Origin of the sequence: Periweissella fabaria (assembly GCF_918814575.1) — a bacterium.
Lineage (GTDB): Bacteria > Bacillota > Bacilli > Lactobacillales > Lactobacillaceae > Periweissella > Periweissella fabaria.
In genome coordinates this window covers 1-115,343 of record NZ_CAKKNS010000001.1, presented here as the reverse complement: position 1 = coordinate 115,343, position 115,343 = coordinate 1, and the positions used below count along the sequence as shown (strand labels likewise).

Here is a 115,343-nt window from a genome sequence, read left to right as displayed (position 1 = left end):
ATTGACAACGGTGACATCAAGTAATCCCATAAAGACCCCAATTGATAACGCCGCCAAGGCTAACCATTTCTGGTATGGTTTTTCTTCCATGTTACGCTCCTTCAAGACTATGTAGTTGCTGTTTTACCCAAGTTAGCTTAGCTTGGGCTAGTGTTTGATCTAATGCTGTACTTTCTAGGACATAATGGTACTTTTCACGCTGTTTGTCACCTCGTTGAATATGTTCTTGCATATGTACTGATAATGTCTCATATGCCTTAATATCGGCCTCTAAATAGGCTTGATATTCCGTAAGGATTTGATAACGAATCGTTGGTCCTACTGAACCTAAAAAGCGGCATTTAAAATGTAACAATTCTTCACGTTTAGAATCATATGCTACTGGTTGCTCCATTAATTTAAGAAAATGTTGTTCACCAGCCGTTGTTAAATGGGCAAACCGAGCTGAACGTGGATCTTTAGGATCTTCATACAAAGTAATCCAGCCACTTTTCGCAAATTCATCTAAGCGTGGATATAACACGCCACTAGAAACTTTCCGACGAGTTGTAAAAATATTTTCTAAAATATTACGTAGTGCATAACCGGATTTATCGCCACTTGTCAAAATGCCTAAAATAATTAATTCGTACATACCCCCTCCTAGTATCTATATATCTAAACGACACATTGAATTATACCCCCCTTAACAGTGATGTCAAGTTAACCCAAATTAAAAGGCTAGGAAAATAAATTTTCCTAGCCTTTTATTTGAATTTAGTTAGATTTAGTTATCACCTAATACACCGTGTTTAAAGTTCTTCAACCATTGGTGCGGCAACTTTTGATTGCAACCACTTCACAAAGCGGGTAACAAGTGGTCGGACAACAAAGAAAAATACTGGAATTGCTACTACAAAAGCACGAATCCAATTTCGCAAGTAATCAAATAGATAGTGTGACGGCACATAATTTTTAAATACCAGTGTCATTACTGCAATCACGATTAACGTGTTACATGAAATAATTAAAAGTGGAAAAGTGATGTGCTTTGGTTGCTTACTCAACCAACTTGACCGCTTGTGTAATAATTTTGCAAGTGGTGCTGAAATAAATTTTTTAGTTAAAAATACCATTGTTAGAGCAATTGGATAAATCACTGCTTCATGTTGAAAATGGTGATTACCAAAACCATAACGCCATACTAAATTGTAATTTGACATGCAAAATACCATCGTTGCCATGACTGCTAAGCCACTAGCGTCTGGATGGTGAATAATCTTTCTTAACATACTTTCCTCTTTTGTTTAATTTTTTTGCTATTAACAAATATATCATAAAACTAATTCTAATCACAATAATAATTTTTACAAACTAGCCTTTAATGTTGTCTTTGCCGGTTCATGATTAATAATCCTAATAACGTAAGCCACGCAATTAGTGAAAGCACCAAACCAACTTTTAATCCCGGTGTTTGATACGTCAACTCTAATTTTTGTGCTTTTCCAGCCGGAACATGAACACCGACAAAACCTCCGTTGACACGACTAACCTCGACTGGTTGACCATTTACCTGGGCATGCCAGCCCGTTGAATACGGAATATTTGAACCTAACCACGTTGTTTTAGCCGCCGTATATTGTCCACTAAGGCCTTGATAATTTAGTTTACTTGCTCGTAATCCGTGCTTTTTAACCGTTTGCAAACCTTTAATAACTGTAGGATTTACCGCTTGTGAATATACATGGACATTAAATGTGTATTGCCCTGGTTGATCAAAGTTAAACGTAAAGCTACGCGGACTTTTTTGCATAATCCCAAAATTCAAGACACCGTCCCGCCGTAATTGATAAAATGCCCCCGCCGCCGATGATTCCTGACTAAAATTAACTTCCCGATTACCACCCAGAACATTCAATTCAAAACCATCTAATCGATTTAAAGTTAAGCGCTGGCGCATACTCTCAGTTAATTGCACCCCGTGTTGTTTAAGTTGGCGTGCTGTACTAGCCTGAAATTTAATATCTGAAAGATAGACCTGCACTTCACCACCAGGTAAAGTTGGTGATATATTCAAAACCAGACTCTCACCAGGGTTATTATTAAAGTAAGTTACCTTATGATCACGCAAGGTAATTTGATTATGAGGTGCCCCTACCAGTGTTTGTTTTTTATCGATATGCTTTGATAGCCGGACACTTACTGGTGTTGCTGCATGTAAATTCGTTAGCTTAGGCTGCTTAACCTTAGTATCTGGAATAGCAACTGCCCCTGAACCAAGTAAACTCGTTTTTTCAACTGGATTAGCCGCCAAGTACTGTGCTTGCGAATATGTTCCTACAGCCGTCCAAATAATTGGAAATGCTAATGGATTATGATAAAAATTAACCTGTTGTTTATCACTAGCTTGTGGTTGTAACGCTGGTAAATTAGCTAACTTAGTAAACCGTGAGCCAATTAATTGATTAGCACCAAAATATTCAGTTAGTAAAAAGCGATTATCTAAGTTTCTTAATGGATTAACCGTGCGGCCACTAGCAATTGCCAATTGTTGACTAACATCAATCATCGCTGGTGATACCGTTGATAGATACAGACCCGTTGCATGGGCTGGTGTCAAGAAACTATTAATAAACATTGCTTGTTCCGGCGTTTTTAATCCATTTGCATACTCCGTCCGTGCTGTTAATGCATGATCATACTTAGCATTAAAGGCCGTTGGCGTATACATCAACTTACTAACTTGCTCAGCAGTCAATAGATTAAAGTCATCCCGTTGGCCCAAGCGAGTACTAAATTGGCCTAGGACTGTTAGCGTCGTCCCCAAGATAATTAACCAGCGCATTTGTCCGGCATTAATCCACCGATTTTGCGGGCTAAACCAAAGGTATAGTAACATCATCGCTAACGTTAAACTATATGAATTAAATTGCCAACTGTTAACTTGATTTATCCCTGTAAGGATAAAGTAGCCCACCCATGTTACCATTATCACCAAACACATGATCCGTTTTTTACTTAATGAAATGTGATTCCGTTGCATTAATAAATGCACCCCGACAAGCGCCGTCAACAAGTAGTAACAAAACATCCAGCGATTAGTTGGCGTGTTACCAACCGTTAGTAGTACGGCTGCCGCTGGAACAAGTAATAAACCAATGATGATTAACAAAAATGTAAATGCTAATTTATTTTCACGCCGGTTAAAAATAATCCAAAAAAAGCCAATTGTATTAACAGCTGCCGCCGTTCCTTGCAACCAAAATGAACTTGGTTCAATCACCCCTTGGACACCAAATGGTAATGTCAATAACTTTAGATAATACTCAATAGGATATAAACTCAATAGTTGCGCCATTCCGGAACCACTTCGCGGTGAGGATGTGAGATAAAGCACCGTTGGTATTAGAACAATGCTTGCTAATGCAATCCCCAAAATAACATACAAAACTAATGGTAACCAATCACGCCACCACTTAACTTGGCGATAATTATAAAGATAGCTTACTAAGGCATAACAAGCTAACATTTCCGCTAAAATTAAGCCCCAATAAAAATTACTAGCAACTGCCAAGCCCACTAATAAGACTAACCCTAAATATTTGCGGCGAGCAAAAAAACGTTCCACCGCAACAATTAATAATGGTAAATAAATAAACGCATTTAAAAATAACGATTGATTAGTAACACCATAAATACCAAACAGACTTGCTAAATACGTAATAATAACAATACCCGACCATTGCCGTGAAATTCCAAATTTAATAGCACAATATCCGACCGCTAAGCCCGCTAGGATATACCGTAATAAGATAATCATTTCATATCCTAAAATCGTATTTTGCTGATTAAAAAACAACATCAAATAAGCTAATGGATCACCTAAAATATAATAGCTAAACGCATTAAACCAATCGGTCCCATTGCTCAACGCCCAATCCCAAGTTCCAAACGAATGGGGATGTTGCATAAAAGTTATTAAATAGTCATGAAATTGTCCAAAAACTTGCACATGCTGATTCATCGCATCACTATTTGCAATTAATGTTTTACCTCTAAAAAAAACTGCACCAAATGTGCAGCACGTAAAACCTAAAATAATTAATAAATTAAAGCCAAACGTCCGCCAACGATACCGATTGGCGTCATTAAATCTCAACATACAATGCCAATTCCCCTTTTACACTTTTTGTCCCAATGGTATGTTCTCAAGTATAGCATTTAAGTAAGGGCGTTCGAAATATTATTTAATTTCTTACAACAAAAAAACAAAGAACGACATTGCATTCTTTGTTTAAATAGACTTTTTCGAATATTATTTAACGTCTGCAAATTCATCTTTGTAATCTTCGATAATTTGTTTAGCTGTTTCTAACGTTAGTCGATTATCTTCGACCATGTGCATTACTTTAGCTTCAAACGATGGTGTATTTTGTTCATCTAACATCTGAATACGATAAATCACCTGATTCAATCGTAATCGTACCGTTGGGTAACTAACACCGTAAATTTCGGCTAAACGTTTTAGTGACCCTGATGACACCATAAAGTTTTTGATAAACAATTGTGTTTCAGCATCCAAATTTAAGAACCAGTCCATTATAATTCCCCCACAAATCCTTTGTTTCAATTTCAGTATCGCTCAATTAATTCAGACATTACTTTGTCTGCTTTAACTTTGATAAATTAATACCGGAATCTTTTTATCTTTGTCTACGTATTATTTATATCAAATCAATTAAACAGTAATATTTCAGATATTTTACACGAATAATACAAAGTATCATATTATCTTGAAAATTATCATTTAATTAAATTTATTACAGTTACGCAAGCAATTACATATTACCTTGATCATCGCGCATTCCTGCTTGAACAACCCCCTAAGTACTATGCTATACATATAATAACTCAATTTATGAAAAAAAACTTCAATTTCGTACTACAATTCATTAATTTAAGCTCGAAATTAGCAAGTGGAGTGCTTTTACCCATTTTTATAATTATTTTATATTACAAGGATTATCTTAAACTTATCAAAATGCACACAAAAAGGTATTATAATTTGATGTTGACGGTAAATTCAAAACTACCATCAGGTAAGTCACGCTTGCGAATTGGCTTTGAACCGTAAAATGAAGCATGATTATTAATCATCCATTCATCAATTTCTTTAACTATCTCTTCTATATCGTTACCACTAAAAATCTTAATCATTTTCTCTCTTCTCATTATTTATTTTGTATCTGCAAACTTAATTATTATACTTGATAAACTAATTATATATCAATGATTATTAATAATTTTTTACAAATTTAAATATAATTTTTCTATATCTATCAATTATCTTCAACTCAAATAACTTTTTTGAAATATGCAAACACGAAAAATCCCACTTGATTTTACATCAAGTGGAATCATTTCCTTACTATTAATAATCTTCTTCAGAGTAACCGTATGATTGAAGTGCTTGTGGTTTATCCAACCAGCGATCTTCAACCTTAACCCACAATTGTAAGTTAACACGATCACCAAGTAAGCGTTCAATATCTTTACGAGCACGAATTCCGATTTGTTTAATAACCGCACCTTGTTTTCCGATAATAATACTCTTTTGACCAGGTCGTTCCACCACGATTGTTGCTTGAATTTGAACCTTTTGTTCAGTTTCACGTTCGATTTTTTCAATCACAACGGCAACTGAGTGTGGTACTTCTTGGCTAGTTAATTGTAAAATCTTTTCACGAATTAACTCCCCAATAACAAATCGTTCTGGGTGGTCTGTAATTTGATCAGCTGGGAAATATTGCGGACCGGCTGTCAATTCATTAGCAACTGTCTCAAGTAATTCTGGTACGTTCGCTCCTGAACGGGCTGAGATTGGGAAAATTTCATTCCAATCAAGCGCTTCACGGTAACTTTCCATAATTGGTAACAAGTCATTTGGGTGTACCAAGTCAATCTTGTTAATTACTAAGTAAATTGGTGTCCCTGAAACTTCTTTCAAGCGTTCAATAATAAAGTCATCCCCACGACCACGTTCTTCATCGGCATTAACCACAAACCAAATTGCATCGGCTTCATGTAAAGCTGATAAAGCTGATTTCACCATAAAATCACCTAAGCTATTGTGAGGCTTGTGAATTCCAGGCGTATCAATAAACACGATTTGTTCCTCATCGGTCGTGTAAATTCCTTGGATTTTATTCCGTGTTGTTTGGGCTTTGTTTGACATGATGGCAACTTTTTCACCAACAATGTGGTTAAGCAAGGTTGATTTACCAACATTTGGCCGACCAACAATTGCAACAAATCCTGATTTAAATTCTTTTCCGCTCATTTTATCCTCTTCTTATCCCCGGATTTTCCGGACATCTTCTATTTTGGCGACAATAAGAACCAGATATATGGTTCAAAAATAATTAGGCCAATTACGACCGCAAAGAATGCAGCAACTAAAGTACTAGCAGCCGCAACATCTTTGGCCGTCTTAGCTAATATATGATAACTTTTTCCGACAACTAAATCAACAATTGATTCAACAATTGTGTTTAAGAATTCAGCGGTAATAACTGAAAAAATAGCCACCGAAATCCAGAGCCAGTCGGAACGCCCGATTTTAAACCATAATCCCAGCGCAACAACGATGATACTCATTAATAAATGAAAGCGCATATTGCGTTCTTTTTTAATCACCAACCACACACCACCAATTGCGTGCCCAAAAGACTGGCGAAAATTTTGATTCTTGTCAATTTGCGGTTGTCCTGGGGTGATGTGTTTATCGTGCGAGTCCAAATGCATCTAAAATCTCCTTTTGCAAGGTAAACATTTCATGTTCCTCATCAGCTTCCATGTGGTCATAGCCATTTAAGTGTAAAAAGCCATGAACCGCTAAAAAACCAAGTTCTCGTTCAAAACTATGACCTAGAAATTCCGCTTGTTCAGCAACTTTATCCATCGAAATTAAAATATCACCGATATTATGCCCTAAATCAGCTGACATCTCTTCATCCATGATTAGTGCAAATTCATCTTCATCATCTTCTTCAATCGCAAAACTAATTACATCCGTTGGTTTATCAACACCGCGATATTCAAAGTTATACTTTTGAATTTCAGCATTATTCATAAAAGTGACTGACATTTCAGTATCAGCTGGTAACTTTAAGTAATCACCAGCAAACATCAAAACATCGTTTACAAGCTTTTGATGAGCTTCACTAACATGTTCTTGAGTATTATCGATTAACGCTAAATCCATTAATTATTTCCTGTACTTTCTGTTTCATACTTATCATAGGCGTTGATAATTAAACCAACAACGGGGTGACGAACAACATCGGCAGCGGCAAATTCCACAAATTCAATTCGGCGGACATTTTGTAAGACCGCTTGGGCTTGTTTTAAACCTGATTTTGCGCCGCGTGGTAAATCGATTTGTGAAATATCACCATTGATTAACATTTTCGCCCCAAAACCTAACCGGGTTAAAAACATTTTCATTTGCATTGTCGTCGTATTTTGAGCTTCATCTAAAATGACAAACGCATTATCTAATGTCCGACCACGCATATATGCTAATGGTGCAATTTCAATAGTGCCTCGATCCATTAACCGTTCTGTATGTTCTTTACCTAAAATGGCATGTAAGGCATCATAAATGGGGCGTAGATAAGGATCAACTTTTTCTTTTAAATCCCCCGGTAAAAACCCTAATGATTCACCGGCCTCAACTGCTGGTCGAGTGATAATAATGCGTTCGACATCGCCTCGTTTGAGTGCTCCCACTGCCATCACAACCGCTAGGTAGGTCTTACCAGTTCCGGCTGGGCCAATTCCAAAGGTAATGTCATTATTCCGAATTGCTTGCACATATTGTCGTTGACCAAAGTTTTTAACCCGTACTGGACGCCCTTTAGCATCCCGGATTAAAGTCTCTGAGTATAAATCTTGAAAATACTCTAACGTTCCACGTTCGGCCATTTTTATGGCACTAACAACATCGGTTGCATTGATCTTAACGCCGGATTTAATCAAGTGGGCTAATTGCCGTAAAATATCATACGTGGTATCAACCGGTTCATCATCACCGTTAATTTTAATTTCATCACCAAACGCACGAAGTTTAACTCCAATACCTTCCTCTAGTAACAATAAAAAACTATCTTGGGCGCCTAATAAACCAACTTGTTGTTCAGCATTCTCAATCTTGAATATCTTCTCTTTCAAAATAGCTGGGTCTCCTTATGTAAGCACATTTTCTAATATTATAGCATAGTCATGGCGGACTTTAAGTAGTTAAAATCACCTTTCATGTGAATACGTATGCAGATAATTAGAATTTTATGCACATAGTTGCTACAAAATACAAAAAAAGCCCTGAAAAATAAATTTCCCAAGACTTTTTGTGCTTTATTTTCAACTAGCTAAATTAGACCGCTAGCTTATTCACCTTTCTTTAACACATGGGTTGTTAATAACAAAAACAACACGGTTGGTGCTACACAAATGGTAAATGCTGACTGATCAATTGGCCACGTATAAGCCCCAAATATAATTAAGGCGACTGAAATAATAGTCAATAATACCCCAATAAAAACATCAACATCAAGACACGCTAATACAAATTGTAAGGCAAGGCAAATAATTAAAGCAGCCCCGACATAAACAAATATTTGTTCATCAAAACTGGCAGCAAATAATGAGACTCCCCCGGTTGCCGTTAGCACATTTAAGCCTAACCATAAGAAACATAAAATATCTAAAGCCAATAACGTTAAAATAATACAATAGTAAATTCCGCGCATTATTCCCTTTGTTTGCATGTTATTCCTCCAACGTACTTAAAATAATTAAATACATATTAATTAGTTCATACACTTTTATCTTTAATATCTTAATTATACCCTTTATTTAAGGTAAAAGCTGTATTGTTATCCGAGCACTTATTATAACAAAAAAATAGAACGGCTCCAAATTAAGAACCATCCTATGATAAAAATTAATTATTTATTATCGTTTTTAAAGACCTGTTGTCCATTAAAAATGGTTGCCATAACTTTAACATCTAATAACGCAGTTGGTGAAATTGTCAAAATATCTGTGTCTAAAACAACTAGGTCGGCAAACTTACCAATTGCAATTGTCCCAATATCCGTCCGACCAATTGCTTGGGCGGCATATTTAGTGTGAGCTAAAATAGCCGTCGTCATTGGTAAGGCTTGCGTTGGTTTAAAGACAGCCTGCGCGTTGTTAGCTAATGTCCGCCGAGTAGTAGCGTAAAACAACGTCTCTAACGGTGTATTATCAATCACAATTGGTGAATCTGTCCCAAAGGCTAATTGGGCCCCAGCCGTTATAAAATCCTTAAATAAGAACATATTATTAACCCGCTGCGGTCCCACTTCTAAATCAAGCGTCTCATAACCAATTAAAGCATGACTTGGTTGAACAGATAATATCGCTTGGGATGCACCGATTAACTGTAAATCAGCTTGATCAATTAACTCTAAATGCTCCAAGGTATTTACCTTTCCTGCTGGTAGCGGATAACGCTGATTAGCAGCAGCAAAAGCGGTTAATGTTTGCCAAACTGCGGCATCCCCGACTGTGTGAACACGAATTGGCCAACCATGTTGATTAGCAGTCATAATAAGATCAAACAAGGTTTGCTGTGGTAAAAGCGGACTACCACTTACATCACTCTTTGGATACGGTTGCTTCAAATACGCCGTCTGGGTACTGGTCACGCCATCATAAAATTGTTTGACACCCCCAAATTGAATCCGCTTTTCGTCTGAAAATTCCGTACTAATTTGCTTAATTTTAGTAATATCGGGGCGCATCGCTGGATAAATTGATGTTCGCAGCGTACTCGTTGCTTTGATTTGTTGATACACATTTGGATAAATTAAATCATCAGGAGCCGATCCTGATAATGCTAAATCTGCAACTCCTGTGATCCCCATAGTATTCAAATGCATTGCATACTCTAAATACAATTGCGGCGTTGGCGGATAAAGTCCCTTAAGCACTTGGGCCAAAATGGCTATTGCAATGCCCTCTTCAAAGAAACCGGTATATTGGCCATCACGTTGAACCGCTTGACCACCATAGTTTGCAGCCACCAACATTGGTATATCAATTGTTGCCATTGCGGCACTATTTAACCATACTGAATGCGCATCGCCGGCAATAACCATGATTGGTGTATGTGCGTCTAATCTATCCAAATCAGCGGCCGTCGGTGTTTGTTGCTGGGGAAATTCACTTGCATAAAACCCGATACCTAATTTCCAGCCCTTTTTGCTTGTTAATTGTGTGACTTGTTGTGCGACATCAGCTGGGGTTACTCCACTGACGTAATGCAAAACTTGTGCGTGCACTAAAGCAGATAAATAAATATGCTGGTGTGCATCAATAAAGCCTGGTAAGACTAATTGATCTCCATAATCAACCACGGGGGTATCAGTTGCTAGGATTGGTGTGCTAGTACGTTCAATCGCCGTGATTCGCTCGCCAGTTATCGTCAAGACACCTGCATACGTCGTGGCCGTTACACTATCAAATATTTTATTACTTTTTAAATACCAAGTTGTCATTCCGTCATCCCCTTTAAATAAAATATACCGCATCTAATAAAAAAAGTGGCTTACAAGCATTCGATTACTTTTAAGCCACTAGTTGACACTAGATTAATTTTCAAATACTAATTCACCGTTAAAGAAGGTTGCGCTTACTTTAACCTGTAATAAATCAGTTACTGGAATATCTAAAATATTGGTATCTAAAACTGCTAAATCGGCATAATTACCAACTTTTATCGCGCCGATATCTTGCCGTTGAATTGCTTTAGCAGCATTCAATGTATGCGCAACTAACGCGCTTGCCGTATCAATCGCTTGCTCTGGTCGGAAGCAATCATCTACTTGATTGGCCAACGTACGACGAGTAGTTGCAAAAAAGATTGATTGTAATGGTGTTGTATCGAGCACAACTGGTGCATCGGTTCCAAACGCTAATGTGGCACCAGCATCTAGGAAATCTTTAGTTGGAAACATCTCCTTACTACGTTCAGGTCCCACTTCCGCATCTAGAGTGTCATATTCAATTAACGCATGACTTGGTTGCACTGATACGATCGCCTTTGTATCACGGATTAAGTCTATGTCAGTAGGATCAAACACTTCCAAATGCTCAATTGTATTTACTTTACCGGCTGGTAACGGATACTTTACATTAGCCGCTGCAAAATAAATTAATGTGTTGTGGACAGCTTGATCACCAATCGCATGTACCCGAATTGGTTGCCCAATTTGATTGGCTTTGAAGATTAAATCATGTAAAACTTCATTCGGTAAGAGTGGTTCGCCGCAATGGGTGCTAGATCCTGGATAAGGTGCTTTTAAGTAAGCGGTCTGCGTACTAGTCACACCATCATAAAACTGCTTACCACCACCTAAAATAACTCGTTGATTGTCAGCAAACATCGCTTTAATTTTATTAATACGGGTGTGTTGCATTTGCATCGCTGGGAAAATACTTACCCGTGCGGTTACTTCATCAGCAATCGCTGCATGCACATCTTCATAGACAAAATCATCGTCAGAAGCACCGGTACTTGCCATATCCGCCAGCCCTGTAATTCCCATTGAATTCATGTATTTAACATAATCCAAATATAATTGTGGTCGTTCGATATTCATCGCTGCAAATACTTGGGCAACCACGTGGACCGCGATACCTTCTTCAAAGAAACCGGTAAAATCACTACCATCTTTATAGGCCGTACCGCCAAATGTTTGGACATCTGCATCGTCAACGTGGACTTGAGCCAACGCAGCTGAATTCAACCACGCGGTGTGACCATCACCCGATAGCAAGACCGCTGGATTAGTTGGTTCAACTTGATCAATATCCGCTTTAGTTGGGGTTGGCACCGGGCCAAACTCACTCGGATAAAAGCCTGAAGCGATTTTCCAACCATGATATGCATTAACTTTAGCTAACTTAGCGGTAACTTCACTGACTGATGCACCACTTACAAAATTCATAATCCCCGCATTAAATAACGAAGCCTTATTCAAATGTTGGTGTGGATCAATGAAGCCAGGAATTAGCATTTGATTAGTGTAATCAAGAATATCACTAGCGGTAACATCCCCTGGTACTGCGTCCAAAATAGCTGCAATTTTAGTATCTTTAATTACTACTACTCCAGCAAATGTTTTTTTCGTTTCAACATCAAAAATATAATTTGACTTTACATATTTAGTTGTCATTTGAGACCCCCATTTAATGATACTTGCGTTTTTGCGTCTAAGTATACTTCATTGTACTCATTGAAGTAACGTAGTGGTTGATTATTATAATGTTGCGCATCTTTTAATTGACTTGCTGGTGGGTATAACACTGGATTGTGTGTAATACTTTTGGGCAAGTATTTTAAGGCGGCTTGATTAGGTGAACTATATGCCACATATTCCGCATTTTGTGCCGCATTTTTAGAATTCAACATGAAGTTAATAAATGCATAGGCGGCTTTTTTATTGTTGGCATTCTTAGGAATGGCCATATTATCAGTCCAAATTGGCCCGCCTTCTTTTGGAATCAAAAATTTAACATGCGGGTTAGCATCAATAACCACTTGGGCGTCACCATTATAAGTCACGGAAACATTGGCATCACCGTTAATCATTAATTGCTTCTTTTCATCAGTCACGATTCCCCGAATATTAGGTGCCAAGGCCACAAACTTATTATAAATTTGCTTAATTTGCGCTTGATTTTCTGTATTCAATGAATAGCCTAATGCCTGCATAGCCGGTTGTAGCATTTCACGGGGGCCATCAATTAATAATAATTGATCTTTAAATGCCGGATTCCATAATTTGCCCCATGAATCTAACTGATTAGCATGAAAAACTTGGTCATTATACATAATCCCGGTTGTTCCCCAAAAATATGGTAATGAATGTTCATTATGTGGATCGTACTGTTGATTTAAAAGGTGTTTTGATAAGTTATTAAAACCGTGAATTTTTGTATAATCTAGTTTTGCAAGTAACCCTTCTTGCGTCATTTTACTGACCAAATATTCACTGGGAAAAATAACATCATAGTGCGTCCCACCTTGTTTAACTTTTGTTTCTAACGCTTGATTGGAATCAAAAGTATCATAGTTCACTTGGTAGCCGGTTTCTTTTGTAAACTTAGCCAATAATGCCGGATCAATATAATCGCCCCAGTTATAAATATTTAAAACTTGGTTTGTATTTGCCGCTTTAATCGGTGGTTTATTAATTTGTGCTAACCAATTTTGGCCCAAAACGAGCACGACTAATACGGCAATCATCATTGCCATAAATGGGATAATTTTTTTCATATTGCTAGTCCCCTTCCTTATTTCGTTAAACGTGCTTTTTTATCAGCATACGTAGTATATAAATAGTACGTAAATACTAATAATAACGAAACAGCAAACATTAAGGCTGATAACGCATTAATTTCCAGACTAACCCCTTGACGGGCCCGTGAATAGATTTCCACTGATAATGTGCTAAACCCATTTCCAGTAACAAAGAAAGTCACGGCAAAGTCGTCTAGTGAATATGTTAAGGCCAGTAAGAAGCCCGCCATAATACTTGGCCAGATTTCGGGAATGACTATTTGTGACAAAATTGTCCCCCGTTTAGCCCCTAAATCACGAGCGGCCATCACTAATGTGTTATCCATTTCTCGTAAACGTGGTAACACCATCAATAAAACAATTGGAATTGAAAACGCAATATGGGAAACTAACACACTTACAAAGCCTAATGAAAAGCCTAAAATTGTGAATAGAATTAAAAAGCTAACCCCAATTGTGACGTCTGGTGATACTAATAAAACGTTATTAAATGACAAAAACGTGTTCAGTGTTTTTTTGTTTTGAATTCCGTCTAAAAATAACGCTCCTACCGTTCCAATAAACGCCGCAATCGTTGCCGAAGAGATAGCTAAGATAAACGTATCCAACAAAATTTTCAACAAGCGGGTATCAGCAAAAAGTTCTTGATAGTGGACAAATGAAAAGCCCCCCCAGCCACTCATGATGGTCCCACCGTTAAATGAGTACACCACTAAAAAAATAATTGGAATATAAAGCAGAATCATTACTAGCAATAAGTAACTATTCCCTAATAATTTTTTTTGCATTATTTTCGCTTACCTCGTTCCCGTGTAAAGTACATTGTCACTGCCATTGCTAAAATTAAAATAATGGCAATTGTTGACCCCATGTGCCAGTTTTGCGTGACGATAAAGTGTAATTCAATCGCCGAACCAAGTGTCATGACTTTATTTCCACCGATTAAGGTTGTTAACATAAATAAGCTCAAACTTGGAATAAATACGGCTTGAATTCCCGATTTAATCCCATTAATAGACAATGGAAATACTAATTGGCTTAACGTATTAATTGGTTTGGCACCTAGATCCCGACTGGCCTTCAAAATATCTGGATCAATTTCATTGATTGAATTATAAATTGGCAAAAGCATAAAGGGTAATTCTAAGTAGACCGCTACAAAAATAAAACTTACATGGTTAAACAATAAGTTGTGGGTCCCCAAGCCAAATGTTGAAAATAATTGATTAATAATCCCGCTTTTACTCAAAAGGCCTAAAAAAGCATATGTTTTTAATAACACATTGATCCACGTTGGTAAGATAATCAACATTAGCCATAATTGACGGTGTTTTAAATGACTTAAAACATACGCCGCCGGAAAGCTAATCATAAATGTAATTAGCGTAATGATTAAGGCATAAAAAACGGAATTAAACGCCATTGGTAAATAAACGTTAGACGTAATAAATTCATGAAAGTTAGCTAGCGTAAAACTACCTTGGACATTTGTTAGACTTTGGTAAATTAATAAGCCAATTGGTACAATAACAAAGACCGCTAACCAACTAATATATGGAATCGCAAAAAAGATTTTTGCACGTGAATTATCTTTCATTATTCACCCTCATAGCTTTCAATACGAGCATCAAAGTCATCTTCCGATTCATTAAAGCGCATAACGTGAATATCTTCAGGACCAAAGTCTAATCCTACGCGGGCACCAACTGAACTTGGATTAGTAGCTTGGACTTTCCATTCATTACCATCATCATCAATGGCTGTAATTTCATAAAAATCACCACGGAATGATTGATCAGCAATTGTCACCACTAATTTACCTTGTTCAATTGGTACTAAATCTAAATCTTCTGGACGTAAGACTACTTCAACAGCTTCATTTGGCCGCATACCAGCATCAAGATTTTCAAAATCTTTACCCACAAAATTAACGAGGTAATCTTGTTTCATCACCCCATTAACAATGTTACTTTCACCGATAAAATCAGCTACAAAGTGATTAATTGGTTCATCATAAATATCAACTGGGGTCCCATTTTGTTGAATTTTGCCATCATTCATGATGAAAATCCAATCTGACATTGCTAGGGCTTCTTCTTGATCATGGGTTACAAAAATAAAAGTAATCCCTAAGCGTTTTTGAATCGCCCGGAGTTCTGATTGCATTTGTTTACGGAGCTTGTAATCAAGTGCCGATAATGGTTCATCAAGTAAGAGGACGTCAGGTTCATTAGCAAGAGCGCGGGCGATTGCAACGCGCTGTTTTTGACCTCCTGACAATTCCTGAATGGCACGATTTTCAAATGCTTCTAGTTTTACTAACGCGAGCATTTCACGTACCTTCGCTTTGATAGTGTCTTTTGGTAATTTTTTTAATTTAGGTCCAAAAGCAACATTATCAAAAACGGTCATATTTGGAAAAAGAGCGTAGTTTTGAAAAACTGTATTCACTCTCCGACTCTCAGCTGGAATATTATTAATAACTTTTCCATCAAACAATATTTCACCTGCATCAGCAGATAATTGACCGGAAATTAAATTTAAAATAGTTGATTTACCGGATCCTGAAGGACCCAACAAGGTATAAAATTGACCTGCTTCAATTTCAAAGCTAACATTTTTTAAAATTGTATTATTATCAAATGATAATCCAACATTCTTAAACTCAATCACGGGCAAAACCTTTTTATCCAATATAACGTACCTGTTCTTTCTTAAATTTTTGTCACGAACTTTATCTTACACAATAACTTTGTTTTTTACTATAAATATTTACATACCATCAAAAAAATTACGGGTATTTTACAAAAAAAGCAAACATAATTAGGACAAAAAATTTTTTCATTCGTTAAAAGCTTCTTTTTAAACGTAAAAAAAGACAGATATTATCTATCGATAATATCTGTCTTTTTGCATACTTATTTAAATGTTGTTACATCATTGTTAATCGGATCAAAATTATTCCAGTCTTGTGAAATAAAATGATTGTTTAAATGATATGTTGGTGCTGGTTGTTCATGTTCAAGGAACGGTGCAACACCGTGATCAAAGGCCAACCAACCACGCCACCCAAGGTGAATGGTATCTTCCATAAAGAATGGTTCATTCCCGCGGCGTGATAAATCTAAGACATTATTAAACCCTTGAGAGGTTAATTGATACTTAATTTTACGTACGGCAGCTTGATACATACCTTGATTTAATCCCGTATACTTAGCCCACTTAGAGTTAACTGGTGGAATTACGAAGATCGCATTGGTATGAGTTTTAGCAAGTTGATCTAAATCAAGTTGGAAATCACTATACTCAGCTGATTGCGTATAATCAAAGTGTGCTTGCGCATTCCGCAATGCTGGGAAAGTTCGGCCAATCCGATTTGTAAAGAAATTATCAAGAATACCAAACTTATTATTCCGAGTTTGTGATTCACCTAATGCCACCGCTTTAGCATCTAATTGCTCAGCATTATATGGTTGTGGTAATTCTTTGACCTTAGGAATTACACGATTCTTGAGGTTATCACCAATATCATAACGTGAGAAATAGGCATCTTCATTATCATGCACGGTTTGTGTTAATTTAACATACTGTAAATCAAGCGTTGATAACTTTTGCCCATCCGCTACCTTTTGAATCAAATCACGATATGGTACGTTGGGATAAGTTTTCAATAATCGCTTTGCCGCATACCGATCAGCATATGTTCCGGTTTGATTTTTTAAAAAGGCCAGTGCTTGTGACTTACTAAAATAAAATTGGAAGGCCGCACCTTGTTGATCAGCTTTGGTAAACCATTGTGGTGACACAAAGAATACCGCTTTCTTGTGGTGCATCTCTTTACTAATCTGTTGCATTCCAAAGTATTGAGTCAAAGCTTCGGCCCCTTTTTGCCCAAGTAAGAATGGTTGATAATCACGATGGTACGCCCGGGCTAAAATTGCCGGGTGGAATGCATCCATCCGATTCCATTCACTTGAACCAAAAAATGGGACAAAACGATGATCTTCATCTGACAACGCCATTTGTTTTAAATGCGCTTGCCGAAAGACGGTTGGTGATAATGATACCGCGGCTTGTTCTTCAGTAGCTAAATTATGCTTGTGCTTATCAAATGGACCAACAAACAGCACTGCAAGCACCAAAACCACGGCTGCAATGACTGGCCCAAAAATTAAAGCTAATCGCTTAAGCATTCTTTAACCCCTTGATTCCGGCAACAATTTTGTTACCAGTATTCCAGTCATCACGACCCAATTCTGATACTGGTACTTTGATACCAAATTTTTCTTCCATAGCTACAATTAATTCAACTGTACCCATTGAGTCCAAAATACCTGCATTGTATAAATCTTCATCCATGATATCTGTAATATCTTCCATGAATAAGTCATCAATCATTTCAATTAATTCTGCTTGAATGTCCATTATTTTAAACCTCTTTCGTTTTTAACTATTTAATATTGTGGAACCATAACTGATTTAAGAAACCAGAGAATAACAAGAAACTAAACATCACAAATTGGAAAGTAACAATAATCCCTAAAGCAGTTGTCCACTTATTACTTGGAAGTGGCCCTTTACCTGCCAAGCGGCGTTCCTTATTAACTTTCTTCTTCTTGCGTAACCATGCATCATTAAGCACCATTGCAATACCATGCAATAGACCATACGAAATATAGTACCACGTTACCCCATGCCAGAATCCCATGATTAACATATTAAGAATGTACGCAACCCCTGAGGTAACATTCCGATTTTTGAAAATTTTGTTCTTTACTAAAACAAATACAAGGCGCATAAAGACAAAATCACGGAACCAAAAACTCAAGCTAATATGCCAACGATTCCAGAAATCTTTAATGCTAGCAGCCTTAAATGGTTGATTAAAGTTCATCGGAATTTTAATTCCCATTAAGTATGAAATTGCGACGGCAAATAATGAATAGCCCGCAAAGTCAAAGAATAAATCAAATCCATAAGCGTACATAACCCCAACGGTTGGCCAGTTCATGAACCCACCTTGCGCTAAAGCATCAACTTTTAACGGTGCTAATAGAATTGTTCCAAAGAAGTATGCTAACACATACTTGTAAAAGAACCCTAACATTAAATACCAAACGGCTTTTTCAAGTAAGTCTAAATATTCTTCGCGCGTTGGTACATTATCGTAATCTTCTTCAAAGCGCCGATAGCGATCAATTGGCCCGGATGAAATAGTTGGCATAAATAACATAAAGCGTAAGAACGTACTTAACTTAATTTCGGTTAACACGCCATCACGCATTTCCATAATCATTGCTACGGAACGGAATGTTAAGTACGAAATTCCTAAGAATCCGAGTAACGACATATTACCGTCATTAATAGCCGGCGTTACTTTAACAAATATCAACGGTAAAATCGCTAAAAATACTGCACCAGCAAAAATAGGAAACGTATCGTATTTTTTGCGATAAGCATGATATGCAAAAACGATAATAGTTTGCCAAATTACATATGCTACTAAGGCAAAGAGCTGATGATAGCTAGCCCCAGTATACATCACCACAATAAATCCTAATGAAACTAGTGATTGATAAATCTTTAAGCGGCGGCCAAAAAACATTGCAACCACAATTGGAATTAAGAATGCGAGTAAAAATGCAAAGTATTTCGGTTCGCCATATGGTTGCCAGTTAGGAAGCGACTGCAGCCATTGAATTAAACCTTGCATCATCGATTATTCACCTCAGCAATCAAGCTCTTAATGTTGATTTTACCATTTGGTGTAATTGGTAAGTCTTCACGATAAATAAAGCGTGAAGGCATCATGTATGGCATCATCAAGTCCTTGAGACTTTCTTTAATTGCTTTTGTTAAAGCTAAGTTATCACTGGCATCAACGTCTTCTTTAACAACCACATACGCTAACAACTGTTGAACTTTGTGTTCTTTATTGTAACGTGGTACCGCCACTGCAGACTTGATGTATGGTGATAAGTTTAAGACGTGTGAAACCTCTTCTAATTCAATGCGGAAACCATTAAATTTGATTTGGAAGTCCATCCGGCCACCATATTGAAGCACACCGTTAGCATCAAAGCTACCTAAATCACCAGTGTGGTATGCTGGTTGTCCTTCATATTCAAAGAAAACTGCTTCTGTCTTTTCTGGATTATTAAGGTATCCTTTTGAGACGTTCGGACCGGCAATAATAATTTCACCTTGTTCACCAGCTGGTAACACATTACCATCTTCATCAAGAATGACGGTTGTTGAACCAGGTTTTGGTAACCCGATTGGTAAACGCTCACCACTAGTTAACATTGGTTCCGTAATTGCAATAGCTGATAAGGCTACCGTTGCCTCCGTTGGACCATATGAATTGATAATCCGGGCTTCTGGGAAACGAGTGTGCAACTTTTGGGCAGTCTTAACCGTTAATTCTTCACCACAGAAGTAAAAATGGGTTAAACTAGGCATTTTTTCAGCACAGAAATCTTCAGACAACATTGCCATTTCAGCAAATGATGGTGTTGAAGTCCACACTTGCATTGGTAGTTGTGGCAAGTAAGCAAATAACTTTTGGAAATCACTAATTATATCCTTTGGTAACGCAAACAATGTTCCCCCCTTAGCTAAGGTTGGGGCCCAGTACATAACTGATAAATCAAATGAGTATGGTGGTTGGGCTAACATCTGTGGTTGGTCAGGAACCATAAATTCATCATCCGTAATCATCCAGTTAGTGAATGAAAGCAAGTTCGTGTGCGAAATTTGGACCCCTTTTGGTTTACCTGTCGTACCTGAAGTGAAGATAATATAGTAAGTATCATCACCTTGGACAGGGTGTGTCATATCATACGTGTCATTAGCATTCATGTGACTTTTTAATTCGTCAAAGTTAATGACTGGTACACTTGGAATTTCAATTTGTGCAGGTAATGTATCAACTGCTAAAATTGCCGCCGGTTCACCAATTTCTAAAATTGCTGTAATACGATCTGCTGCAGATTCAACGTCAACAGGTACATATGCATGTCCTGATTTTGAAAGGGCCAAGAAACTTACTAGCATTTCAAATTGTTGGCCACCGTAAACAAGAACCGGGCTCTTTGCTGGTAATTCAAGTGTTTCGATGTATGCTGCTAAACTATCAGATTGTGCTTTTAAATCGGCATACGTATGCGTTGCTCCTAAGAAATCATATACAACCGTATCTGGTTGCGTACTGGCATACATATCGATTGTCTTAATAATATTTTCGACCATTGGACATTCCTTTACATATATAATTTATTAATAGTTAGAATTCGTTATAGATAAAGCCACCTTGACCATGTTCTGCATACCCGTACATATAGAGTAAGAACATCAAAACAATGAAGTAAAAGATGGTTTGTGCTATGAAACGGATGGTTTTATTTGAGAGTAGCTGCTCAATATAATTAAACATCGCTGACCTCCTTAACTCAGTTTAAAACGAAAATGTTATCATTTGCAATCAAACGGTAACATTTTTGAAATATTTTCCTTGTTTATCATACGGCATCGCCTAGTATGTGACAAGTGTTGTCTTATAATTTAACACAGCTTTAAATTTTATTAACGTTGGCTAAATTATTAACAACCATTCCATAATTTTACCACATTAAGATAACAATATACAGGTGTACTATACCACATAGAACACAGTCAACCAAATATTTATGCTACCAACGTTGATCCTCTAATTTAATTTTAATCTTGCTGGTATTTTTTGACGGGGGCAAAAGTTTGCCGATGAATTGGTGTAACACCATAGGCGGCTAAACCGGCTAAATGTGTCGCAGTGCCATATCCCGCATTACTTGCAAACCCATATCCTGGATACTCAACATCATATGCTGCCATGATTTCATCCCGTTTAACTTTAGCAACAATACTAGCAGCGCCAATTGAAGCGGATTTAGCATCCCCTTTGATAAGCTTTTCTTGTGGCGTATCCATATCAATAACCATTGCATCCACTAACAAATAATCCGGACTTGGTTGTAATTGTTCAACGGCTTGTTTCATAGCAACTCGACTTGCTTCATAAATATTAATTTTATCAATTTCATTAGCATCAACAATGCCAAAGCCAACTGCCAAAGCGTGTTCCATGATTTGCGGTGCTAATTCACGCCGCTTTTTGTCAGAAAGCTGTTTGGAATCATTAACCCCTAATACGGCAAAATCTGGGGGTAAGATGACCGCTGCAGCGACCACTGGCCCAGCTAACGGTCCACGGCCAACTTCATCAACCCCGGCAATTAATCGATATCCGTTAGCATGGGCTTTCCGTTCAATTTGTAAATGTTCTTGGAACGCAGCTTTAGCAGCGACTAACTTATTATAATTTCGGTGCCATTGAGCTATCGCTGCTTGAACGCCTTGCCGTTCATCAGCTGCTAAGGTCATCAATAATTGATCGTCTGGTGATGTCACCATCGCTAATTGCGCTTTTATGACTTTAATCGTTTGTTTCGGCATCTTCGTCCTCAACGCCATCATTATCAGCGTCGTTAGTAATTGGGGCTTTTTCCAACGTGTATTGACATATGCGACCACGTCTTAAATCAAGTAACAACCGCTCAGCTGCTCGATCATAATCATCTTTAAAGCCGAGTTTTTTGGTAATTAGTAATAAAATATCAACATCACTTAACTGATCAAAAATATCTTCATCTAAATGATACCGAGCAATCAAGGCTGGTTGATTATCTTCACGGAAAAAACCAATTAAACTTAACGCAACATCATCTTTAGCAATTAATGTATCTTTAATCGCTCCCGTGATTGCTAGGCGTTTACCAACTTCTGGATCCTCAAACTTAGGCCATAGCACCCCTGGTGTATCCAATAACTGGAGATTAGTTGGCGTCCGAAGCCATTGTTGCTTTTTAGTAACCCCCGGCCGATCACCGGTAATAGCGACATTTTTAGTTACCAAATGGTTTAGTAGCGTTGATTTACCGACGTTAGGAATTCCGGCCACAATGGCTCGGAGTGGTTGATCTTTAATCCCTTTGTCAGCATCACGTGCTAACTTGTCAGCTAAGACGCGTTTGGCCGCCTTGGTAATTACTTGAGGTGTCATATGATCGCGTGAATCAAGCCCGACTGCGGCAATTCCTTGTTGGCGATAGTAGGCTAACCACTTTTTAGTTTCACCTGGATCAGCTAAATCCGTCTTAGTCATGATTAATAATCGTGGCTTATTTCCTATTAATTCATCCAATTGGGGATTACGTGATGCATTTGGAATCCGTGCATCAACGAGTTCAAAAACAATATCGACAAGGTGTAAGTTTTCGCGCATTTGCCGAAAGGCTTTCGCCATGTGTCCGGGATACCATTGTATTGTACTCATATTTATAACTCCTTGTGTATCAAGGCTTTCCGAGCTTTGATAATCTTATTTTTTATTTTTGGGCAGTTTTTGGGCAAAAATATGATTTTACGCCTTACTTTCACTCACGCCCATTTTTTCAACGAAGCGACTAATTGCTTCCACTGATTTTTCTTGAGAATCACTCATCAAATGAGTGTATCCATTTGTTGTTTCTACTTGAACATGCCCAACGCGTGCTTGAACTTCTTTAAGTGGCACAGTCGGATCGTTACGTAGAACCGTAATATGGATATGACGAAAACTATGGGGAACAGCATTTTTTATCCATTCAAAACCATACTTTTCTCGACACTCTATTTGTAGCACCTTATTTATACGCCCTAAGATTTCCCTGAAACTGTGAGATGTAATTGGTACTCCATATTCTGTTTTGAAAAGAAAGTCCGATTTTCTAAAAACTTCTGAGGGGAAATTCTCCATATGCTTATCAAATTGCTTATTACGTTTAATCACTCTTTTTAGGGCTTGTATAACAAATTCAGGAAGTTGTTCCACTCGTTCGCTTGCTTCGGTTTTCGTAGTATCTAGATAAAAATCATCCACTTTTAAATCATGAGCCTGTAAAGATTTATCAATCGTAACCAAATGATTTTCAAAATCAATATCAGTTTCAGTCAACGCCGAAGCTTCTCCAATTCGACAACCAGTTCCAATTAAAAACAGTGCTAAGTCGTAATAATTTTGATTTCTACTCCCTTTAAGTTCAGAAAGTAAAGCTTTAACTTCTCGTTCATCTAAAAACTTCTTTTCGAGCCTAATTTTCTTTGCTCGCTTTTCTTCAACAGTAGCACTAAGCTTTACTACTCTTGATGGCGAAAATGCAATTACATTATGAAGAACACCGTAATCGAATATTTTATTCAACGTACATTTAATATGTTGCATAGTAGAATGCGTTGAATGATATTTTTCTCGATATTCATTTAAGCAATTTTGAATTAATAGTGGCGTTATTTTCTCAAGTAGAATATCATCAGCTATCAACTCCGAAAGCCTATCAGTCACAAGTTCTTCACGTTTTACAGTCTGAGGTTTTACAGTTGTTCTCCAAGTATCAAACCAGCTATTCTTTAAGTCGTAAAAAGTTAACATTGATTTCCCTTGAAAATAGCCTTGTTTCTTTGAAATCAAGTCATCAATCTTATCAACTAGCTCTCGTTCTGCTTGCCTTCTCGCTCGAACAGTATTAGTCCGATAGACGACTGAGGCACGTTTTTTCTTCCCTGTTAGAGGGTCAATATAGCGCTCTACAGCTACATAAAAACTCTCTCCATTTTTATTTTTTCTTTCTTCAAAATACATATTTTATCCTTTCCAAGCTACAATAAGAAAAAAGATAAAATAGAATTATGATTAGCCAATCCTATTTTATCATTTTCTCAGTTATTTTGCCTTAACTTTTGAATAGCCATATTGTTTCCAGTATAAAAATTCCTCAAAAATTTCAAAACTAATAAATACTATTTTATGTGTTGGATTGATAACACCAGATCTAAACTTTTTATTATTACGCATTTCTGAAATCCAACGATTAAGCGTATAGATATTTAATCCTTCATAGCGTTGCAAAATTGCACTTTTATTTCCCCATTCTGCACGGCTATTAGCAACTGGTACAAACTTTACTTTCATATTACACCTCGATCTGTCACTTATACCGCAATATGATATAATGACGTTGCAAAATTATTTTTTGAAGTCCTGATTGCCGTCAGGGCTTTTTGTTTGTTTTAACTTCCAGACTGTTTCTGTAAGACTATTTTGAAGCAGTTCCCCATCTTCTGAAATATCCATTCGATAGATAGAAATATCGGCTTCAAATTTATTTTCAAGTGAATTCTTTTCACCAACAACAAACGATGGCTTAAAATCTTTAAAATAGCTATCTGTAAGCTCGACATAAGAAATTTCAGGTTGTTTTAATCCTCGACTTACAAAGTATCTAGGTTGATGAAATGCACTGGGCATTTCTAGCAACTCTTTTGTAATATATTTTGTGATATAATTAGCAGATTTTTCTTTATGCTGAATTTTAGAAACTGTACTAAATCCATTCTGCCAATTTTCAGCATTGTAAATCTGAATACCTTTCTTTTTGATGAGCCTATTATTTTTGGGATAACGAGCCTCTACAAGTGGTGGCGATAAACCACCCGTTACGCCATGAAAATGTATTCTCCCCGACTTATGCAATTCTGGTATAAAAAGATAAGCAAATTTCCCATACCTTTCACGCTGATACTTTAACCATGCTTGTAACCTTTGTCTTGAATAAACATATTTTTTTGCATTTATCTTACTATCATTAAGTGTAAGCGTCCAAAACAAATCAAAATCATTGGCTTGACAATAATATTTGATTTTTCTTTTGATTCGATATGCTTGCTCTAAAACTCGTTGTTGTTTTGCTTCTTCACTGTCAACGCATTTTAACCTTCGATTAGATTTAACTTTTCCACCCAATGTTCTTATTCGATTTTCACCATATTTTATTATTTCTATATGATGATCGAACCTAATAACTTTTGAATTATATTCAACCATCTTTAATCTCTTTTCTTGTTCTATTCAGCTTATCTTGCGTGTATGTCAAGTAGTACACGCAAGTCCTAGCTGAGGCACTTGGCTTGTGGCAAGCCACCGCCCTCAGCCTCAGCTAATTTTGATAACGTTTCTTTAAACGGTATTTTTTCATCATCATAGTAAGGACTTAAAAAGGGTTTCGGTGCTTCCCAATCAAGTCCATCTAGCCAAATCAATCCCCCATAATTAGAAGTATCCGCTCGTGGTAAATCTTTTAATCCCACTCCAAATATCTCTTGAGCTTGTTGTTGCGACATACGTCCTAACGCTACTCTTAATCCTAAAGAATCCCTTGCCTCTGTTGGTAATATAGAAGCTGGCATCATCTGTCCACTAACAACTACTGATATTGACACTTGTCTTCCTTTTACAATTAAGCTCATTAAATTAGAGTAAAATTGTGGATAAATACGTTCAGCAGGTTTTAAAATTTTATCTTTAGCTTGCATTTCTACAACAAGTGACAATAATTCATCTGCAATGAGTAAAATTGAGCCCTGTTTAAATAATTCTGCATGAGTTAAATCCCTCTCAGAATCAACATCAGCATTCATTTCTTCATATCTTTGTTGCATAATTTGATAAAGTTCAGTAGTTAGTTCTAAAGAGGATTGCGCATCAGTAGATACTCTCCCAATGCGGTTCATAGCAACACTTAAAAATGCTCCTTTTCCGTCTATTGTAAATATCTTATTCTTATAATTACTGGCAAGAAAACTAATGATTAAGCCTTTTAATAGACTTGTTTTTCCTGAACCAGTAGGACCGACTATCAGTCCCATAGGCTGACGTGTAGTCCATGATAAGCGTTTTGTGAGCTTAATATTTAACTCGTTAGTTTTCTGTATTTTAGATATATCATCTATTATCAATCTTTCATCTTTTTCGTGAGAAAACACCATTGTAATCAATCCATCTTTAATTCTTCGATTTTCAAGTATCCAAGACCTTTTAGTTTCCTTTACAAAATATCCATGTAGCCTACGAGTAATATCCTTCTCCATCTCTGCATTAACGTGTCCACCAGCCATGAGCTTAATAGTAACCAAACCATCAGTAGCTGAATACATCCATTTAACAGATTTTGTCTGATTAAACGAATTATCATGTTGGCGTAGTAAGTCGCTTTCCTCTGTAAATCCTCTTAGCAATTTTTCAAGTTTCCATTTTTCAATAGGTGAGTATTTGGAATGGAGATATTCCCAGAGTGAAATTGCAATGATGATCACGAGTGCGAAGAGTAACATAAGGTATAATGATTGATTGTCAAAAATTATTCTTCCTTTTGAAAAGCTGGGAATCACATTTTTAAAGTTATACACAATCAACAATAAGAAAGTAATCATTGCCCATATCTTTGTAAGCAAAATATAAAGTTTACGTTTTTTATAAGCAACCTGTACCTGATTTTCATCAACGGTCAATTTACTCAGAAATCCTCCAAGTGGGGGGAGGCGAGAAAACCATTCGATAAATTTTTCTATCATTTTCCGCAGTCCTCAAAATCGCCTTTTACTTTACCTTTCAAAATATCACGAGCAATATCTATAAGTTCCGAAGCACGCTTTCTATTTAATGTTTCATCTTGGAGGCAGTATTCGATTTCGTTAAGATATGCCCAAATGCTAAGTTCTTTTTTATCCATTATTTTTTCTCGCTTTCATTTGTTGCTTCTGAAACATTTAAGACTAGCTTTAAACCTCGCCACCCTCCACCATTTCTGCCTTGTTCCCATTTCAACATAGTTTTTGCATCATCCAACTTGATTTCTGAACCAATCAAATCGTTTGCTTCAATACCAATTAAATCTTGTTCATTTCCGACTAATTCAAGTGGATAAGTCTTTAGTTCAGAAGTATCTGCTCCAGATTTTTGGATAAGTTTTGCTAACTCAGTATCAACGAACTGACAAGATATTTTGGCAACAGATCCCTGAATTGCTTCGCCTGATTCTGCATAGCGTGGGGACTTGCTTACAGTTTGAATAGTACCACTCTTTGGCTTAATTACATTTTCTACAATCACTTTAGAAAGTTCTGGTTTTCCTAATAACATACTTGATAATCCTCCTCATAGTCATTTACGACTAGCTTTAATAAAATTTATAATTAGGTTTGTAACTTCATTCTTTATCTCTGACTAGTATTAGAGATTTTTCTTATCAATGAGTTCATGACCTCTTTGATAAACTGATTATGCCATTTCAAAGTCTTTCTCGTGCCAGGGTCATTTTTATAGCCAAAAATAAAAACCCTTGCAACTTGCAAAGGTTTTTGTGATATAATTATAGGTTTCTCTATTAATCTCGCATATTATTTTGATCTAGTAAGCGTTCTAGACTTATACTATCTATTAATGGAATAACAATTTTTTCAGCTAAAATCTTAATTTTCTGAGGAAGGTAGGTAAAGCTAAGAAATTCTGTTTTATTTTTTAAACTTATACACTGATCTAGTTCAGTAATCTTACAAACTCCATCTATTTCAACAATTCGAAAATCATTATAAGTGTTATAGGTAAAATCAACAAAATCATCTAAAAACTTTTCGAAGTTATCTGTTTTGGCAACAATGTATTCTTGATAAAAATCTCTAATCTTCACATCATTATCTAATTGAAAATCACTCCAATGTTTTGAATACTCACTATAATTTTTCATATCTAGTACCAAACAAGTAAATAAATCTTCTAAATAAATTTTAACATCCTCGCCCCAAAATATTTCGTTTTCATCATTAAAATCAAGCTCATTCAATAATACAGGTAAAATTTTGGGTGTAATTAGATAAGGGTTATCACCTAAATTATCGCCTTTCAAAATATTCCCAAACAAATTGCGATTATCTGGATAAAAATCTCCATGAGTAGTTTTTATATTATTTTTCTTTTCTGCCCATTTTTCGTATTTATAGGAAATTCTCTTTGCTGCCAAAGAATATATTAAATCACAAGTTCTATCGAATTTAGGTGTAAATTTTACTTTTACCATATCATATCTCTGACGTTCTATTTTTATCTTCTATAAATCCAAAAAGTTTAATAATAGGCTGCCATTTATCAGCTACCATCTCATCTACCCACTCGCCACCATTAAGATAAAAAAGCTCCTCATTCATATCACGTACAAACGCCCACTTGATATTGTATTCCTTAGCGTATTTCTTCAATGCTTCATATTTAGCTGGTGCATAAGAATCGATGTTTTTATCACGACCTTTAACATCTTCACCACCCTTAGTTTCAATAACATAAATGTCACCATTCTTCATCTGGATAATAAAATCAGGGTAAAAATGTGAAACTCCTCCGTTAGTTCTATAAACAAGTGAAAAATATTGAGGACCCTTATCTCCGTTTTTATAAACAAAATCAACAATATCCGAATGTTCTTCAAGCCAGCGTTCCATCAAACGTTCAACAATACTTGGTCGAACTGCAATAGATGCTGTCGTGTACCCTTGATAAACATTAGTTTGAACCATTTTTGTATCTGGCAATTTTGGATTATACGTATATCGTTCTGTCAAAGGAATCGTAAAATCATTCTTTTGGATATTATCTAAATCAAGACTTCCTTGAATCGCTTGTGCCACATCTATTTTTCTGAATTCTTCACGTAAAGCACGCCAGTTATTCAAAATGAATGCCGTCCATTCATTCGCATCTAATTTTAAAATGGAAGTTACAAGAGAATAACCTCGCCATAAGAAGAAACGCTTAAGCATTGCTTCAACTTTAGATACTGGTAAATGAATTACACGATCAAGTTCGTGGAAAGCATGGAGTAAGTCTATTCGATTATCTTGATAATCAGCTTCTACCCAGCGTTCTCGATCAATAAGATTTTCTACATTTTTCAGCGTGTCAAAGCGTCCCTGCTTGAACGTTGTTAATATTTTGTTCCCTAAGATATAACCATTAGTTTCTAGAATATGTTTGTTAGCCTCTAAATCATCTGTAAAATTAAAACGTTTTTTCAATCCTACATATATATTATTAAGAATCATTTTTTCATTCAGAACTTCATCATAATTAATCACTCGTTCAGAAATCAGCTTTAAATTTTTACCTTTATCTTTCAGATTTAATAATGGAGTTGGTGCAACTGCTGCGCCTTGTGCAAATACCCCGTTTAAGAAATCTGTATCAAAAGTATAAAGATAGGCATTATCAAGCACATCAACATTATAGTGACCTATCCATGGTTGTGGCATACGGCGGATTCGTCCAAGTGTTTGAACTGTAAACTGTTCTCCCATATTTTCACGAATTTTAATTAAAATTTTAGCGCGTGGTGCATCCCAACCTGTCGCAATAGCTTGTTTAATAATAAGGTATTCTACTTTATTATCAAGTTTGTTCACATCAATGACGTTACGTTTTTGTTCAGAAAGCCAGATACCAAGTTTGCCATCTTCATACGTTTTATGCATCGTTTCTTGAAGATGCTTTTCAATACGTAAAGATAAATCGGGTGTAGATTCATCAGGAAGTTGGACCAGTACGAGTGGGTTAATATCTGTTACTCCATTTTCAATGTAGCTAGCCACAATTTGTTGACGTTTCTTTTCGGCTGCATCAAATAAAATTACGAACTCATCTGTTCCATCAAGACTTGTATCGATTTCTTCGTTGACCACTACCGCTTTTGTAATCAAACCAGATGCGATTACCGCTTCTTCTAATACTTCATAAAACTCAATTATATCTGGTGTATTTGGATCATCAATTGTTGCTGATACACGAACCGTTTTTTTTGCTTTGAATCGTGAGATTATCTCACGCGCTTTATTCGTATCATTGCGATGTGCTTCATCTATAATTACGATAAAATGACGGTCATTTTGAAAAGCTTTTTCGATTTTATCAACCAGATTATCTCGTTCACTATTAGTAAGCATTGCTTTTGATTTTTTACCGACTACACGTTCATAATTGACAAAAGTCGCTGAACCTCGTTCAAAACCATTCAGTAGCGCATCATCTACAGATTGAGCCTTAATACTTGAAAAGCTATTTGCTTTATCTTGTGATTGTTCTTCAAGCTCTCCTGCACCTGGTGTGAACCAAACAAAAGCGACATTATCACCAGTTGAACGGATATATTCGTCAATCCATGATAAAAGCATGATGGTTTTACCTGCTCCAGTTGGCGCTTTAATCGTCAAGTTATTAACACCATATTCAGGTGCTATAAAAGCCAAAAGTTTATCGACTACATCTTGTTGAAAATTTTTTAATTCTATCATTTTGCCCACAACTCCGTTCCAAAGAAATAATTTGGGATTTCTTGTACTTTAATTTGTAGATCTTGTAAGATTTGATTTTGTTTATCATCTCTAAAAACATCAGGATGCATGAACATTGTTGAATTACTAATAAGTTGTTTATTATCAATCAATGATTCAAGCTGTTCTTCGTTTAAAACAATTTGAACTTTAGGATTCGTAATATCAATGCCAAACTCAAGCTCTACAAGTGGTGTTACATATTTCAACAATTCATATTCAAGAGAAACATCAGGAAATTCTTTTTTAACAACAAAATCCGTTTTAAAATATTTTAAATTCGCAGGAATTCCATGAACATCTGAACCTTTATTGTACTCTCCGAATACTTGAAGAACATTATCTTTCATTGACTTACTAATAGAATCATATTTTTCTTTATTTTCAGCAATAACATTTTCCATGTACTCCAACACATTGCCTGCATTTTTTAACTTTGAAATCGTAAATTTATATTCATATAAAAGATTTTTTGTCTTAGAAGAAGCTTTATATCCGTTTATTATTTTGCTTAGTCTCGTATAAGTAATTTCTTCAGCAATATTGTTTTCATTATTGGTAGCTAAAATGAAAGTTCTTTTCCCATCATCTTCTTGATTTAATTTTAATACCGCTTGACCTGTCGTTCCACTTCCAGCAAAAAAATCAAACACTTTTGCATCTTTTTTATTCGAAAGCGAAATTAGATACTTAATTAATTCTGACGGTTTAGGATTAGAGAACGGAGATTTATTGTTGAACATTGATTTTAGTTCATTTGTTCCTGCTTGATTTATCACGAACTGTATTAAATTCTTATAAGGTGCTGACCGTTCAATCGGTGTTCCTTCATTATCAACATAAAGGTAGTTTTTGTACTTTAAAGCCCAACCACTAGCTTTATTTTCAGACTCTTGAAATTCTAAAAAACCATTCTTAAAGCCCCATTCAATTTTGTTTTTTCCCCATTTCCAAATCCAACCATCATTTTCGAATTTTTGACGTCCATTTGGATAAATCATCTTCCCATCAGGGGCTTCAACTCCGAAATTCATTGAATCACTGTATGTTAATCCACCACGATCAAGATTATCAAAGTAAAAAGGACCACGCACATTATAATATTCATCAGTGTGGCGATAGCGATTTTTATCGAATGAGCCAAAATTTTGTGAAAAGATATTATTCCATTTAGATCTATCTTGATTATTGCAATAACAAAGAATATATTCTGTAATTGTCGCAATACCTTTGGCGTCAGACGCACCTGTTTTCTTTTGCCAAATAAAACTTGTAACAAAACAATTTCCACCAAAAATTTCGTCTGTTAATGATTTGATATTTTGATATTCATTATCATCAATGCTTATAAATAAAATTCCATTTTTAGATAATAAAGAACTTGCAATTGTTAATCTCTTTTCCATAAAAGAAAGCCACTTTGAATGACGATATGCATCATTTAAATCCACTTTTTTATCATTATAAGTAAAGCCTTCATTTGTCGTATTATAAGGTGGATCAATATAAATGACATCAATCTTACCGAGATGCGTTTTCTCCAATAGATGCAGACTGTGAAGATTGTCTCCCTCCAAAAGGAAATTATAATCTTCTGAATCAGGATTACCAATGATTTTCTTGCTTGCAGCTTCTATAAATACAGGAATTTTGGTTTTCATTTCTTCCTCAACTTCTTCAGCGTGTTCTTCCCAGACCAGACCATACTTCTTGGTGTTGAGCATTTGAATCAGCTTTTCGAGCTTTGAAATATCAGCTTCACGAGCTTCATCTTGTGCTTTCTCAATTAGAGTTTTAACGTAAGCAATCGAATCAGCTTTCTCATTTTTATGAGGACGGTCATTAAAATTATTTTCAGACATTTAAAAAACCTCCAACTCTATTGGAGTTGCCTTTTAAGAATGCTGAAAAAAAGTAAGTTTCAGCTATTATTTTACATTGTATCATTTTATGCTTAACCCCTTATTAATCATTTTTTAGATAGTACGATTATACCAAATATGTTGGTATATAAATATTTAAGTTTTTTTGTACCAGGGTACTATTCAATAATTCATTAAATTTTGATTGGGCAAATTTTTGGGCAAATTTCGAAGCTTATGGCTTATTATTGATCAACACATTATAAAAATATAAATTCCATTAAATTTTTTTGATATATTTACTCCACTTCTAAAAAAGAAAAAGCCCTTAATCTATAAGGGCTTTTCGCTAATCATAATTCAGTTTCTATCGATTTTCAGCTTCATGTTTTCTTAAGGAGTTATTAATCAGGTCATTCTACCATTGAATAATTTGTGCCATATTTAACCTTCGCTTTCAGTATAACGCTGCCACACTGTATCGAAAATATCCATACTTGGGAGGTAACCAGCGTTTAGTTCTAAATATTCAGAAATTTGATGATAATCAGTTGCTTGCTTAGGAAATGCTTGATCTAAAAACGCATTTTGGGCAAAGTTACTAATCTCATCGTATGCAAGATGATTTCGTTGCGTCATCAAAAATTGATAAAATGTTTGATACATTATTTAATCCGTCCTTCAAATTGGAACTTATCAGCTGGAATATCGATTGTTTTAGCTGAAAAATTAAACCCATTGACTGTTTTCAATTGATCTAATTGTAAATCAATTTCATTTTGCCGTGGCTTAATTGATACCCAAGCTGGAACTTTATAAGTTCGAGCAAAAATTCCTAATACCAAACGTGTTGGCAATTGTAATTGCCCAACATTAATCGCATGTGCTTTTAAGATAATATTACCCTCAGCTGTTACGTGGGGAACCATCGCAATACCAACATCTAATGACTGTCCTAGCACATTTACTTTACCGTAAATATTTACATAATTGTTAATTGCAAAAGCAATTGCTTGCCCTTGGCCAACATGTTGTGTCTTTAAATAATGGTTGGCCAATTTATTAAGTTGATCTTTGTTTAACACAATATCAAATGAACTATCAGCATTGGTGGTGTTTACTTGGCTTGCCGTATCATTAGTAGCGGGCGTATTCGCTAAAACAATCCCTGTACCAAGTCCTAAAATAATGACGACAACCAACGTCCAAAAACCTAAAAACCATCTATTTATACGTTTACTTGCTTGTTTATTTCGCATTACCTTACCTCTTTTTACTTGGTATACTTCCAACTATCATGGAGTAACATTTTTTGTAACAACGCCTTAGTCATAACATCATAGCCTTTGGCGTTAGGGTGAAAATGATCGATTGGCGACAGAAAATTATTTTTCTCATCCGTCTGTAAACGGGCACTTGAAAGCGCTGCTAAGAAATTAGTCCCGACTTCATTTGCTTGCACAATTAAATTTTGACGAGCTTGACCATCTTGATATTGACCATATGTTAATTGATTAAATGTTGGCACATAATAACCATCATATTTTTTAATCATTGTAGCATTTACTTCATTATAGTTTGCGACACTTGTATTAATCGCATTAAATTTAGGAAAATAAACATATAGCGGATTATAATTACCAAATAAAAATAAGGCAGCATGCGGATTATATGTCCGAATGGCGCTTAGCAATTGGCCTAAGCTGTGTTCATATTCAGGTACTGTTTTGGCGACAGTTTTACTAACCTGTGCTTCCGAATGCCCGACAATGGCGCCTTGAAGGACTTTTAATAAATCATTACCCCCGACTGTTAAAACAATCACATTAGCATTTTTAACCGCTGTTTGTTGCTCAACACTTGTTTTTAAGCGTTGTAGTATTTGATCTGAGCGATCACCTTCTTTACCAAGATTTAGTGCTGTTGTTGGAATCTTGGTTTGGTGGTTAACGGCTTTAGCAATCCGACCAGGATAACCATGCTCAGGGGTTGTATCTCCGACTCCTTGAGTTAATGAATCCCCAAGGGCGACAATTTTAAGTTGCTTAACTTCGGTACGTTGAGGCTGTTTTTTCTGGGGCTGTGCTATCTGCGGTTGCCTAGCATCTTGATGCAACAACCAATAACCACCGCCACCTAATGCGCCAATCAAACCAAGTAATACCGCAATTTTGATAATTTTGCGCATATTGCGACACTCCTTTTCTCCAAAAATAACTTATAACGAAAAGTTCGCATGATTCATTTACTGAACCATGCGAACTTTTGAATATTAGCATTGTAATTTTACATTACAACTAGCTGACATCAATAAGCTGACGATAAGGTCAGTCTATTATTCACCAAATTCATAAATTACTGCTAACGCACCAACACCTGTGTGGGTAGCAATAATTGGTGATGTTTGATCAACAAAAATTTCAGCATCTGGGAAACGTTGCTTGATTTCTTCTTTAACCATTAAGGCATCTTCTAAGTTACCTGCATGCGATAATCCAACACGTTTAATTGAACCATGTGTCGCCATTTCAGCATAGAAATCTTGGTAAGCCTTGTTAATGACTTTCATACCACGCCCTTTAGCAGCAATCGTAATTTTCCCATCAATCACTTCAAGAACCACTTTAATATTTAAGAAACCACCGATAAAGCCAACTGCTTTGTTGAGGCGGCCACCAGCGACCAAGTTATCCAAAGCTGGTACGGTTAAGTACAACTTAGTATGGTCACGGACATCATTAATTGCGGCGATGATTTCATCACGTGAGGCACCTTCTTTGGCCATTTTAGCCGCCGTTATTACTTGGAATCCTAAAGCACGGTCCGTCATTTGTGAATCAATAGCAACGACATCCCCCTTAGAAATTTGACCAGCTTGTTCGGCTGAATGCACTGTTCCTGAAAGGGCATCAGTCATGTGGATACTTAAGATTTGAACATCTTCACCGGTAGCAGTTAACTCATCATATTTATCAACAAAGACACCTAATGCTGGTTGACTAGTCTTTGGTAATGCCTCTGCAGCTGCCATTTTGTCCATAAATTCGGTCCCGGTAATAGTTTCACCATCGGCGTAAACCGTACCATCAATCATCACAGTTAATGGAACAACTGTAATATCAAGATCATTAATTTCTGTTGCTGACAATCGGGCTGATGAATCAGTCACAATTTTTACTTGGGTCATGCGTTTTTCTCCCGTATCTTGTTTAGCTCACGCTATTTTGTATTAATTATAGCAAAATCATGCGCGTGTGTTAAGTTTTTCAATATCATGTGTATACTCTAAGGTCACTTGGTTAACAATATAAGTAATATCAATATGCCATTTATGATCATCCAATGCTTGCCAAAAATCAGTTACTTTGAATGGCTTGACTAACCCCTGGTATCCTATCAAATTATTTTGCGTGGCAAATTGATTAAGCGTGACCTCTAATTCGGTCATCGCAGTAACTTGATTGGCCATCCGTAAATCGTCAAATACAAACTCAAAGGCCATCACCCCATGCCCCCAAACATTAGCAACCAAGGTTGAACTAATCGGTTGTGATTGGTCAAATAACTCTGGTAATGTGACCTGCGCATACCGCATTGCTTGGTTAGTTGGTAATTGGCTACTCATAATTAATTGATTAGTGGTCGTCTGGGCAGCATGGCGACGAATGACTGAAATAATTATGCTTACTAAAACTAAACCAAGCATTGTAATAATAAATATCATAAACCTCTCCCCCATGCGGATATTTAAAACATTATTTGAAAATTATTGTACAATGACAATATACATGATTTTTGATATAATATAAACAAGTCTATGTCGTGAAAATTTTTTTAAACTAAGGAGTACGAATTTAATGGTATTCAAGATTTACTACCAAGAAACAAAAGCACAAAACCCTAAACGGGAAAACACACGGGTAATGTACGTACAAGGCGCTAGCTTAGCTGAGGTTCGCCATGACGTTGAAAGTAAAACAACCCACAATATCGAATTCATTGAAGAATTGTCGACGGCGGCACTCGAATATGAACAAGAAAGCGTTAACTTCTCCTTAACGGAGATTTAATTTAATGGACAAACAACTGGATATTCGTCCAGATGAGACTGCGATTTATGCTGTTGGTGGTCTCGGCGAAATTGGTAAAAATACCTATGGAATTCAATTTGGCGATGAAATTATCGTCATTGATGCCGGTATTAAATTCCCGGAAGATGAATTACTCGGAATTGACTATGTTATTCCGGATTACTCATATTTAAAAGAAAACGTCGAAAAAATCAAAGCACTCGTAATTACTCATGGACACGAAGACCATATCGGAGCAATTCACTACTTTTTAAACGCCGTCAATGTTCCGGTTTATGCTGGTCCCCTAGCTTTAGCTTTAATTAAAGGTAAGCTTGAGGAACACGGTTTATTGAATTCAACAGAACTTCATGAAATCAACGAAGATTCTATCTTACAGTTTGACAACATGAAGGTTGAATTCTTCCGTACAACTCACTCAATTCCTGATACGTTTGGAGTAGCAATTACTACCCCAAGTGGTGTAATTGTTGAAACGGGGGATTTCAAATTTGACCTCACGCCAACAACAAAACAGCCACCTAACTTACAAAAAATGGCCCGCATCGGTTCTGAAGGTGTCTTAGCTTTGATGTCAGACTCAACCAATGCTGAGCGACCAGAGTTTACGAAATCTGAACAATTTGTGGCCCGTTCTATTAAGAAGATTTTCAAAAATGTCAACGGCCGGATTATTTTTGCCACTTTCGCTTCCAACCTTTCACGGGTTAAAGTTGCTGCTGAAGTAGCAATCGCTGAAGGACGTAAAATTGCCGTCTTTGGACGTTCAATGGAAACTGCTATTAATAATGGGCGTGAATTAGGTTATCTTGATATTCCAGATTCTGCCTTAGTTGATGCTTACGAAATCAATCACCTACCAGCTGAAGAGGTCATGATTTTATGTACTGGATCACAAGGTGAACCCATGGCAGCCCTTGCACGGATTGCTAATGGGACCCACCGCCAAGTATCAATCCAACCGAATGATACCGTTATTTTCAGTTCTTCACCTATTCCAGGAAATACCCAATCAGTTAACCGGGTAATTAATGAATTAGAAGAAGCTGGTGCCACTGTTATCCATGGTAAGATTAACAACATTCACACTTCTGGGCACGGTGGTCAAGAAGAACAAAAGTTAATGCTATCATTGATGAAACCAAAATACTTTATGCCTATTCACGGTGAATACCGGATGCTTAAAGTCCATGCTGGTTTAGCAGAAGAGATTGGTGTTCCAGCTGAAAATAGCTTCGTTCTTGAAAATGGGGATGTCTTAGCCTTAACAAGTGATTCAGCACGCGTTGCCGGTCACTTCAGTGCCGAAGACGTCTACGTTGATGGAAACGGAATTGGTGATATTGGTAATGTCGTGTTACGCGATCGCCAAATGCTATCCCAAGATGGATTAGTTGTTGTGGTGGCAACAATTAATCTCGCTAACAAAGAGATTACTGCTGGACCAGATTTACTCTCACGCGGCTTTGTCTACATGCGTGAATCGGGTGAAATGATTAATGAAGGTCGCCGCCGTGTCTTTGCGACAATCCGGCGAGCCATGGAAAATCCTAATGCTAATGAAAATAGTATTCGTAATGCGGTGATTGAAGACTTACAATCATTCCTTTATGAAAAAACTGAACGTAAGCCAATGATTTTACCAATGTTTATTATGATTTAAGCGCTATTAACTATAATTAGCATAAAAAGGAGTTAGATTCTAAGAATCTAACTCCTTTTTTAATTTACATTCATTAACTAAACTCGTTATAATTACTTTATGCTAAATCAATTGAGGTAAGTAATTATGAAAAAATTTATTATTTTTGATGTCGATGGCACCCTCCTTGATACCGAAAAAATGTACATGAAATCGCTCCAATTAACACTCGCCAATCACGGAATTGAGAAAACATACGAAGAAGTTTATAAGATTTTCGGCCTACCTTCTAAAGAAGCACTGGAATATTTTGGCATTGATGATGTTGAAGCAATGCAAGCAGAATGGCAAAGTCATTATCATGATTTTTGGTCAGAAGTTGACCTATTCAAAGGGATCAAAGCAACTCTTACCGCGTTAAAACAACATGATGTTCATCTAGCAATTGTGACATCAAACACCCCCGATGAGTTTGCTGACCACATTGATGGTTTTGATATCATTGATTACTTTGATGCGTTTGTTTTTGCTGGTCAAACTCGGCGCATGAAACCATTCCCTGATCCTATTTTAGCTGCACTTGAAAAACTCGATGCCGATGCTGATAGTTCTGTTTACATCGGGGATTCAATTCACGACATGAAAGCCGCACATGCAGCCGGGATTGATTTTGCATTAGCTAGTTGGAGTATTCCTAGTCTCGATCCTTTTAATGACTTACAAGAGTATACGCTTGCTACACCAAATGACGTTTTAGCTTTACTAACGGATGAACTTGATAATAACTAATTATTCGTGATCAATGCCAATAAACATAGATTTATGACAGAAGTTAGATGAATCAAAAAATACTAACAAAAAGCTAGGAAAATTAATTTTCCTAGCTTTTTACTACATGATATTTAATTTTTAAAAGCCTGGGCTGCCTTAACTGCCATTTGCCAACCAGCATACTTCCGCTCCCGAACCTTATCTGGCATTTGGCTTGAAAATGTGTCGCGTAGTTGCCACATTTTAGTCAACTCAGCTTGATCCTGCCAGAAACCAACCGCCAAACCAGCTAAAAATGCCACCCCTAACGCAGTTGTTTCACTAACAATCGGCCGCTTAATATCACGGTCTAAGATATCGGCTTGAAATTGCATCAAATAATCATTGTTTGAAGCCCCACCATCAACGGCTAATGTCGTAATTGGTAACTTCGTATCTGCCGCCATGGTTGCGACCACATCGCGTGTCTGATAAGCCAACGATTCAACGGTTGCCCGTACGAATTGCTCCCTAGTTGTCGCTCGCGTTAAACCAAAGACAGCACCCCGCATATCTTGATCCCAATACGGTGCACCAAGACCAGTAAAAGCTGGAATCACATACACGTCATCGTTTTGGTCAGCATTAGTTGCTAATTGATCAGTATCACTAGCGCGCTCAACTAATTGCATCCCATCACGTAGCCATTGAATTGCTGATCCAGCCGCAAAAATACTGCCTTCTAGGGCATACGTAACTTTACCGTCAAGCCCGTAAGCAATCGTCGTTAATAACCCATTATCCGAAAATTTAGGTGTATCACCCGTATTGAGCATAATAAATGCCCCTGTACCATACGTATTTTTGACCATACCTGGTTCAAATGCTGCTTGACCAAATAAAGCGGCATGCTGATCCCCAGCAATCCCAGCAATTGGGACTTTGATACCGTAAAATCCAAAGTCTTGTGTGTATCCAAAATTACCAGATGAGGGCTTTACTTCGGGTAATAAACTTCGTGGAATATTGAACAGTTCTAATAACTCATCATCCCATTCTAAAGTATTAATATTAAACAACATGGTCCGACTAGCATTTGAATAATCGGTAGCATGTTTATGCCCATTAGTTAACTTGTAAAGAATCCATGTATCGATCGTTCCAAACATCAACTCGCCTTTTTCAGCTCGTTGACGTACTCCTGAAACGTTGTCTAAAATCCACATAATCTTAGTTGCACTAAAGTATGAATCAACAACTAGACCCGTTTTTTGATGGATTTTTTTAGTTAAGCCCGCTGCCTTTAGTTCATCGGCAATTTCAGCTGTTTGCTTAGATTGCCAAACAATCGCATTATAAACTGGTTCACCGGTAAGGCGATCCCAAATTACCGTTGTTTCCCGTTGATTAGTAATACCGATACTCGCAATTTTGAAAGGCTTAATATTAGCTTGAATTAACACATCCGCAACTACTTGTTGCACCGTTTCCCAAATCACATTGGCATCATGCTCAACCCATCCCGAATGGGGGAAAATTTGTGGGAATTCATGTTGGGCAATTTTAACAATCTCACCTTGTTTATCAAAGATAATTGCCCGCGTACTAGTTGTTCCTTGGTCGATTGCCATGATAAATTGATCATCTGTCATCTACTTTATCCTCTACTTTTATCTTGATTTATTAACTAAAAAAAGCGTGGCATCGTGCCACGCCTTTTTTAGTTTTCGTCACTCTTCAATACACCACCAACTGCGTAGCGTTCTTTAGCCATTTCATTGACAACCACGTGCACATGTTCCGCTGGGGCACCAGTATTAGTGGCTACAGCAGTAGTTACATCTTGCACCATTTTCTTGATCGCAGCTTGTGAGCGACCTTCAATTAATTCAATATGCACAATTGGCATTTTCATTACCTCACATTAAAGCTAATATTTTTATTTAAGGATAATTATACTCGCTTTATTTAGGACTTCCAACAACTGATTGGTTATGTATTAACTTTTGCGCATCTTCATCCCAGAAATTACCAGATAAATTAACCGTGCTAACTAAGTTTATAAATGCATCGTTATCTGCACTCTTAACAATATGTTCCATCTCGTATAATTCGTACCGCGAAATAACAATCATCAATGTTTTGGATGCTTGCTTAGTGTAAGCACCGTGTGAGTCTAATACCGTAATTCCCCGAATTAAATCCGCATGTAAGGCTGCTACCACATCATCAGCATGTGATGTCACAATAAATGCCGTTAAACGTTGATGACGAGTATGTAATGTATCAATAATTCGTGATGAAGCATAAATACCAATAATGGTGTACATCGCATTAGTCCAACCAATATTAAGACCTGCAATTGCCACAATTACTGAATTAATCGTCATACTAATTGTCCCAATTGACTTACCGGTCGTTTTTTGAACAACCATGGCCACAATATCCATCCCAGCCGTTGAAAATCCATACCGGAATGTTAACCCTGTCCCAGCCCCAACTAGCAAACCACCAAATAGAGAAGCTAACAAGGGATTAGTCGTTAACCGCGTAACTGGTAGGACGACAATTAAAAATGACGTTAAAAATGAGTTTATAAAACTTAATACGGTAAATTGGGGGCCAATTTTTAACCACCCAATAATTGCTATCGGAATATTAAAAAGTAACACAAAAATCCCGGCTGAGACATTAACTCCAAAAGACGTATGTAAGACCCATGAGAGTAATTGTGAGACCCCAGTAAAACCACCAGCAAAAATATTATTGGGGGTTAAAAATTGGTTTAGGGCAACCGCTTCAATAACCCCAGTAAATACTAAAACAAGGGCTTTCATGCCATACTCATAAAATCGATGTTTGTTCATAATACCACCAAAAATCCTTTATTCTTAATTTAATAATTATCCCATATCTGACAAATTAATCCTATTAAAAAAATTAAGTTTAGCTGCTAAAATCCTGTAACGGCTCAAAAGTTATGCCATATTTTTAGCAAAAATTCACTATCAAAACATATTCCCGTAATCTGATATATTCAAAAGATACATAAAAAGCCCAGAAAAATAAATTTTCCGGGCCTTTTTACTAGTATTTCCTGATATTGCTTGACTACTGACACGCACTCGTTTAACTTCGCTTATTTGCGACTGTTAGAATCCAATAATCTTAGCAAAGATTGGCACCACAATATCAACAACTAAGCCAACAACAACTACTGAAATCGCGGCCATTGCTCCTTGCACTGAGCCATATTCCATTGCTTTAGCCGAACCAATCGTGTGACCAGCGGTCCCAAAACCAAGCCCAATTCCGATTGGGTTATTTTCAAGTTTAAACCATTTAACTAGCTTATCACCTAATGCCATAATCAAGACGGCATTCAAGATAGCTGTCATCGCAGTAATTGCTGCTGCGGTAACACCCGCTTGACCACCTACGACATTGGCTGAAATTTGAATAGCAATAGCTGTCGTTGCCGCTTGAGGTAACATTGCACCTAGTGAAGTATGGCTAAGACCAAGCACTTTACTGATACCAAAAATCAAAATTAATGAAATAATCATTCCAACAATTAATGATAAGAAAATTTGGATCCAATATTTATGCAAGATATCACGCCGTTTGTATAATGGAACGGCAAAAGCCACGGTTGCTGGATTTAAGAACCAGAATAAAATATCACCACCTAATTTGTAATTAGCATATGATTGGGCCGGTGTGATGTTCGTTAATTGACTAACAATTAACAAAATGATAACGCCTAAAACCATCGCAACAAATAATGGTTGGAATAAAAAGAAACCTTTTGATTTCTTAAAGAGAAACTGGCCAAAGACAAATGTCGTAATTGATAAAAAAATGCCCCAAAATGGCGTTTGTAAAAATAATGCCATGTGCTTACTCCCCCTCTTTCACATCTTCTAAATGTAAATCACCGTGTTCTTTGGTTAAGTACTTGAAGACCAATTGCGTTGTCCAAGCTACACTCAATAACATAATTACCGTCGATAAGACAATAATGGTAATTAACTGTAATCCTTCCGCTTTTAAGATATCTAAGGAAACCATAATTGATACCCCTGATGGTACAAATAAGAATCCAATTAAACCAATTAAAACTGATGAAAAGCCATCAATATCGTCAACTTTTACAATTTTAAATTCCAATGCAGCATACAATAGCACTAAGCCAACTAATGGTGTTGGTACCGGAAATTTTGGAAATGACAATTTCAAAAAATATGAAATTGCGTATGAAACAAATAAAACAACTGCATAAATACAAAATGCTTTTAAGATTTTTGGAATATTAATATCTTTCATCGCATAACCCCTCCTCTATCGATGGATAATAAATACACTATATAAGACACCTAAATTATAACAAAATTTAAGAAATAGCGGTAGCAATAACATGTAAGCGCTTTTAATTTATTTTAAAAACCTTTTTATTTAAGAATTCATTAATAATAGTTGCGCTCAAGGCTGCATATTATATATAATAAAAGGAATATATAAATATCGTACAGATAACACTTTACGTGTCGAACAACAGAGGCGATCCCAATTTATTTTAGGGATTATCTCTGTTTTTTTGTGTTTAGGAGGAAATATGACTCGCAAGCTACACCTTTTTGCTGCCATTATCGCAACTGGATTACTATCATTTAGTGGTGTTTTAATTGAAACTGCTATGAACGTGACTTTTCCCATTTTGATTGAGCAATTCCATATCAATCCTAGTGCGGTTCAATGGGTCACGACCATGTATTTATTAGTAATCGCCATTATGGTCCCATTAACCAATTATTTACTAAAAAGATTTGCTATTAAGCCCCTTTTCATTATTGCTAATTTACTGTTTATTCTCGGTTTAAGTCTTGATTTATTAGCTCCCAATTTTGCAATTTTGCTTCTTGGACGCTTCTTTCAAGGGTTTGGAACGGGGATTGGCTTACCATTAATGTTTCACATTATTTTAACGTTTGCACCACTAGCTAAACGGGGGTTAATGATGGGCATTGGAACGTTAACAACTTCCATTGCGCCTGCTATTGGACCAACATATGGTGGCTTATTAACGACTAATTATTCATGGCACTATATCTTCTTGTTTTTAATTCCCATTTTGGTCGTTTCTTTATTGATTGGTTTATATGCGATTCCTTATCAAAAAACCAATAGTACTAGTTCGCTTGATACACTTCACTTGATTAGTCTAGCCATCTTTTTTACTGGTATGTTGATGTTTTTAAACGAACCAACTAAACCTTTAAATATCAGCCTTTTCTTTGTCGGTCTTTTAGCTGGTGGTTACAGTATTCGCCGTGCTAAAACAAGTCCTCAACCCCTCCTACATCTTGACGTCCTTAAAAAACGCCCTTATACGATTGCCTTATTGAGCTTCTTAGCAATTCAAGCCTTGTTCTTAGGTGGTTCATTTATTATCCCCACTTTTATTCAAATTAGTCTTGGTTATAATGCCTTTATTGCGGGGGTTGTCATGGTACCCGGTGCATTAATCAGTGCCTTATTAGCACCAGTTGCTGGACGCCTACTTGATCGGGTCGGCCCTCAAAAACCCATCATTGGTGGTTTAACGGTTGCCTGCTGTGGTCTTTTATTATTAATTTTGGCTTGTTGGCAAAAATCAATTTGGCTGTTAGTCTTGGCACATGCTACATATTCAATCGGCACCGGTTTTGCATATAGTAACTTGATGACTGCCGGGATGAATTCCTTAGCAGCCGCCGAATACGGTGATGGTTCAACCATTTTTAATACGTTACAACAATTTATTGGGGCCGTTGCCACAACCATCGTTGCAACTATTATGACTGTTACCCAAGCGCACCAATCTTCAATAACCGCCGGAACTAATTTAGGTTCACTAATCGGCTTAGCATGTCTATTCGTACTAATTTTTAGTGCTTTAATAAGTTGTCTTGGCTTCTTTAAGAAAATGCAATCGAAATAATCGCCAAAAGCCGCTTGGAAAAATAAATTTTCCAAGCGGCTTTTTAGTTAGCTATTTTAGCTATAATCCTACGTCTAGCTTAATGTGTAGCCGCCTTAACATCGGCAGCATCTTCAAATAACGAATGGGTTGCTTCCCAAATTCGTTTTGCATTATCAGCATTATTCATCGTATATAAGTGAATGCCATCAACACCAGATGATACTAAGTCCACAATTTGATCAACCGCAAAGGCAATCCCTGCATCTCGCATCGCTTCAGGTTTATTTTCATACCGTGATAGAATAGAAACAAATTTTTTCGGTAGTTCAATCCCGGTAATTTGTGCAATCCGTTCAATTTGTTTCTTATTTGTACATGGCATAATTCCCGCTTCAACTGGGGCAGCAATATCCGCTAATTCAAGGCGTTCCTTAAAATTATAAAAATGCGTATTATCAAAAAATACCTGGGTGATTAAGTGGGTAATACCTGCATCAACTTTTTTCTTCAAATACCGAATATCATCCACCGTTGATGTTGATTCCAAATGCACTTGAGGATAACAAGCACCCGCAATATCAAACGTCCCATATTCTTTAATAAACGCTGCTAAATCATTAGCGTGGTTAAATTCACCAACGGGGATTTCCCCTTCAATGGCATCCCCTCGAAGGACCAACACATTCTTGACATCGTGGGCTGCTAAATCATCTAATAACTTCGTAATCTTATCTTTTGATTGATATAAACCAGGGACATGGGCCACGGCTGGAATTTTTAAATCATTTTGGATAAAATCTGCAACTTTGATTGTGTCCTCACTCTTAGCTAAACCACCTGCTCCAAGGGTCACTGAGATAAAATCTGGCTTAATTTGTTTTAAATCAACCAATGTTTTACTCAAATTCTCAATACCTACCTCGGTATGGGGCGGAAAGACTTCCAATGAGAAAACGGTCTTTTTCTCAAACAAATCAGTTAGCGCCATTTAATCTCTCCCGTACTTCAAATGTAGCAGCAACTAAGTTTTCTAAGCTTTCAGTTGCCTCTTTATCACCACGTGTTTTCAAACCACAATCTGGGTTAATCCACACTTTTTCAGTTGGTAATTTAGCCAAAATCTTATCAATAATCCCAACAAGTTCATCTTTGCTAGGAATTCGTGGTGAGTGAATATCATAAATTCCAGGGCCCACTTCAGTTTCAAAGTTATTGGCTTTTAAATCTTCAATCAATGATAAATCAGAACGTGATGCTTCAAATGAAATCACATCAGCATCTAAATCATCGATTGCTTTAACGATGTCATTAAATTCACTGTAGCACATGTGCGTGTGAATTTGAGTCGTTGGTTCAACCTTACTGTGTACTAACCGGAAGGCTGGTACTGCCCAGTCAAGATATTCTTTGAACCAATCACTCTTACGAAGTGGTAATTTTTCACGTAAAGCGGCTTCATCGATTTGAATAATCTTAATCCCATGCGCTTCAAGATCAAGGACTTCATCTTGGATAGCCAAAGCAATTTGAGTTACGGATTCTTCTGGGGTGATATCTTCACGTGGGAATGACCAGTTAAAGATGGTTACAGGTCCTGTAAGCATGCCTTTCATCCACTTGTCAGTTAAACTTTGGGCATAGGCAGAAGTTGCAACCGTGATTGCTTCTTTACGACTTACATCCCCCCAAATAATTGGTGGCTTAACAGCCCGTGAACCATATGATTGAACCCATGCATTTTTAGTGAATTCAAATCCAGCTAAGTGTTCCCCAAAGTATTCGACCATGTCATTACGTTCAAATTCTCCATGAACTAAGACATCTAAGCCAATTTCTTCTTGGAATTTAATAATATCAGCGATTTTTTCGTGGTTAAATTGGTCGTACTCTTCACGGGTAATTTCACCCTTGCGGAACTTGGCCCGGTTACTACGAACATCTGCTGTTTGTGGGAATGAACCAATCGTAGTCGTTGGTAATTCTGGTAAGTTAAATTCAGCTTTTTGAATTTTAGCTCGTTCTTCACGTGATGGTTGACGGTGGTAATCAGCCTCTGTTAGTTGATCAATGCGGGCATGCACATTGGCATCAAATGGGTGATTAACACTAGCAAATAATTCTTCGTTATTTGCCAACGCCGTCTTATCTTCACCGGCTAAGATTTCATCCAGGTCTTTTAATTCCGTTAACTTCTCGACCGCAAAGGCTAAATGTTGTAATAAATCAGGATTCAAGTTAGGTTCATTGGCAGTGGTAAATGGTACGTGGAGTAATGAACATGACGTTGACAAAATGTAGTTTTCAACGGGGAGACTCTTGATTAATTCAATTGTCTTACGATATTCATTCCGCCAAATATTTTTACCATTGACCACGCCTGCAAACAAGATTTTGTCACTTGGAAAACCAAGCTCTTTAATTAATTCGCGGTTATACTTACCTTCAAGCAAGTCCAACCCAAGCCCTTCAACTGGGAGAGCAACCAAGGTACTGTAAATATCACGCACATCTCCAAAGTAAGTTTGAATATTAACTTTGAAGTCGTGTTCTTGGGCTAATAATTGCGTGTAAATGTCTTGGAAGAAGGCTTTATCTTCATCCGTTAAATCAAATACTAAGGCAGGTTCGTCAATTTGTAACCAAGCAATACTGGTTTCATTTAACTTAGCAAAGATTTCTTGATAGGCCGCAATTGTCGCAGCAGCAAAGTCAGCCGCTTGTTTAGTACCGATATAGCGGGCTAACTTAAGTAATGTAAATGGCCCAACAATTGACGCTTTTACATTGGTATATTTACTTGTTGCTAAGGCCACATCATCAAACAAACGCGTCCCAGTAACTTTAATTTCAGTTGTATCATTAATTTCAGGTACGATGTAGTGGTAGTTGGTATTAAACCACTTCTTCATTGGCAAGGCCTTAACTGATTTATCACCATCTTGATAACCCCGAGCTAAAGCAAAATATTGATCTAAATCATTTAAGCCTAGTTCACGGTAGCGATTAGGAATAATGTTAAGTAAGTATGCTGTATCCAAAACATTATCAAAGAATGAAAAATCACCTGCACTAACAAAATCGATGCCAGCTTGAGCTTGAATATTCCAATGCTTTTCTTTGATGGCAGTGGCTGCTTCAATTAACTCAGCTTGTGATGCATTATTTTTCCAATACTTTTCAGTAATGCGCTTTAATTCACGGTGTTCACCAATACGTGGAAATCCTACTACTGTTGTTGTCATACTTAAATCCTCCAAAATACCATTTATTATTTTTATTTTCAATTCACGTTGCTTTTTAGTCAAAAAAAGTCCCGTAGTCTATTACTAGACTACGGGACGAAAAAATTCGTGTTACCACCCATATTCCAAAGAATATCACTATTCTTTGCTCACGAGGTACATCTGACGAGATACCTGCACGCGATAACGGGCGTTTTACCGAATAAAGCTTGTCCACCAAATGAGCTCACTTTATTACGACTCAGAGACCATCTTCAAAATCAATGTGATACTAACTTTCACCACCACGTTAGCTCTCTATGCAATCACCTTGATATTTACTCATCTCTTCAACATCATTGAATGGCTAAATTATAAAACGATTAATTTATCATGTCAACATTAAAATATAATTTAATTTTCTAATTTAAATATTTGCAAGCTCTAATCAGTCGTTGCATTTTTTAATTTTCTTGATTTAAATTTCCAAAAAGTGGCTAATTTAGGCGTTTAAGTAACTTCAAAATTAAATTTATCCTGCCTTTTACGAAATTTTACGTATCTTTATTTACAATAAAAAATTTCCAAAAGGCGGCTAAATAATGACCTTATCATTCATCAAAAAAGCGCAAACTTTATTACAAAGTGATATTCCGCTCACTAACTTCACTGAAAAAATCACGGTTAATGCACACCTAATTTCGCAAATACGTAACGGACAACAATCGTTTGAGCAACTTACCCTTGCTGACCTCAACCAATTAGCTAAATATTATGACATTTATGGTCCAACTACCGAAAGTTTCATTGATCAAAGATTATTTTTAATCACATTTGTTATGTCACGCCCTTATTTTTATAATGGTGAATTGGCAATTATGGTCCGAAATTCTAAATTTCAGCCCCAAATTTGGCAAGTTATCATTACTGACCCTACCACATTTATTGATAGTATCATCGACCACCAACCGTTTTATCAGCTTTTATCGGAATTTGCAGAATTCACACCTGCTGAATTTCAACAACAACTAAAACGTTTTTTTATCTGCAATATCCATACCATCTTACCGCTCCATTGTCGGGGCTATCGTCTCCGGCAGACCAATATAAGCTAACAAAAAATCCGCACGACAACATTAACAGTGCGTACGGATTCGATAACTATTTATAATAATTTTTCTCGGTATTTCTTAACTTGTGGTACAACAACTAACGCAACAATTGCTCCCACAATTCCTTGAATCAAATTAGTTGGGATCCCTAAGGCACCAACTACGGGAGTGTATAAGAATGAATCAGCAGCAAAATAGCAAATAACCATAACTAGGATTGCCAATCCTAATGCGACTGGTTGACGATGGTACTTTTTAAATAACCAACCAGCAATAAAACCTTCCAAACCATGGGCAATCAACGAGAAGACCATGTATTGACTATATCCAGAAATTAAATCTAATAACAAGCCACCTAAGCCACCCACAATGGCCCCTGGTACGGGTCCTAAAACGAGGGCACAAATTAAAATACAAGCATCACATAAATTAATATTACCATGTGTCCATGGAATCGGAATAATAAATATTCGTCCTAGGACAACTGTTAAAGCCATCATTAACGCACCAAAAATCAATCGTCGTAATCGTATTTTTGAATCCATAATCTATTCCTCCAAGTTTGCTGTTGTAAATTCGTATTTTGCACGAGCTCCCCCAATTTTTTTGGGGCGACTTGTGAGCGCCACGACCCGGGCTGCCCCAACATCGCGATGTTTTAAAGGAACGGGAATTTGGACAAATTTAACATGCATCCCAATTTCAGTCCCCCCAATATCAAGTCCTCCTTGGGCCACAATGTGTTCAACTTCGACCGGATCATGCATTTGTTGATAAGCGGCCACTTGGGTCCCACCACCAGCATGGATGGCTGGTACAACATCAACAATCTCAAAATTATGGGCTTCTGCAACGGTCCGTTCAACTAATAACGCCCGGTTCAAATGTTCACAACCTTGAATCGCAATGGCCATCCCCCGGGGTTCTAAATACTGTTGAATAGTTTCATAAACCGCTTGGCCCACATCTAATCGCGAATTAGTTCCCTTCCAACTACCACTAATTTCACTCGTACTACAACCAACCACAAATATTTTCCCCGGGTTTGTAACTTGAGCAAAATAATCGTCCAAAACGTTCCGTAAGTCAGTTTTAATTTGTTCAATTGTAATCATTATTTTCACCTCTTGTATTTACTTTTGCAACGCAATTTTAGCTAAAACGGGTGCTAACTGTAAGCCAAATTTACGATTATCAACCGGTAAAGTTGCGGTTGTTGCAATTACTAAATGAACGCCACTTGCTGCGGCTTGGACCGCTTTAGCAAAGCTCGTCTCACGTTGTAAATAACCGCATAGCAAGGCGCTAAAGACGTCACCAGCTCCATAAAAATGACCTGGAAACTTGGTCTGCTTAATATATTGAATTTGACCGCTATCATCTTGATAAGCAATTGCAACAGCATCATCAAAATTAATTCCAGTTACGACAACGTAGGCGCCCTTATGTTGGTGCTTAAGTTGGTTTATTAATAAGGCGACATTACTAATAGTTGGCTTTTGCCCTAGTGGTTGATTAGTCAATAACTGTAATTCCGTCCAATTAGGGGTTATTACCGTTGCAACTTGCACTAACTCTTGAATCGCCTCGACATACGTTGTATCAAAATCTGGATACAATTGATCTTGATCGCCCATCACTGGATCTATCACAACTAACTTAGGCCGCAGCCGCATTAATTCGGTTTGTACTTGATGAACCGTTGCAACATTCCCTACATACCCCACTAACGCACTATCAATTGTAATATCTGGTACTGCTTGCCAATGCGCAGCAGCTGCTTGACTCCATTGTAATGTTGAACTGGCTACCGGCGTACCAAAGGCTTCCGTTTGCGTTGACAGAATTGTCGTTGGCATCGCCACTGTTGTAATCCCAAACGCACTAAAAATATTTAATGCTGCGACCATTGATATTTGGCCGACTGCCGAAAAATCTTCAGCAATTAACGTTGCTTTCATGCACTATCCCTTTTCTAATAATCTTCTAATGTATTTTTTATAATACGCTTTCATTTGATATGTGTAAATAGCCATTTAATACAAAAAAGCCGACATTAAACGTCGACTTTCAAAACATTATTCACCATAGTGGGCTTGCTTATTAATAAATTCTTTTAAAGCAGCTTCAATCTTAGCTTTTGTTTCGGCAAAATCAGGGTCTTCAATACTGTTTAAAATCATGGTTACATCGCTAACTTTAGCGGAAACGCGCGCTTTATTCATCAATAATTCAAGTTGTGCTTCAATACTGTTATCCACGGTTATCTACCTCATTAATATTATTACTTTAAGTATACCATAATGGCAAACCCTACAAAATTGCTATTAAAAGTAATCAGATATTTATCCTAGATGACTAAAAAAGACTACGCCCTTAGCATCACAAAGGGCGTAGTCTTTTTTAGATTATTTTCGGCACTTACTCAATACCTTCATTTAAGGAGATAACAGGATTTGAACCTGCGCACCCGTTCAACACGGGTTCGGCGGATTTCGAGTCCGCTGCATTACCACTCTGCCATATCTCCATCAATAAAAAGTATTATACCAAAAATAGCGTGCTATTAAAAGTAATGTTTTAATTAGTTTATTTGATTAAATGCATTGCGACACCCATTTCAAACTGGGTCGAATCTAGCTCACCTGCTGGCTGCAAATGTTGGAAGAAATCTGTATTATTACTAACCATTTCCGCTACTTGATGTTTAAAATTAACATCTGGTAAACGCGCAAGTAATACTTTGTCAGCGTCGGTTTGACAGCCTAAAATATTACGAATCATTAACCGAATCCAATTAATACCCGTTACTTTGTTTAAAAAGGCAATCTGTCCAAATGGTACTGGTCGGAGTTGATACTCGCCTAAATCAGTACTTAAAGGTAACTGATTCGTTATTAATTGATATAGCCCCGGCGAGGTATCCCGCAATTGTAATTTAGGAATTTTTTGTTGATAAATTTGTGTATATACATTTTTATCAAACATCAGCTTACCAGTTACATGTTCAGTAATCGTAATTGGATGAACATCGGTGCCATCGAAATAGTAGTTAATAGCAAATTCTCGTTCATCATGTTGCGGACCAGGAGCTGTATACTTATCCTTTGGAATCACACATACATGCACATTACGTTCTCGCAAGGCTGCGATTAACTTAATCCGATTACCTGGTACTAATACAAACGCCGGCTGTTCTAATTCCACAACGTTCATAATATCTGAAATTTCCAGCGGTTCAATATATTGTTTATCGGCAAATTGAATCATCAAAGTTAAATCATTAGGATTATTGTTAATAATGATTGATTGAAAGCCATTAGCACGAATTTCGTCCAAAATAGTTGATGTTACATAGGAACCACTTGCACCATCGCCTAATCGGAAAGCGCCGGTTCCAACAACGAGCACCGACTTATCACCGAGGCGCTCTGATTCATTTTCTTGTTCAAAGGTACTGTAATATACCGTCACATCTTCGGGAAATTCGCCAGCTGATGGTTCAATGGCTTTGAATGTTGGCTGTAAATCATTATTTTTAGCCAATTGGCGCACATCATCAAAATCTTGATTCCATAACTTGGCAATTAAACCATCTGAGAGTCCATAATACTTAGCGTCTTGGAGTAATGCTAAATCACCTGGATTACGCTTAACCGCCCGCTCTAATTCCATGATATTTTGTAACTTGTAGAAATAGTATTCGTCAATTTTTGTTAATTCAGCTAATTCATCAATTGTATATCCACGCCGCAACGCTTCAATCAATAATAAAATTCGATTATCACGGGGGTGGATTAATTGCTGGATTAAATCATTTTCGGGTAAGGCACTCATTAGATCTGGTGAAAATACCCGGTTACTGAAATGAGCTGCTCGAATTGCTTTTTCAAGGGCTTCTTCAATTGAACGGCCAATCCCAATTGTCGAACCCGCTGATTTTTGCATCGTATTTAACCGCCGATTGACTTTAATACCAGCGTTTTCAATTTCACCAAAAGCAAATACCGGAAACTTAACGACAATTCGATCCATAACTGGTTCAATGATCGCCATTTTCTTTGCAAAATTATTTGGTAACACAATCCGCGTTAAATTAATATTCACACACACATGCGCCGCTACGATTGCTAACGGATAACCCGTTGAACGTGACACAAGCGTACTGGTTGAATCAAAATATGGACTAACTTTAATAATATAATATCTATCAGTTCGGGGATCTAATGCAAATTGAATATGGGCTGTCCCAACAATATCTAGCCCCCGCATAATCCGAAAAGCCGCCATTCGTAAGCGCTGAAATTCCCGATCACTTAGTGTTTGTACAGGGGTTACTAGAATGGAATCAGCGGCGTGAATGCCAACTGGATCCATATCTTCAACCGCCCCAATTAGCATATTAACATCGTGATGATCGCGCATCACTTGGACGCCAACTTCACGAAGACCATTAATCCCTTGTGAAATAACCACTTGCTTAATACGACTTTGCTTTAAAGCAATTTTTAGAACTAAATCTAATGTTTCTGAATCCTCTGCCGTATGCCGACTAGCCTCAAACTTTGGTGCCATTGGTTTGATATTAACCGGAAAACCAATTTCACGGGCAATATCAAATGCCGCTTCAACACTATTTACCACTTGTGAAGAAATAACTGGTTCACCTATTTGACGTAAGCGCTTCGCTAAGAGGGCCGGATTATTAACCATATTAACTGTATCTAAGCTCATCCCCAAAATTTCTAGATTAGGATAATCAAATTGAGCAAATAAATCACCGAGCACCTGAAAGGCAGTTGTCCCACCAACCGCTGGGTATACTGCATCGGGTTGTTCAAATTCAATAATATTGCGCACATTTTCAACAGTAATTGGTTGAATATAGGTTGTTGCATGTGAATCTTCTAAACTTAATGAATAAGGATTATCATCAATTAAAATGGTTGCAATCCCTAAGTCAGCAAAAGTATGCATAACTTGGTGCGTAGCGACGTCAAGTTCTGACTCACGGCCAAAATCATTGGCGCCACCACCAATTAAGAGGACTTTTTTAAGCGCTTTTTTTGCCATAGTTAAAACCTATCCTTTGTCTCCATCATATCAAAAAATTCATCAATTACAGTTGTACCTTCTAATGGTCCTGGTGCTGAATCAGGGAAAAAGGCAACTGAAAAGGCCGGATAATCACGATGGCGTAGTCCTTGAATTGAATCATCAATCAAATCTAAATGTGTCACAATTAACTGATCATGATTAATTGAAGCAGGATCAATTGCATACCCAGCCCCTTGTGGTACGTATAAAACGGCATTGGTAATAACTTCTTTCACCGGGTGATTCGTACCATGATGTTCAAATGGTAATTGAATTAACTGGGCATTATTAGCCAAGGCAAAAATTTCATGCCCTAAACCAATCCCCAGTAATGGCACACGGGTTTGTAATTCACGCATTAGTTCAATCACTGAAGCAGGTAAATCACGTGGATCACCTGGACCCGTTGAAAAAATTACCCCGTCGGGATCTAAACTCAAGACAGCTTCAGCATCCGTTTTGTAAGGCAAGACCGTTACATCAGCATCACGTTGACTTAATTGGCGTAAAATACCATGTTTTAAACCAAAGTCAATCACAACTACCGTGCTTCCTGTACCGGGATTAGGATATGCTCTAGGTGTTGCAACGGCAGCTACTTGTTGATTGGTTAACACCGTTGCATTTAATTGATCAAAAGCATGTTCATCTGGAAAATCAACAATACTAGCCTTTTGGGGACCAGTCTTACGAAGATGCCGAATTAATGCGCGCGTATCCAACCCAGCAATACCAGGAATATTATGATAGTCAAGATATTCATTAAGATTCATTCTTTTTTGCCGATTAGTTGAAACTTCGGCAACATCTCGGACAATCACACCTTTAGCGGTCGGCATAATTGATTCATATGCATCGTGATTAATACCACCCGCACCAATTGTTGGGGCACCAAAAACGATGATTTGATTATGATAAATTTGATTCGTGATAATTTCTTGGTAGCCAGTCATAGCAGTATTGAAGACAATATGGCCAAAAGTTGTTGCACGCGAGCCAAAGCCCTCACCTTCAAAAATACTGCCATCAGCTAAAATTAAATAGCGTTTGCTCACCTTACCATGCTCCTTTCAAGAATCGATGTCTTCCTTAACCAATACTTACTTCATCAATTCCATCAATTTCTTCCACATTAACGCGAATTCGTTCGTTTTGAGCCGTTGGAATATTTTTACCAACAAAATCAGCCCGAATTGGTAATTCACGGTGCCCCCGATCAACTAAAACGGCTAAGTTAATGCTTGCTGGTCGGCCATTATCCATGATTGCATCCATTGCTGCACGAATTGTCCGGCCAGTGTAAAGCACGTCATCCACTAAGACAACGCGTTTATTAGTAACATCCACACCAAGATTAATCTTTTCACGATCATTAATATCGGCGTCATCACGATACCAAGAAATATCTAATTCACCAACTGGAATGGTAGTATTTTCAAGCTGTTGTAATCGCTCAGCAATTCGCCGAGCTAAGTAAACCCCTCGCGTTTTGATTCCAACTAGGACTAATTCATTTATCCCTCGATTACGTTCAATAATTTCATACGTAATTCGTGTTAAAGCCCGTTGCATAGCCATTGCATCAATAATTTCTTTTGTCATTTTTATTTCCTCATTATTTATAACCTAGTCGTTTAATTACACCCAACCGACTAGCAATTATTTATATCAAAATCTAAATCATCTTCAAGTGGCGTCAACTTATTGAGCGCATCTTTGAAGTACCCTGGTAGTTGCGTCTCAAATACTAGTTCTTTCCCCGTTGTTGGTTGTGTCAATCCTAGTGTTTTAGCATGTAGGTACTGCCCATTACCTGCCAACGTCTTTCGTGGACCATAGAGCGGATCACCAGCAACCGGATGTCCAATATACGCCATGTGGACCCGAATTTGGTGTGTCCGACCAGTTTCTAAGACCGCTTTAACGAGTGTAAAGCCATCAAAGTGCTTCAAAACAGTAAAATGCGTCACTGCATCACGGCCATCTTTCACAGCCGCCTGCTTCTTCCGGTCACTCATTGAACGCCCTAAAGGAACATTAATAGTCCCTTGATGTTCGTTAATTGTACCGTGCACTAATGCATAGTATTCACGTAAATTCTTCTTAGCTTTTAATTGTGCTTGCAATGCTTGGTGTGCATGGTCATTTTTAGCAACCATCAATAAACCAGAAGTATCCTTATCAATACGGTGGACAATTCCAGGCCGAAAGGTCCCATTAATTGTTGAAAGTGGTGAATGATGTAATAACGCATTCACTAGTGTCCCATTGCTATGACCAGCGGCCGGGTGGACAACCATTCCTTGGGGCTTATTAACTACAATGACATCATCATCTTCATAGACAATATCCAACGGAATATCTTCGGCAACTAAATCTAATTCAACCGGTGCTGGTGGATTAATATCAACAACATCCCCAGTTTTTACACTATATTTAGCTTTAACCGTTTTTCCATTAACCGTCACCAAGTCTTTTTTAATCCAATCATTTAATTGTGAACGAGTATATTCACTAAAATGATCACCCAAAACCTTATCTAAACGGCCTGTTTCATCTGTAACTGTAAATGTTTCTGTCATTAATTTAAATCCTTATCTCGTAAAATTGCTACAAAGAGGAAAATCACCCCAAATGTAAGTGCCATGTCGGCGATGTTAAAAATCGGGAAGTTAATAAATTTAAGATCAAACATATCAACAACGTATCCTTGGCGGGCTCGATCAAAAAAATTACCAAGCGTTCCAGCAAAAATTAACGCCAATGATGATTGTAATAATCGTTGGCCCCGCATTTTAATATATGTGTACATAATCGCTAAAATCGCAATAATCGTCACAATCCAAAAGAACCATTGTTGCCCCGCAAAAAAACTCCAAGCGGCGCCATTATTAAAAAGTTTCGTAATATTTACAACCCCTGGAATTAAAGGACGTTCAACAAGGTTATTACCGTGAATTCCTAAATTAGTCCCTTGAATGTATGCTTTTAATACTTGATCAGCGATAATAACCACTAAAACGAGCACTGCATCGAGTGTCAATTGTTTTTTCATAATTAAGTTAGTTCCTTTCAAGGTCGTGACCAGCAACAATGGCCTTGACTTGGTCGAAAAATTTAGTTTGGAGTAAATAGCTATGTTCTTGGCCATTTTTAGTAAATGTAAAACGGTGTTTCTTACCAAATGAAACAGCTTCTAAGTTCGCTAAATCAATACTATCGTAATGATAGAAAATGCGACCGATATATAATCGATCATCAATTAAATAGACACGCCGGCGTAAAATACTTAAGATTAAAGCAACAATAAAAATAATTAATGTTACACCAGTCCAAAAATTAAAGTGGGTAATTTCAAGTTGAATAATTAATGAAATTAAGCCGACTGCTGCGACCCAACTCCAAGAAATTATCCACATTAAGCCACTAGGTTGGTAAAATGATTTTACAGGTTTCAATTAAATCACCTCGAGGTTAAATTTTTTATGATTAAAATATATACAGACGCCGCTACTAAAGGCAATCCCGGTCCCAGTGCTGCCGGGGTATTACTAGTAGTCGACGGTGAACAACGACAATTAAAGCATTTTTTAGGGACTCTTTCCAACCATGAGGCTGAATTTGCAGCGACTTTGTTTGCCTTTCAACAATTACCAAAGTATGCCCGCCCCAATGAAACAATTTTTTTCTTCACCGATAGTAAAATCGTTGATCAAAGCCTAGCAACTAATTATGCTAAGCATTTTCAAAATTATGTTGATCAAATCAATACCATCCAAGACCAATTTCCTTTAGTTGTTAGTCAATGGATCCCAGAACGGATGAATCAAGGAGCTCACAACTTAGCCCTCCAAGCGTTACATGCGCAAATTTAATTTATATACTCAGTAATGGGCTTAGTATATGCGCTAAGCTCAATCTTTGAATCGATAATTAATGCTGCTAAGAGTTTGGCAATCGCCGGCCCTGTTGTTAAACCAGAGGAGCCTAAGCCACTGGCAGCATAAATATGCTTAAAGTCCGGTAATTGGCCAAAAAACGGAGCAAAATCAGGGGTATAAGCACGGGTACCAACTCGAACACTAGTCGGGGCTACATTAGCTAGTTGAGGATTAATTTTGCCAGCACTGGCTCTTAGATTATTAATGATAGTGTTATCAACTGTTAAATCAAATCCTTGATCGTCTTCGTGGCTAGCACCGACAATAACGCCATTTACAATTGGCAGATAATCATATTCCCCTTCTGGCATTAAAACTGGGGTGTTGATTGATAAGGCCGGTGTTTGATAGCTTATTAATTGCCCTTTTTGGGGCCGTACGCTCGTTGTCAGTCCTAATGGTGCAATTGCTTCAGCTAACCAAGCCCCCGTTGCTAGGACAATTTTGTCAAATACTGGGTAACCATCAATTTGACCGGTAGCGGTTAAATTAACTTTTTCATGTATTATTTTTAAACCCAGAAATGCCGTCAGTTCTTGTAAAAAAATAGTCCCATCAATTTGAGCCCCACCAGTGACTAGTATCCCAGCAGCCGGTGTTTTAACCCCTGGAATGTAAGTTTCTATCTCTGAAGGCTTTAACTGCTCAACCGCTTGCATAGTTGGTGTATCAGCTAATCGCTGCAGCGCTAATTCATATAAAGCGGCTAATTTTTCAGAATCATGCCGGGTCACAATTGTGCCATTTTGGCGATATGCCCCACTACTTAAATGAGCGGTTGCGACAATCTCAGAATATAATTGGGCCCCTAACTTTGCCAATGTATACCATCGCTTATTACGCCGCTTAGATAGCCACGGTGAAATAATTCCAGCTGCTGCTTTCGTTGCTTGACCGGTTCCATCATCAAAAAGGGTGATATTATCAAAGCCACTTTGCTTTAAATAATAAGCGGTTGTCAACCCTACGATTCCCCCGCCAATAATAGCAATTCGTACTTGTGAAGTCATCCCATTTCTCCCTTTCAAATGATTTTAACCATTAACATTAATTATACCAAAGTCTGCGGTGCTTTTAAGCAATAAAAAAATCGTTACTAAGCAATAGTAACGATTTTTTAATTAACTTATTCAATTACTTACCAAGAACACGGAAACGTTCGTCTTCAGCAACAAATTCTTTTTCGCCAGCAGGAGCTTCAATTGATCCAAGAACCAATTGTGAGCGTAAACGCCATTCAGCTGGAATATCAAATTCAGCTGAAACTTCAGCATCAACGATTGGGTTGTAGTGTTGTAATGAAGCACCAAGACCAGCTTCAGTTAATGCTAACCAAGTAGCGTAGTTCGCAATTCCCATTCCTTGTTCTGACCAGTCGTAGAAGTTGTCAGCGTAAAGTGGTGCCAGTTCTTCAAATTGCTTAACAACAGCAGTTTCAGTGAAGAACAAGACAGTAGCGTAACCAGCTTTAAAGCTATCGATTTTAGCCTTAGTTGCTGCAAGGGCTTCTTCGCCTTCAACAATTGTGCTCAACTTGTCGAATACGATGTTCCAGAAAGCATCGTGCTTATCGTTAAACAAGATAACGGCACGTGTAGTTTGGTTATTAAAAGCAGTTGGAGCTTGCTTAACAGCTTCCTTAATAAGTGCTTCTAATTGGTCGTTTGAAAGGTTAACGTTTTTTCCAAGAGCGTAAATAGTACGACGTTGGGCAGCTAATTCTAAAAATGATTCTGTCATAGTTTTTTCTCCAATAATTTTTAATTTATTTCTCTTAACAAAAAGTAAGTATACACGCTATCAAAAAGTAAGTAAAGCATTTTATGTAAATTAATTGAATTTCTTTTTTTAATTGACATCATTTGCAAATTAAAAACTTACGTAATTCTAATTATATTCCTATCCTACTCACAGGCAAAAAATTATGCTTACCGTTATACTTATTATAGTTAATAAATTCAAATATCGGTCTTAAGAAAGGAATAAAAATAATCATGTTCAACAACAAATTACAAGTATACGGTCCAAAAATGTCAGTTGGTTCAATCGTCGATCCATCACAATTTGCCCGCGTTAGTGCCGAAAAAAACTTCCTTTACCACAACTCAATTGTTAAACCAGCTCGTCGTAGCAGTTTCTTCAAGTTTTTTTCAAAATAATTAAATAATCAAAAAGCCGCCTGCTTATGCGGGCGGCTTTTTGATTATTTATTTTCCAGCACCGCCTTCATTGTCAGCCGCTCCTGTCGCCCAAACACGACTCGCATATACTGCATTAAATAATAACGCAAACTGTAACGTTACTTGCGAAATATTCGCTCCTAATGAACCAATATCATTGTGTCCAGTGACTGTTTGGACCGTCAAAATAACCCAGTAGATGAAATTGGCTATATTAACGACAATCCATAATGACCAATTTTCTTGAAATTTTAAAATATACAGAATTTGCGCAATGAAACTAACCACGAAATTAATTGAATCCAAATATGGGAGTTGTCCATGAAGCATCGCCAAAATGAACCAGCCAACGCCCCAAGCAATAAAAGCACCCCCAAAAACGAACTGCCTTTTTGCCTTACTAAATGCATGGGTTGCCGCATCATTCCCCCATAGATACCAGCCAATCGGTTGTGAAATCACATAGAAAATATCAATCGCAAACGAACCATAAGCATGCGAAATCCACGCCACATATGTCATCGCTACACATTGAACAAAACCAAAGATAAACGATATTTTCCGCCCCTTCATCCCATAAACCAAGCAAATAACACCAGCTACTCCCGAAATCATCCCAATTAAGGAATCAGGAACAATTACATAAGCAATAATTTGTAGTAAAATCAATGCGCTAATATATATCACTTCAAATCTTTTCCAATTCGTAAATAGTTGATTATACCACCAACCATGCTTATTTATTGTTTGCATAAAAAATCCCCCCTTTTTACGATCAAACTATTACTTATTCCCATCAAAATCAGCTTTATTATAAGCCTTTTTAGTTTTTAAAGATATTTAAAATATACAAAAAAGCCCGTCGAAAATGAAATTCATTTTCGACGGGCTTTTTAATTGTAAATTTCAAGCTAAACTAACTAAGGTTAAAATTAACCTTGAGTCTTTTTACGCTTAGCAGCGCGTTCACGTTCGTTAGTGTTCAAGATTTGCTTACGCAAACGAACGTTTTCTGGTGTTACTTCTACGTATTCATCATCGTTCAAGAATTCAAGAGAATCTTCAAGAGTCATCACACGAGGAGTCTTGATTGATGCAGTTTGGTCCTTGTTTGATGAACGAACGTTTGATTGTGGCTTAGCCTTAGTAACGTTAACTGAGATATCGTTATCACGTGAGTTCATACCAACAATCATACCTTCGTACACTTCAACACCGGCACCAGTAAACATAGTACCACGGTCTTCAACACCCATGATAGCGTAGTTAGTAGTTGAACCTTGAGTGATTGAAACCAAAGCACCGTTGTGACGACCAGGTGCCCAGTTCTTGATAACTGGACCGTATGAATCGTAAGTGTGGTTAAAGATACCGTACCCACGAGTCAATGAAAGGAATTCAGTTGAGTAACCGATCAAACCACGTGAAGGTGCAAGGAAAGTCAAACGAGTTTGGCCGTTACCTACAGATTCCATGTTTTGCATTTCACCCTTACGTTGTGAAAGTGAATCGATAACTGAACCAGTGTATTCGTCAGGAGTGTCAATTTGAACTGCTTCAAATGGTTCTGACATTACACCGTCAACTTCACGGAAGATAACTTGTGGACGTGATGCTTGCAATTCGAAACCTTCACGACGAAGAGTTTCAATCAAGATTGACAAGTGCAATTCACCACGACCTGAAACAAGCCATGTACCAGCTTCATCAGTGTCTTCAACACGTAATGAAACGTCAGTGTGCAATTCGCGACGCAAACGGTCTTCCAATTGACGGGCAGTAACGAACTTACCTTCACGACCAGCAAATGGTGAGTTGTTAGTACGGAAAGTCATTTGAAGAGTTGGTTCGTCAATCCGCAAGATTGGCAATGCTTCTAAGTTAGTAGGAGCAACAACAGTTTCCCCAACGTTAATTTCATCCATACCAGCAACGGCAATCAAGTCACCAGCTTTAGCTGATTCGATTTCAACACGGTCCAAACCGATGAAACCAAATAACTTAGTAACACGGAAAGATGGTGTTGAACCATCAAGCTTCATAACAGAAACGTTATCACCGATGCTGATTGAACCACGAACAACACGACCAATACCAATACGACCAACGAAATCGTTGTAATCAAGCATTGAAACTTGGAATTGTAATGGTTCTGTTGCGTTGTCTTCAGGAGCTGGAATAGTTTCGAAAACTTTATCGAAAACAGGCTTCATAGTGTGTTCTTGAGTATCTAAGTCAGGATCCAATGATGAAGTTCCGTTCATTGCTGAAGCAAAGATAACTGGGAAATCAAGTTGATCTTCTTCGGCACCCAATTCAATGAATAAGTCAAGCACTTCGTCAACAACTTCTTCAGGACGTGAACCAGGACGGTCAATCTTGTTAACAACTACGATTGGTGTCAAGTTTTGTTCGAAGGCCTTCTTCAAAACAAAACGAGTTTGTGGCATTGTACCTTCAAAGGCATCAACAACCAAAAGCACACCATCAACCATTGACATGATACGTTCAACTTCACCACCGAAGTCCGCGTGTCCAGGTGTATCTAAGATGTTAATTTGACGATCCCCAACCTTAACGGCTGTGTTCTTTGAAAGGATAGTGATACCACGTTCCTTTTCAATGTCGTTTGTATCCATGGCACGGTCTGAGATTTCAGTCCGACCATCAAGTGTATCTGATTGCTTCAATAACTCGTTAACCAAAGTTGTTTTACCGTGGTCAACGTGGGCAATAATAGCAATGTTACGAATGTCTTCACGTTTTGCCAAAATTCTGTTCTCCTTAAAATAGATGTTCCATTTGATTTGTTGACGATATTTTTAATTTAAATCATTAAAAAATCGGGTTATTAGCCCGATCGTCAACTACGGCCGTTGCAGCTGCACAATTTGTGTGTGCGCACTCGCAGTCGCCGATAAAACTGTACTTGATAATAACATATCAATTTCGTTGCCGTCAATTGTTGTAAACAGTATTTTATTAGTTTCTAATAAAATTTTTGCTGCTGCAAAGTCCCAAGGCTTCATTTTTGACGCATATCCAACCGCTTTTCCTTCTAAAACTTTAATAAAGGAAATTCCAGCAGACCCAATTATACGCACTCCTGAGGACATTTTAGCAATCTCCTCAAAATGCATCTCACCTGCTAGCAAACGACTCGCACTGAGCTCAATAAGGCCGTCATTTAACGTAATATCGTCTGGAGCCGGCATTTCTTGGTCATTACACCAAACTCCGAGTTGTGGACCACCATGATAAATATTATTTTTAGTAACATCCATAATCCACCCTAAAATTGGTTGATTATCAATATAAAGAGCTACCATAATCGCAAAATCATCATGTTGCTTGACAAAGTTCATCGTGCCATCAATTGGATCAATAAACCAAACTGCCCCTTCCATCGATTTGACTTGTCCATGATCATTTTCTTCACCAATCACTTTAGCCGCCGGCATTAGATTGTTAATCTTGGCCCGTAACAATTGTTCAACCCCTTTGTCGACATTTGTTACTAAATCCAAGCGACTAGTTTTTTGTTCAACCTGCAAATCGGTTTGTAACCATTGATAAACTAACCCTCTTGCTTCGTGTAACCATGAATTAACCGTCGCATCAATTTCTTTTAACGTAGCCGTTTCCATCATTCTCCCTCAATTACTCTTACAAACTTAATTTTAACTTAGGACGGGTTGACTCACGGGCTGCTTTTATTGTCTGATAGATACTATAACCAGAAGCCGCTGCAAACTCGCGGTCTAATTGTTTTTCCTCAAATTTCATTGGTACAACGTTTTTAAAATCACGATACGCAGCCAATAATAATTCCCGATCGACACCAGTTTCATATGCATCAGCCACCAATGCATAAAAATTAGTGACTTTAATAATATCTTGCGTACTCCACGCTGCATCTAATGGCAAACTAAAATTTTCGTTACTCACCAGCATTCACATCCTTTATTTCTGATATTTTTAGTATACTTTGATTCACCTTATATTTACACAATTTAATCAAAATAAAAAGACGAACCAAAGTCCGTCTTTTTATTTTGATTAATCAGCTGAGTGGTAAACGGCTGAAACATCATCGTTGTCTTCAAGTTCTTCGATCATTGCTGCAAAAGTCGCAGTCTTATCATCTGGAACTTCAACAGTGTTTTGTGGGATCATTGTAACTTCATCTTGAGAAACTTCGTAACCTTGTTCAACAAGGGCATCACGAACTGCTTCAAAATCAGCAGGTTCAGTAATTACTTCGAAACCATCTTCAGTAGCCTTCATGTCTTCGGCACCAGCTTCAATAGCTGCTTCAAAGACAGTATCTTCATCCAAGTTTAAATCTTCATCATTAGCAATGAAGATGTAACCTTTACGGTCAAACATAAATGAAACTGAACCAGTCGTTCCAAGTGAACCACCGTGGTGTGTAAATGCTGAACGAACTGAAGCTGCCGTACGGTTACGGTTATCAGTCAAGGCTTCAACTAACACCGCAGTACCAGCAGGGCCATATCCTTCATAAGTAATTTCTTCATAGTTGGCACCACCAGCACCAGTGGCCTTATCCAATGCACGTTGCACATTATCTTTAGGCATGTTAGCTGCTTTGGCTTTTTCCATTACCAAACGAAGAGCTGGGTTACCATCTGGATCAGCACCACCGATTTTTGCTGCGGTATAAAGATCACGTGAGATCTTTTGGAAGACCTTACCACGTTTTGCATCTTGGGCGTTTTTACGACCTTGAATGTTGTGCCATTTTGAGTGTCCTGACATCTTCAGTACTCCTTTTTATTTTAATTTGTTTATTAGAAATCAACTTCCTTAACAGAGATAGTATACTCGTCTAATGTAGTGATATCAATATCTCAACCATATTTTTTTATTTTTATCGTGTTGTTTGGCGACTAATAATTCCATATGGTAAAGATAAATGTCCGTTTTCAATATTTTCTTTATCCATTAATTTTGTGAGCATCCGCATCGCAACCGCTCCCATATCATACATTGGAATGCTAATTGATGATAATTGTGGCCGCGTAATTTGGGTTAACTTCGTGTTAATGGCGGTAATAATTTCAAAATCCTCCGGTACATTGACACCACGGTCAGTTAATCCATTAAGGATCCCAGCTGCTAATTCATCTGCCCCAACAAAGGCGGCTGTAGCAGTCGTTGCGTATAACTCGTTGGCTAACTCAAAGCCGGCATTATAAGTATATTGGGCATCAAATACCATTGTTTCATCAAATGCAATTCCAGCTTCTTCCAAGGCTTCTTGGTAACCACGCAAGCGATATTTTTGATTAATCGCTTGTTGCATGTTACCTGGAATGAAAGCAATTTGGGTATGACCGTTTTTAATTAACTTAGTTACTGCATCCTTAGTTGCTGCTGTGTAGTCGATATTAACTGTTGGTATTTGATTAACTTCATCAACCCCACCTGCTAAAACAATTGGTACATTAGAATGGCTAAATTGGTTCCGTAATTGTTCCCGTAATCCATTACCCATATATACAATACCATCGACTTGTTTTGCTAATAAATTTTCTAAAACTTGTAATTCTTTTGTACCAGAGTCATCAGAATTGGCCAAAATAATGTTGTAATGATACATTGACGCTACATCATCAACCCCACGGGCTAGTTCAGAAAAGAACATATCGGTTACATCTGGAATGATGACGCCAACGGTTGTAGTTTTCTTTGACGCTAAGCCACGCGCAACAGCATTCGGACGGTAATCCAGACGATCAATCACTGCCAAAACTTTGTCTTTTGTCGCTTGTTTCACATTACTGTTGCCGTTCACAACCCGTGAAACTGTCGCCATTGAAACCCCTGCTTCGCGGGCAACATCATAAATTGTAACATTTTCTTTTTCCATACGTGTGCACCAAACCTCATATCACTTTTATTCCAAAAGCCTATTATAGCAAGTTTTCATTTGATTTTCATTTTAAATATAGTGTAACAAATAAAATAACCCTCTTGCAAGCGTTTACATTTTTATTTTTATTAATATTTTTTCATAGAAGTGCTATCATCATTGTAAGTAACTATTAACTCTAGAAATGAGGTCTCACATGGAATACACTCAATTAAATCAAATTCGTGACTGGTTAGGTCAAAATAAGGCTGAAGTTGCGTACTTTTCTAACTTTGAATCAATCCAATATTTAACTGGCTTTGGTTCTGATCCAATTGAACGGATTTTAGCGCTCTTCGTATTCCCTGAAGCCGAACCTTTTATTTTCTGCCCTGCTTTAGAAGTTGAAGTAGTCAAAGCAACTGGTTGGCCATACGGTGTTTACGGGTACCAAGACCACGAACAACCTTTTGCAATGATTGCCGAACACATCAAAGAACGGATTACAAATCCCATTAGCTGGGCCATTGAAAAACAAACATTAACCGTTGAACGGTTTGAAGCCAATCATGCTTTCTTCCCAAATGCGCAATTCAACTTAGACATGACCCCTTACATGCAAGCCATACGTTTAATCAAAACACCAGCTGAAATTGCACTGTTACACAAAGCCGGCCTTGATGCTGACTTTGCGATGGAAGTTGGTTTCAAAGCGGTTGCTGAAGGTAAAACAGAATTACAAGTTGCGGCCGAATTAGAATATCAATCTAAACTTCGCGGCGTTTCCGGTATGAGTTTTGATACATTAGTTCAAGCAGGAGCGCACGCAGCTGACCCTCATGGTGCCACTTCTGAAATTCAAATGCACCGTAATGAATTAGTTTTATTTGATCTCGGAACATTGTATCAAGGCTACATCTCAGACACTTCACGGACATTTGCATTTGGCAAACCTAACGCTAAAGCCCTTGAAGTCCACAATGTTGTCTTAGAAGCGCAATTAACGGCACAAGCGGCTGTTAAACCCGGAATTACTGCCGCGCAACTTGATAAAATTGCCCGTGATGTGATTACTAAAGCTGGTTATGGTGAATACTTCATCCACCGCCTCGGCCACGGAATGGGCACTAGTGAACACGAATATCCATCAATCATGGAAGGTAATGACCTCGAATTACAACCTGGGATGACTTTCTCAATTGAACCTGGGATTTACATTCCTGGTGAAGTTGGTGTCCGCATTGAAGATTGTGTCGTAGTGACTGAAAACGGTGCTGATGCCTTTACGCACTCACCTAAAGAACTTCGTTACATTGACTAATTAATTTTTAAATAATTATTAACCTACAAAACGCCCTGGAAAATAAATTTTCCAGGGCGTTTTGCTATTTTATTTACCAACTAGTAATCTTTACTTTCGCCGATAAATCTTAAAAGTATGCGGGATTGTGTTTCGTTCATCAAGGATACCAACACGTTCTTCAACTAATTGCCAAGTTGTTACATCAACTGGCGCCACTTGGGCATCACCACCTGGAACAGCTAAATCAACTTCTGTTACTGCTAACTCATCAGCATACGGCATAAATGAATCATAAATAGCAACACCACCAATAACTGATAAATCTAGTCCTTGCTCCACAGTTGCTGCTAATACTTCGGCGACGGAATGCATCACAACGAATCCAGCTGGTACAACAAAATTTTCATCATGTGTCAAAACAATATTTGTTCGTTGTGGTAAGGGCCGATTATTAAATGTTTTAAATGTATTGCGGCCCATTACAATTGGATGCCCGATGGTTTCTTGCTTAAAAAATGCTAAATCAGCGGGCAACCGCCATGGAATATTACCATCCTTAGCAATTACGTGGTCGTGTGCTTCTGCCCAAACCATATTTATCATTAATAATCTCCTTAATTAAATAGCCAATTCAAATTTCAATTGTGGTTTAACCGGTTGATAGTCTTCCAGTACAAAGTCTTCAGGTTTAATATCAAAGAAATTAGTCCCATCTGGAACATTTAACACTAATTTAGGAGCCACCTCACTAGGTGTCCGTTGCAAGAGCTCATTAGCCTGTTCAAATTGATTGTCATAAATGTGTAAGTTGTTAATGAAATAAAAGAACTTACCAACCTTCCACCCAAAGTGTTTGGCAATCATCATTTGCAATGCAACATATTGCATCGCATTAATATGATGCGCCACTAACATATCATTTGACCGTTGAATCAAAGTCGCATCAAGATAAATGTCATCCCCTACTCGCCGCACATCATACATACTTTGAAAAGCACATGGTTTCAAACCATCGGTAGCTGCTAAATCTTCGTACTGCCATAAATCAATAATATTACGGCGATTCCAAGGATTATCAGCCAAAGCATCTAATAAATTATTAATAATATTATGCTTGCGAACAGTGGCACCATAACGTTGCCCAATTGTTTGGCCATCATCAATTACCCAATCACGCCAGTATTTAACACCGTATTTATCTTCCAAGACATCTAAGCGATTTGTTTGATCTTGATAAATCCAAAAAATTTCTTTGATTGCTGCTTTAATTGGAATTGGCCGAAGGGTTGTAATTGGTAATTCACCATTACTAATATCGTATTCAGCAAAAGCCCCCGTAATATACTTACTATTAGCCGTTTTACCATCTTTATAATGTGGGCGAGCTTGCTCTGACATCACCCCATTATCTAAAATATTACGAATATTTTGTTTAAAAATCTTATCGGCTTTAGTCATGCCCAGTCTCTCCTCAATTATTCCATTTAATTTGCTAATTCTGATAAATATTCCCAACGTTCCATCATGGTTTCTAATGTGGCACTGGTTGTTTCAAGTTGACTTTGTAATTCTGATAACTTACCAAAGTCGGCCCCGTTGGCTTCCATTTGCGCTTCAATCTCAGCTTGTTGATTTTCCAACTTTTCAATATCAGCTTCAATCGTGCTCCATTCTTGTTTTTCTTTGTAGGTCATCTTTTTCTTAGCTGGTGCTGAAACATCCGCTTTAGCTGTTTGTTTTTCTGCTTTAGTAACATGCTTGGGGGCTGGATGTGCCTGTGCCAGTTGACTCGCTAAATAACTACTAAATAAACCAGTATATTGCTCAATGGCACCATTACCATCAAAAATAAGTAATTTATCGGCAACTTTATCCAAGAAGTAACGGTCGTGGGAAACGGTAATTACGGTTCCTTGGAAGTTGGCTAAGTAATCTTCTAACACCGTTAATGTCCCAATATCTAAATCATTAGTTGGTTCATCTAGGAATAATACATTTGGTCGAGACATTAATAACTTAAGCAAGAAGAGCCGCCGCTTTTCACCACCTGATAACTTACGAATTAAAGTTCCGTGCATGAAGCGTGGGAATAAAAATTGTTCTAACAATTCAGTCACACTGACATCATTACCATCGTTATCTTTAATTGTTTCAGCAACTTCACTCAAATACGCAATCATGCGCTTATCTTCAGGAATTGGTTCCATTTGTTGTGTATAAAAGGCTAATTTTACAGTTTCACCAATTTCAACAACCCCACTATCTAGCGGCACCCGTTGCGCCAATGCATTCAAGAACGTTGATTTACCAGCTCCATTGGCACCAGTTATTCCAATCCGTTGGTTAGCTTGAATTAAGTAGTTAAAATCACGCAAAATAACCTTATCACCGAATGCTAAGTTAGCATTTTCAACCGTAATAACTTTTTTACCTAACCGTTGTTGGCCTAAATTAACTTCAACATCTTGATCAAGTTGTAGGGTATTTCGTTTAGCCTCAATGTCCGCAAAGGCATTTTGACGAGCGGTTTGCTTAGTTGAACGGGCACGGGCTGATGTCTTCATCCATGCTAATTCTTTTTGATAGAGTTGCTCTTGTTTATGATCAGCGACAACTGCGGCAGCAACCCGTTCTGCTTTTTGCGCTACAAAATCAGCATAGTTACCTTGGTATTCGTAAATTTCACCAAATGACAATTCAAAAATTCGGGTTGCTACTTGATCAAGAAAATACCGATCGTGGGTAACTGTCAAGACAGCCCCTCTATAACTGGCTAAATATTTTTCCAGCCATGCGATTGAATCAAAATCCAAGTGGTTGGTCGGTTCATCAAGGATTAGTAAGTCGGGCTTTTGAATTAAAACTTGGGCTAAACCAACCCGTTTCTTTTGTCCCCCAGATAGCTTACCAACAACTTGATTTAAATCTGGTACGTGTAATTGCGTTAAAATCGTCTTAACTTCAGCTTCGGCTAACCAAGCATCTTCTTGATTCATGGCATCCTCAGCTTTAGTGTAACGTGCTAATAATTTTTCATCATTAGGATTAGCACTATAAGCACTCAAAGCCGCTTCGTAGTTCCGAATCGTTTGAAAGACAGGTTGACTCCCCGCAAAGGCTGCTTCCATGACGGTCAAACTTTCATCAAGTTCTGGTTGTTGCTTCAAGTAACTTACCCGATAATCGTTAGGTTTAATAATTTGACCTTGATCAGCAGAGTTCAAATCGGCAATTACATTCAGTAATGAGGTTTTTCCAGACCCATTAACCCCAATTAAGCCAATCCGATCGGTTTCATTAATTAAAAACGAAATATCTTTAAATAAAGTCTTTTCGCCATACACACTGGTAAGGCCTTCAACTCGTAATTGTTGCATCTTATTCTCCCTTACTTTGCAGCATTTCGGCGTATGCGAGTAAATCTGATAAATGATTTTTTAATTTACCAATCACAACCGCATGTTCGATATCAGCTAATATTTTCCCCATCTTCGGACCCGGTTTCACAACACCTGTTGCAATTAATTGTTGGCCATCAATGGCTAATTGCCGCTTATTAGTAATTGCTAGACTATGATAAGCCGTCAAATATTTATCTCCATCAAATGAACTGAAGTTTAATTTCAAAACAGCGATTGCAATCGGTAAAGCTGTACCGACTTGATACAATTCCCACGCTGTGATGGTTGTTTGTTGGCGGTATAACTGAATAAAGTGATAAGCCGTTTTAACCTGTTTACTAAAGTCATTGCTGTGTTTCCATGCTTTTAGAAAACCTGCGGCATCCCCTTCACTTAATCCAAGTTGATCAATTAAATACGTCCACGCCGTGGCATCATCACTTAGCGTTTGTCCTTGTAGTTTCAATCCCGCAGCGACAATATCTAACTCTCGGCCCATATCAATATTGGGCACATAATTAAACAAACCACTTTGCGCAAAACCTAGCAACCCTTCACCCGCTGCTTTACCAAGCATTAATTTACTTAATTCAACATTGATCCGTTCAACGGCAATATTAACTAATAAATGGGCTTCTGCTTGCATTGCTGTGTTTGTTGTATCTTCAATAACAAAGCCTAATTGGGCGCTAAAGCGTAACGCTCGCATCATTCGTAAGGCATCTTCATGGAAGCGCTCAACCGGATCGCCAACCGCGCGTATAATATGGTTATCCAAATCTTCTAACCCATTAAATAAATCAACAATCTCACCATCGGCACGCATCGCTAAGGCATTAATAGTAAAATCTCGGCGCTTTAAATCTTCGGCTAAATCTCGCACAAAATTAACGGAATCTGGTCGACGAAAATCGGTATACCCTGTTTCTGTTCGGAAAGTGGTTGTTTCATAGCCATTCCCATGGTCTAAAATCATAACCGTCCCATGTTCAATGCCGGTATCAACCGTCTTATTAAATAATGCTTTAATTTCTGATGGATACGCACTCGTAGCAATATCGACATCATGAATGGCCTTGCCCAATAACATATCACGGACACTGCCACCAACAAAATAAGCTTCAAAGCCAGCGGTAGTAATCGTTTCTAAAATCGGTAACGCCGCGGTAAATTCTTGTGGTAAATTAGCAATTTTCACTGCATTCTCCATTCTTTATGTACATTTTTATTACTTAATATCATACCAATTCTATTCATAAAAATAAACGTCCGAAATATCGTGATTTACTGAAACATTGAATATCAGAATATTGTTTGTGGATTTTAACGACTTTAATTAGTAAAAATGCTAGAATTGAAAGATAAACAATAATTTTAGGAGGCATTCAATGGTCCAAGAAAATGAAAAAATTCGGCCACTTGACTTAATCATGTTTACCATTGGGACTGCAATTTATGCCTGGGGATTGGTTAACATTAACATCCCAAATAGCTTAGCTGAAGGTGGTGTCACAGGGATCACTTTGATCTTGCGGGCCCTCACCGGATTTGATCCGGCAATTGCAACATTAGTTTTAAATATTCCTTTAGTTTTGATTGGGTGGCGAATTTTAGGTCGTAAATCATTGGTTTATACTTTATACGGCATTTTTGCGTTATCATTTTGGATTTATATCTGGCAAACATTTCCCTTCCAACTCAATTTACACCACGATATGTTCATCTCAGGGATTATCGCTGGGGTAATTGCCGGAGCAGGTCTTGGAATTGTATATCGCTTCGGTGGTACAACTGGCGGAACAGATGTGATTGCACGTATCTTTGAAAAAAAATACGGGATACCAATGGGAAAAAGCCTGCTTTTACTTGATATTACTGTCATGCTTGTTTCATTGGTTTACATCGACATCCTCCACATGATGTATACCATTCTGGCATCATATGTCTACTCACGAATTGTCACAATTACCCAAGAAGGAGCTTATGCCGCTCGTGGGGTCCTAATTATGACTGACAAACCTGAAGAAATCGTCAGTGCAGTGTACAGCGAAATGAATCGTGGTGCTAGTTATTTCAATACTGAAGGATCATATACTCGTGAACCACGCTTAACTGTCTATGTTGTTGTTTCACCAGGTGAATTACATCAACTACGGCAATTAATTGCCCGCATTGACCAACGCGCGTTTACAACGATTCTTAATGTCCAAGAAACCCTCGGTGAAGGTTTCACATATAATCGCCCACGTAAGCCCTTAATTCCAAAAGTTAAACCCAATAATTCAAACCGGTAAGGAGTACCATGTTAAATTTTGATTTAGCTGACTTATCACACTTGGTCCAAGATAGCCAATTATCATTAGAAACGCGTTTAGCTTTAATCTTACTCCATCACGGCCTAACCGTTGATGAATTAACACCGCTAACTGCATTACCTAAACTTGACTGGGTGCCATTTGAAAAACCATTTATTAAAATTTTCAAAAAAACACATCCGCAAGCGCCCTTTGCAGCCGTCACGTCATCAGAGTTACGTAATAACTTAGCGCCGTTTTTAAAATAATAATGGCTAATAAAAATAAAAGTCTGGAAGACAATTCTTCCAGACTTTTATTTTTATCAATTACACAATACCTTTAATGATCAATACACCCATTAACATAATAAGAATACCGATCACTTGTAGCCGTTTGACCGGGCTTTTAATTGACCGCCACAAACCTAGTTGCGTTACTAAGACTGATCCAAAAATCTGACCAATTAATGAGGTTGTAACCGTTAATCCTGCACCAATAATTGGCACTAAAATAACGGTCATCAGGACAAATGTTGCCCCTAAAACCCCACCAATCCAGCCCCACTTAGGCATTTGCTTAAAGGCGGTTATTGGAATATGTACCGTATGATGAACAACTAACGTAACAATTAAAATTACAAACCACGAAATTAGAAATGAAATAAACGTTGCTTGGACCGGACTATGCACGACCGTCCCTAAACGTCCGTTAATTGCTTGTTGGATAGCTGATAACATCCCCACTAAAACACCCCAAATTCGCCAGATAGTAAGGGCCGTTGTAGAATCTTGTTTTTCAAGTTCGTCTTTATATATTTGTTCTGCTTTCGTCCGATTAGCTAAGACCACGGCGACAAACATACCAAGTAATAAGATTACTACCCCAAATAAACGCATACCGGTAATGGGAATATGCTTGGCACCAAATAAACCAAAGGAATCAATCACTGTTCCCATTAAAACTTGGCCTAAAATTGGCAAAATAACGGTTTGCACCGCTCCAAGTTTGGGAAACAACAAAATATTTGATGTTAAATAAATTGCCGCAATGACTCCACCTAGCCATAACCACCATGGATTACTAGTAATTTCAGCTCCTGTTGGTAAAAGAGACCGGCCAGTTGCCACTGTTACAACCCCCATGTAAATCGTTCCAATTGAAAATGAAATCAACGATGCAACATATGGTGAAACTACAAAAACCCGTAAATAGGCATTAACAGGATTTTGATTGGCCAAAACAATTCCTGCTAATACCCCAAATAACATAAACAAAAAAATCATCAATCAAGCCTACTTTCCCAAGATAGAATTTTACTACTTCAACTATAATCTTTTTATATAAAAAAGCAAAAAGAACTTCCATTATTTTAATATCTTTGCGCAACAAAAAACGTCCAAGAAATATTTCTCGGACGCTTTAAGCGTATGTTTATAACTTACTTTAACTATTCTGCTTCCAAGCGTTCTGGGTGCTTGTAAGCATCTAATTTAATTTTGTCTAAATGTTGCTCAAGATATTCGATAAAATCCGCTTCGCTAGCAAAAACGCGCGGGTTGTGTTGACCGTGAATGTGCAAATCTAATTCAGTAATTTTTAACTTGCCAAAAAATGTGTATCGGTATTTTACAATTACCCGCGAGTTTTTCTTGCTGTCTCGGCCAAACTTCAACACAAATGTGCGTTCAGTTCCCATTAAGGGACGAATGAAGTCTTGATGATATTCGAAATCATGTTTCCGCAACCAGTTTTTTGTTTGTTTTAACATGGCATTTAACTCACTTTCATAAAAATCTATCATTATATCATAGCTTATTTAGTCCACTTTTACAAGCAATTGAATTATTAAGCATACAAAAAAGGAAGACCCTAATAAATTAGACTCTTCCTTCTCTGTTTTAGTGTTCTTTGTCTTTCGACGCAGCGTACACTTCCTATTAATAGATAGCTCTATTAGAAACGGCTCTTCTTGTTTTTACGCTTACGAGCTGCTTCTGACTTAAGCTTCTTCTTAACAGATGGCTTTTCGTAGAATTCACGCTTACGGTATTCTTGTAAAGTACCATCCTTAGAAACGCCACGCTTGAAACGACGAAGTGCATCATCAAGAGATTCGTTTTTACGAACGACTGTCTTTGCCATGAAATACACCCCCTCTCAGTTATATGTAACATCCATAACCTAAGTTCCAAATGCTCGATTACCATTATCGCAAATAACGAAGTTCAAGTCAATTCAAAAAAACAATTATTTTAAAGTTCCGTTACAAGTGGGCCTTCTTGCCAACCTGCCACTAACTTTTCCCGTAATTGACGGTCAAATTCACCCGCCCGTAACATTGCAATTTCTGCTTTGTATGGTGCTACGGCCGTTTTTTTATCTTCACCAACATATGGCGTTTCCATAATTTTACTTATGTGTTCTAATTGTGGATGGAAGACTACATCATGTAAGGCTTGATAACCAATGTACCCAAAGCCAATGTTTTCATGGCGATCCTTATGTGCACCTTGTGGGTTTTTAGAATCATTCACATGCATTACGCCTAATTTATCTAAACCAACAATTTTATCAAATTCATTTAACACGCCATCAAAGTCTTCACGGACATTGTACCCAGCATCATGAATGTGACAAGTATCCATTGTGACGCTAACTTTTTCATTGTAAGTAATCTTATCTAAAATCGCCGCAATTTCTTCAAACGTACGCCCAACTTCAGTCCCTTTACCGGCCATTGTTTCAATAGCAATACTAATTTTTTGGTCAGGTGTAATCACCTCATTTAACCCCTTGGCAATCGACGCAATTGCAGCTTCAGCACCAGCCCCAACGTGGGCTCCTGGATGTAAAGTCATTTGTAAGGCACCCAAGGCTTCCGCACGTTGTACTTCCGCTTTAAGAAACTCTACACCAAAAGCAAACTTTTCAGGTGCAATTGTATTCCCTAGATTGATAATATATGGTGCATGGACCACTATTTCCGCTAAATCATGTTCGGCCATAAAAGCGTGACCGGCCGGAATGTTCATCTCGCTGACATCTTTACGGCGCGTATTTTGTGGTGCCCCAGTGTAAATCATAAATGTATTGGCATTGTAGCTCGCTGCTTCTTTGGCAGACCCTAGTAGCATTTCCTTACCACTCATTCCAACGTGTGAACCTAAACGTACGACCATGTTTTCCACCTATACTTTCCTAAATATCTATGGTGTATTATACCAAAGATTAGTTAAATAATAAAAAAACATCCAAGTTATTAATAACTTGGATGTTTCCTGGATTAATTATAATTTAGGCTCATAGAAATTCCCTTGAATTTTATCAACCCGCCACATTGACATAAAAGCATTTGGATCTGATTCACCTAATGCCTCAGTCACTTCATATTGCTCATATTGAGAAATAACTGTGAATAAAACATTTTTGTCATCGTGCTTGTAGGCCCCTTCTGCGCCGTGAATAATTGTAATTCCACGCCGTAAATGATTTTGAATTGAATCAACGACTGTTTTTGGTCGATCAGTAATAATCATCACTTGCATCCGTTGCTGACGGGTATAAACTGTATCAATCACCTTGGCATTAACAAACACCCCGATAGCTGAATAAAATGCAAACTGCCAACCAAAGACTAACCCAGCTGCTAACATAATGAAGGCATTAAAGGTCATATTAACAATCCCCATCCGCATGCCTGTTCGCTTACGAATTAAAATACCAATAATATCCAAGCCACCTGTTGAGATTCCATTACGTAAGGCCAAACCTGTCGCAAATCCATTTACTAAGCCCCCAAAAATGGCATCAATTAACGGATCATGGGTAAGCGTTACAGGTTCATTAATTACACGAATCATAACTGAGGCCAAAACAACGGCAATTGTCGTAAAAATTGCAAAGCGATGCCCAATTGCGCGCCAAGATGCAATAATCAATGGTACGTTAAACAAGAATAAAAAAATGTAGACTGGAATATTAAAGCCAAATATTCCTTTTGATAATGAGTCAAACAATTGAGCTAACCCGGTAATCCCAGATGAATAGATATGCCCCGGTGTCCAAAAGTAATTCAAAGCAACCGAAACCATTACTGCATAAATAAATGCCGTCCCAATCCGTCCAATGTATAAGTGTCTATCAAAATAATTCTGTATATCGCGCATCCTGTATCCCTTTTAGAAATTTATAGTAGTATCAATTCACTAATTATACAATATCCCTTTCCATCACGGTACTCTCCATTCATAAATAAATAATTAATCTTGATATTTCACTTAAAATATCGCGAGTACGGCCGTTTTATGGTAACCTTATCATTTAAAGTATGTTAAATAATTGGAGAAAAACGGATGCAAACATATATCAAAAAAAACCTTATTCCCCTCACAATTGTGGCGCTATTTAGCATTACTACCTTTGTAATTGCCTTTATTTTATTAAATAAAAACCAACAAACTGTTGCGTTATCAGAAATTCCGATTCACGCCGGTCCATCAAGGACTTCAAAAACTGTCGGCAAAGTCACTAAAGGTACACGGCTAAAAATCATTAAAACCACACATAACTGGGCCCTTGTCCGCCAACCAAATGAAGACATTGCGTGGATTCCCCTTTGGTTACTTAATCGCAAGACGCCACTCAAAGCACTCACACCATTGGCAGAAACAACGGTCATGCTTGATGCAGGTCACGGAGGTAATGATACTGGGGCCCTCTCAAATACCGGGCAATATGAAAAAACGTATACGCTTGAAACTGCTAAATTAGTTCGAGCTGCCCTAGAACAATATGGAGTTAATGTCGTCATGACTCGCACAAGTGACCATATCGTTTACCTGGATAATATTCCTAAGATTGCCCAAGCCAATCATGCTGATGCTTCAATCTCATTTCACTTTGACTCAGCACCATCCGCCAATTCAGCAAATGGTTTAACCGCCTATTACTATCACGAAAACAATGGCTCACTTGATCTTGCTACCGCTGTTAACGACCAAATGAATTCGTTACCCGTTACTAATCGCGGCGTTGAATTTGGTGATTTCTTAGTAATTCGTAAAAATACTTTACCGGCTATCTTATTAGAAAATGGTTACATTAATAGTGATCATGATTTCAAATATATTCAAAAAGCCTCTTATCGTGAAGAGCTTGCCACAGATGTCCGTTTAGGTTTAGAACAATATTTCAAAACACACTAACTAGCCATAGCAAACTAACATAATTGTCTTACTAAGAGTAATTTACGGCTAAAAAGTGTGTGCTATATCCACAAAAAAGCTAGGGAAAATTAATTTCCCTAGCTTTTTTACTAGTATTTGTGATACCACTCGACTGCTATCACAAGTCAATTAGCATGTTTTATAATTCTTGTCCGTTAGTTTTAATAACGTTTTGATACCAAGCAAAACTATCCTTCTTATAACGTTTACCAGAACCTTTACCAAAATCATCTAAATCAACATAGACAAAACCATAACGTTTCTTCATTTCACCTGTTGAAGCGGAAATAATGTCAATTCCCGACCATGGCATATAACCAAAGACCGGTAGTCCATCAAGGACAATGGCTTCTTCAACGGATTTAATATGATTTTTAAAATAGTCAATTCGGTATGGATCATGGATGGCGCCATCTTCAAGCTTATCAAAAGCCCCAAAGCCATTTTCAACAACAATCATCTTTTTGTGCCAACGATCCCACATCCAGTTAATCGCATACCGAATTCCAACGGGGTCAATTTGCCAACCCCAATCTGACTGGGCGAGGAATGGGTTATCACCATGATTCTTTTCTTCATCATATTCATATAATGGGTTTTCAGGGTCTGAAACCGTCCATGACATGTAGTATGAGAATGAAACAAAATCAACCGTATTTTCTTTAAGAATCTTTTTATCTTCTTCAGTAATATCAATTTTGATATTTTTTTGTTCAAAGTACTTCAACAACCAAGTTGGATATTCACCAAGAGCATGAACATCCCCCCAGTAATAGCGCGTTTGCATCGCCCGTTGTGACATCATAATGTCTTTAGGATTTGAAGTGGCTGGATAAACTGGATTCATGGCAATCATGCAACCAACTTCAAGGTCTGGGTTGATTTCATGCGCGGCTTTAGTAACTAAAGCAGACGCCACTAATTCGTGGTGCGAAGCCAAGTACATTAATTCTTGTGCTTCATCTTCCGCATAGTCTTTTAAGCCAGAATCTTGCAACAAATGATGTGGATTCATCCATGAAGTTTGGTTATTAATTTCATTAAACGTCAACCAATACTTAACCCGGTCACCATAGCGACTAATCACGGTTTTAGCATATTTAACAAAGAAATCGATCACCTTACGATTACGCCAACCACCATATTCTTTAACTAAGTGTAATGGCATTTCAAAGTGACTCAACGTGATAACTGGTTCTAGCCCATGTTCAATCATAGAATCAATCATCTGATCGTAAAATGCCAAACCAGCTTCGTTTGGCTCATCTTCATCCCCATTTGGGAAAATCCGCGTCCAAGCAATTGATGTTCTAAAAGCATTCATGCCTAATTCTTTGAATAAATCAAAGTCTTGAGCATATGTATGATAGAAATCAATTCCCCGGTGATTAGGGTAATTACCATCAGGTAGGACCGTATCGGTTACTTTACGAGCAACGTGGTTTTCACCAGCTAACATCACATCAGCAATTGATACCCCCTTACCATCAACATCCCATGCTCCTTCAAGTTGATGAGCTGCCACAGCTGAGCCCCACAGGAATCCAGTGGGTAACTTGTAGCCTGAATCATTTTGCATTATCATAAACCTCCTCAAATCGCATTAATTTTACTAAGAACAAATTCATTATAATTTATCTCATTTACAAAAGAAAGCGTTTTCATAAACTTTACAATAATTATTTATTTTACTTTCAACCTTTTATTTACATCGCATTTCAATCTTGCTAGCAAGCACTCCCCTTTACATTACCAGGGATAAGTTCTATTATGGTTAGTAAACTAACATAAATTTCACTTTTGAAAGAAGGACCTATTCATGATATTAACTAACACTGCCGAAGAACCTGTCTCCCCGATTAGCGAAGCACCACAACTGTTAAATCCTTTAGCAATGACTGGCCCAACGATGCCAATTCAAGTTGTCCGTGCTTTACTTCACACTAAGCGAGCTGCCGCGCGTTGCAATATTGACGCACGCGTTCTTGATCCAAATATTGGCGCTTTAGTTATTCAATCCTGTGAACAGCTTCTAACACTAGATGATTTTGCAACAGCAAAGTTATTCCCAATCCACATTTATCGTGAAGATGCAGTTACCCAAGTAAATACCCGGGTTAATCAGCTAATCATCGCAAAATGTAGTCAAATTAATCCGCTCATTGCGATTAGTTCGACAGATATTGATTGTTCATTAGTACCAACGGCAATCTTTCCGACGGTTACTAATATCGTAGCTGCTGCTGCAATTAAAAGCTTAATTTATCAAATTCGACAGTTAAATACGAGCCTCCAAACGCTCAAAAAAACGGTAATAAATGCGCCATTTATGCAACATATTGCCCCAGAACACCGGATGCTTAAATTAACAACTTGGCTTAATACAATCGAGCACGATCTTCAAAGTATTAATACTGCCTATCCGCAATTACTGGAATTACCAATTAACCATGCACCACTTCCCACACAACGAGATACACCAGATGATTTTGAAGCAAATCTAGCGCAAAATATTAGTCTCGCTTATGAAATTACTTTCAGTGCTGGTAATAAGTTTTTTAGTAAACCAGCCCACCTTGGCATTGCCGATGTGCATAACACATTGCATTTAATGGTGACTGATTTACGGACAATTATTACCGAACTAACAACCACCGGTAGTAGCTCAACACCGGATGCGGTTGCCGTAACCGCTGTTAAAATAATGGGTAACGATGCCAGCATTGCCATGGCAGTTGCCCAATCACAACAAACTTCTGCTTCCCTTAAACCAATTATTGTAACGAATTTCTTAGAATCCTGTGCTTTAGTTAGCGCCTTAATTCAACAGTTGCAAGCAAATATTAACTATTAAGTTAATGCCTAACAGTGGTTAGACTTAGTAGTTTTTCAAAATAAAAATACAAAAACAGCTTGGAAAAATTTCCAAGCTGTTTTTTAATTATGCTGCTATTTAACAATTAAATCCGTTAAATTACCAAACTTATTCGCAATCGCGGCCACTTGGGCCACTTGATTTAAACGATTTTGACGCACAGTTGCATCATCGCTCATAATCATTGTTGCTTCAAAGTAAGTTGCAATCGCAGGTACTAATGTTTGCGCTTCGACAAAGCTGTCTGCTAATGAACTAGTTGCCAAGACTGGTTCGAGTGCACTAACAGCTGTATGCAAGACACCTTCAGAGTCATTATCAAACAAGCTGGTATCTACGTTGAATGGTGCTTCAACTGGATTTTGCTTGTTTAAACGGACTGCCCGTGTAAATGCTTCGACAAAGTCACGGAAATTAGCATCGTCTTTGTGTGCTTCCAAGACATGGGCTTGAGCAAACATCGTTAAGATATCGTTACTGTCACCGTTAATTACAGCTTCAATGATATCATGACGTGTATTTTGACCGTTAAGTAATTGTTTTACCCGGTCAACCATAAATGAAGCGACATCCGCATTCACATCACTTAAAGCTGTTTGGACAGCAGCTGGTAGGCCTGTGTTGTCACTTGCCAACGCAGCAATCAAGCCCGCATTAATGGCTGCTAAATCAAGATTCCATTGCTTATCACGTAAAATCCGCACAAATCCAAGTGCTTGACGACGAAGTGCATATGGATCATTTGCTCCTGATGGAATCATCCCCGCTGCAAAGAATGACAAGATGGCATCGTATTTATCCGCTAAAGCCAACACAGCCCCAACAGTTGAAACTGGTAAATCACCTTCAGCTGAAATTGGCATGTAGTGTTCACGAACAGCAGCTGCTACTGCGGCATCTTCACCAAAGATTGTCGCATATTTCTCACCCATAATCCCTTGAAGTTCTGAGAATTCACCAACCATACCGGTTACCAAGTCAAATTTATAAATTTCACTAGCACGGGCTAATTGAGCTAATTCAGCTGCACTCAAGTTCAATTGGTTACCGATAATTTGCGTAATTAACTTAACCCGTTGCATGTGTTGGGCAACCGAACCAATTTTATCGTGGAATGAAAGTTTTTCAACGCGACCCATGTAATCCGCAATGGTTTGCTTTTGGTCTTCGTTGTAGAAGAATTTGGCATCTTCAAGGCGCGCTGTCAACACCTTTTCATTACCAGCAATCACGTTATCGATGTGTTCACTGTTACCATTGCGCACACCGATAAAGAATGGCAATAACTTACCAGCTGCATCAGTTACGTAGAAGAAACGTTGGTGTTCTTTCATTGAAGTGATTAAAACTTCATCTGGCACGGCTAAATATTCTTCTTTGAATGAACCAGCAAAGGCAGTTGGCCATTCAACCAAGTTGTTAACTTCTTCAAGCAAGTCCGCATCAATATCAATCGTCCAAGCTTTACGAGCGGCAATCGCTTCAATTTGGCCTTTAATAAGTTCCTTACGAACCTTTGCATCGGCAATTACAAATACATCCTTTAATGTCTTTTCGTAACTTAAAGCATCGCTAAATTCAACATCTTGACCTAAGAAACGGTGACCACGTGAAGTCCGGCCAACGCTTGTTTCAAGAATTGAGAACGGAATTAATTCGTTATCTAACAACGCTACTAACCACTTGATTGGACGCACGTATTCAAATGAATTATTTGCCCACTTCATTGTTGTTGGGAACGTCATGGCCATGATCACATCTTTTAAACCAGGTAGAACTTCTTCAACTGGCTTACCAGCAATATGCTTAGTAACGTAGACGTATTCAACCCCTTTTAATTCCTTAAAAGTGATATCATCAGTCGTTAAACCTTGACCTCGGACAAATCCTTGGGCGGCTTTTGACCAGTTACCTTCTGCATCCAAAGCAATTTTTTTAGCTGGCCCTTTTGCTTCTTCATCAATATCTGGTTGGTTTGCTGCAATATCTAATACTTGGACAGCTAAACGACGGGGAGTTGAGAATGGTTTAATTTCACCATAGGCAATCCGATTGTCATCAAGAAACTTGCCAACCCGTTTAACCAATTGTTCAATACTTGGCGTTACCACGTGAGCTGGAATTTCTTCTAAGCCAATTTCTAATAAAAAGTTTGCCATAATTACTTAGCCTCCTTGTCAGTTTCTTCATCATCGGCCAAGTATTTGGCACGTAATTCTTCATCTTTTAACAATGGGAAACCAAGCTTTTTACGTTCAGCAACAAATGCCTTCGCAACCGCTCGTGCCATGTTACGAATGCGACTTAAGTAGCCCGCCCGTTCCGTAACTGACACACTCCCACGTGCATCTAATAAGTTAAAGGTGTGTGATGATTTTAAAATGTAATCGTAAGCTGGGTGCACAAGTCCTAAGTCAAGTAAGCGCTTGGCTTCAGCTTCAAAGTTATCAAACATGCTCAAGAGCATTTCTTGGTTTGATTCTTCAAATGAGTATTTTGAGTGTTCAAATTCAGGTTCCTTAAAGATGTCACCATAAAGGACGCCATCAGCCCATTCAAGATCGTAAACAGTTGGCACGTCTTGGATGTATGATGCCAAGCGTTCAAGCCCATATGTTACTTCTGAAGTCACAGAATCAACTTGCAAACCACCAACTTGTTGGAAGTACGTAAATTGGGTAACTTCCATTCCGTCTAGCCAAACTTCCCAACCAACACCAGCGGCACCCATTGAAGGATTTTCCCAGTTATCTTCAACGAAGCGAATATCATGTTCCAATGGTTCGATGCCAAGTTCACGTAATGAACCCAAGTATAATTCTTGAATATTATCTGGTGATGGCTTCATAACAACTTGGAATTGGTGGTGTTGATATAACCGGTTTGGGTTATCACCATAACGGCCATCAGCTGGCCGACGTGAAGGTTCCACATAAGCGGCATTCCATGGTTCTGGACCAATTGCGCGTAAGAAAGTGTATGGACTCATCGTCCCAGCCCCTTTCTCAGTATCATAGGCTTGCATTAACATGGCACCTTGTTCCGCCCAGTATTGTTGCAACTTCAAAATAATTTGTTGCATTGACAATTTTTGTTCCATCAGTCGTTCCTCCTAAGTTTTTGACCATAAAAAAATCCCTACGCCAACAGAATTGACATAGGGACGTTAAATTAACGCGGTTCCACCCTACTTCCTAACACTAACCAATGCTAGACAGCTTTTTGTGAATAACTAAAAAAGTGCCCGAAGTAGTTAATCAACATCCGGCTCACACTCCCCCAGATTCGCTGCTTTGATCGAAGCTATTTCGCTCTTTTCTCATTGTTATTAAAATATTAAGTTCATTAAATAATTATCGTACGCCAATTGAAACTTGTCAACATTTTCGCAATTATAATACAAAAAAACCTGCAAATAAATTTGCAGGTTTTTCAAGATGGGGGAAGTAGGATTCGAACCTACGAACCCGAAGGAACGGAGTTACAGTCCGTCGCGTTTAGCCACTTCGCTATTCCCCCGATAGATTTAACAATCAATCGATAAATAATATATTACCAGGATATTTATTCTTCGTCAACATTTTTATTATAATATTTCAATTTTATTTTTAACATTACTTTAAAGTACAAAAAAACCTGCAAATAAATTTGTAGGTTTCTCAAGATGGGGGAAGTAGGATTCGAACCTACGAACCCGAAGGAACGGAGTTACAGTCCGTCGCGTTTAGCCACTTCGCTATTCCCCCCTATAGATTTAATAATCAATCGATAAATAATATACTACAGGAATCACCTCCTTTCGTCAACTCTTTTTTTAAAAAACATGTTATTTTTTTAATATTCTTCTTAATAGTACAAAAAAACCTGCAAATAAATTTGCAGGTTTTTTTCGGATGGGGGAGAGTGGATTCGAACCACCGAACCCGAAGGAGCGGAGTTACAGTCCGCCGCGTTTAGCCACTTCGCTACTCCCCCGAAGCAATCAACAAATAATATAATATCAAGAATTATATCCTTCGTCAATTGTTTTTTCACTTTAATTAACTATTTTTCGTTAGCAAAAAACGCCCGCACATCTGCTTCATCTTGATGCAATTGCGCTACTAATTCTTCAAGCCCGGCAAATTTTTCCATTCCACGAACATAATGGCACCATTGAACTTCAACGTTTTCACCATAAATTTCTTCATGAAAATCAAAGATAAAAATTTCTAACGTTTTCGGCCGACCTTCACCAATTGTTTGATTATAACCAACTGATGCATCACCTTCATACCATTGATCAGCAATTTTCACCCGGACACCATAGACCCCAACGCCTGGAATTTTTTCATCCGCTGGCGTCAATACATTCGCCGTTGGAAATCCGAGTGTTCGTCCTAAAGCCTCCCCATGGACAATTAATCCGGTCGTTTGATATGTGTAACCCAACATCTCATTTGCTAAGTCAACTTGGCCCGCATCAAGCACTTCATGAATCGTCCGTGAACCAATTTTTTCATGATTAAAGTCAGCTTTCGGAACACTAATAACATCAAAACGTCCTGCTACAAATGTTGGTAAATGTTCCATGTTAGCAACATTGATATCAGCACCGTACGTGTGATCAAAGCCCGCCACAACAGCTACTGGATCTAATGCCATTAGCACCTCATCAACAAAGGCTTGTGGCGTTAATTTTGCCAATTTCGAAGTAAAACTCAACCGATAAACAACATCAACGCCCGCCATTGCAAACAGCTCATTTTGCCGCTTATTTGGGCTTAAATATTGATACTGTGTTGGTAATTTTTGAAAGACAATATGGGGATGGTGATCATAAGTCATAACAGCTAATGGCACCCCTTTAGCCGTTGCTAGTGCTCGTGCTTTAGCCAATACTGCTTGATGGCCTAAATGAACACCATCAAAAAAGCCCATCGCCAAAACAACTTGTCGTGGCGCATTTGCGGGGTGTGTAAATGGATATCTTAAATCAAAAGTTTCCATATAGGTACCTAATCATCTTTCTTAATCTTGATTATTAAATATTTTAAGGGGCCGGTATAAATGTTTTTCTGTATCCCAGTGATACAATGCTTTCGTATCATCTTGATACCGCATCCGCACAACCGTAGCTTGCGTATCAAGTTCACCGCGACCAAACCACGCCCCATTTTTCATCTTACTCCAGTGTTCATCGGTCATATCAATCGCTGGAATATCACCTAGTGCACGATCAATTGGAAACATAATTGTTGCTACCGTCCCTGCTTCCATCTTGTCTGCAATTTCACTTAATTTAACCGCTTGGGCTAAATCAAAACCACCAGACTTAATCCGAGTCAAATCCGTCATCGTAGCTGGTAAGTCAAGTAATTTACCAAAATCGACCGCTAACGTCCGTACGTAGGTCCCTTTTGAAGCATGAACTTCAAAGTAAATCGTTTGTTGTTGCTTTTGAGCATCGTATTCACTCGCTTTAATTTGTGTAAACGCACCTATTGTCACTTGCCGTTCTGGTCGTTCTACAGTTTCACCAGCACGCGCGTATTCATATAGTTTACGACCATTAACTTTAACCGCTGAAAACATTGGTGGAATTTGGGTAATTTCACCAGTTAACTTAGCGAGCGTCGCATCAATTGTAGCGTCATCAAAAGGCGTCACTACCGGAGCACTGGCAATAATTTCCCCATCCAAATCTTCTGTTGTAGTAGCAAAACCTAATGTAATTGCCCCGCGATAGATTTTACCAGAATTAACGAGATACTCCACCGCTTTAGTTGCGTGACCAACGGCCACTGGTAAGACGCCATCAACATTTGGATCTAATGTCCCCGAGTGACCAATTTTTTTAGTATGTAAAATTTTACGTAATTTAAAGACGACATCGTGGCTCGTCATCCCACGTTCTTTGTAAACTGGAATTATTCCATCCATAATTTTTCCTCACTTTTTAAAACATTCGCTATTAAGTATAGCGTACTTTGTTAGAAAAATAAAAAAAGAAGTTAACTTCCTTTTTAGTACCCACCTACCAATTCGATTAGTAGCCTTCTACTTGGTAAATCACTATTTTAGCAGTAATCTATCACACACAAAGAGCCTTGAAAAAATTAATTTTCAAGGCTCTTTATTGGTTTTTACTAACATACCGGACGTTTAGAACATGTTTCTTAGTCCTTGTTTAATCCTCGTAATAACGCTTCAATATGATCACCATATTGAACTGACTTATCACGTTCAAAGAATAATTCTGGAATTTTGTAAGTACTCAAACGAGCACCTAACTCACGCCGAATTAAACCAGTTGATGCTTCAAGACCAGCTTGCGCTTTTTTACCATCAGATGCTAAATCTGAATAGATACTGTAATAAACCGTGGCTTGTTGTAAGTCACCAGTAACTTCAACACCAGTAACAGTCACGTCTTGAACTCGTGGGTCACGGACGCGTTTTAATAAAATATCGTTTACTTCACGTTGTACTTCTTGTGATAAACGACCTACTCGATAATGTCCTTGTGGCATATGCAATCTCCTTTACTATTAATAATCAAAAGCGATTACGCTCAACGTAATTAGGCACGTGGTACTTCAACCATTTCAAAGACTTCGATAATATCACCGATCTTTTCATCGTTGTAGTTTTCGATTGTTAAACCAAGGTCGTAACCCTTCTTAACTTCCTTAACATCGTCCTTAAAGCGCTTCAATGAGCCTAATGTACCTTCGTAAATTACGACACTGTCACGGATTAAACGAATACTTGAATCACGTTTAATCACACCACTCATAACCATACCACCGACAATTGTGCCGACCTTAGAAACCTTGAATAATTCACGGATTTCAACGTTACCAATGATTTTTTCTTCAAATTCAGGTTCAAGTTGACCCTTCATTGCTGCTTCAATTTCATCAATTGCGTTATAGATAATGTTGTGGAGACGGATATCAACTTCTTCTGAATCCGCTTGTTGACGAGCTTGTGGTGTTGGGCGAACGTTAAATCCAATAATAATCGCACCTGAAGCTTCAGCCAACGTAATATCTGATTCGTTAATCGCACCAACGGCAGTGTGCACAATATCAACCTTAACACCGTCAACATCAATCTTACGGAATGATCCGGCTAAGGCTTCAACAGAACCTTGTACATCGGCCTTAATGATAACAGGTACTGATTTGATTTCTTTATCTGCCATCTTGCTAAACAAGTCTGACACAGAAACCACATTATTACGGTGACGGTTAGCTAATAAAGCACGCTTAGCACGTTCTTCACCAGCGGCACGCGCTGTTTTTTCATCATCAAAGACAATGAATAAGTCACCTGAATCAGGCACATCATTCAAACCAGTAATTTCAACTGGTGTTGATGGACCAGCTTCCTTAATACGACGACCACGATCATTAGTCATCGTCCGTACACGTCCGTATGTGTTACCCACAACGATTGGGTCACCAACACGCAATGTACCTTGTTGTACAAGTAAAGTAGCAACTGGTCCACGACCCTTATCAAGACGTGCTTCAATAACTGAACCAGCCCCATTTTGTTTAGGGTTAGCTGTAAGTTCAAGCACATCTGATTGAAGCAAGATCATTTCAAGCAATTCGTCAACATTTTGACCAAACTTAGCTGAAATCTTAACAAAGATTGTGTCACCACCGAATTCTTCTGGAATCAATTCATATTGCATCAATTGATTCATTACGTTTTCAGGGTTAGCACCTGGCTTATCAATCTTGTTAACCGCCACGATAATTGGTGTCTTGGCTGCTTTGGCGTGGTTGATAGCTTCGATTGTTTGTGGCATAACACCATCATCAGCTGCCACAACTAAGATTGTAATATCAGTCACATCAGCTCCACGTGCACGCATGGCAGTAAAGGCCGCGTGTCCAGGAGTGTCAAGGAACGTAATGATCCGGTCATCAGCTTTAACTTGGTATGCACCGATGTGTTGTGTGATTCCACCAGCTTCACCGTCAGTAACGTGTGAGTTACGGAGGTAGTCAAGTAAAGTTGTTTTACCGTGGTCAACGTGTCCCATGATAGTAACTACTGGTGGCCGTGGAGTGGAGTTTTCAGTATTGTTTTGGGCTTCCTTGAAGAACTTATCAGTATCAGCCACGTCAACTTCAATTTTTTCTTCAGCAGTGATACCATAGTCCGCAGCCAAAATTTCAATAGTTTCAGCATCCAAGCTTTGGTTTTGGTTAACCATTACCCCAAGCATGAATAACTTCTTGATGATTTCAGCAGTATCACGGTGAATTAACTTCGCAATATCTTGTACGTTCATTCCAACTGAGTAAACTAATACATCTGGAAGTGGTTGATCTTTACGTTGTGGTAATACTTTGGCAGGGCCATTGTTACTGTTAAAGTTACGCTTGCCCTTCTTACCATGGCGGTTGTTACGGTTGTTACCACCATTTTTGTTCCAATCGCTACGACCACCACGGTTGTTACTACGATTGTTATTACTATTGTTATTATTGTTACCGCGACTTGGGCGGCTTTCATTCGTTGATTTTGTGTCCATATTATCCGTTACATTAACATTACGCTTTGGGGCGGCTTTTGCAGGTCGGTCGGCTGACTTTTGCGTAGGCTTTGAAGTTACTTGCTTAGTGGTATTTTGTTTAGCAGGCTGTGCTTGCTTAGTAGACGCATTTTGTTTAGCGCCTCCTTTGTTACTAAAATACTCACGTAAGTAACGTTCTTCATTGGCACCCATCGTTGACATATGGTTTTTAACGCTAAAACCTTTAGTTTCAGCAGCATTTACCATGTCCTTTGATGAGACATTAAGTTCCTTAGCTAATTCATAGATCCGTTTTGCCATATATTGCTCACTCTCCTTTTTCTGTATTGTTAACTTCCTTTATCTTCTTTGCGAATCCTGCATTATCGATGGCATAAATTGATCGAGCCATTCCAGTTGCATCACTTAAAGTCGCACGATCGTAATCGGCAATGACTGCAACATGATAATAACTTGCTTTATCAGTAATTTTCTTAAATGTACTTTTACCAGTATCACTTGCGATTAATACTAACCGAGCTTTCTGGTTACGAATAGCCTTTAAAACCATTTCTTCACCAGTAATCAATGCGCCAGCGCGGCGTGCAAGACCTAATAATTGTAAAACTTTTGTTGCATTACTTGGCATCGCCAAACAATTCCTTTCGTGCTTGTTGATGATCAACATACGCAATTAATTCTTCATAAAAAGCATCATTAATCTCAATCCCTAAAGCCTTATCAAGAATTCGTTTTTTGAATGCTTGTTGGGCAATTGCTACATCTAATCCGATGTAAGCACCGCGACCATTCGCTTTACCAGTCGCATCAATACTTATGTTACCTTCATTGTCTTTAACAACCCGCACTAAGTCCTTTTTAGGGAACATTTCGCCGGTGACAACATCTTTACGCATTGGAATTTTCCGAGGTTTCACTGTTCTTTTCCTCCTCTTTCACTTTAACTTAACGTTTATTCAGCATCAAATAAATCACTAGCAAAATCTGCATCAACACCTTCTGGTTCAGCGACAACTTCAGCAGTTTCTTGTGGTGCATTGGCCGCTTGGGCAACCTTTGCTTCGTGTTCTGCATAGAAGTTTTCGGCTTCAGATTCAGGCTTAATGTCAATCTTGAAGTTTGTCAAACGGGCTGCTAGACGGGCATTTTGACCACGCTTACCAATTGCTAATGACAATTGATTGTCAGGCACAATCACCGTTACGGCGCGTTCGTTTAATGGATCAACAATTACATTTAAGACTTCGGCTGGGTTCAAAGCGTTGATGATAAATGTTGCCGGATCTTCTGACCATTCAACAATATCCATATTTTCACCAGATAATTCATTAACAACTGCTTGGACCCGGGCACCACGTTGACCAACCATTGTACCAACTGGATCTAAATCTGGATTGTTTGATTTAACCGCAATCTTACTCCGATCACCAGCTTCACGTGCAATACTCTTGATTTCAACAGTACCATCATATACTTCGGGTACTTCTTGTTCAAATAAACGCTTAACTAAATCAGCATGCGTCCGTGAAACAAACACTTGTGGGCCCTTGGCGTTATTTTCAACTTTTGAAACTAACACTTTAATCCGATCGTGCATTTGGTAACTTTCATTTGGCATTTGGTCTTGTTTAGTCATTACTGCTTCTTGGTTACCTGGTAAGGTAACAAAGAGATAACGCATATCTTGACGTTCAACTTCACCACTAATAATTTCGTTTTCGTATTGTGCAAACTTATCGTACACAATTGCACGTTCAGCTTCACGAACACGTTGGATGATTACTTGTTTCGCTGTTTGCGCAGCAATACGACCAAAGTCTTTTGGAGTAACCTTGAAACGAATTTCGTCGCCAACTTCATACGCCCGATTCATTTCCAAAGCTTCCTTTAAAGAAACTTGCGTATTTTCATCCCAAAATTCTTCGTCTTCAACAACTTCTTTAACGGCGATAACACTGATATCACCTTTCTTTTGATCAAAGCTCACTTCAACATTTTGGGCTTGGTCATAGTTACGCTTGTAGGCTGCTTCGAGAGCAGCTTCCAATGATTCGATTACGATTGCTTTTTTTACGCCTTTTTCTTCTTCAAGGGCATCAAGAGCTGCAAGTAATTCTTTACTCATGATTTTTTACCTTCCGTATTTTCTACATTAAAATTTAATTGCTAAACGCGCTTTTGCAATCATGTCACGTGGAATCTCGACACTCTTCTTACGCGTTTTATCAAGATAGTTCAAAGTTAAAGCGTCATCAGTAACTGCTACTAAATCCCCTTCATAATCCTTAACACCATCTAGTTTTTGATAGAGTGAAACGTGCACATATTGACCTTGGGCCCATTCGAGATCTTCAGGGGTCTTTAATGGTCGTTCAGCTCCGGGTGATGAGATTTCTAACATATATGCTTGGGGAATTGGATCTGGATCAACCACATCCAACATTTCACTAATCTCATTAGTTGCTAGTACAATGTCATCCATCGTAATTCCGCCAGGCTTATCAATGAAGATCCGTAAAAACATATCACGGCCTTCCTTTACAAACTCAACGTCCCATAAAGAGAAGCCCTTTGCAGTAATAATTGGGGTTACCAATTCGGTGATTTTTTCGACAACGTCATTAGCCACGAACTATCCCTCCTTCAATGCTTTGAATTGCTATCAAATTTATTTAAAAAAATGAGCGGGCAAAATTTAATTTGCCCACTCAATTAAGAGTTATATTTGAACACCCTTTATATTAGCATTAAACTTGATAATATACAAGAATAATCCATTAAGTGCTTATTTTGCTTCGAGATTGTTGGTCGATTTCACAACGGCCTTTTTATTCATTAAACGATAAACAAATAATAGCACAGCAACAAAAATTACCGTTCCAATAACTGAAATGCGCGTATCAGGTTGGCATAATAAAATTCCCAATACACCGACAAAAAACGCAATTGTTAAATAATTCAGAATTGGAAATCCTGGCATTTGATAAGTTGCTAACTTCTTAGTCACGCGACGATACTTCAAATGCGTAATTAACAAAATCAACCAAACAAAAATAAAGCTAATCGTTGCTACCCCAGAAATAATAACAAAAATCTGACTAGGTACAAAATAATTCAATAATACAATTGATAATAAAAAGATTGCTGATGTAACTAATGCATTAACTGGTACTTGGCGCTTGCTTAACTTAGCAAACCATTTAGGGGCATGATTATTTTCAGCCATAACATACATTGTCCGACTAGTGCTAAAAATGGCACTATTCGCTGCTGACATTGCTGACGTTAAGACAACAAAGTTAACGATTCCAGCAGCCGCTTTAATCCCAATACCCGCAAACACTTGAACAAATGGACTTTGTGCCCCACTCAATGAGTTCCACGGATAAATTGACATGATAACTAATACCGCGCCAACATAGAATAAGCCAATCCGGATGGGAACAGCATTAATCGCTTTAGGTAAATCAACCTCTGGATTTTCTGTCTCACCCGCAGTTAATCCGACCATTTCAATCCCGGTAAAGGCAAAAATCACTAATGGAAATGCTAATAAGAAACCACTAAGACCGGTAGCAAAGAAGCCCCCATGTTGATATAAGTTGGCAAATGATGCCACATTATCACCTGATTGAAAACCAGTAAAAATCATAATTGCCCCAACAATAATTAAGGCTAAAATTGCAATTACCTTGATTCCAGCAAACGCTGATTCCATTTCACCAAACCAACCAACATTCATCAAATTAATCGCTAACAAAGCAATAATAACAATTAATGGGGTGATCCATTGTGGCAAGGTCGGAAACCAATACCGAAGATAGATACCACTCGCCGTTAAATCAGCCATTGCTAGACTGGTCCAACATAACCAATATGTCCATCCAGTTACAAATTCCCAACGAGGTCCTAAGTATATCCGAACAAAATCAATAAATGACCGAATTTTGACATTTGATAATAAAAGTTCACCAATGGCGCGCATCATCAAATAACAAAAAATCCCGGTAACAATGTAGGCCAACACAATTGATGGCCCAGCGGCTTTAATCGCCGTCCCCGATCCGAGGAATAACCCCGTTCCAATAGCACCACCAATCGCAATCATTTGGATATGTCGTGGTGTTAACGCCCGTGCTAGTTCGTTTGTTTCTTGTTGCATAATTCCACCTCACTTGCATGAGGACAAAAAAAGTCCCCATGCCAAATTAAATTTGACATAGGGACGTTAAATTAACGCGGTTCCACCCTAATTCTCAGCATGCTGAGCAACTTAATTACGTGTTAAGTCCTCATCTCCAAAAGCTCCCAATTATAATCCATTAACACTTACTTTCCACTACCATAAGCTCTCTGTCGTTAATATTAATTACAATCGCTCTTTCTTCCCCGATGTATAACTTGATGTTTATTATATTAGAGCCTCACTATTGAAATGTCAACCGGTAAATCAAAATATCTGAACTAAAATGTTTTTAATATATTAAATTGTTCGTTTTTAGATAAAAATACCAAATAAAAAAAGTCGCAAACAGTTGGGTTTGCGACTTTTTTATTAACATTAATTACATGTGGGTTGGGAACCCAATCGCCGCATCAGCAGCTTCACCAATAACTTCTGCTAATGTTGGGTGGGCATGAATCGTCAAAGCAACATCTTCAATATTCATTGCACTATTAACAGCAAGTGTTAACTCAGCAATTAAATCAGAAGCTCCTGGTCCAACAATTTGACCACCAAGTACCGTTCCTTGGTCATCAGTGACAATGCGCACAAATCCTTCCGGTTGTCCTAAAGTCATCGCCCGGCCATTGCCAGCAAATGGGAATTTGTACCCTTTCGCCTTGAGACCTTTATCCTTAGCTTCAGCAACGGTTAAACCAACCGTTGCTAATTCTGGATCAGTGAAACACACCGCCGGAATTCCGAGATAATCTACTGCTGCGGCTGTGTCGCCACTAATAGCAGATGCGGCTACTTTGGCTTCAAAGAATGCTTTATGAGCTAAAGCTGCTCCTGGTACAATATCACCAATTGCATAGATATTCGGCACAGTTGTGCGCCCTTGATTATCAACTTCTAACAAGCCCTTTTCACCAATTTTGACACCCGTGTATTCAAGACCCATGTTATCAGTATTTGGGCGGCGACCAACCGTTACTAAACAATAATCAGCATTGATAGTTTCTTCCTTACCATCAATTTCATAAGTAACAGCCACATGGTCATCAGTTTGAACAGCATTTTTAGCAAGGGCCTTAGTATGAATATCAATCCCTTTTGCTTTCAATTCTTTCTTGACGACATCAACCATGTCTTTTTCGAAATTAGGTAAAATGGCTGGTGAACCTTCTAGAATCGTAACATGAGCGCCAAGGTTAGCATAAGCACCCGCCAATTCAGCTCCAATGTAACCACCACCAATGACTACTAATTCCTTAGGGACTTCAGGTAATGCTAAAGCGCCGGTAGAGTCAAGTACGCGCCCTTTAAACTTGAAGTTTGGAATTTCAATTGGTCGTGAGCCAGTCGCTAAAATTAAGTTTTCAAACTTATATGTTTGGGCGGCTGTTTCGCTAGTTTCACTAAGCACCCGGAGTGTGTGATCATCGTGCATGTATACTTCACCACGTACAATTTCAACCTTATGCTTCTTTAAGAGCATTTCAACGCCACCAGTCAAACGATTGATAACTTCATTTTGCTTCCAATCTTGGGTCTTAGCAAAGTCAAGCGTTGCATCCCCCAATGCAACCCCAAACATTTCACTTTGAGCAAGTTGATAGCGGTGACCTGCACTAATCAGCGCTTTTGATGGAATACAACCAACATTTAAGCACACCCCACCAATATGTTCACGCTCAACAATCATTACCTTCTGACCGAGTTCAGCTGCCCGAATTGCAGCAACATACCCCCCAGGGCCAGCACCGACAATAATCGTTTGCCGTTCTTCTGCAAAATCTCCTACGACCATTCTACTATCCCTCCATCAACAACAATTCTGGATCATGCAATAAACGTTTAAGTAAGTTCATTGCACGTTGCGCTGTCCCACCATCGATTAAACGGTGGTCAAAACTAATTGAAAGTTTCAACATTTGGCCGACAGCAATTTCGCCATTTTCATCAACAATTGGTTCTTTAACAATCTTACCCACTCCAACGATTGCAACTTCAGGGTAGTTAATCACTGGTGTAAACCAACCACCACCAATTGAGCCAATATTACTAATCGTAATTGAACCATTCCGCATATCAGCGGCCCCTAATTTACCATCTTGAGCTTTGGCCGTATTTTCTGAAATTTCACTAGCAATTTCAAAAAGGTTCTTGCGTTCAGCATCTTTAATATTAGGTACATATAGCCCGTGATCAGTATCAGTCGCAATTCCAATATTGTAATAGTGTTTTGTAACAATTTCTTCAGCGACATCATCAATTGATGAATTAAAGACTGGATAAGCTTTCAATACCGCTGTCAATGCCTTAACAATATATGGCAAGAACGTTAACTTGATGTCCTTTTCAGCAGCCACAGCCTTATACTTCTTACGGTTTGTCATTAAAGCAGTTACTTCAACTTCGTCAAATAAGGTCACGTGTGGCGCAGTGTGTTTAGACGTTACCATCGCCTTAGCAATTGCTTTTCGCGTCATCGACATCTTTTCACGTGTTTCAAGCACTGTTTCACCAGTTACAGTTGGCTTAGGCGCGGCTGGTTTAGCTGCAGGTACTGGCGCTACTGGCGTTGGAGTTACTGTTGGTTGGCCACCAGCAGCAAACGCTTCAACATCAGCCTTCAAAATTTGACCATGCTTACCAGTAGCCGGTACCAATGAGATATCAACACCTTGTTGGCGAGCAAATTGACGTACTGATGGCATTGCTAAGATAATTTCACCAGGTTTAGCCACCCGGACATTTGCAGTTTGTGCTGGCGCCGTTGGGGTTACTGGTGTTGGAATTGAATCTACTGGTTTTACTGGTTCAACCGGTGCAACTGGAGTTGGAACTGGTTGGGCTTCAACAGGGGCTGCTTTAGGCGCTGCTGGAGCATCCCCTGAGCCATCGTCAATAATCACAATAACATCCCCAACCGTTGCCGTTTCACCTTCTTGAATCTTAATTTCTTTGATTGTACCACTAACTGGTGATGGTAATTCTTCCACTGATTTATCATTTTGAATTTCGACTAAACCATCGTCTTCTTCAATATGATCACCGACTTGGACAAGCCAAGATGCGACTTCACCTTCATGTAAACCTTCACCAAGTTCTGGCAATTTAAATTCAAACGCCATTCTGATAGCCTCCTAATTAAATTCTAAAATTTCACGTGCTTTTGCTTCGATATCATCAGCATTTGGAAGCCAGTCATCTTCAGCTAATCCAAATGGGTAAATTGTATCTGGGGCTGAAACACGACCAATTGGGGCATCCAAAGAAAGAATCGCACGTTCTGAAATTTCAGAAACAACCTTTGCAGCCACCCCTGCAAGGTGTTGTGCTTCTTGCACGACAAGTACGCGGTGCGTTTTTTCAGCTGACTTAACAAGTGTTTCAAAATCAATTGGTGACAATGAACGTAAATCAACAACTTCAATTGACTTACCTTCTTTTGCTAGCTTATCAGCAACTTTCAAACTTTCATTAACTTCAGCTGAATAAGCAATAATTGTCAAATCAGTTCCTTCACGAACAACATTGGCTTTATCCAAAGGCACTTCGTATTCACCTTCTGGTACATCAGCTTTCATTGAACGGTATAGCTTCAAGTTTTCAAGAAAAACAACCGGGTCATTGTTCTTGATTGCTGAAATCAACAAACCTTTAGCGTCATACGGATTTGATGGTGTCACAACCCGTAATCCTGGAACTGAAGCAACCATTGCTTCCAATGAGTCAGCGTGCATTTCAGGGGTGTGGGTACCACCACCAAATGGTGATCGGATAGTTACGGGTACATTAACCGTACCGTTTGTCCGGTAACGTGTCCGTGATAGTTGACCAGCAATTTGGTCCATGGCTTCAAAGACAAATCCGAAAAATTGAATTTCTGGAACAGGGCGGAAGCCTTGAACAGCAAGTCCTGTTGACAAACCAATAATGCCTGATTCAGCAAGTGGCGTGTCAAAGACCCGGTCTTCACCAAATTCAGCTTGCAAGCCATCAGTCGCCCGGAAAACTCCACCGTTTTTACCAACGTCTTCACCAAAAACTAATGTTTTATCATCATTTTTCAATTGAGTTCGTAATGCATCTGTAATTGCTTGAATATAACTCATTGTAGCCATAATTACTTAGCCTCCTTTGCCTTAAACGCTTTAATTTGTTCCGCAATTTCTGGAGTTGGCACTTCAAAAACATTTTCCAAAAATTCTGAAATTTTTTGTTTAGGAGCTTCATCTGCTTTCTTAACAGCATCTTTAATGTCTTCTTTAACTTCATCAACATATGCTGATTCAATATCTTCAGACCAAAGACCCTTATCAGTTAAAATCTTGCGGTAACGAATCAATGGATCGTTATCAAACCATGGTTTTTCTTCTTCCGGTGTCCGGTAACGCTTAGGGTCATCCCCAGCATTTGTGTGTGGACCAAAACGGAAAGTTAAAATTTCAATTAATACCGGACCATTTCCAGCTGCAGCGTATTCACGAGCAGCTTTGGCCGCTTCATAAACAGCAAGGAAGTCCATCCCATCGACTTGGACGTAAGGAATTCCGGCCGCCATCCCTTTTTGGGCTAATGTAACCGCCGCTGTTTGGACATGCCGTGGTACAGAAATTGCGTAACCATTATTTTGGACAAAGAAGACGGCTGGCACTTGGAAGGCTCCAGCAAAGTTAATTCCTTCATAGAAGTCCCCTTGCGAAGTTCCACCATCACCAGTATAAGTATAGGCAACTGTGTCTTCGGTCTTGTTTTTCTTAAGACCTAATGCCACCCCAGCCGTTTCAATGTATTGAGCCCCGATAATGATTTGTGGTGAAAGTGCTTGGACATTTTCATCAGTATAATCATTTCCTAAGACGTGGCCACGAGACCAAAGGAACGCTTTCCAAATTGGTAAACCGTGTTGAATCAATTGAGGAATATCACGATAAGCAGGTAACATGAAATCACTTGCCTTAAAGGCCAATTCTGATCCCATTTCACTGGCTTCTTGTCCTTCAGTTGGTGCATAGAAGCCAAGGCGTCCTTGACGTGTCAATGCATTTGACCGTTGATGCAAGGTCCGTTCCCAAACCATCAATTTCATAAATTTAACTAAGTCTTCATCACTATATTTGTCGAAAACTTCTTGGTTTACAATTTCCCCTTTACCATTGACAACTTGTAATGGCTCTGTTTGTTCTTGTAAATCATTCTTTTTTGCAACAAAATCCACAAACTTCACTTCACTCATAGTTAAAGTCCTTTCTTTTGTAAAAATCTAAATAATTAACTTGAAGTAAATGTACCAAGTTAAATGTAAGCGGTTACATCTACACCACTATAATAGAATAATCGCTTTTATAATGCAAGTATTAATAGTAATATTTGCATAACTTTTTCAATTCTTGCATCCCTTCTTTTTTAAGGGTAGAATTGAGTAATATCTAAAATTTCTGGAGGCTTCACATGTATTTAATGAACGATATCACTCGCGATGGTAATCCTGTATTACGTCAAGAGGCCGCTGATGTTACATTCCCCCTATCTGCAGAAGATCAAAAACTTGCTGCAGATATGATGGAATACTTAGTAATCAGTCAAGATGAAAAGGAAAATGAAAAATACAAACTTCGTCCCGGAGTTGGGCTTGCCGCACCACAAGTTGGTGTCTCAAAACGCATGGCTGCCATTTTAGTACCTGGTGAATATGAAGATGATGAACCCCTTTTTAAGGGTGTTATTTCAAACCCCGTTATTATTTCGCACTCAGTTCAAGACGGTGCGCTTGATATGGGAGAAGGCTGTCTTTCAGTTGATGAAGACGTTCCAGGTTTTGTCCCTCGCCATGATCGGATTACTGTCCGTTACCAAAATCTTGCCGGTGAAACAGTTAAAATTCGCCTCAAAGACTATCCAGCGATTGTGTTCCAACACGAAATCGATCACTTACACGGGGTTTTATACTACGATCACATCAACAAAACTAACCCTTGGGATGAAAACCCAGATACTAAATACATCAAATAAGCGTTATAAACCATTCCACTTGGGATGGTTTTTATTTTGGCTAAACGATACCTGTTACACTATTACCGATGTGTTAACCTCCATATTCTAGATAACCTTAGTATAATATAATTATAGTTTTTGAATAACTAAAACGACTCCGCGCAAAAAGGGTTGGTTTGAAATTAATTCCAAACCAACCCTTTTTTAATTCTAATTATTTATTTTTAGTGAGCCAATAATATAACCCAAAGTGCATTAAACTCTCTTTACCTTGAAAAATACGCTTAATATTTTCACGGTGGCGATAAATAACAAAAATCGTTAACGCCCCAGCGATTGCCGTTAACACCCAATCGTGCGCAATTGCGGCGGCCGTTGTGACCATAATAAAGCCCATAATTGAGCCTAAACTCATCATACTAAATAGCAACAACATCACAATTAATGTAACTACTGCGACAGCAAAGAAAAACGGGTTATATGCAATCAATACTCCAGCTGAAGTTGCCACGGCTTTACCACCTTTGAACTTTAACCAGATACTAAACGTATGGCCAATGATAGCAAAAAAACCAGTAATAAACGGATTGATGTGATGCATACCAACTAACACTGGTAACGCCCCAGCTAATGTTCCCTTGAATAAATCAAGTAACAATACCGCTACCCCAGCAACTGGCCCGAGTACTCGTAATGTATTCGTTGTCCCAATGTTACCAGAGCCTTCAGTCCGAATATCACGGCCATAAAAAACCTTCCCAATCCAGAAACCAAACGGCAACGAGCCAATAAAGTAACTAACGATACATAAAATTACTAATTCCAAAGTAATATACCAACTTTCAAAAAATTAACTGGATTAGTATAGCATATTAACAACTCTTTGAGGCGATATTCTTTAATTTTTTTAAAAGAATGTCAAACTCCAATTTGCCGAAAAATCTTTTTGGCCAGCTAATTTATTGATAGCAAATTTGTGCGTAATGTCCCCATCGGCATCAATTGTATCCGCAATACCCCACCATGGTTCAAGACATACAAATGGGGCATCTTTACCATATGGTGACCAAATGCCAACGTAATTAGCATCCTTTAAGTTCATTGTTACCCCATGTGAGGCATCCAAGCGTGCCAAAATCAATGATGTTTGTTGTTTTTCTAGCGATAAAATAATGGCATCTTCTTTATAGTCATCATAACGTAAACGAAGTGGAATTCGAGGATTAAAAGTCCCCATATGTTCTGGATCAGAATATGGCCCAATTAATTTTACACGATCATATTCTTTTACTGGATCAACATTAACGTAATAATCAGTAAATTTATGATTTACCTCCAATGGCACATTAAACGCAGGGTGGCCGCCAACTTGGAAATAAATAGGCGTTTCACCAGGATTATGAACGAAGTATTCAATTTTAACGGTATCATTAGTCGTTAAGGTGTAACGAATTTGGAAGTGAAAGCTAAATGGATATAAATTCTTCGTTAGCGGCGAATCACGTAGTTCAAAGACAGCATGGGTAGCGCTTTGTTCAATCACAATAAAGTTCAAATCGCGGGCAAAACCATGTTGACTCAAGTAGTAAGTATGCCCTTCATAATCGAATTGATTATTTTTTAAACGACCAACAATTGGGAATAGGACCGGAGAATGTCGATTCCAATATTTTGGATCCGCCTGCCAAAGATATTCTAATTCACTATCCTTTCGACGAACACTTTGCAATTCGGCTCCATGTTCATGAATTTCAACAATTAGATTATCGTTTTCAATACGTACTGTCATCATCCGTTCCTACTCTCATTAGTTTAATTTTCAGTACTAATTCTATCACAAAATCATCTTATTTCCCGTTTGATTTAAAAAAATTAACACTCTTATTCATGACTAGCACGTGGAAAATATTTGCGGTAATCAGCTTGCAGTTGTTCCCGACTAATATGGGTGTAAATCTGAGTCGTACTTAAGTTCGCATGTCCCAGAAGCTCTTGAACACTCCGTAAATCAGCGCCATTATTTAATAAGTCCGTTGCATACGTATGCCGAAACATATGGGGATGCATTTCATTACCTAATCCCGTAGCCTTCATAACTTGCTTGAGAACATATTCAATTCCAGCACTAGAGATTGGCGCCCCTAGACGATTAACAAACACCACGTCATGCGTTTCTTGATGTTGCTGCATCAATGTTTCCCGCAATCCATTAATATATGTTAGTAAAGCTTTTTTAGCATACGACCCTAATGGTACAAAGCGTTCTTTGCCCCCTTTCCCATACACATGAATCATCTCACGACTAAAATCAACTTGCTTTAAAGTTAAATTAGCAACTTCCGATACCCGCATTCCCGTCCCATACAAGAGCTCGAGTAATGCAACATTCCGCTCTTTTAATGGTGATTTTTGTTCATTTACCGTCTTAAATAACGTTGCGAGTTCCGGCTCACGAAAATAATGAGGTAAATGTTGGGGCTGTTGTTTAACTTGAACATCTGCAAACGGATTTTGACTTGCTAACTGATTATTAATTAAAAATTGATAAAATGAACGTAATGAACTTAACTTGCGATTAATTGTAGTTGGTGCCAATTTTTGGTCATACAGTTGACTTAACCAAGCACGAATCAAATTAGCATCGACATCTAGCCATGTTGTCGGTCCAAGTTCGCTGTAACAAAATTGCGCAAACAGCTTCAAATCTTGTTGATATGCTTTTAACGTTTCCGGTGAAAACCGGCGTTCAACTGCTAAGTATTTTAAAAATAATTTAATTTCGTTTAACATCTTCCATCCCATTCATTAGTGCCAGAAAAATTAGTTGTATTCTTTTGAGTTGATAGGCTACAATTAAAGTAGTCTGCATTCTAATCATTTTTTAACTTAATAAAATCAAAAAATGTTTAAAGTCAATATTATAAAATAGCGAGGCCATTTATGAAAAATCAAAACTTTGCCGACCGAGTTATTAATTACGATAGCTCAGTATTGGCAGAATTATTTATCGAAAGTTCAAATCCGGCAAATACTTCTTTTGCTGGTGGTTATCCCGATCAACAATTGTTCCCAAGCGCCGATATTACCGCTGCATTTGCCCGGGCAATCAACGCCAACACCCCCGGTATTTTTCAATATACTGATGCCAAAGGTCCTTTAGCCTTGCGTACTATTTTAGCACAACGGCATAGCCAACGAGCAGGCGTTCCAGTAGTTGCAGATGATTTACTCATTACACAAGGTGGCCAACAAGCAATCGACTTAATTACCCGTTTATTTATTAATCCTGGCGATGGAGTGGCACTGGAAGGTCCCACATATGTCGGTGCTATTTCTGCGTTTGAAAGTTATGCACCAACTTATTATGAAATCCCAATGGAAGCTGATGGCCTTGATATTAACAAGTTAGAAGCCGACTTAAAGGCTAACCGTGGTGCTAATCGAATTAAGCTACTATATACGATTCCTGATTTCCAAAACCCAACTGGAATTACCTTAAGCACAGCCAAACGACAACGGTTAGCACAATTAGCAGTTGAATACGACTTCTACATTCTAGAAGACTCCCCTTATCGTGATTTACGTTATCGTGGTGAGGAATTACCAACCATCCAGAGCTTTGATACTGATCATCGTGTTTTATTTGTTTCAAGTTTCTCAAAAATCTTATCGCCTGGTTTGCGCATTGGTTACCTTGTCGCTGACCGGGAAATGCTTAGTGAATTAGCCGGCTTAAAATCTGCTAACGATGTTCAATCACCTAATATGACCATGGAAGCTTTAGCAGATTATCTAACAGAACACGATTTAGATGCACACATCAACAAGATGAAACCCGTCTACACCGAAAAATGTCATGCAATGGTTAGTGCATTACGTAAATATATGCCAGCTGAAATCACTTTCACCGAGCCTGAAGGTGGTTTCTTCCTATGGTTGACTGGCCCAACTAATCTTGATCTTAATAAATTCATGCACGATGTCTTATTACCAGAAGCCCATATCGTATTTGTTCCTAGTGAACCACAATATGCTGTTACCAAGGTAACTAATTGCGCGCGCTTAAACTACTCTAACGTTCCACTAGAAAAAATTGAACCTGGGATTAAGCAGTTAGCGACCTATTTCAAAGCATATTTAGCTGAAAACTAACTTATTTAAAAAACTTGATGACTTTCATCAAGTTTTTTTTTATTTTACCTAATGGCTTTACTTTTAATGAATTAAATAGTACGATACCTTTATCAAAGTGATATCACTTTGATATCAAATTAATATCATTTTTATATGAAAGGACGACTGCTATGGCCAAAAAACAATTTCCATTGCGCCTTGATCAAGATTTATACACACAGATTGAAGCCTATGCTGAACGTCAACATCTAAGCGTTAATAGTAGTATTGTCACGTTACTTTCACAATCAATCGAACGCGAAGGTTCCTTAGAACAACGCCGGTTTGTTGGTCTCACCATTGATGGTAGTAAATTAACGCCTGAACAGAAATTAATCGAAGTTAAGGGCATCTATTATCGTTTTGTGATTATTAACAATCCACAAGCTGATTCAACGCACCAATATCTCATTAGCAATGTTCAAGATAATGTTTTAATTCTCACTGATTTGTCACTTACAGCAAACGAATAGGAGTGTATCATTATGCCATTTGGAATCAAAATCATCTCACAAAATTGCCAAGGTTTAGTTGAAACCCTTGGAAAATACCGCAGTAGTGTTAATCCTGGTTTACATTTTTATGTACCCTTTGTTCAACATATCCGGTCTGTCAGTCTCGCAATGCGGCCTGTTCGCTTACCTGATTATTCAGTTATTACCAAAGATAATGCTGAAATTTCAGCCAGTGTTACCTTGAATTACCACGTTACCGACGCTGTTAAATTTCAATACGAAAATACCGACTCTGTCGAATCAATGGCCCAATTAGTTCGTGGTCACTTACGAGATATTATTGGTCGCATGGACTTAAACGATGCGTTAGGATCAACGGCGCAAATTAACCGTGAATTAAGTGAAGCCATTGGTGATTTAACTAGTATTTACGGAATTAATGTTGACCGGTTAAATATTGATGAATTGAAACCTTCACCATCAATTCAAGCTGCCATGGATACACAACTTGAAGCGGACCGAAAACGAGTTGCCACGATTTCGCAAGCTCAAGGGAATGCCAAATCAATTGAGTTATCCAATAAGGCGCAAAATGAAGCAATGGTTAATACTGCTAAAGCTGAAGCAGAATCAATTCGCATTAAGGCGGCCGCCGAAGCAGCCCGGATTGCAACAATTTCTGCTGCGATTGCCCAAGTTGATAACAACTTCTTCCAAAACCAATCCATTCAAGCTTTCCAAGAATTAGCGAAATCAGATGCTAACTTGATTGTCGCACCAACCGATGATGCCGCCAAATTCGGTCAAATCGCACCCTTAGCTAAAATGTTTAAACAAACGACTGAAAAATAAAGTCCCAGTGCTACTAAATACGTTCTAGCGGCGCTAAAATACGACAAAAGCCTCCTCGAAGAAAAATTCTTCAAGGAGGCTTTTTAGTGTATTTTTCAATATTGCTCGACGTCTATCAAAGCTCAATATTTGCCTAAATTATTTAGTAAAATCAACCAAGATCTTAGCTTGTGACTTATCAGCTACAAGTGCATCAAAACCATCAGTAACGATTTGATCAAGTTCAATTTTCTTAGTGATAACTGGTTTAACGTCGATTTGGCCACTAGTTACTAAGTCAACTGTTTGTTGGAAAGTCTTCTTAGAGTAAGCAATGGTAGTTGTAAGTTTTACACCGGCATTCATCAATTGCATTGGGTCAAATTGAATTGGACGGGCAAAGATTGAAACGATAACCATGTTACCACGAGCCTTAGTAGCGTCGATGGCTTGTTCAAATGTTGGTTGCACACCGGCAACTTCAAATGAAACATCAACTCCACCAGGTACAAGTTCTTTAATCTTTTCAACTGCGTTAACTTCAGCTGGGTTGATCACATCAGTAGCACCCATTTCAAGCGCTTTTTGTAACCGAACTTCAGATAAATCAACCGCAATAATCTTAGTTGCACCAGCTGCTTTGGCCGCTGCCGCAACTAATACCCCGATAGGACCAGCCCCAAAGATTGCAACAGTTTCACCAAACTTCAAATCACCTTCTTTAACTGCTTGAACGGCAACGGCTGTTGGTTCAATAGTAGCAGCTAAGTCCAATGGGAAATCTTTTGGTAAGTGAAGCAAGTTTTTAGCAGGAACGTTCGCAAATGAAGTAAAGCCCCCATCACAGCTCAAACCAATAAAGGCGTAACCATCATAAACATCAACACCGTCAGGGCGAAGTTCGTGTGTCACAGTAGGGTTGATTGATACATGATCACCAACTTTCCAGTCAGTTACATTAGCACCAACTTTATCGATAACCCCTGAAAATTCGTGACCCATTGTAAGTGGAGCATGGCCACCAGTTAATTCTTCCGCTTTTTCAACTGGAATAAATACTGGTCCTTCTAAGTATTCGTGTAAGTCAGAACCACAGATACCAGCCCAAGCAACGCGAACTACAACTTCGTCATCTTTTAAAGGTTTCAATTCTACTTCTTCAACTCGAACATCTTTAACACCGTGCCATACTGCTGCTTTCATGATTAAATACCTCTTTTAAATAATTTATTAGTTTAGCTTATTTTTTCTGTTAAAACTTTTGTGAAAGTAATAACAATCAAGCTATGCATTTATAATACTACCAAATAAATTTAAAAGCTATACTTATTTTTATTTTTATATAATTTTAATTTTTAAAATATGCAAAAACCCTTTTAAATCCTTTTATAACAATGATTATCATCAATAACACTTCAAATTAAAATAATTATAAAACTACCCCATCCAAAACTTTCATCTTATAATAATTATTAGGAAGATTGCTCATATAATATCAATATCTTAATAAACACATAAAAAGTGGTCGAGAAAAATAATTTTCTCGACCACTTTTATCAACTATTATAACTCTTAGATTTGATCTGCTAAACTCATCATTTCAAGTAAGGCGGTTGCAACTTCACCACCCTTATTACCAGCTTTAGCCCCGGCACGTTGTTGTGCTTGTTCTAGGGTATCAGTAGTAACAACCCCAAAGACCACTGGGATATTACTATCTAAGGCTACTTGACCAATCCCCTTGGCTGTTTCATTGATTACTAAATCATAGTGCGCCGTTTCACCACGAATAACCGCCCCGAGAGTTACCACCCCATCGTATTCACCACTAGCCGCAATTTTTTTAGCTACCGCTGGAATTTCAAAAGCGCCCGGAACCCAAATGAGCGTAATATCTTCATCAGCAACCCCGTGGCGAACTAACGCATCTTGAGCACCACCAATTAATTCATTAGTAATTAATGAATTAAATCGACTAGCAATAATCGCTACCTTAACATCTTGTTTCGTGTATAAACCTGTAATTTCGCGCATAATTTTTCTCCATTTGTTTAATTTATCATTTTTTATTATCAAGCAGTGCTTTTATAGCATATGTTTAAATTTAGCCTTTTTAGTTGCTAAATATGCTTCATTGTTAGCATTTTCACCGACTTGTAAGGGCACCCGTTCAACAACTGTAATCCCATGCTTTTCTAAGTCCGCAATTTTTTCAGGGTTATTCGTTAGTAATCGTACCTGTGTAATTCCTTGTGCTTTTAAAATTGCAGCTGCATGTTCATACGTTCGCGCATCAGGGGCGTGGCCTAAAAACGTATTCGCATCATAAGTATCAAAGCCGCCTTCTTGTAAAGTATATGCTTGTAACTTAGCAGCTAGGCCAATTCCACGACCTTCTTGACGGAGGTATACAACATAACCACCTTGCGCATCAATGGCCGCTAAAGCAGCATGTAATTGTGGCCCACATTCACAGCGTTGTGAGCCGAGAACATCCCCTGTAAAACATTCCGAATGTAATCGTACAAGTGGTATATCCGCACTAACCTTCTGACTAGCGATTAATAAATCAGGTTCCCCAGCCGGATTAGGATAGGCGGTTAAATTAAAATTTCCATGGTCTGATGGTAATTTAACAGTGGGTCCTGGTTGTAATACCATATCTTCCGTTACTTCCCGATACGTAATAATATCTTGAATAGAAATTTGTAATAAATTATTGGTCCGTGCAATTTCAGCCAGTTCCGCTTCACGTGCCATCGTACCATCCGGATTTAAAATCTCAATGATATAACTAACAGGTGGTACGCCCGCTAACTTAGCTAAGTCAACGGCAGCTTCTGTGTGTCCTGGTCGTACTAGTACACCCCCATCATCAGCAATCAACGGAAAGATATGCCCTGGCCGTTCAAAGTCGGTGGCGACACTTTGACCATCCGCTAATGCCTTAACAGTCATTTTCCGATCAGCCACTGATACTCCGGTAACCGTCGCCTTATGATCAACACTTAACGTAAACTTGGTCCCAAATTTTTCAGTATTATCGCTAACCATCGGTGTTAATGCTAAGTCTGTTGCACGTTGCGCCGTCATAGGTACACACAAGAGGCCCCGTCCTAAAGTTAACATTTGGTTAATTGTCGCTTCACTTACAAACGCAGCTAACCCAATTAAATCCCCTTCATGTTCACGTTGAGCATCATCGGCGACAATCACTAACGCACCTTGTTTCATAGCCGCTAATGCATTTTTCACTCTAGCAACACTTGCTAATTGTTCTGTCTTCATTTTGTTACGCCTCTCAATAAATATTTTGCTAATATATCAGTTTCCAAATTGACAACCGCACCAATTGGCTTAGTTGCTAAAAGCGTTACATCTTGCGTATGTGGAATTAAAGCCACTGTAAAACGTGGTCCATTGACTTTAACAACCGTTAAACTCATGCCATCAATCGCAATTGATCCTTTACTAACGATTTGGTTAATTTGTTCTGGTGCATATATTTCAAGCCATAACGTCTGGCTAACTAATTGTTTTTGAGTAATTTTACCAATACCATCCACATGTCCCATCACAACATGACCATCAAAGCGCCCATTGGCCAACATCGCTTTTTCCAAATGAACCGCATCATTAATTTTTAAATATTTAAAATTAGTCGTATCAAAAGTTGGCATCATCACGTCTGCTTGCATGGTCGTTGCAGTATTAGCAGTAATTGTTAAGCAAACTCCATTAGTCATTACACTTTGACCAATCGTCAAATCTGCGAAGAACGCATCATCAGTCGTAATTTCCATTTGCATTTCATGTTGTTTTCGAACCAAGCGCGTAATCCGACCAACATTAGCCACAATTCCAGTAAACATTATTGTTCCTCCGGTTTCAGCGTAATTTTCAAAGTATTATCAATCGTCGTAACATCACTAATGTTACCAAGGGATGCAAACACTGCATCCCTAGCAAAGCTGCTTAAACCGTCGTTAGGTAATACCGTGGTTGTTTGATAAACCACCACGGTTTGATATGCCTGCGCAGCCACAAATGCAGCATGTAGTTCACTACCACCTTCAACAAGCATTGCTTGAATGCCAAGTCCTCCTAACAATTGCCGGACTGACTGTGGTGTTACCGTTGCTTGGTATTGAACTTGCTCATACTGTGCGGCAAACATCTCGTTTTCCGTAATCACTAGCGTGTTTGGTTGGTGTACTTGATCTGTACCGGCTAGCCGACCACGCCGATCAATAATTACCCGCAATGGCTGGTGATCGGTGCTAACATTACGAACAGCTAGACTAGGTTGGTCAATAAGGGCTGTCGCACTTCCGACGACAATTGCTTGTTGGTAAGCCCGTAGACGATGACTATCTACATCAACTTCTGCAGTAGTAATCTTCGTTGCTTCATCTGGTGCACCATTAATTTTACCGTTGAAACTTTGGGCTACTTTGAGAGTTACGTAAGGTAATTGATGCGTAAAAAAGTAGTGAAATGCCGGATTGATTACTTCACTGACTGGGGTACGCCATATGTCGACTTGAACCCCAGCTTTCCTTAATCGTTCAATGCCGTGCATTGTTACGAGTGGGTTAGGGTCGATTTGACCAACCACGACACGTTTGAGAACCCATGCCAACATTTCGCTAGCACATGATGGTTGCTTACCTGTATGCGCACATGGTTCTAAAGTGACATAAATCGTCGCCCCAACTAATTGATTTTTATCAGTTACTTGCTGATAAGCATCAATTTCAGCATGGACATCCCCATATTGATGGTGGTATCCCACCGCCAAAACCGTATCTGCTTTAACAATTACTGCCCCCACCCGTGGATTTTTCCACGTTCGCCACTGCGCTTGTTTGGCTGCTTCAATCGCCATCTGCATGTATTCGTTATCTTTCATCGCTTCTCCATTCTAGTTTGGAGGCACAAAAATACCCCTGGTGCTTTCACACCGGGGGCATTCATGGGATTTTGTATGCAAACAAACTACACTTACCCAGTATTCTGTTCAAAAAGAACCCACTGGTAGCGTGGTTGTTGTTGTCTTCTCCCATCCAGACTTTACTGTCGGTCACAGAATCTCACTGTGTCAACCGCTTAATAGCGGGTCACGGACTTTAACTTGCGTTATCACCGTCGGTCGGGAATTTCACCCTGCCCCGAAGACTTATTTAAATTAATATTACTTGAGTATCCTACCAATAAAAAATTTACTTGTCAAACATTTTTACTAATTTTTTGTTAGCACATTATTGATTCAATGAAAATTTTGGTTTTTTATCAGTCATATACCAGATTAAACCAATCATTGCACCAATAATTCCTGGAACAATCCATCCCATCCCAATCGCTTCAAACGGTAAGTAGTGATCGGCAAAATTTGTTAATGCTAGTACTGGTGTCGCGTGACTAATAAATGCGGGACTAGCTTTCAACCCATCAACAAAGGCTACAATCAATGTGAAATAGGTTGTCATCTGATAAACCCGTGTATCATTGTGATATAACGGGCTAAAGATTGTTAAAATAATTAATGTAATTGCTAGTGGATATAAAAACATCAATAAAGGGACTGAGTATGCAATGATATTTGTTAAGCCGACATTTGCAAAAATGGCCGGTAAAATACTAACAACGGTTGCAAACATTACATATGAACGACTTGGAAATAATTCGACAAATGTTTGTGAAAAAGCTGAAATCAAGCCAACCGCTGTCTTCAAACATGCGACAATAATGATCAATGCTAATAAAACACTCCCGCCTGTACCTAAGTAATAACGGGCAACTTGTGCTAAAGCAATTCCCCCATTAGCACTAAGCTTAAAGTGACCAATACTCATGGCACCTAAGTATGATAAAAGCGTGTAAATTATCCCCATCAAGATAATACTAACCGCACCTGACTTAAAAGTATCCAAGGCAATCACTCCCGGTTTAGTTACGCCGCGGTCTTTGATAGATGTCACAATAATAATTCCAAAGGCTAATGATGCCAAAGCGTCAAGTGTGTTATAACCTTGTAAAAAGCCTGTGAAAAATGGTTGACTCGCATAGGCTTTTTGTACGGCTCCTTGACTTGCTTGACCAAGAGGATGCACAAACGCCATCACTAATAAAACAGCTAACAACAGTAAGAAAATTGGATTTAAATACTTACCAACATACTCAAGTAACCGGCTAGGCTTAAGTGCTAATAACCAAGCACAAACAAAGAATACCGTACTAAAAATAGCTAAAACTAGTGATTGTTGCTGTGGAGCTACAAATGGTACTACCCCGATTTCAAATGAAGTAGTAGCTAACCGAGGTAATGCAAAAAATGGCCCAATAACTAAATATAATAAGATTGTAAAAATGTAAGCATATTTACGATTAACACGGGTTGCAATATCAAATAGCCCGTTCGTCTTTGAAATTCCAACTGCAATAATTCCTAAAAATGGTAATCCAATGGCGGTAATTAAAAAACCTAAATCGGCTAGTAAAACATTCGCACCTGCTTGTTGTCCCATATTAACTGGGAAAATCAAGTTACCTGCCCCAAAAAAAAGGCCAAATAACATGGAACCTAAATAAAGATAATCCTTCTTGGTTAGTCGTCTTTCCATATAGCACCTCCAAAAAATAAATTAACAATAAATTAACAAAAAACACACTAAAAAGCAATGCTTTTATAATGGTTTTATCATTTTTATTTTAAGGAAATTTTTTTATCTACTTTGCAATCGATGGCGATGCTCAGCATATCCAAATACTAGTAAGATTATTAGAATACTTGCAATTAAAATGTATCCCCCATATTGATCAAAATAATTCAACTTTTCTAATTGACTACCATCATGATGCCCACCATGATGGCTATCTTGGCTAAGGCTCGTGACTACTAGACTAGTATTAGCCGCTGCGGCAGTGGTTGGTATACCTGTTAACAACGTAAAACAGGTTACAATTGCTAAACTACATAGACTAATTAATTTAATAATGTTACGCATTTACATCCCCCCTACAATTAAACTTTTTTACGATAAAGTAACTATAGCAAAGTTATTTAATAGAAATGCGTCGATTTATTTACGTTTTAATAAATAATTGCAACATAATTAATTACAAACGTAATATTTCTAATTAGAAGGCAATCATGTTACGCTTTCAATAAATTTATTTAACATATAGGAGAAATACATCATGCACCCAGAAGACCCTATCCAACCAATGGATTCAATTCAACAAGTCGATCCGACTGCTCCAGTTCAACAATCACATCCCAATGCCGTTCAACCAACCCCCGCAACAAACAAGCCGTTGACCGAATCTAAACCAACTGCCAGTGATGCTGACGCTGAAGAATTTAAAACTGAACCCGAAGCGTCACATACTGAAGCATATGATAGTGCTGCCTATCGTTATATTCCTCAAGGTGTTCAGGGCTGGAACTGGGGGGCGTTTATGTTTAACGTTTACTGGGGGCTAGGTAATAAAAGTTACTTACCCCTCCTATGCTTAATTCCATTTTTTAATGTCATTTGGATATTTGTATGTGGTATTAAAGGGAATGAATGGGCTTGGGTCAATGGTGATTATCCTGACGTTGCTACATTTCAAGCCGTCCAAAAAACTTGGAATCGTGCCGGGCTATTTGCCTTTATTTTGGCAACAATTGGCATTCTATTAGTTATTTTGATGTATATTTTTATTTTCGCCGCCATTTTTGTTAATTTTCAAAACGATGGTCGTACTACTTATTAGGGCAAAAAAACAGCTTGGAGCATGTTCCAAGCTGTTTTACTATATTACACATACATTAATTCTTTTTGTACTTACCCGTGACAAAATATGACACTACTGCTGCAATAATCCCAAATAATCCAAAAAGCAATAACTTACTTTCTGCTTGGCTAAGCAACCAAATACTTAAACCAAATGCGACCATTGGAATTACTGGACCTAATGGTAATTTGTAATCCGGTTTAGGCCCCTTTTTAGTGAAGTAGAAATAAATCACCGCAAGAATTGTTGGTAAATATTGGACAAAACGGGCCACCACTGACATTTGTGCTAAAACCGCAAACTGGCCTGACCACGTCAATGCTAATGTTAAAATCCCGGTTAAAATAACGGCATACGTTGGAATCCCTTGATTGTTAACATATGCAAGTTTTTTAGGGAGGGCACCTTGTTGGGCCATCGCCTGTCCAGCTCGGGGGGCTTCAAATGACGCATGGACCACAATTCCAAACATTGAGACCAACGTCCCAGCGGCAATCAGTGCATAGCCCCACTCACCACTAACGGCGCGGAAGGCATCTTGAATTGGCGTGGCTGAATGTGCAACTGCTGTCCCAAGAATCCCATTAGAGACCGCAATTACAGAAACGTAGACAAATGCCACTACCGTAATAGCGATAATTAATGCCCGGGGGACATTTTTACTTGGATTACGGTAATTTTCCGAAGCAATCGTCATCGTTTCAAAACCAGTAAAAGCATATAACAATAATACGGCAGCTGAACCAAAAGTGGTCACATTTAAGTGACTACTAATGAGTGGTGTTAAATTGGTTGGCTTCACGAAAAAAATACCAATCGCAATAAACAGAAATAATGGTACTAATTTAGCCACCGTAGCGATTGAATTGAGGGCCTTCATAAAGTGCACCCCCATTAAATTCAAAATCGTTAAACTCGCTACCAAGCCAAATGAAAATGCATGACTAGCAAAATTAGAACTTAAAACTGGAAATGTACTACCTAACGCCGATGTTAATCCCGCAATCATCGCTGACCAAGCAATCATCCGAATTAAGTAGGTCATAAAGCCTACAATATAACCTACAAAACCCCCAAATGCTTCCTTTGCGTATAAATATGCCCCCCCATTCGCATGAAAACGCGAACTCATATCAGCAAATGATAACGCAATTGTTAACACTAATATAGCGTCAATGACGGCCACTAAAATTCCGCTGTTACCGACAACTTTGTAGACTTGACTAGGCATTAGAAAAATCCCTGTTCCGATGATGCCGTTAATACCAAATAAAATTAATGCAAATAAACCAAATTTATGTTTTTCTGTTACTTGATGTTCCATAAAGATTACCCTTCTATGTTTAAGTTAGTATTAAACATTTTAACAAAAACAAACTACTTATTACTAAATACCCTTTAAAGCATTCAACAATTGTTGGGTTGCTTGTTGATATTGCAATTGCCAACCCACTCCGGACATTAGAGTTAACGCTTAATTGGCAAACGGACGATATTATTCATCGCATTTTGTAACTGTTGCGTTGCTTGTTGATATTGTGCTTGTGTAGATGGCCAGTAGCCTTGCGTATTACGGGCTTGGCGTAATGCTGCTTGTAAATTGGCAAATGACCCCGCTGTATAATAGCGTTCAGTGTATTCACTAGCATCGCTAATCGCATTCGCTAAGCCATTCCGAACACTAGGGGCAATATTATTTGGCAAACGAACTATATTATTCATCGCGTTTTGTAACTGTTGCGTTGCTTGTTGATATTGTGCTTGTGTGGATGGCCAGTAGCCTTGCGTATTACGGGCTTGGCGTAATGCTGCTTGTAAATTGGCAAATGACCCCGCTGTATAATAGCGTTCAGTGTATTCACTAGCATCGCTAATCGCA

General features: G+C 38.2%; 117 protein-coding genes, 4 tRNA genes, 1 riboswitch and 1 other annotated feature (1 of these 123 running past the window's edge). Of the genes, 17 read left to right on the top strand and 104 right to left on the bottom strand.

All coding sequences use genetic code 11. From position 1 onward, the window contains the following. The 38 genes from LQZ75_RS00605 to LQZ75_RS00420 all read right to left on the bottom strand — a co-directional run. Positions 1 to 90, bottom strand: the 5' portion of a protein-coding gene (locus LQZ75_RS00605) for an MFS transporter (protein WP_230095902.1). The gene continues 1,455 nt to the left of window position 1, outside the view; only the first 90 of its 1,545 coding nucleotides appear in the window; its start codon is at positions 88 to 90; its stop codon lies off the left edge, out of view. A gap of 1 nt (position 91) precedes the next feature. Further along, positions 92 to 634, bottom strand: a complete 543-nt coding sequence (locus tag LQZ75_RS00600) for a PadR family transcriptional regulator (RefSeq protein WP_230095901.1) — start codon at positions 632 to 634, stop codon at positions 92 to 94. A 157-nt stretch (positions 635 to 791) separates the two neighbouring features. After that, positions 792 to 1,271 carry a DUF2798 domain-containing protein gene (locus LQZ75_RS00595; protein WP_230095900.1) on the bottom strand — a complete coding sequence of 160 codons (480 nt, stop codon included), beginning with the start codon at positions 1,269 to 1,271 and terminating at the stop codon, positions 792 to 794. An 89-nt stretch (positions 1,272 to 1,360) separates the two neighbouring features. Beyond that, on the bottom strand, positions 1,361 to 4,141 hold the full coding sequence (locus LQZ75_RS00590) for a YfhO family protein (protein ID WP_230095899.1): 2,781 nt from the start codon (positions 4,139 to 4,141) through the stop codon (positions 1,361 to 1,363). A 153-nt stretch (positions 4,142 to 4,294) separates the two neighbouring features. Continuing rightward, positions 4,295 to 4,579, bottom strand: a complete 285-nt coding sequence (locus LQZ75_RS00585; RefSeq protein ID WP_168721095.1) for a DUF2089 family protein — start codon at positions 4,577 to 4,579, stop codon at positions 4,295 to 4,297. Positions 4,580 to 5,037: 458 nt separating this feature from the next. Next, positions 5,038 to 5,196: a hypothetical protein gene (locus LQZ75_RS00580; RefSeq protein ID WP_230095898.1), complete on the bottom strand. Its 159-nt coding sequence runs from the start codon at positions 5,194 to 5,196 to the stop codon at positions 5,038 to 5,040. A gap of 214 nt (positions 5,197 to 5,410) precedes the next feature. Then, the gene (gene era / locus LQZ75_RS00575) at positions 5,411 to 6,319 is read right to left on the bottom strand and encodes a GTPase Era (RefSeq protein WP_230095897.1); all 909 of its coding nucleotides are present in this window, start codon (positions 6,317 to 6,319) and stop codon (positions 5,411 to 5,413) included. 38 nt (positions 6,320 to 6,357) lie between these two features. Then, entirely contained in the window at positions 6,358 to 6,783 is a 426-nt protein-coding gene (locus LQZ75_RS00570) for a diacylglycerol kinase family protein (RefSeq protein ID WP_230095896.1), read from the bottom strand. Beyond that, positions 6,761 to 7,243, bottom strand: a complete 483-nt coding sequence (ybeY, locus tag LQZ75_RS00565; RefSeq protein ID WP_230095895.1) for an rRNA maturation RNase YbeY — start codon at positions 7,241 to 7,243, stop codon at positions 6,761 to 6,763. Before ybeY ends, LQZ75_RS00570 begins: the two co-directional genes overlap by 23 nt. Beyond that, on the bottom strand, positions 7,243 to 8,211 hold the full coding sequence (locus LQZ75_RS00560) for a PhoH family protein (RefSeq protein ID WP_230095894.1): 969 nt from the start codon (positions 8,209 to 8,211) through the stop codon (positions 7,243 to 7,245). Before LQZ75_RS00560 ends, ybeY begins: the two co-directional genes overlap by 1 nt. Positions 8,212 to 8,426: 215 nt before the next feature. Further along, positions 8,427 to 8,807 (bottom strand): hypothetical protein, encoded by a 381-nt coding sequence (locus LQZ75_RS00555; RefSeq protein WP_230095893.1) that lies wholly within the window; start codon positions 8,805 to 8,807, stop codon positions 8,427 to 8,429. 180 nt (positions 8,808 to 8,987) lie between these two features. Further along, positions 8,988 to 10,583, bottom strand: a complete 1,596-nt coding sequence (locus LQZ75_RS00550; protein ID WP_230095892.1) for an amidohydrolase — start codon at positions 10,581 to 10,583, stop codon at positions 8,988 to 8,990. 93 nt (positions 10,584 to 10,676) lie between these two features. Beyond that, complete coding sequence (locus LQZ75_RS00545; RefSeq protein ID WP_230095891.1) at positions 10,677 to 12,263, bottom strand: amidohydrolase; 1,587 nt, start codon at positions 12,261 to 12,263, stop codon at positions 10,677 to 10,679. Then, a complete protein-coding gene (locus LQZ75_RS00540; protein ID WP_230095890.1) occupies positions 12,260 to 13,366 on the bottom strand; it encodes an ABC transporter substrate-binding protein in 1,107 nt (368 codons plus the stop codon). The genes LQZ75_RS00545 and LQZ75_RS00540 overlap by 4 nt, the downstream gene beginning before the upstream one ends. Before the next feature lie 17 nt (positions 13,367 to 13,383). Next, positions 13,384 to 14,178 (bottom strand): ABC transporter permease, encoded by a 795-nt coding sequence (locus LQZ75_RS00535; RefSeq protein WP_230095889.1) that lies wholly within the window; start codon positions 14,176 to 14,178, stop codon positions 13,384 to 13,386. Then, on the bottom strand, positions 14,178 to 14,987 hold the full coding sequence (locus tag LQZ75_RS00530; protein ID WP_230095888.1) for an ABC transporter permease: 810 nt from the start codon (positions 14,985 to 14,987) through the stop codon (positions 14,178 to 14,180). Before LQZ75_RS00530 ends, LQZ75_RS00535 begins: the two co-directional genes overlap by 1 nt. Then, positions 14,987 to 16,069, bottom strand: a complete 1,083-nt coding sequence (locus LQZ75_RS00525; RefSeq protein WP_432443440.1) for an ABC transporter ATP-binding protein — start codon at positions 16,067 to 16,069, stop codon at positions 14,987 to 14,989. Before LQZ75_RS00525 ends, LQZ75_RS00530 begins: the two co-directional genes overlap by 1 nt. Before the next feature lie 239 nt (positions 16,070 to 16,308). Then, complete coding sequence (gene dltD, locus LQZ75_RS00520) at positions 16,309 to 17,583, bottom strand: D-alanyl-lipoteichoic acid biosynthesis protein DltD (protein ID WP_230095886.1); 1,275 nt, start codon at positions 17,581 to 17,583, stop codon at positions 16,309 to 16,311. After that, a complete protein-coding gene (gene dltC / locus LQZ75_RS00515) occupies positions 17,576 to 17,815 on the bottom strand; it encodes a D-alanine--poly(phosphoribitol) ligase subunit DltC (protein ID WP_230095885.1) in 240 nt (79 codons plus the stop codon). Before dltC ends, dltD begins: the two co-directional genes overlap by 8 nt. A gap of 25 nt (positions 17,816 to 17,840) precedes the next feature. Continuing rightward, a complete protein-coding gene (gene dltB, locus LQZ75_RS00510; RefSeq protein ID WP_230096363.1) occupies positions 17,841 to 19,103 on the bottom strand; it encodes a D-alanyl-lipoteichoic acid biosynthesis protein DltB in 1,263 nt (420 codons plus the stop codon). Continuing rightward, positions 19,103 to 20,641 carry a D-alanine--poly(phosphoribitol) ligase subunit DltA gene (gene dltA, locus LQZ75_RS00505; RefSeq protein WP_230095884.1) on the bottom strand — a complete coding sequence of 513 codons (1,539 nt, stop codon included), beginning with the start codon at positions 20,639 to 20,641 and terminating at the stop codon, positions 19,103 to 19,105. The genes dltB and dltA overlap by 1 nt, the downstream gene beginning before the upstream one ends. Before the next feature lie 34 nt (positions 20,642 to 20,675). Continuing rightward, positions 20,676 to 20,825 carry a teichoic acid D-Ala incorporation-associated protein DltX gene (locus LQZ75_RS00500; RefSeq protein WP_230095883.1) on the bottom strand — a complete coding sequence of 50 codons (150 nt, stop codon included), beginning with the start codon at positions 20,823 to 20,825 and terminating at the stop codon, positions 20,676 to 20,678. A gap of 284 nt (positions 20,826 to 21,109) precedes the next feature. Further along, positions 21,110 to 21,883 (bottom strand): ribonuclease HII, encoded by a 774-nt coding sequence (gene rnhB / locus LQZ75_RS00495; protein WP_230095882.1) that lies wholly within the window; start codon positions 21,881 to 21,883, stop codon positions 21,110 to 21,112. Further along, on the bottom strand, positions 21,864 to 22,763 hold the full coding sequence (gene ylqF, locus LQZ75_RS00490; protein WP_230095881.1) for a ribosome biogenesis GTPase YlqF: 900 nt from the start codon (positions 22,761 to 22,763) through the stop codon (positions 21,864 to 21,866). Before ylqF ends, rnhB begins: the two co-directional genes overlap by 20 nt. A gap of 87 nt (positions 22,764 to 22,850) precedes the next feature. After that, positions 22,851 to 24,107: a tyrosine-type recombinase/integrase gene (locus LQZ75_RS00485; RefSeq protein ID WP_230095880.1), complete on the bottom strand. Its 1,257-nt coding sequence runs from the start codon at positions 24,105 to 24,107 to the stop codon at positions 22,851 to 22,853. Positions 24,108 to 24,188: 81 nt separating this feature from the next. Continuing rightward, a complete protein-coding gene (locus LQZ75_RS00480; protein WP_165713594.1) occupies positions 24,189 to 24,437 on the bottom strand; it encodes a DNA-binding protein in 249 nt (82 codons plus the stop codon). A gap of 54 nt (positions 24,438 to 24,491) precedes the next feature. Continuing rightward, the gene (locus LQZ75_RS00475; protein WP_230095879.1) at positions 24,492 to 25,349 is read right to left on the bottom strand and encodes a rolling circle replication-associated protein; all 858 of its coding nucleotides are present in this window, start codon (positions 25,347 to 25,349) and stop codon (positions 24,492 to 24,494) included. 65 nt (positions 25,350 to 25,414) lie between these two features. After that, positions 25,415 to 26,875, bottom strand: a complete 1,461-nt coding sequence (locus LQZ75_RS00470; RefSeq protein ID WP_230095878.1) for an FtsK/SpoIIIE domain-containing protein — start codon at positions 26,873 to 26,875, stop codon at positions 25,415 to 25,417. Next, complete coding sequence (locus tag LQZ75_RS00465) at positions 26,872 to 27,033, bottom strand: hypothetical protein (RefSeq protein ID WP_230095877.1); 162 nt, start codon at positions 27,031 to 27,033, stop codon at positions 26,872 to 26,874. The genes LQZ75_RS00470 and LQZ75_RS00465 overlap by 4 nt, the downstream gene beginning before the upstream one ends. Continuing rightward, positions 27,033 to 27,443: a hypothetical protein gene (locus tag LQZ75_RS00460; protein WP_230095876.1), complete on the bottom strand. Its 411-nt coding sequence runs from the start codon at positions 27,441 to 27,443 to the stop codon at positions 27,033 to 27,035. The genes LQZ75_RS00465 and LQZ75_RS00460 overlap by 1 nt, the downstream gene beginning before the upstream one ends. A 244-nt stretch (positions 27,444 to 27,687) precedes the next feature. Next, positions 27,688 to 28,377, bottom strand: a complete 690-nt coding sequence (locus tag LQZ75_RS00455) for a hypothetical protein (protein ID WP_230095875.1) — start codon at positions 28,375 to 28,377, stop codon at positions 27,688 to 27,690. Between the two features lies 1 nt (position 28,378). Next, complete coding sequence (locus LQZ75_RS00450) at positions 28,379 to 30,637, bottom strand: DEAD/DEAH box helicase family protein (RefSeq protein WP_230095874.1); 2,259 nt, start codon at positions 30,635 to 30,637, stop codon at positions 28,379 to 28,381. Continuing rightward, positions 30,634 to 32,538: a site-specific DNA-methyltransferase gene (locus tag LQZ75_RS00445; protein WP_230095873.1), complete on the bottom strand. Its 1,905-nt coding sequence runs from the start codon at positions 32,536 to 32,538 to the stop codon at positions 30,634 to 30,636. Before LQZ75_RS00445 ends, LQZ75_RS00450 begins: the two co-directional genes overlap by 4 nt. A gap of 444 nt (positions 32,539 to 32,982) precedes the next feature. Further along, positions 32,983 to 33,204: a YozE family protein gene (locus LQZ75_RS00440; RefSeq protein WP_230095872.1), complete on the bottom strand. Its 222-nt coding sequence runs from the start codon at positions 33,202 to 33,204 to the stop codon at positions 32,983 to 32,985. After that, a complete protein-coding gene (locus LQZ75_RS00435; protein WP_230095871.1) occupies positions 33,204 to 33,797 on the bottom strand; it encodes a YpmS family protein in 594 nt (197 codons plus the stop codon). Before LQZ75_RS00435 ends, LQZ75_RS00440 begins: the two co-directional genes overlap by 1 nt. 14 nt (positions 33,798 to 33,811) lie before the next feature. After that, entirely contained in the window at positions 33,812 to 34,726 is a 915-nt protein-coding gene (locus LQZ75_RS00430) for a GDSL-type esterase/lipase family protein (RefSeq protein WP_230095870.1), read from the bottom strand. Between the two features lie 147 nt (positions 34,727 to 34,873). Continuing rightward, a complete protein-coding gene (locus tag LQZ75_RS00425; RefSeq protein WP_230095869.1) occupies positions 34,874 to 35,725 on the bottom strand; it encodes a DegV family protein in 852 nt (283 codons plus the stop codon). 57 nt (positions 35,726 to 35,782) lie between these two features. Further along, positions 35,783 to 36,262: a hypothetical protein gene (locus LQZ75_RS00420; RefSeq protein WP_230095868.1), complete on the bottom strand. Its 480-nt coding sequence runs from the start codon at positions 36,260 to 36,262 to the stop codon at positions 35,783 to 35,785. A 133-nt stretch (positions 36,263 to 36,395) separates the two neighbouring features. On the opposite strand from LQZ75_RS00420, the gene LQZ75_RS00415 reads away from it, so the two are divergent. The 3 genes from LQZ75_RS00415 to LQZ75_RS00405 all read left to right on the top strand — a co-directional run bounded on the left by LQZ75_RS00415 (position 36,396) and on the right by LQZ75_RS00405 (position 39,060). Continuing rightward, entirely contained in the window at positions 36,396 to 36,608 is a 213-nt protein-coding gene (locus LQZ75_RS00415) for a DNA-directed RNA polymerase subunit epsilon (protein ID WP_230095867.1), read from the top strand. 4 nt (positions 36,609 to 36,612) lie between these two features. Continuing rightward, positions 36,613 to 38,292 carry a ribonuclease J1 gene (rnjA, locus tag LQZ75_RS00410; RefSeq protein ID WP_230095866.1) on the top strand — a complete coding sequence of 560 codons (1,680 nt, stop codon included), beginning with the start codon at positions 36,613 to 36,615 and terminating at the stop codon, positions 38,290 to 38,292. 126 nt (positions 38,293 to 38,418) lie between these two features. Continuing rightward, positions 38,419 to 39,060, top strand: a complete 642-nt coding sequence (locus LQZ75_RS00405) for an HAD family hydrolase (RefSeq protein WP_230095865.1) — start codon at positions 38,419 to 38,421, stop codon at positions 39,058 to 39,060. Positions 39,061 to 39,173: 113 nt separating this feature from the next. Here the strand turns inward: LQZ75_RS00405 and glpK are convergent, their stop codons facing one another. From glpK to LQZ75_RS00380, 5 genes are all read right to left on the bottom strand, one after another. Next, positions 39,174 to 40,673 carry a glycerol kinase GlpK gene (glpK, locus tag LQZ75_RS00400; protein WP_230095864.1) on the bottom strand — a complete coding sequence of 500 codons (1,500 nt, stop codon included), beginning with the start codon at positions 40,671 to 40,673 and terminating at the stop codon, positions 39,174 to 39,176. 68 nt (positions 40,674 to 40,741) lie between these two features. Beyond that, entirely contained in the window at positions 40,742 to 40,930 is a 189-nt protein-coding gene (thmT, locus tag LQZ75_RS00395) for a 2-hydroxymuconate tautomerase (protein WP_230095863.1), read from the bottom strand. Between the two features lie 55 nt (positions 40,931 to 40,985). Beyond that, positions 40,986 to 41,888 carry a YitT family protein gene (locus LQZ75_RS00390; protein ID WP_230095862.1) on the bottom strand — a complete coding sequence of 301 codons (903 nt, stop codon included), beginning with the start codon at positions 41,886 to 41,888 and terminating at the stop codon, positions 40,986 to 40,988. Positions 41,889 to 42,173: 285 nt separating this feature from the next. Continuing rightward, entirely contained in the window at positions 42,174 to 42,917 is a 744-nt protein-coding gene (locus tag LQZ75_RS00385; RefSeq protein ID WP_230095861.1) for an LrgB family protein, read from the bottom strand. A 4-nt stretch (positions 42,918 to 42,921) separates the two neighbouring features. Continuing rightward, complete coding sequence (locus LQZ75_RS00380; RefSeq protein ID WP_230095860.1) at positions 42,922 to 43,347, bottom strand: CidA/LrgA family protein; 426 nt, start codon at positions 43,345 to 43,347, stop codon at positions 42,922 to 42,924. A gap of 289 nt (positions 43,348 to 43,636) precedes the next feature. Between LQZ75_RS00380 and LQZ75_RS00375 the strand changes: the two genes are divergently transcribed. Beyond that, positions 43,637 to 45,001: an MDR family MFS transporter gene (locus LQZ75_RS00375; protein ID WP_230095859.1), complete on the top strand. Its 1,365-nt coding sequence runs from the start codon at positions 43,637 to 43,639 to the stop codon at positions 44,999 to 45,001. A gap of 79 nt (positions 45,002 to 45,080) precedes the next feature. Here LQZ75_RS00375 and metF read toward each other — a convergent pair whose 3' ends face one another. Further along, a complete protein-coding gene (gene metF, locus LQZ75_RS00370) occupies positions 45,081 to 45,971 on the bottom strand; it encodes a methylenetetrahydrofolate reductase [NAD(P)H] (protein WP_230095858.1) in 891 nt (296 codons plus the stop codon). Next, positions 45,958 to 48,225 carry a 5-methyltetrahydropteroyltriglutamate--homocysteine S-methyltransferase gene (gene metE / locus LQZ75_RS00365; RefSeq protein WP_230095857.1) on the bottom strand — a complete coding sequence of 756 codons (2,268 nt, stop codon included), beginning with the start codon at positions 48,223 to 48,225 and terminating at the stop codon, positions 45,958 to 45,960. The genes metF and metE overlap by 14 nt, the downstream gene beginning before the upstream one ends. 89 nt (positions 48,226 to 48,314) lie before the next feature. Beyond that, positions 48,315 to 48,567: a binding site (T-box leader), on the bottom strand. A 239-nt stretch (positions 48,568 to 48,806) separates the two neighbouring features. Here metE and LQZ75_RS00360 point away from each other — a divergent pair. Further along, positions 48,807 to 49,319 (top strand): hypothetical protein, encoded by a 513-nt coding sequence (locus LQZ75_RS00360; protein ID WP_230095856.1) that lies wholly within the window; start codon positions 48,807 to 48,809, stop codon positions 49,317 to 49,319. A gap of 50 nt (positions 49,320 to 49,369) precedes the next feature. Here the strand turns inward: LQZ75_RS00360 and LQZ75_RS00355 are convergent, their stop codons facing one another. The 11 genes from LQZ75_RS00355 to LQZ75_RS00305 all read right to left on the bottom strand — a co-directional run bounded on the left by LQZ75_RS00355 (position 49,370) and on the right by LQZ75_RS00305 (position 57,871). Further along, positions 49,370 to 49,861: an ECF transporter S component gene (locus LQZ75_RS00355; RefSeq protein ID WP_230095855.1), complete on the bottom strand. Its 492-nt coding sequence runs from the start codon at positions 49,859 to 49,861 to the stop codon at positions 49,370 to 49,372. Between the two features lie 3 nt (positions 49,862 to 49,864). Next, positions 49,865 to 50,428 (bottom strand): TIGR01440 family protein, encoded by a 564-nt coding sequence (locus LQZ75_RS00350; RefSeq protein WP_230096362.1) that lies wholly within the window; start codon positions 50,426 to 50,428, stop codon positions 49,865 to 49,867. A 21-nt stretch (positions 50,429 to 50,449) separates the two neighbouring features. Then, entirely contained in the window at positions 50,450 to 51,277 is an 828-nt protein-coding gene (locus LQZ75_RS00345) for a PfkB family carbohydrate kinase (protein WP_230095854.1), read from the bottom strand. Positions 51,278 to 51,394: 117 nt separating this feature from the next. Beyond that, on the bottom strand, positions 51,395 to 51,577 hold the full coding sequence (locus LQZ75_RS00340) for a hypothetical protein (protein WP_230095853.1): 183 nt from the start codon (positions 51,575 to 51,577) through the stop codon (positions 51,395 to 51,397). 180 nt (positions 51,578 to 51,757) lie between these two features. Beyond that, positions 51,758 to 51,846, bottom strand: a tRNA-Ser gene (locus LQZ75_RS00335). A 59-nt stretch (positions 51,847 to 51,905) separates the two neighbouring features. Then, entirely contained in the window at positions 51,906 to 54,389 is a 2,484-nt protein-coding gene (locus LQZ75_RS00330; RefSeq protein ID WP_230095852.1) for a carbamoyl phosphate synthase preATP-grasp domain-containing protein, read from the bottom strand. A 2-nt stretch (positions 54,390 to 54,391) separates the two neighbouring features. Continuing rightward, positions 54,392 to 55,468, bottom strand: coding sequence for a carbamoyl phosphate synthase small subunit (locus tag LQZ75_RS00325; protein WP_230095851.1), 1,077 nt, complete (start codon positions 55,466 to 55,468; stop codon positions 54,392 to 54,394). Between the two features lie 34 nt (positions 55,469 to 55,502). Further along, positions 55,503 to 56,015, bottom strand: a complete 513-nt coding sequence (gene pyrR / locus LQZ75_RS00320) for a bifunctional pyr operon transcriptional regulator/uracil phosphoribosyltransferase PyrR (protein WP_230095850.1) — start codon at positions 56,013 to 56,015, stop codon at positions 55,503 to 55,505. A 50-nt stretch (positions 56,016 to 56,065) separates the two neighbouring features. Beyond that, entirely contained in the window at positions 56,066 to 56,995 is a 930-nt protein-coding gene (locus tag LQZ75_RS00315; RefSeq protein ID WP_230095849.1) for an RluA family pseudouridine synthase, read from the bottom strand. After that, positions 56,995 to 57,468, bottom strand: coding sequence for a signal peptidase II (gene lspA, locus LQZ75_RS00310; protein ID WP_230095848.1), 474 nt, complete (start codon positions 57,466 to 57,468; stop codon positions 56,995 to 56,997). Before lspA ends, LQZ75_RS00315 begins: the two co-directional genes overlap by 1 nt. Positions 57,469 to 57,475: 7 nt before the next feature. Further along, positions 57,476 to 57,871, bottom strand: coding sequence for an EbsA family protein (locus tag LQZ75_RS00305; protein WP_230095847.1), 396 nt, complete (start codon positions 57,869 to 57,871; stop codon positions 57,476 to 57,478). A gap of 27 nt (positions 57,872 to 57,898) precedes the next feature. On the opposite strand from LQZ75_RS00305, the gene LQZ75_RS00300 reads away from it, so the two are divergent. Next, the gene (locus LQZ75_RS00300) at positions 57,899 to 58,288 is read left to right on the top strand and encodes a ribonuclease HI family protein (RefSeq protein WP_230095846.1); all 390 of its coding nucleotides are present in this window, start codon (positions 57,899 to 57,901) and stop codon (positions 58,286 to 58,288) included. Here LQZ75_RS00300 and LQZ75_RS00295 read toward each other — a convergent pair. Further along, a complete protein-coding gene (locus tag LQZ75_RS00295) occupies positions 58,285 to 59,364 on the bottom strand; it encodes an NAD(P)/FAD-dependent oxidoreductase (RefSeq protein ID WP_230095845.1) in 1,080 nt (359 codons plus the stop codon). The two genes, LQZ75_RS00300 and LQZ75_RS00295, sit on opposite strands and share 4 nt — an antisense overlap. A 124-nt stretch (positions 59,365 to 59,488) precedes the next feature. Further along, positions 59,489 to 60,094 (bottom strand): nitroreductase family protein, encoded by a 606-nt coding sequence (locus tag LQZ75_RS00290; protein ID WP_230095844.1) that lies wholly within the window; start codon positions 60,092 to 60,094, stop codon positions 59,489 to 59,491. Positions 60,095 to 60,348: 254 nt separating this feature from the next. Here LQZ75_RS00290 and LQZ75_RS00285 point away from each other — a divergent pair, with 254 nt between their 5' ends. Further along, positions 60,349 to 60,513 (top strand): hypothetical protein, encoded by a 165-nt coding sequence (locus LQZ75_RS00285; protein WP_230095843.1) that lies wholly within the window; start codon positions 60,349 to 60,351, stop codon positions 60,511 to 60,513. A gap of 48 nt (positions 60,514 to 60,561) precedes the next feature. On the opposite strand, the gene pnuC is transcribed toward LQZ75_RS00285, so the two are convergent. The 6 genes from pnuC to ccpA all read right to left on the bottom strand — a co-directional run bounded on the left by pnuC (position 60,562) and on the right by ccpA (position 66,430). Beyond that, positions 60,562 to 61,287, bottom strand: a complete 726-nt coding sequence (pnuC, locus tag LQZ75_RS00280; protein WP_230095842.1) for a nicotinamide riboside transporter PnuC — start codon at positions 61,285 to 61,287, stop codon at positions 60,562 to 60,564. 179 nt (positions 61,288 to 61,466) lie between these two features. After that, positions 61,467 to 63,305 (bottom strand): translational GTPase TypA, encoded by a 1,839-nt coding sequence (gene typA / locus LQZ75_RS00275; RefSeq protein ID WP_230095841.1) that lies wholly within the window; start codon positions 63,303 to 63,305, stop codon positions 61,467 to 61,469. A gap of 96 nt (positions 63,306 to 63,401) precedes the next feature. Continuing rightward, on the bottom strand, positions 63,402 to 64,184 hold the full coding sequence (locus tag LQZ75_RS00270; RefSeq protein ID WP_230095840.1) for an inositol monophosphatase family protein: 783 nt from the start codon (positions 64,182 to 64,184) through the stop codon (positions 63,402 to 63,404). Positions 64,185 to 64,200: 16 nt separating this feature from the next. Next, positions 64,201 to 64,488: a UPF0223 family protein gene (locus LQZ75_RS00265; RefSeq protein ID WP_230095839.1), complete on the bottom strand. Its 288-nt coding sequence runs from the start codon at positions 64,486 to 64,488 to the stop codon at positions 64,201 to 64,203. A gap of 105 nt (positions 64,489 to 64,593) precedes the next feature. Next, positions 64,594 to 65,316, bottom strand: coding sequence for a YebC/PmpR family DNA-binding transcriptional regulator (locus LQZ75_RS00260; protein WP_230095838.1), 723 nt, complete (start codon positions 65,314 to 65,316; stop codon positions 64,594 to 64,596). Between the two features lie 112 nt (positions 65,317 to 65,428). Next, a complete protein-coding gene (gene ccpA / locus LQZ75_RS00255; RefSeq protein ID WP_230095837.1) occupies positions 65,429 to 66,430 on the bottom strand; it encodes a catabolite control protein A in 1,002 nt (333 codons plus the stop codon). A gap of 199 nt (positions 66,431 to 66,629) precedes the next feature. Here ccpA and LQZ75_RS00250 point away from each other — a divergent pair, with 199 nt between their 5' ends. Further along, positions 66,630 to 67,733, top strand: a complete 1,104-nt coding sequence (locus tag LQZ75_RS00250) for a M24 family metallopeptidase (RefSeq protein WP_230095836.1) — start codon at positions 66,630 to 66,632, stop codon at positions 67,731 to 67,733. 90 nt (positions 67,734 to 67,823) lie between these two features. Here the strand turns inward: LQZ75_RS00250 and LQZ75_RS00245 are convergent, their stop codons facing one another. From LQZ75_RS00245 to LQZ75_RS00230, 4 genes are read right to left on the bottom strand one after another with little or no spacing between them, the layout of a single operon-like run. Then, positions 67,824 to 68,318: a dihydrofolate reductase gene (locus LQZ75_RS00245; RefSeq protein ID WP_230095835.1), complete on the bottom strand. Its 495-nt coding sequence runs from the start codon at positions 68,316 to 68,318 to the stop codon at positions 67,824 to 67,826. Positions 68,319 to 68,333: 15 nt separating this feature from the next. After that, positions 68,334 to 69,173 carry a thymidylate synthase gene (locus LQZ75_RS00240; protein ID WP_230095834.1) on the bottom strand — a complete coding sequence of 280 codons (840 nt, stop codon included), beginning with the start codon at positions 69,171 to 69,173 and terminating at the stop codon, positions 68,334 to 68,336. Between the two features lie 26 nt (positions 69,174 to 69,199). Then, positions 69,200 to 71,092 carry an ABC-F family ATP-binding cassette domain-containing protein gene (locus LQZ75_RS00235; protein ID WP_230095833.1) on the bottom strand — a complete coding sequence of 631 codons (1,893 nt, stop codon included), beginning with the start codon at positions 71,090 to 71,092 and terminating at the stop codon, positions 69,200 to 69,202. A gap of 1 nt (position 71,093) precedes the next feature. Further along, positions 71,094 to 72,314: a CCA tRNA nucleotidyltransferase gene (locus LQZ75_RS00230; protein ID WP_230095832.1), complete on the bottom strand. Its 1,221-nt coding sequence runs from the start codon at positions 72,312 to 72,314 to the stop codon at positions 71,094 to 71,096. A gap of 190 nt (positions 72,315 to 72,504) precedes the next feature. Between LQZ75_RS00230 and LQZ75_RS00225 the strand changes: the two genes are divergently transcribed. Further along, positions 72,505 to 73,410 carry a YitT family protein gene (locus tag LQZ75_RS00225; protein WP_230095831.1) on the top strand — a complete coding sequence of 302 codons (906 nt, stop codon included), beginning with the start codon at positions 72,505 to 72,507 and terminating at the stop codon, positions 73,408 to 73,410. 8 nt (positions 73,411 to 73,418) lie between these two features. After that, positions 73,419 to 73,679, top strand: coding sequence for a hypothetical protein (locus LQZ75_RS00220; protein ID WP_230095830.1), 261 nt, complete (start codon positions 73,419 to 73,421; stop codon positions 73,677 to 73,679). Between the two features lie 60 nt (positions 73,680 to 73,739). On the opposite strand, the gene LQZ75_RS00215 is transcribed toward LQZ75_RS00220, so the two are convergent. The 5 genes from LQZ75_RS00215 to LQZ75_RS00195 form a co-directional block, all read right to left on the bottom strand. Next, a complete protein-coding gene (locus LQZ75_RS00215; protein WP_230095829.1) occupies positions 73,740 to 74,696 on the bottom strand; it encodes a DMT family transporter in 957 nt (318 codons plus the stop codon). 164 nt (positions 74,697 to 74,860) lie between these two features. Continuing rightward, on the bottom strand, positions 74,861 to 75,181 hold the full coding sequence (locus tag LQZ75_RS00210) for a hypothetical protein (RefSeq protein WP_230095828.1): 321 nt from the start codon (positions 75,179 to 75,181) through the stop codon (positions 74,861 to 74,863). Positions 75,182 to 75,366: 185 nt separating this feature from the next. Next, positions 75,367 to 75,555 (bottom strand): 30S ribosomal protein S21, encoded by a 189-nt coding sequence (gene rpsU / locus LQZ75_RS00205; RefSeq protein ID WP_168721033.1) that lies wholly within the window; start codon positions 75,553 to 75,555, stop codon positions 75,367 to 75,369. A 110-nt stretch (positions 75,556 to 75,665) separates the two neighbouring features. Next, entirely contained in the window at positions 75,666 to 76,592 is a 927-nt protein-coding gene (locus tag LQZ75_RS00200) for a deoxyribonuclease IV (RefSeq protein WP_230095827.1), read from the bottom strand. Positions 76,593 to 76,700: 108 nt separating this feature from the next. Then, complete coding sequence (locus LQZ75_RS00195; RefSeq protein WP_230095826.1) at positions 76,701 to 77,579, bottom strand: YitT family protein; 879 nt, start codon at positions 77,577 to 77,579, stop codon at positions 76,701 to 76,703. Between the two features lie 186 nt (positions 77,580 to 77,765). Here LQZ75_RS00195 and LQZ75_RS00190 point away from each other — a divergent pair, with 186 nt between their 5' ends. After that, positions 77,766 to 78,617, top strand: coding sequence for an N-acetylmuramoyl-L-alanine amidase family protein (locus LQZ75_RS00190; RefSeq protein WP_230095825.1), 852 nt, complete (start codon positions 77,766 to 77,768; stop codon positions 78,615 to 78,617). Between the two features lie 160 nt (positions 78,618 to 78,777). Here the strand turns inward: LQZ75_RS00190 and LQZ75_RS00185 are convergent, their stop codons facing one another. Next, positions 78,778 to 80,217: a 6-phospho-beta-glucosidase gene (locus LQZ75_RS00185; RefSeq protein ID WP_230095824.1), complete on the bottom strand. Its 1,440-nt coding sequence runs from the start codon at positions 80,215 to 80,217 to the stop codon at positions 78,778 to 78,780. 240 nt (positions 80,218 to 80,457) lie between these two features. On the opposite strand from LQZ75_RS00185, the gene LQZ75_RS00180 reads away from it, so the two are divergent. Further along, the gene (locus LQZ75_RS00180; protein WP_230095823.1) at positions 80,458 to 81,492 is read left to right on the top strand and encodes a lyase family protein; all 1,035 of its coding nucleotides are present in this window, start codon (positions 80,458 to 80,460) and stop codon (positions 81,490 to 81,492) included. Between the two features lie 95 nt (positions 81,493 to 81,587). Here the strand turns inward: LQZ75_RS00180 and glyS are convergent, their stop codons facing one another. The 18 genes from glyS to pdhA form a co-directional block, all read right to left on the bottom strand. Next, positions 81,588 to 83,675 (bottom strand): glycine--tRNA ligase subunit beta, encoded by a 2,088-nt coding sequence (gene glyS / locus LQZ75_RS00175; protein WP_230096361.1) that lies wholly within the window; start codon positions 83,673 to 83,675, stop codon positions 81,588 to 81,590. Then, on the bottom strand, positions 83,675 to 84,613 hold the full coding sequence (gene glyQ, locus LQZ75_RS00170; protein WP_230095822.1) for a glycine--tRNA ligase subunit alpha: 939 nt from the start codon (positions 84,611 to 84,613) through the stop codon (positions 83,675 to 83,677). The genes glyS and glyQ overlap by 1 nt, the downstream gene beginning before the upstream one ends. A gap of 338 nt (positions 84,614 to 84,951) precedes the next feature. Next, a tRNA-Tyr gene (locus tag LQZ75_RS00165) sits at positions 84,952 to 85,032 on the bottom strand. Positions 85,033 to 85,178: 146 nt separating this feature from the next. Then, positions 85,179 to 85,259, bottom strand: a tRNA-Tyr gene (locus LQZ75_RS00160). A 148-nt stretch (positions 85,260 to 85,407) separates the two neighbouring features. Beyond that, positions 85,408 to 85,488, bottom strand: a tRNA-Tyr gene (locus tag LQZ75_RS00155). A gap of 69 nt (positions 85,489 to 85,557) precedes the next feature. Next, complete coding sequence (ribF, locus tag LQZ75_RS00150) at positions 85,558 to 86,502, bottom strand: riboflavin biosynthesis protein RibF (protein ID WP_230095821.1); 945 nt, start codon at positions 86,500 to 86,502, stop codon at positions 85,558 to 85,560. Positions 86,503 to 86,523: 21 nt separating this feature from the next. Further along, a complete protein-coding gene (gene truB / locus LQZ75_RS00145; RefSeq protein ID WP_230096360.1) occupies positions 86,524 to 87,438 on the bottom strand; it encodes a tRNA pseudouridine(55) synthase TruB in 915 nt (304 codons plus the stop codon). Positions 87,439 to 87,671: 233 nt separating this feature from the next. Continuing rightward, a complete protein-coding gene (gene rbfA / locus LQZ75_RS00140; protein ID WP_230095820.1) occupies positions 87,672 to 88,025 on the bottom strand; it encodes a 30S ribosome-binding factor RbfA in 354 nt (117 codons plus the stop codon). A 50-nt stretch (positions 88,026 to 88,075) separates the two neighbouring features. Next, positions 88,076 to 90,352, bottom strand: coding sequence for a translation initiation factor IF-2 (gene infB, locus LQZ75_RS00135; RefSeq protein WP_230095819.1), 2,277 nt, complete (start codon positions 90,350 to 90,352; stop codon positions 88,076 to 88,078). Positions 90,353 to 90,359: 7 nt separating this feature from the next. Then, positions 90,360 to 90,680 (bottom strand): L7Ae/L30e/S12e/Gadd45 family ribosomal protein, encoded by a 321-nt coding sequence (locus tag LQZ75_RS00130; RefSeq protein WP_230095818.1) that lies wholly within the window; start codon positions 90,678 to 90,680, stop codon positions 90,360 to 90,362. Next, positions 90,670 to 90,969 carry an RNase P modulator RnpM gene (rnpM, locus tag LQZ75_RS00125; protein WP_290368215.1) on the bottom strand — a complete coding sequence of 100 codons (300 nt, stop codon included), beginning with the start codon at positions 90,967 to 90,969 and terminating at the stop codon, positions 90,670 to 90,672. Before rnpM ends, LQZ75_RS00130 begins: the two co-directional genes overlap by 11 nt. A 35-nt stretch (positions 90,970 to 91,004) precedes the next feature. Then, positions 91,005 to 92,177, bottom strand: coding sequence for a transcription termination factor NusA (gene nusA, locus LQZ75_RS00120; RefSeq protein WP_230095817.1), 1,173 nt, complete (start codon positions 92,175 to 92,177; stop codon positions 91,005 to 91,007). Between the two features lie 27 nt (positions 92,178 to 92,204). Next, positions 92,205 to 92,681: a ribosome maturation factor RimP gene (gene rimP / locus LQZ75_RS00115; RefSeq protein WP_230095816.1), complete on the bottom strand. Its 477-nt coding sequence runs from the start codon at positions 92,679 to 92,681 to the stop codon at positions 92,205 to 92,207. Positions 92,682 to 92,837: 156 nt separating this feature from the next. Next, positions 92,838 to 94,214 (bottom strand): amino acid permease, encoded by a 1,377-nt coding sequence (locus LQZ75_RS00110; protein WP_230095815.1) that lies wholly within the window; start codon positions 94,212 to 94,214, stop codon positions 92,838 to 92,840. Between the two features lie 403 nt (positions 94,215 to 94,617). Next, complete coding sequence (lpdA, locus tag LQZ75_RS00105; protein WP_230095814.1) at positions 94,618 to 96,030, bottom strand: dihydrolipoyl dehydrogenase; 1,413 nt, start codon at positions 96,028 to 96,030, stop codon at positions 94,618 to 94,620. A 4-nt stretch (positions 96,031 to 96,034) separates the two neighbouring features. Then, positions 96,035 to 97,357: a 2-oxo acid dehydrogenase subunit E2 gene (locus LQZ75_RS00100; RefSeq protein ID WP_230095813.1), complete on the bottom strand. Its 1,323-nt coding sequence runs from the start codon at positions 97,355 to 97,357 to the stop codon at positions 96,035 to 96,037. 12 nt (positions 97,358 to 97,369) lie between these two features. Then, positions 97,370 to 98,350, bottom strand: a complete 981-nt coding sequence (locus LQZ75_RS00095; protein ID WP_230095812.1) for an alpha-ketoacid dehydrogenase subunit beta — start codon at positions 98,348 to 98,350, stop codon at positions 97,370 to 97,372. Between the two features lie 2 nt (positions 98,351 to 98,352). Next, a complete protein-coding gene (gene pdhA / locus LQZ75_RS00090) occupies positions 98,353 to 99,465 on the bottom strand; it encodes a pyruvate dehydrogenase (acetyl-transferring) E1 component subunit alpha (RefSeq protein WP_230095811.1) in 1,113 nt (370 codons plus the stop codon). Between the two features lie 215 nt (positions 99,466 to 99,680). Between pdhA and def the strand changes: the two genes are divergently transcribed. Continuing rightward, positions 99,681 to 100,241, top strand: a complete 561-nt coding sequence (def, locus tag LQZ75_RS00085; RefSeq protein WP_230095810.1) for a peptide deformylase — start codon at positions 99,681 to 99,683, stop codon at positions 100,239 to 100,241. A gap of 196 nt (positions 100,242 to 100,437) precedes the next feature. On the opposite strand, the gene plsY is transcribed toward def, so the two are convergent. The 3 genes from plsY to xerC all read right to left on the bottom strand — a co-directional run bounded on the left by plsY (position 100,438) and on the right by xerC (position 103,013). Then, a complete protein-coding gene (plsY, locus tag LQZ75_RS00080; RefSeq protein ID WP_230095809.1) occupies positions 100,438 to 101,049 on the bottom strand; it encodes a glycerol-3-phosphate 1-O-acyltransferase PlsY in 612 nt (203 codons plus the stop codon). 81 nt (positions 101,050 to 101,130) lie between these two features. Beyond that, positions 101,131 to 102,012, bottom strand: coding sequence for an aldose 1-epimerase family protein (locus LQZ75_RS00075; protein WP_230096358.1), 882 nt, complete (start codon positions 102,010 to 102,012; stop codon positions 101,131 to 101,133). Positions 102,013 to 102,104: 92 nt separating this feature from the next. Then, the gene (xerC, locus tag LQZ75_RS00070; protein WP_230095808.1) at positions 102,105 to 103,013 is read right to left on the bottom strand and encodes a tyrosine recombinase XerC; all 909 of its coding nucleotides are present in this window, start codon (positions 103,011 to 103,013) and stop codon (positions 102,105 to 102,107) included. 150 nt (positions 103,014 to 103,163) lie between these two features. Between xerC and LQZ75_RS00065 the strand changes: the two genes are divergently transcribed. From LQZ75_RS00065 to LQZ75_RS00055, 3 genes are all read left to right on the top strand, one after another. Next, positions 103,164 to 104,375, top strand: coding sequence for an aminotransferase-like domain-containing protein (locus LQZ75_RS00065; protein ID WP_230095807.1), 1,212 nt, complete (start codon positions 103,164 to 103,166; stop codon positions 104,373 to 104,375). Positions 104,376 to 104,527: 152 nt separating this feature from the next. Continuing rightward, positions 104,528 to 104,869 (top strand): type II toxin-antitoxin system antitoxin, encoded by a 342-nt coding sequence (locus tag LQZ75_RS00060; RefSeq protein ID WP_230095806.1) that lies wholly within the window; start codon positions 104,528 to 104,530, stop codon positions 104,867 to 104,869. 12 nt (positions 104,870 to 104,881) lie between these two features. After that, complete coding sequence (locus LQZ75_RS00055) at positions 104,882 to 105,703, top strand: SPFH domain-containing protein (RefSeq protein WP_230095805.1); 822 nt, start codon at positions 104,882 to 104,884, stop codon at positions 105,701 to 105,703. Positions 105,704 to 105,841: 138 nt separating this feature from the next. Here the strand turns inward: LQZ75_RS00055 and LQZ75_RS00050 are convergent, their stop codons facing one another. The 7 genes from LQZ75_RS00050 to LQZ75_RS00020 all read right to left on the bottom strand — a co-directional run bounded on the left by LQZ75_RS00050 (position 105,842) and on the right by LQZ75_RS00020 (position 112,689). Continuing rightward, on the bottom strand, positions 105,842 to 106,885 hold the full coding sequence (locus LQZ75_RS00050) for a 2,3-butanediol dehydrogenase (protein ID WP_230095804.1): 1,044 nt from the start codon (positions 106,883 to 106,885) through the stop codon (positions 105,842 to 105,844). 369 nt (positions 106,886 to 107,254) lie between these two features. Continuing rightward, on the bottom strand, positions 107,255 to 107,716 hold the full coding sequence (gene ribH, locus LQZ75_RS00045) for a 6,7-dimethyl-8-ribityllumazine synthase (RefSeq protein WP_230095803.1): 462 nt from the start codon (positions 107,714 to 107,716) through the stop codon (positions 107,255 to 107,257). A gap of 51 nt (positions 107,717 to 107,767) precedes the next feature. Beyond that, entirely contained in the window at positions 107,768 to 108,970 is a 1,203-nt protein-coding gene (gene ribA / locus LQZ75_RS00040; protein ID WP_230095802.1) for a GTP cyclohydrolase II, read from the bottom strand. Beyond that, positions 108,967 to 109,554, bottom strand: a complete 588-nt coding sequence (locus LQZ75_RS00035; RefSeq protein ID WP_230095801.1) for a riboflavin synthase — start codon at positions 109,552 to 109,554, stop codon at positions 108,967 to 108,969. Before LQZ75_RS00035 ends, ribA begins: the two co-directional genes overlap by 4 nt. Continuing rightward, positions 109,554 to 110,594 carry a bifunctional diaminohydroxyphosphoribosylaminopyrimidine deaminase/5-amino-6-(5-phosphoribosylamino)uracil reductase RibD gene (gene ribD / locus LQZ75_RS00030; protein ID WP_230095800.1) on the bottom strand — a complete coding sequence of 347 codons (1,041 nt, stop codon included), beginning with the start codon at positions 110,592 to 110,594 and terminating at the stop codon, positions 109,554 to 109,556. Before ribD ends, LQZ75_RS00035 begins: the two co-directional genes overlap by 1 nt. A gap of 138 nt (positions 110,595 to 110,732) precedes the next feature. Beyond that, positions 110,733 to 110,865, bottom strand: a riboswitch (FMN riboswitch). A 78-nt stretch (positions 110,866 to 110,943) separates the two neighbouring features. Then, the gene (gene brnQ, locus LQZ75_RS00025) at positions 110,944 to 112,305 is read right to left on the bottom strand and encodes a branched-chain amino acid transport system II carrier protein (RefSeq protein ID WP_230095799.1); all 1,362 of its coding nucleotides are present in this window, start codon (positions 112,303 to 112,305) and stop codon (positions 110,944 to 110,946) included. A 102-nt stretch (positions 112,306 to 112,407) separates the two neighbouring features. Further along, positions 112,408 to 112,689 carry a hypothetical protein gene (locus tag LQZ75_RS00020; protein WP_230095798.1) on the bottom strand — a complete coding sequence of 94 codons (282 nt, stop codon included), beginning with the start codon at positions 112,687 to 112,689 and terminating at the stop codon, positions 112,408 to 112,410. 454 nt (positions 112,690 to 113,143) lie between these two features. On the opposite strand from LQZ75_RS00020, the gene LQZ75_RS00015 reads away from it, so the two are divergent. Continuing rightward, complete coding sequence (locus LQZ75_RS00015) at positions 113,144 to 113,443, top strand: ribonuclease G (protein WP_230096357.1); 300 nt, start codon at positions 113,144 to 113,146, stop codon at positions 113,441 to 113,443. Positions 113,444 to 113,498: 55 nt separating this feature from the next. Here the strand turns inward: LQZ75_RS00015 and LQZ75_RS00010 are convergent, their stop codons facing one another. Together LQZ75_RS00010 and LQZ75_RS00005 are read right to left on the bottom strand one after the other, a co-directional pair. Then, entirely contained in the window at positions 113,499 to 114,788 is a 1,290-nt protein-coding gene (locus LQZ75_RS00010) for an APC family permease (RefSeq protein WP_230095797.1), read from the bottom strand. Positions 114,789 to 114,931: 143 nt separating this feature from the next. Beyond that, positions 114,932 to 115,343, bottom strand: a 412-nt coding sequence (locus tag LQZ75_RS00005; protein ID WP_230095796.1) for a hypothetical protein, incomplete at its 5' end; no start/stop codon positions are given.

What these genes read in the sequence shown, in the direction of transcription:
- LQZ75_RS00600 (WP_230095901.1), bottom strand. Translation starts at nt 634, where the DNA reads ATGTACGAATTAATTATTTTAGGCATTTTGACAAGTGGCGATAAATCC.
- LQZ75_RS00595 (WP_230095900.1), bottom strand. Translation starts at nt 1,271, where the DNA reads ATGTTAAGAAAGATTATTCACCATCCAGACGCTAGTGGCTTAGCAGTC.
- LQZ75_RS00590 (WP_230095899.1), bottom strand. Translation starts at nt 4,141, where the DNA reads ATGTTGAGATTTAATGACGCCAATCGGTATCGTTGGCGGACGTTTGGC.
- LQZ75_RS00585 (WP_168721095.1), bottom strand. Translation starts at nt 4,579, where the DNA reads ATGGACTGGTTCTTAAATTTGGATGCTGAAACACAATTGTTTATCAAA.
- LQZ75_RS00580 (WP_230095898.1), bottom strand. Translation starts at nt 5,196, where the DNA reads ATGATTAAGATTTTTAGTGGTAACGATATAGAAGAGATAGTTAAAGAA.
- era (WP_230095897.1), bottom strand. Translation starts at nt 6,319, where the DNA reads ATGAGCGGAAAAGAATTTAAATCAGGATTTGTTGCAATTGTTGGTCGG.
- LQZ75_RS00570 (WP_230095896.1), bottom strand. Translation starts at nt 6,783, where the DNA reads ATGCATTTGGACTCGCACGATAAACACATCACCCCAGGACAACCGCAA.
- ybeY (WP_230095895.1), bottom strand. Translation starts at nt 7,243, where the DNA reads ATGGATTTAGCGTTAATCGATAATACTCAAGAACATGTTAGTGAAGCT.
- LQZ75_RS00555 (WP_230095893.1), bottom strand. Translation starts at nt 8,807, where the DNA reads ATGCAAACAAAGGGAATAATGCGCGGAATTTACTATTGTATTATTTTA.
- LQZ75_RS00550 (WP_230095892.1), bottom strand. Translation starts at nt 10,583, where the DNA reads ATGACAACTTGGTATTTAAAAAGTAATAAAATATTTGATAGTGTAACG.
- LQZ75_RS00545 (WP_230095891.1), bottom strand. Translation starts at nt 12,263, where the DNA reads ATGACAACTAAATATGTAAAGTCAAATTATATTTTTGATGTTGAAACG.
- LQZ75_RS00540 (WP_230095890.1), bottom strand. Translation starts at nt 13,366, where the DNA reads ATGAAAAAAATTATCCCATTTATGGCAATGATGATTGCCGTATTAGTC.
- LQZ75_RS00535 (WP_230095889.1), bottom strand. Translation starts at nt 14,178, where the DNA reads ATGCAAAAAAAATTATTAGGGAATAGTTACTTATTGCTAGTAATGATT.
- LQZ75_RS00530 (WP_230095888.1), bottom strand. Translation starts at nt 14,987, where the DNA reads ATGAAAGATAATTCACGTGCAAAAATCTTTTTTGCGATTCCATATATT.
- dltD (WP_230095886.1), bottom strand. Translation starts at nt 17,583, where the DNA reads ATGCTTAAGCGATTAGCTTTAATTTTTGGGCCAGTCATTGCAGCCGTG.
- dltC (WP_230095885.1), bottom strand. Translation starts at nt 17,815, where the DNA reads ATGGACATTCAAGCAGAATTAATTGAAATGATTGATGACTTATTCATG.
- dltB (WP_230096363.1), bottom strand. Translation starts at nt 19,103, where the DNA reads ATGCAAGGTTTAATTCAATGGCTGCAGTCGCTTCCTAACTGGCAACCA.
- dltA (WP_230095884.1), bottom strand. Translation starts at nt 20,641, where the DNA reads ATGGTCGAAAATATTATTAAGACAATCGATATGTATGCCAGTACGCAA.
- LQZ75_RS00500 (WP_230095883.1), bottom strand. Translation starts at nt 20,825, where the DNA reads ATGTTTAATTATATTGAGCAGCTACTCTCAAATAAAACCATCCGTTTC.
- rnhB (WP_230095882.1), bottom strand. Translation starts at nt 21,883, where the DNA reads ATGCCGAAACAAACGATTAAAGTCATAAAAGCGCAATTAGCGATGGTG.
- ylqF (WP_230095881.1), bottom strand. Translation starts at nt 22,763, where the DNA reads ATGAGTACAATACAATGGTATCCCGGACACATGGCGAAAGCCTTTCGG.
- LQZ75_RS00485 (WP_230095880.1), bottom strand. Translation starts at nt 24,107, where the DNA reads ATGTATTTTGAAGAAAGAAAAAATAAAAATGGAGAGAGTTTTTATGTA.
- LQZ75_RS00480 (WP_165713594.1), bottom strand. Translation starts at nt 24,437, where the DNA reads ATGAAAGTAAAGTTTGTACCAGTTGCTAATAGCCGTGCAGAATGGGGA.
- LQZ75_RS00475 (WP_230095879.1), bottom strand. Translation starts at nt 25,349, where the DNA reads ATGGTTGAATATAATTCAAAAGTTATTAGGTTCGATCATCATATAGAA.
- LQZ75_RS00470 (WP_230095878.1), bottom strand. Translation starts at nt 26,875, where the DNA reads ATGATAGAAAAATTTATCGAATGGTTTTCTCGCCTCCCCCCACTTGGA.
- LQZ75_RS00465 (WP_230095877.1), bottom strand. Translation starts at nt 27,033, where the DNA reads ATGGATAAAAAAGAACTTAGCATTTGGGCATATCTTAACGAAATCGAA.
- LQZ75_RS00460 (WP_230095876.1), bottom strand. Translation starts at nt 27,443, where the DNA reads ATGTTATTAGGAAAACCAGAACTTTCTAAAGTGATTGTAGAAAATGTA.
- LQZ75_RS00455 (WP_230095875.1), bottom strand. Translation starts at nt 28,377, where the DNA reads ATGGTAAAAGTAAAATTTACACCTAAATTCGATAGAACTTGTGATTTA.
- LQZ75_RS00450 (WP_230095874.1), bottom strand. Translation starts at nt 30,637, where the DNA reads ATGATAGAATTAAAAAATTTTCAACAAGATGTAGTCGATAAACTTTTG.
- LQZ75_RS00445 (WP_230095873.1), bottom strand. Translation starts at nt 32,538, where the DNA reads ATGTCTGAAAATAATTTTAATGACCGTCCTCATAAAAATGAGAAAGCT.
- LQZ75_RS00440 (WP_230095872.1), bottom strand. Translation starts at nt 33,204, where the DNA reads ATGTATCAAACATTTTATCAATTTTTGATGACGCAACGAAATCATCTT.
- LQZ75_RS00435 (WP_230095871.1), bottom strand. Translation starts at nt 33,797, where the DNA reads ATGCGAAATAAACAAGCAAGTAAACGTATAAATAGATGGTTTTTAGGT.
- LQZ75_RS00430 (WP_230095870.1), bottom strand. Translation starts at nt 34,726, where the DNA reads ATGCGCAAAATTATCAAAATTGCGGTATTACTTGGTTTGATTGGCGCA.
- LQZ75_RS00425 (WP_230095869.1), bottom strand. Translation starts at nt 35,725, where the DNA reads ATGACCCAAGTAAAAATTGTGACTGATTCATCAGCCCGATTGTCAGCA.
- LQZ75_RS00420 (WP_230095868.1), bottom strand. Translation starts at nt 36,262, where the DNA reads ATGATATTTATTATTACAATGCTTGGTTTAGTTTTAGTAAGCATAATT.
- LQZ75_RS00415 (WP_230095867.1), top strand. Translation starts at nt 36,396, where the DNA reads ATGGTATTCAAGATTTACTACCAAGAAACAAAAGCACAAAACCCTAAA.
- rnjA (WP_230095866.1), top strand. Translation starts at nt 36,613, where the DNA reads ATGGACAAACAACTGGATATTCGTCCAGATGAGACTGCGATTTATGCT.
- LQZ75_RS00405 (WP_230095865.1), top strand. Translation starts at nt 38,419, where the DNA reads ATGAAAAAATTTATTATTTTTGATGTCGATGGCACCCTCCTTGATACC.
- glpK (WP_230095864.1), bottom strand. Translation starts at nt 40,673, where the DNA reads ATGACAGATGATCAATTTATCATGGCAATCGACCAAGGAACAACTAGT.
- thmT (WP_230095863.1), bottom strand. Translation starts at nt 40,930, where the DNA reads ATGCCAATTGTGCATATTGAATTAATTGAAGGTCGCTCACAAGCTGCG.
- LQZ75_RS00390 (WP_230095862.1), bottom strand. Translation starts at nt 41,888, where the DNA reads ATGAACAAACATCGATTTTATGAGTATGGCATGAAAGCCCTTGTTTTA.
- LQZ75_RS00385 (WP_230095861.1), bottom strand. Translation starts at nt 42,917, where the DNA reads ATGGCATTATTTTTACAAACGCCATTTTGGGGCATTTTTTTATCAATT.
- LQZ75_RS00380 (WP_230095860.1), bottom strand. Translation starts at nt 43,347, where the DNA reads ATGAAAGATATTAATATTCCAAAAATCTTAAAAGCATTTTGTATTTAT.
- LQZ75_RS00375 (WP_230095859.1), top strand. Translation starts at nt 43,637, where the DNA reads ATGACTCGCAAGCTACACCTTTTTGCTGCCATTATCGCAACTGGATTA.
- metF (WP_230095858.1), bottom strand. Translation starts at nt 45,971, where the DNA reads ATGGCGCTAACTGATTTGTTTGAGAAAAAGACCGTTTTCTCATTGGAA.
- metE (WP_230095857.1), bottom strand. Translation starts at nt 48,225, where the DNA reads ATGACAACAACAGTAGTAGGATTTCCACGTATTGGTGAACACCGTGAA.
- LQZ75_RS00360 (WP_230095856.1), top strand. Translation starts at nt 48,807, where the DNA reads ATGACCTTATCATTCATCAAAAAAGCGCAAACTTTATTACAAAGTGAT.
- LQZ75_RS00355 (WP_230095855.1), bottom strand. Translation starts at nt 49,861, where the DNA reads ATGGATTCAAAAATACGATTACGACGATTGATTTTTGGTGCGTTAATG.
- LQZ75_RS00345 (WP_230095854.1), bottom strand. Translation starts at nt 51,277, where the DNA reads ATGAAAGCAACGTTAATTGCTGAAGATTTTTCGGCAGTCGGCCAAATA.
- LQZ75_RS00330 (WP_230095852.1), bottom strand. Translation starts at nt 54,389, where the DNA reads ATGGCAAAAAAAGCGCTTAAAAAAGTCCTCTTAATTGGTGGTGGCGCC.
- pyrR (WP_230095850.1), bottom strand. Translation starts at nt 56,015, where the DNA reads ATGACAAAAGAAATTATTGATGCAATGGCTATGCAACGGGCTTTAACA.
- LQZ75_RS00315 (WP_230095849.1), bottom strand. Translation starts at nt 56,995, where the DNA reads ATGACAGAAACATTTACAGTTACAGATGAAACAGGCCGTTTAGATAAG.
- lspA (WP_230095848.1), bottom strand. Translation starts at nt 57,468, where the DNA reads ATGAAAAAACAATTGACACTCGATGCAGTGCTCGTTTTAGTGGTTATT.
- LQZ75_RS00300 (WP_230095846.1), top strand. Translation starts at nt 57,899, where the DNA reads ATGATTAAAATATATACAGACGCCGCTACTAAAGGCAATCCCGGTCCC.
- LQZ75_RS00295 (WP_230095845.1), bottom strand. Translation starts at nt 59,364, where the DNA reads ATGACTTCACAAGTACGAATTGCTATTATTGGCGGGGGAATCGTAGGG.
- LQZ75_RS00290 (WP_230095844.1), bottom strand. Translation starts at nt 60,094, where the DNA reads ATGACAGAATCATTTTTAGAATTAGCTGCCCAACGTCGTACTATTTAC.
- LQZ75_RS00285 (WP_230095843.1), top strand. Translation starts at nt 60,349, where the DNA reads ATGTTCAACAACAAATTACAAGTATACGGTCCAAAAATGTCAGTTGGT.
- pnuC (WP_230095842.1), bottom strand. Translation starts at nt 61,287, where the DNA reads ATGCAAACAATAAATAAGCATGGTTGGTGGTATAATCAACTATTTACG.
- LQZ75_RS00270 (WP_230095840.1), bottom strand. Translation starts at nt 64,184, where the DNA reads ATGATGGAAACGGCTACGTTAAAAGAAATTGATGCGACGGTTAATTCA.
- LQZ75_RS00265 (WP_230095839.1), bottom strand. Translation starts at nt 64,488, where the DNA reads ATGCTGGTGAGTAACGAAAATTTTAGTTTGCCATTAGATGCAGCGTGG.
- LQZ75_RS00260 (WP_230095838.1), bottom strand. Translation starts at nt 65,316, where the DNA reads ATGTCAGGACACTCAAAATGGCACAACATTCAAGGTCGTAAAAACGCC.
- ccpA (WP_230095837.1), bottom strand. Translation starts at nt 66,430, where the DNA reads ATGGAAAAAGAAAATGTTACAATTTATGATGTTGCCCGCGAAGCAGGG.
- LQZ75_RS00250 (WP_230095836.1), top strand. Translation starts at nt 66,630, where the DNA reads ATGGAATACACTCAATTAAATCAAATTCGTGACTGGTTAGGTCAAAAT.
- LQZ75_RS00245 (WP_230095835.1), bottom strand. Translation starts at nt 68,318, where the DNA reads ATGATAAATATGGTTTGGGCAGAAGCACACGACCACGTAATTGCTAAG.
- LQZ75_RS00240 (WP_230095834.1), bottom strand. Translation starts at nt 69,173, where the DNA reads ATGACTAAAGCCGATAAGATTTTTAAACAAAATATTCGTAATATTTTA.
- LQZ75_RS00235 (WP_230095833.1), bottom strand. Translation starts at nt 71,092, where the DNA reads ATGCAACAATTACGAGTTGAAGGCCTTACCAGTGTGTATGGCGAAAAG.
- LQZ75_RS00225 (WP_230095831.1), top strand. Translation starts at nt 72,505, where the DNA reads ATGGTCCAAGAAAATGAAAAAATTCGGCCACTTGACTTAATCATGTTT.
- LQZ75_RS00220 (WP_230095830.1), top strand. Translation starts at nt 73,419, where the DNA reads ATGTTAAATTTTGATTTAGCTGACTTATCACACTTGGTCCAAGATAGC.
- LQZ75_RS00215 (WP_230095829.1), bottom strand. Translation starts at nt 74,696, where the DNA reads ATGATTTTTTTGTTTATGTTATTTGGGGTATTAGCAGGAATTGTTTTG.
- LQZ75_RS00210 (WP_230095828.1), bottom strand. Translation starts at nt 75,181, where the DNA reads ATGTTAAAACAAACAAAAAACTGGTTGCGGAAACATGATTTCGAATAT.
- rpsU (WP_168721033.1), bottom strand. Translation starts at nt 75,555, where the DNA reads ATGGCAAAGACAGTCGTTCGTAAAAACGAATCTCTTGATGATGCACTT.
- LQZ75_RS00200 (WP_230095827.1), bottom strand. Translation starts at nt 76,592, where the DNA reads ATGGTCGTACGTTTAGGTTCACACGTTGGAATGAGTGGTAAGGAAATG.
- LQZ75_RS00195 (WP_230095826.1), bottom strand. Translation starts at nt 77,579, where the DNA reads ATGCGCGATATACAGAATTATTTTGATAGACACTTATACATTGGACGG.
- LQZ75_RS00190 (WP_230095825.1), top strand. Translation starts at nt 77,766, where the DNA reads ATGCAAACATATATCAAAAAAAACCTTATTCCCCTCACAATTGTGGCG.
- LQZ75_RS00185 (WP_230095824.1), bottom strand. Translation starts at nt 80,217, where the DNA reads ATGCAAAATGATTCAGGCTACAAGTTACCCACTGGATTCCTGTGGGGC.
- LQZ75_RS00180 (WP_230095823.1), top strand. Translation starts at nt 80,458, where the DNA reads ATGATATTAACTAACACTGCCGAAGAACCTGTCTCCCCGATTAGCGAA.
- glyQ (WP_230095822.1), bottom strand. Translation starts at nt 84,613, where the DNA reads ATGGAACAAAAATTGTCAATGCAACAAATTATTTTGAAGTTGCAACAA.
- ribF (WP_230095821.1), bottom strand. Translation starts at nt 86,502, where the DNA reads ATGGAAACTTTTGATTTAAGATATCCATTTACACACCCCGCAAATGCG.
- rbfA (WP_230095820.1), bottom strand. Translation starts at nt 88,025, where the DNA reads ATGCCACAAGGACATTATCGAGTAGGTCGTTTATCACAAGAAGTACAA.
- infB (WP_230095819.1), bottom strand. Translation starts at nt 90,352, where the DNA reads ATGGCAAAACGGATCTATGAATTAGCTAAGGAACTTAATGTCTCATCA.
- LQZ75_RS00130 (WP_230095818.1), bottom strand. Translation starts at nt 90,680, where the DNA reads ATGCCAAGTAATGCAACAAAAGTTTTACAATTATTAGGTCTTGCACGC.
- nusA (WP_230095817.1), bottom strand. Translation starts at nt 92,177, where the DNA reads ATGAGTAAAGAATTACTTGCAGCTCTTGATGCCCTTGAAGAAGAAAAA.
- LQZ75_RS00110 (WP_230095815.1), bottom strand. Translation starts at nt 94,214, where the DNA reads ATGCAACAAGAAACAAACGAACTAGCACGGGCGTTAACACCACGACAT.
- lpdA (WP_230095814.1), bottom strand. Translation starts at nt 96,030, where the DNA reads ATGGTCGTAGGAGATTTTGCAGAAGAACGGCAAACGATTATTGTCGGT.
- LQZ75_RS00100 (WP_230095813.1), bottom strand. Translation starts at nt 97,357, where the DNA reads ATGGCGTTTGAATTTAAATTGCCAGAACTTGGTGAAGGTTTACATGAA.
- LQZ75_RS00095 (WP_230095812.1), bottom strand. Translation starts at nt 98,350, where the DNA reads ATGGCTACAATGAGTTATATTCAAGCAATTACAGATGCATTACGAACT.
- pdhA (WP_230095811.1), bottom strand. Translation starts at nt 99,465, where the DNA reads ATGAGTGAAGTGAAGTTTGTGGATTTTGTTGCAAAAAAGAATGATTTA.
- def (WP_230095810.1), top strand. Translation starts at nt 99,681, where the DNA reads ATGTATTTAATGAACGATATCACTCGCGATGGTAATCCTGTATTACGT.
- LQZ75_RS00075 (WP_230096358.1), bottom strand. Translation starts at nt 102,012, where the DNA reads ATGACAGTACGTATTGAAAACGATAATCTAATTGTTGAAATTCATGAA.
- xerC (WP_230095808.1), bottom strand. Translation starts at nt 103,013, where the DNA reads ATGTTAAACGAAATTAAATTATTTTTAAAATACTTAGCAGTTGAACGC.
- LQZ75_RS00065 (WP_230095807.1), top strand. Translation starts at nt 103,164, where the DNA reads ATGAAAAATCAAAACTTTGCCGACCGAGTTATTAATTACGATAGCTCA.
- LQZ75_RS00060 (WP_230095806.1), top strand. Translation starts at nt 104,528, where the DNA reads ATGGCCAAAAAACAATTTCCATTGCGCCTTGATCAAGATTTATACACA.
- LQZ75_RS00055 (WP_230095805.1), top strand. Translation starts at nt 104,882, where the DNA reads ATGCCATTTGGAATCAAAATCATCTCACAAAATTGCCAAGGTTTAGTT.
- LQZ75_RS00050 (WP_230095804.1), bottom strand. Translation starts at nt 106,885, where the DNA reads ATGAAAGCAGCAGTATGGCACGGTGTTAAAGATGTTCGAGTTGAAGAA.
- ribH (WP_230095803.1), bottom strand. Translation starts at nt 107,716, where the DNA reads ATGCGCGAAATTACAGGTTTATACACGAAACAAGATGTTAAGGTAGCG.
- ribA (WP_230095802.1), bottom strand. Translation starts at nt 108,970, where the DNA reads ATGAAGACAGAACAATTAGCAAGTGTTGCTAGAGTGAAAAATGCATTA.
- LQZ75_RS00035 (WP_230095801.1), bottom strand. Translation starts at nt 109,554, where the DNA reads ATGTTTACTGGAATTGTGGCTAATGTTGGTCGGATTACGCGCTTGGTT.
- ribD (WP_230095800.1), bottom strand. Translation starts at nt 110,594, where the DNA reads ATGAAAGATAACGAATACATGCAGATGGCGATTGAAGCAGCCAAACAA.
- brnQ (WP_230095799.1), bottom strand. Translation starts at nt 112,305, where the DNA reads ATGGAAAGACGACTAACCAAGAAGGATTATCTTTATTTAGGTTCCATG.
- LQZ75_RS00020 (WP_230095798.1), bottom strand. Translation starts at nt 112,689, where the DNA reads ATGCGTAACATTATTAAATTAATTAGTCTATGTAGTTTAGCAATTGTA.
- LQZ75_RS00015 (WP_230096357.1), top strand. Translation starts at nt 113,144, where the DNA reads ATGTTTAACGTTTACTGGGGGCTAGGTAATAAAAGTTACTTACCCCTC.
- LQZ75_RS00010 (WP_230095797.1), bottom strand. Translation starts at nt 114,788, where the DNA reads ATGGAACATCAAGTAACAGAAAAACATAAATTTGGTTTATTTGCATTA.